Source organism: Bacillus sp. JHAA (assembly GCF_036961585.1).
Taxonomy (GTDB): domain Bacteria; phylum Bacillota; class Bacilli; order Bacillales; family Bacillaceae; genus Bacillus; species Bacillus velezensis.
Window position 1 is genome coordinate 1 of record NZ_JBAMDE010000003.1, and the last position, 115,343, is coordinate 115,343.

A 115,343-nucleotide genomic window follows, 5' to 3' on the forward strand; every position below is an offset into this window, starting at 1 on the left:
CGTTTCAGAGGTTTTTTGTTTAAAGATCGGCAAATTACATAAGGTAATGAAAAATCTTTCTAAAAAGACCTTTAAAAATTCTCCCAATATCATTAGAATAATTACGTACTACATTTGAGAGGCAGAAGGAACTATCTTATGAAATTAAAACTGAAGAAATTCATACAGATCTTGTCGCCAGCACAGCTGATTGCATTATATTATTTTCTTGCTGTGACGGTGGCATTTATTTTGCTAAGTCTGCCGGCCGCCCACAAACAAGGGGCCAGCTGGTCGTTTATAGACGCGCTGTTTACGGCTGTCAGCTCAGTCAGTGTCACCGGTTTAACGGTCGTCAACACGGCTGATACATTCAGCACGGCCGGGATTGTCATTTTGGCTTTCGTGCTTCAATTCGGCGGAATCGGCATCATGACGCTCGGAACATTCGTCTGGCTCATTATGGGCAAACGGATCGGTCTGCGGGAACGGAAGCTCATAATGGTGGATCAGAATCAATCGCAGTTTTCCGGTATCGTCAACCTGATGAAGCAAGTGCTGTTTTTGATTTTATTAATCGAGTTTTTAGGCGGCATCATCTTAGGAACATATTTTTTAACGTATTATGATTCGTTTGAACAGGCGTACTTGCACGGATTCTTTGCGAGCGTCAGCGCCACGACAAACGGCGGTTTTGATATTACGGGAAATTCACTCGTCCCGTTCAGACATGACTATTTCGTGCAGTTTATTACGATGCTTCTGATTATTTTCGGTGCGATCGGTTTTCCGGTGCTCGTAGAAGTAAAAGACTTTTTGTTTTCAAAACAGCGCAGATACTCATTCACGCTGTTTACGAAAATTACGACCGTTACGTTCGGAATGCTCGTTTTGTTCGGAGCCGTGGGCATTTACGCGCTTGAAGCAAGCAATGTCATGAAGGGGAAAAGCTGGCATGATGTTTTATTTTTATGTCTCTTTCAATCAACCGCTACGCGAAGCGGCGGGCTTGCGACAATTGATATCAGCCAGCTGTCGGCGCCGACATTATTTTTCATCTGTGCCCTCATGTTTATCGGCGCATCACCGAGCTCGGTCGGCGGCGGAATCCGTACGACGACGTTTGCGCTTAACCTTCTTGCCCTGTTTCATTTTGCCCGGGGGAATAAAGCGGTCAAGGTCTTTAAACGCGAGCTTCACCAGGCTGATGTCATGAAGTCGCTGGTCGTTACGATGATGGCGATTCTGCTCGTGTTCGGATCGACGCTGATTCTGGCCGTGACCGAGAAAAATCAGACGCTCCTCGGACTGCTTTTTGAAGTGTGTTCCGCATTCGGAACGACCGGCCTGTCGCTTGGGATTACTCCGCATTTAAGCGACATCGGAAAATGCGTCATCATGATTGTCATGTTTATCGGCCGGATCGGCATTTTGACGTTCCTTTATCTGATCGGCCGAAAAGAAATCGAAGCAAATTATCACTATCCGAAGGAAAGAATGATTATCGGCTGACACCGCTTTTTAGAAAGCGGTGTTTTTTATTGCCGTAAAATGGATGAGTGGAAACAGTTTCTTTGGAGATTCTACTTGTAAAGAGGTGACGTCATTGTTTGCCGTATTTTGGAAGTCGGTAGTTATGATAGCGGTCGGTACCTTTTTATTGCGGATTGCCGGACGGAAATCAATCAGCCAGCTGTCGGTGACCCAGACAGTCATCATGATTTCGATCGGCTCGATTATTATTCAGCCGTTTATTGAACATAATTTATGGGAAACCATTTTCGCGGCGGCGATTTTTATTGCGGTATTAATCCTGATGGAATATTTAGAAATCAAATCAAGCTTTTTTGAGTTTTTATTTTCAGGAAAAACCGTCGCTGTTGTCAGAAACGGAAAAATCATCCCGGAAAATTTAAAAAAAATGCGTTTTACCGAAGCTCAGCTGTCAATGAGGATCAGGCAGGAAGGCCTCGGAGACATTCAAGATTTTAAATATGTGCTGCTTGAGCCGAACGGACAGATCGGCTATGAACTCATTGATGAGGCCAAAAACGTGACAGTGCGTGACTTAAAAAAAATGCTTGATGAATTCAAAACAGATTTGCTGACAGAAGGAGGAAATCAAATGAAACGCAAAGCAGCAAAGAATGAAGCTTTGACCAACAACAACACACCGACTGAGAGCATGGACAAAGATGCATACAAAACACAATATGACGGTGATCCCGGACTGAGAGGCGCAAACCGCAAATCAAAACACGGCAAACAAGGAGGCGAGTAACATGACGAAAAAAAACCGCCACAGCAAAGACATGCAAAACCATAAAAAGCCGATGGACCCTAAATTGCTTGAAGAAGAGTTTGCAAGCGAGCTCGGTGATTATAACGCCGGAAAATGGATTGAAACGCTTGAACAGACGAAGCCAAAGAAAAAAGAAGACGGCAAACAATAAAAAATACCTCTTAGGCGGCAACGCTTAAGAGGTATTTTGCATTATTTCGAATAAGCACTGTTTCTTGTTCCTTTCACCGCTTCAAGCCAGCCGGTGATCCGCAGCTCAATAAACGGCTGTGCGGCCGTTTTCACCGCATTGCTGGAGAGAATGGACGTAAGAGCGGCCGTTAAAATTAAGAGCATGACTAAATTCTGATAATCAGATAAGTGATCTTCAAGCCCGATCTGCCGCAGCGTTTTTATAATGAATCCATGCAGCAGATACACGTAAAACGTTCTCGTACCCCATTTCGTAAAGAAATAACGCTTTTGCGGAACGAGCGCTAAAAAGCTGAAAGTGGCGGCAAAGGCCAAAACATACCAGCCGATGCGCGACAGACCGCTCAACAGCGACACTGTGCCGAATGTAGAATAAGGCTCCGATCCGAACAGCCACGAGTAATCAAAATCAATACACCAGCATAAGAGGAAAACAATCCCCAGTACGCCCGCGGCAATCTGCCTGCCTCTTTTAGCCCGAAGCAAATCAAAGTGCTGCTTCTTTAAATAAAACCCGACGAGAAACATCGGTAGAAAAACAAACGTCCGTGAAAGACTCAGCGTGCTGCTGATAAAATCAAGATACCCGATCATGACGGCAAGCCCGCAGCTCGCCCCAAGCGCCCACATTTTCGGCAGCTTCGTAAAGGGGTAAAGCAGCAGATTCCAAAAGAATAAGCTGACTAAAAACCAGAGAGACCACTGCGGATCAATCGGATTGACGCTTGCCATGCTTTCATCCTGAATCAAATAGTAAAAAACTGAGTAAATGCCCTGAAAAATCAAGTACGGAATAATCAGCTTCACAGCCAGCTTCTTCACATAACCTTTCCGCTTAAAGTTTTTTGCGAAATAGCCGGAAACCAGGATAAAGGCCGGCATATGAAAAGTATAAATGAATTTGTAGAGATGGAGCATAAACTCATTTCCGTTAATAAATGACCGGAGGATATGGCCGAACACCACCAGAAAAATCAAGATAAACTTGGCGTTGTCAAAGTAACTGTCTCGCGATTTTGTCATAGCATCACCTTCTCTTCAAAAATCATCCACTGCATGATTATTTCCTGTTGGTGTTCATTTTAAAATAAAAAACAAAAAATTGAAGGAGGACAAAAGGGATTGTTAGGATGATGTAATGGGGAGGTAAGGATCGTAGAAAAAGACTTTAACTTGTCATATCATTGAAATTTTCTGAAATGTATAGGGCGAATGAAGGAAGATGAGGTATTTTGTAGAAATATTGAAGGATAGGTTTTTGAAGAAGGAGTGTACTGAATGGCTGAAACTCTGGATTTGCAAACAAAAGACTCGCTGAAAGAGCAGCTGAAGCGGATGAAAGAGGAAAATGACCGCCTGAAGAGTGATTTGAACCGGTATCACGTGATTATGAATAACACGCTTGATGCCATTTTTATATGCCGTAAGGAAATGAAAATCGTCCAGGCGAACGAGGCTGCGGCCCGGATGATGCAGATTGAGGCAGAGAGCCTCATTAACCGCTCAGTCCTGGATTTTTTATATTCCGTGCCTCAGGAAGAACTGAATAAGGCCGTGAAAAAGTTTTTAAAAAAAGGCCATCTGTGGAAAGAGGTGCCGATTAAGCTTGACAGCGGCGCGACGAAATACATTGAATTCCTCGCCAGAGACGGAATTGGAGAGGATTATTTTTTTGTGGTGATGAGGGATATCTCCTCTAAAAAAATATTAGAGCGCGAATTCTCCATGAACGAGCAGCTGTTTAAAGATTTGTTTGACAGGGCTGTCGACGGCATCGTGCTGTTTGATAAGGACGGCGGGTTTATTGATGCGAACCTCTCTTTTTGCAAAAGCTTTGAGATCGGCCAGAATGAATTGTCCCATCTGTCGCTCCGCCATTTTACCGACGGAGAAAACAAAAAGCATCTGAAAGAAATCTGGGAAACCCTCCGCAGAAAAGGAAACGCCAAAGGAGAACTGCCCGTCAAGCTTCGGTCCGGCGAAGAGAAGCTGTTTGAATTTACGATTACGTCCAACTTAATCAGCGGGTTCTACATGTCCATTATGAGAGACATAACAGAGAAACGGTTGATGGAATTGAAACTTTTCAAAAGCGAAGAGCGATTCCGCGAAATTTTTGAAAACGCCATGGACGCGATTGTCATTTGGTCTGATGACGGAAAGATTGCCAAAGCAAACGAATCGGCGTGCCGCATTTTCGAACTGCCGATGGATAAGCTGGTGGAGACGAATTTATGTACGTTTATCGTTGATCCGCAGAAAAAATATAAGCAGATTAAGAAAAAATATGAAAAATACGGGGAAATCCGTGAAGAAATGCTGTTTCAGATGGCAAACGGCCAATTTAAAGAGCTGGAATTCACATCAAAACGAACCATACTTGAAGGTCAGCATTTAACCATTTTAAGAAATGTCAGCGATCGTAAGCGGATGGAAAAAGAATTGCGGGAAAGCGAGCTGAAATTCAGAAAAGTATTCAACGGCTCAATGGACGGCAAGGTCTTATTTGACAACCAATTCCGCATTATTGACGCGAATCCTCTCGCAAGCCGTATACTCGGTATGCCGGATGAGGAGCTGAGAGCGTACACCGTTCCGGATATTCTTTCTTTATTTGATATTGAAAACGCGGGTGTTCCCGCCAGAAAGATTGATTTAGAAGGAATGGATAATGAAATCCCCTTCCTGTTAAGCAGCAGCGACAGCCGCAAACTGGAATTCTCCTTCAAAAGAAATATCATTCAAAATATGAATCTGGCCATCTTTAAAGATGTCACAGAGGCCAAAGAGCTTGAAGAGAGGCTGCGGAAATCCGACACTCTTCATGTTGTAGGGGAGCTGGCGGCGGGCATCGCCCACGAAATCAGAAACCCGATGACGGCGCTGAAAGGGTTCATTCAGCTTCTTCAAGGAAGCATTGAAGGCGAATATTCTCTGTACTTTAACGTCATTACCTCAGAATTAAAACGCATCGAGTCTATCATCACTGAATTTTTAATTTTAGCGAAACCCCAGGCGATATTATATGAAGAAAAAGACGTGACGCAGATTATGAAAGACACGGCTGATCTTTTGAATGCCCAGGCCAATCTTGTCAATGTGCAGATCCATCTGAACCTGACCGGAAACATCCCGCCGATTTACTGTGAACCGAATCAATTAAAACAGGTGTTTATCAATATTTTAAAAAACGCCATTGAAGTCATGCCGGGCGGCGGCAATATCTACGTGACCATTCAGTCTTCTGATCAAGACCACATTTTGATTTCTATTCAAGATGAAGGAACAGGCATTTCCGAAGACAAATTAAAACGTCTGGGTGAACCATTTTACACGACAAAAGACAGGGGAACGGGTCTCGGTCTCATGGTCAGCTATAAAATCATCGAAGAACATCAGGGACGCATTCATGTGGAAAGTGAAGAAGGGAAGGGCACCGTTTTTCATTTGACGCTTCCGGTCCGGCAGAATACCGAAGAAAGAAGGAGCGGGGAATGATCTGTTTTACAAGTGTGAGAGCGCCGTTTGGAACCGTCATCGTAACAGAGGAAGAGAGCTTTATTACCGGCCTGTTTCTCACCGGGGAAGATTTTGAGGAATGGCGGAAAGACGCGCCCGGCGTAAAGCCGTGCGAAACCGCTTTGCTGTCGGAGGCGAAACAGCAGCTGGCATCATATTTTTCAGGAGAAAGAAAGCAATTCTCTCTGCCTCTGAGACAAAAAGGCACACCCTTTCAGGAAAGGGTATGGAACGCGCTGACGATGATTCCTTACGGGGAATCCCGAAGCTACGGCGATATGGCTGAAGCGATCGGAAAACCGAAAGCGGTGCGCGCCATCGGACAAGCCAATAAACGAAACCGGCTGCCGATTTTGATCCCGTGCCATCGGGTAATCGGCAAAGACAGCGCCTTAACGGGATACGCGGGCACGAAGACGGATGTAAAAGCGGTGCTGCTGAACATCGAACAAATATCCTATAAAGAAAAATAAAGCGTATGGCACGTTCCGTTTTTTCGCGTCCGACATATCATTTTATTAAGTGAAAAAAGTTGGTCTGATGAAAAAGGAGGACGAAGCCTGATGAAAATGAGCCGTCCGCAAAAGATAGCCGGTTATGCAGAGCTGTTTTTTAAAATGCATCTCATTACAGCCGTCCAAAAAGATGAAGTGATTACATTGTGCAGACAAAAAAACCGCTGACATTGCCTGAGGCAATATCATCAGCGGTTTTTCAGCTTAGCTGGCAGTCAGCGAATAATTGTTCAATTTCTTCCGTGTAAGAGCCGGTCACAATTCCTTTCTCGGTTATAATGCCGGAAATCAGGCTGCCCGGTGTGATGTCAAAGGCCGGATTGAAGACCGGCACATCCTCGGGAGCGGTGCGTATGCCGGAGATCTGTCTGACTTCATCCGGATCTCTTTCTTCAATCGGAATCTGATCGCCGTTTTCAATCTGCAAGTCAAATGTCGAAAGCGGTGCGGCCACAAAAAACGGAATTTGAAAGGCGTTTGCCAAAATAGCGAGACCGTACGTTCCGATTTTGTTGGCCGTATCACCGTTTTTTGCAATTCTGTCAGCGCCGACAATGACTGCAGAAATATGTTTTTCCTTCATTGTATGGGCGGCCATGCTGTCCGTAATGAGCGTGACATCAATTCCGCCCTGCATCAGCTCCCACGCCGTCAGCCGTGATCCTTGGAGAACGGGTCTTGTTTCACATGCGTAGATATGAAGGCCGAGATCTTTTTGTTTCGCTAAGTAAAAGGGGGCAAGCGCTGTACCGTACCGGCTTGTGGCGATCGAGCCCGCATTGCAGATGGTCATGATCTGGTCGCCTTTTTTAAAAAGGTGCAGCGCATTTTGGCCGATCATACGGCATGTTTCTTCATCCTCAATCTGAATTTGAATGGCTTCATGAACGAGCGTTGTCTTCGCTTCATTGATTGAGATCGCATCCCTGATCGAATCCGTCAGTCTGTCAAGCGCCCACGCGAGGTTGACGGCAGTGGGCCTTGAACTGTTTAAATACGCTTTGACGTCCGCGAACTGACGTCGGAAATCTGAAAGGTCGCGGGCTTCAAACGACTTGGCGGAGAGCGCGAGTCCGAACGCCGCGGTTATACCGATGGCCGGGGCGCCCCTTACTTTCAGCGTGACAATCGCGTCGAATACATCTTCCTTTGTTTCAAGTTCCACATATTCAGTGACGTCGGGAAGCTTTTGCTGATTTAAAATGCGGATGTAGGTTTCTTTCCATTCTACAGAACGGGGGATGGCAAATTCATTGGTCATGCTGCATCATTCCTTTACACGGAGCTTAAATTGGTCCAGAACCTCGGTGATATGCTTCAGTTCTTTTCTGTTTTCGATATAATAGGCGCCGATCTCAAGCGCCAGCTTCTTCCGTTCGATTCGTTTGTCAAACGGAGTGATTTCATCTAAGTCAGCCACATGGGCGAGTCCGATCGTGCGCCGGATCAATTCGCATCCCGCAAAACCGACCGCTTCCTCAAACGCGTTTTTCAGTGTGTCTTCCAGCAGGTGTCTGCGGGAAGGCAAGCAGTCTTTCTCCCATGCTTCACTGAATGTTTTCACAAATGTATCCCATACGGCGGCAGTATGATCATATAACGGCTGTCTGTCGTCACCGTCGCGGCTGAGGGCGTTTAAAAGCAGATTGGCGATAAATTGGCCGATGTCAAACCCGATCGGTCCGAAGAAAGCAAACTCGGGGTCAATCACCTTTGTTTCATGTTCATCTGCGAAGATGCTTCCCGTGTGCAGATCGCCGTGAACCAATGTTTCCGCGGAATTCAGAAAGATGGCTTTCAATTCGTCAGCGCCTTCTTTCAGCCGGGAATTGTTCCAAACTTTTTCTGCGTATGGGCGCAGCTCCTCTTCAAAATCGTTTGTCTCATGGTCGAGAAACGGTTCTGTAAACACAAGCCTTTCCGTAATATTACAAAGCTCAGGATTTGTAAACTGCTTTGCGAGCTGCTGCTTTACTTTCGCATCAAGCGCATAATCGGATGAGTAAAAGAGCGTTTTCCCTAAAAATTCACCGATATGAACCGATAAGTTCGGATAATGCTGCCCTTCCAGCAGCCCTTTTCTTGAAATCCGCAAATGCGAGAGGTCTTCCATTACCGTGACGGCCATTTCAGTATCGGAATAGTAAACGGCCGGAACGAGGTGCGGCACGTGTTCGCCCTGGCGGATGAGGGCGCTGCTTTCGATTCTCGCCCGGTCAATGGTAAGCGGCCAGCTTTCACCGACGACTTTCGCGTAAGGAATCGCCTGTTTGATAATCAGTCCTTTTTTGTTTTCTTTATCGTAAACATGAAAGACGTAATTTAAATTGCCGTCGCCGATTTCACGGCATGTCAGAGTGCTTTTGCTTTGGAATAAGCCGAGCTTGACGGCTAACGCGGCGGCGGAGCTTTCTGTTAATTGTTCATAAAGACTTGTTTTAGTTGCTGACATGGATTTACCCTCCAATTATGTAGTGGCAGTAAGAGATCGTGACGGAGAATACGCCCGAAAAAAAGCCTCCTTCTCTGAAAGAGAAGGAGGCTGAAACAGTGCAGTCCGCCTCTTATCTCTCAGATAACATCTGATGGAATTAGCACCGTGCCTTATGAGACAATCGTCTCGGCGCAAAATGTACGCGCCCCATTTCACAATGGAATTACGGTCGGTTGCTGTTGGGGTCAAAAGGCCAATCCCTCGCCCAACTCTCGATAAGAGAAAAATATATTGATTTGTATCACAATTCGGATTAATCAGTTGATGAAAATATTAGCAGGTGCCGGATATTCTTGTCAACATTTTTTTGAAAATTAATATAAATCACGCCGCAAGTCTTGGAAAACCGGAATGGTTCCCCGCACGTCCGCGCTTTCTGACACATCGATTTCCGCCCGGACTGCGCCTTCCGTCCGGTCTCCTTCGGCTAAAATCCGGCCCCACGGGTCAATAATCAGGCTGTGGCCGGCAAATTCATTATCGGGATTGGACCCCGTGCAGTTAGAGGCTGCGACAAAACATTGGTTTTCAATTGCTCTGGCGATAAGCAGGCTTCGCCAATGATCAAGGCGGGGCAGAGGCCATTCCGCAGAGATAAACAGGACATTCGCGCCCTGGGACGTATGCTTTCTGATCCATTCGGGGAAACGGATATCATAGCAGATCAGCCCGGCGCACTTGACACCGTCAAGCTCAAAGGAACCGTCGCTGTTTCCTGCTGACAAGTAAAGGTGTTCATCCATCAGCTGAAACAGATGGGCTTTCTGATACCGCTTCACGATCTGTCCGCTGTTATCGGCGATGTACATGGTGTTATAGACATTTTCGCCTTCTTTGACCGCAAAAGATCCGGCAACGAGGTGTACGTTGTATGTTTTTGCCGTTTCTTTAAGCCATTGTTCCGAAACTTTGCCGTTTTCATCCGCCAGCTGGTCTAGCCGTGTGAGATCATAGCCGGTCGTCCACAACTCAGGAAGCACGATTACATCAGCATGGCGGCTTTCTTGCTCAATCAAAGATTCTGCTTTTTTAAAGTTTTCTGAAGGATTTCCGTATGAAATATCAAATTGCAAACAGGAAACGGTCCATTTCATTTTTTAACACCTCAAGTTTCTCTTTACTTTTTTTATTTAACCATATATGATGATGGACTATCATTTCAAGACATTTTTAGAAGGTGAAAATATGAACTTTGAAATCTCAGATGTACTCAAACAGCTGCCGGAACAATTTTTCGCATCATTGGTGCAAAAAGTGAATCAAAAGCTGAAAGAAGGCAGAGACGTCATCAATTTAGGGCAGGGAAACCCTGATCAGCCGACGCCTCAGCATATCGTTGAAGAAATGAAGCGCGCCGTCGAAAGGCCGGAAAATCATAAATACTCATCATTCCGGGGCGCTTACAGCTTCAAAAAAGCAGCCGCTGCATTTTATGAAAGGGAGTACGGGGTCACGCTTGATCCGGAAACGGAAGTCGCCGTGCTGTTCGGAGGCAAGGCGGGACTTGTTGAGCTTCCGCAATGTCTTTTAAACCCGGGAGATACCATTCTGGTGCCTGATCCCGGATATCCTGATTACTGGTCAGGCGTCGCCCTTGCAAAAGCGAGAATGGAAATGATGCCGCTGACGGAAGAAAGAGGGTTTCTCCCTGATTACAGTGTAATTCCTGAAAAGGTGCGGAGCGAGGCGAAGCTGCTGTATCTCAATTATCCGAATAATCCGACCGGCGCTGTGGCGACAGAGGCGTTTTTCGAGGAGACGGTCGGTTTTGCGGAGCAAAACGGCATTTGTGTCGTTCATGATTTCGCGTACGGAGCCGTCGGCTTTGACGGGCATAAACCGCTGAGCTTTTTGCAGACCGAAGGCGCAAAAGAGACGGGAATCGAAATCTATACCTTGTCCAAAACGTATAATATGGCGGGCTGGCGGGTCGGATTTGCCGTCGGAAACGCTTCTGTCATCGAAGCGATCAACCTTTATCAGGATCATATGTTTGTCAGCCTGTTTCCCGCGGCGCAGCAGGCGGCGGCAGCCGCACTTTCAGCGGATCAGGCATGCGTCGCGGCGCAAAATGACAGATATGAATCGAGACGCAATGCATGGATTAAAGCCTGCCGCGATATCGGCTGGGATGTGACGGCTCCGGCGGGCTCCTTTTTTGCATGGCTCCCTGTGCCTGACGGTTATACGTCACAGTCGTTTTCAGACCTGCTGCTCGAGAAAGCGGATGTCGCGGTCGCTGCCGGAAACGGGTTCGGAAAATGGGGGGAAGGCTATATAAGGGTCGGTCTTCTGACAAGTGAAGAAAGACTTAAAGAAGCTGCGGAACGGATCGGGAAACTGAATCTTTTCACCCGAAAAAACATTGACATATCAGAATAACAATGCGATAATTCAAAATACTTTATAAAATCATTATTCTTATCAAGAGCAGGCAGAGGGACGAGCCCGATGAAGCCCGGCAACCGACTGATAAAGCACGGTGCTAATTCTTGCAGCAGGAGCTGAGAGATAAGATTCGGACATAACACGAAGCCTCTTTCTGCTCATACGGAAGAGGTTTTTTTATGTTTTGCGAAAGAAAGAGAGGCGTTCACGCATGAGCGAAGTATTGGCAACATATCTTCTGACAGACACAACGGACAGTGAAAAGCGGGCGGAACAGATTGCGGCGGGGCTGACGGTAGGCTCCTGGACTGACCTGCCCCTGGTGAAGCAGGAACAGCTCAGAAAACATAAAGGGCGGGTCGTAAAAGTTGAGGAGAAAGAAGGAACCTCAGAAAACGAAACACAATCCGTCATCACCATCGCCTATCCCGAGGCGAACTTTTCAAGAGATATTCCGGCCGTCCTGACGACGGTATTCGGAAAGCTGTCACTGGACGGAAAAATAAAATTGACTGATCTTGAATTTTCCGAAGGGTTTAAACGTTCCCTTCCCGGGCCGAAATTCGGTATATACGGCATCCGCAAACTGCTGGGCGAATTTGAAAGACCGCTTCTGATGAGCATATTTAAAGGCGTGATCGGACGGGATCTCGCCGACATTAAAGAACAGCTCAGACAGCAGGCGCTCGGCGGCGTGGATCTGATTAAAGATGACGAAATTTTCTTTGAAAATGAACTGGCTCCGTTTGAAACCCGCATTATCGAAGGAAAACAAGTCCTGAAGGAAACCCGGGAGGAGACGGGGCATAAAACGCTGTATGCCGTAAACCTTACGGGAAGGACCGCTGAATTGCGGGATAAAGCGAGGCGCGCGGCAGAACTCGGGGCGGACGCGCTTTTATTGAATGTGTTCGCTTACGGTTTAGATGTGATGCAGAGCCTTGCTGAAGACAGGGAAATCCCGCTTCCGATCATGGCGCATCCGGCAGTAAGCGGCGCGTTCACATCATCTCCCGTTTACGGCTTGTCGCATGCGCTTTTGCTCGGCAAGCTGAACCGCTATTGCGGCGCTGATTTCAGTTTATTTCCGTCACCTTACGGATCCGTTGCTCTTCCGAAGGAGTCCGCGCTTGCAATCCATGATGAATGTGTAAAAGACGATGTCTTTCATCCGTCGTTTGCCGTCCCGTCAGCAGGCATTCACCCCGGTATGGTGCCATTGTTGATGCGCGATTTCGGCATCGATCACATCATCAATGCCGGCGGAGGCATTCACGGCCATCCGAAAGGAGCCGAGGGCGGGGGAAAAGCGTTCCGCGCCATCATTGATGCGGTGCTTGAAGCGCAGCCGATTGAAGAAAAAGCCGCGTCGTGCAAAGATCTTCAGCTCGCATTAGACAAATGGGGAAGGGTGGAAGCCGTATGACCCGCACGCCGCTGATTATTTGTGATTTCGACGGAACGGTCACCATGAACGACAACATTGTCAGCATGATGAAAGAATTCGCGCCTCCTGAGTGGCTTGAATTAAAAGACGGTGTTCTGTCTAAAAGCATATCAATCCAAGAAGGAGTCGGCCGGATGTTCGGACTGCTGCCGAGCAGCTTAAAAGAAGAACTGACCGGCTTTATTCTGAAGGATGCGAAAATACGGGACGGCTTTTTGGATTTTGTCTCGTTTGTCCGGTCAAACGGCCTCCCGTTTTATATCGTAAGCGGGGGAATGGACTTTTTTGTGCATCCGCTTTTGGAAGGGATCGTAGAAAAGGAGCGGATTTTCTGCAATCATGCATCCTTTGACAATGAATATATTCATATAGACTGGCCGCACGCCTGTGACGGAGACTGTACCAATCAATGCGGCTGCTGCAAACCGTCAGTCATCCGTAAGCTATCCGATCAGCAGAAATTTCTCATTATGATCGGTGATTCGGTCACGGATGTCGAGGCTGCAAAGTTGTCCGATATGTGCTTTGCGAGAGATTATCTTTTGACTGAATGCAAAGAACTCGGCCTCCGGCATCTGCCTTTTCAAGATTTTCATGAGGTGAAAACAGGCATTGAAAACATCGGGGAGGTGCAGGCATGGCTGCAAAAGAAGAACGCTGGCGCGAACTTGCCGAGGTAAAACGCGAGCTGGCTGAAAGAGACTGGTTCCCGGCAACGAGCGGGAATCTTTCCATCAAAGTATCCGACGGGCCGCTGACTTTTCTCGTTACGGCGAGCGGAAAAGACAAACGAAAAGAAACAGACGAAGATTTTCTCTTAATCGATGAGTACGGGAAGCCCGCTGAGACCGGCCATTCTTTAAAACCTTCAGCGGAAACGCTTCTCCATACTTACTTATACCAAAAGACAGACGCCGGCTGCTGTCTGCATGTCCATACTGTCAATAATAATGTCATCTCAGAGCTTTACGGGGATGAAAAACAAATCACTTTTCAGGGGCAGGAGATGATTAAGGCGCTCGGATTATGGGAGGAAAACGCGTCCGTGACCGTTCCGATCATTGACAATCCGGCGCATATCCCGGCATTGGCCGAAAACTTCGCGCACCATGCGGACGCCGGATCAGGCGCGGTGTTAATCCGCAATCACGGCATTACGGCATGGGGGCGGACCGCATTTGAAGCGAAAAGGGTGCTGGAAGCCTATGAATTTTTATTCAGCTGTCACCTCAAGCTTCTGTCACTTCGGCCGCAGCTGGTAAAATAAAAGGAGGAATAGAAAATGGCGACCATCAGAATTCATGACGAAAAAAATACGCTCATTGAACATCAGGAAGAAGTAGCGCGCTTCTTAGACGAACAAGAGGTGATCTATGAGCAGTGGAACATTGAAAAACTTCCGTCTGAGCTTTCGGAAAAATACGACCTAACCGAAGATGAAAAAGAACGGATTCTCGCGGCGTTTGACACGGAGATTCAGGACATTTCAGCCCGGCGCGGATATCAGTCTCAGGATGTCATTTCTTTATCAGACACCACGCCGAATCTTGATGAATTATTAAAAAATTTCCAAAGAGAACATCACCACACGGATGATGAAGTCCGCTTTATCGTCAGCGGACACGGCATCTTCGTCATTCAAGGCAAAGACGGCACATTTTTCGACGTCCGTTTAAATCCGGGAGATTTGATTTCAGTTCCGGAGAACATCCGCCACTACTTTACGCTTCAGGAAGACCGCCGGGTCGTCGCAATCCGAATCTTCGTGACGACTGAGGGCTGGGTGCCGATTTACGAAAATGAAAGTGTGCAAAACTGATAGACGCCCGAACCTCTCATGCCCCCGCCGGCATGAGAGGTTTTTTATTGTAATATAAAGTCAGCTGTGGCTGTTTTTTAATTCTTGAATATGCCGCATTCTGTTTATATCATTACCCGAATGGGTATTATTCTCGTATTCATGCTAAAGATTCCAATATGAAATGAAAAAATAAGTTATTTAGTAAAAAAATGTTTACAAATAAAGTATAATCTGTAATAATGCTCAATAACCCAATCAAACTTGTTTCCTATTCTTTTAGCGGTGAGGGGTGAAGTGAATGGGCAGTTATTCTGAACAAGAAAAATTGCTTGTATCTATTGATAAAAAAAGAAAAATGATGATAGATGCAGCTAACAGGCAAGGGTTTACAGGATATGACACGATCAGGCACAGCCAGGAACTGGACTGTCTGATGAACGCGTATCAGCAGCTGGTAAACCGTGATCGTACACATCACCAAGGAATACAGGGCCTTGTGAAGAAAATAGGCTTGTTCTCCCGAGGTGACGTCATGCCTGCATATGAAGCAAACAAATGATTGATGATAAAACAGATAACGAAGACTGAATGCGCTTCCTGATCAAGCGCCGCATCCGAAAGATGACCGCGTACAGTCAGCAGATTTCTCCGCTGGCACGGCTCACGAAGCGCCTCGTACTATCTGCCGGCTATGATGCCGTTCCTCTCGTATATCCTCTTACACATACTCTCCTTTAAATAAAAAACACCCCGATCCAGGGTGTTTTTTTCATCGAGAAGCGGCAGGGAGGGTAATGGTGACCTCTGTGCCCTTATCGACTTCGCTTTGAATGTCAATCGAACCGCCGTACATCAGCATGATTCGTTTACATACGACAAGGCCGAGGCCGGTGCCTTTTTCCTTTGACGTTACAAACGGAAGAAAAATGTGTTCAAGCATATCTTCAGAAATGCCCATTCCGTTGTCGGCCACCTTAATGACTGCTTTATGATCGCGGGCTTCTAAATAGATGGACAGCCGGCCGCCTTCCTGCATGGATTCCAGCGCGTTTTTCGCGACATTTAAAATCACCTGTTTAATATGGTCTTTCGTGCAGTTGACCTTGAGCGGCCGATTGACGAGAATCTTCACATTCACTTCCACATTGTATAGATTCCCTTCAGAATAAATAATCGGCATAATCTCATCAAGAATATCCTGCAGCGAGTTCACTTCCAACCGTTCAGCAGTGGGTTTTCCAAGCACTAAAAACTCACTGACAATCTGATTGATCCGTTTAATCTCCTGCTCAATAATTGAGAAATACAGCTGATCTTCCTCCGATTTGTATTTTTTCTGCAAAAGCTGAATGAAGCCGCTGATCCCTGTAAGCGGGTTGCGGATTTCATGGGCGGTGCTGGCGGCAAGCGTTCCGATCAGCTCCAATTTCTGCGCTTCATTTTGAGCGCGCTCCAGCTGGGTCTTGCGCTTAAGCAAATAATATTGAACGAGGATGAACAGAATATTCAGCAGCACGGCAATACTGGACATCGGCAGCAGCACGCTTTTGGTCAGCTCATTCAGCTCAACCGGTTTCGGATAAACATTGATATTCCAATTAATATCATCCAGATAGCCGCTGACCGGTTTCACACCTTCTGATTGATCAGCCCGTCCGCTGGCAAATATCACTTTATTCTGATTGGTTGCCTTGACATAAACGTCAGGGCTCAGCATATTGATCATATTTCTCAAATAATCGACTTGTATGGCGGCTACTAAATAATCCGTGACTTCCCGTTTTGCGTCTAACACCGGCACGCAGATCGTGAAGATGCGCTGGCCTGTAATTCTGCTGGAGTAGTCATTTGTGATGACCGTTTTTTTCGTCTTTTTCGCCTTCGTAAAATACGGTCTGTCGGCCAAATTCACCTTTGATTTCAGATCAGTCGTGCTTGCGATGACATCACCTTTGGAATTCAGCATATACAGTCCGCTGAATCTGGGTTCATCCTCAAAAGCCTGATCGAGAATGTCAATGATCTTTTCTTCATTGACAGGCTTATCGACAGCGATCGCAAGTGTTGTCATCCGGGCTTTTGTTTCACCGATTAAATAATTGAGCTTATTGCGGTGAAGGTTGAGCATCATACTGGCTTCCTGTATGTGTTTATCGGCTATTTTCTGCTTTTCTTTTTCATAAATGAAAAAGCTGATAATAAGTGCCGGGATGATCACCAATATGAGATAAAGCTTGATCTTTCCCCGGGCACCTTTAAATGTATTCACTCTGCATCGCTCCAACATTACACTTGAATAGAGGTATTATATCATTTTTATACTTCTTTAATAAGAAAAAATAACCAAAATGATAGAAAAACAAATTATTTTATTAAGGTCTGACAAAAAGAAGAGAAATTTTGGAAACATTTTTGTTGACATTTTTCATTTTGTTTATTAATGTTTCTCTGTAACGGTTTCTTTTGTAAAAGGATGATTGAATGTATGACGGATAAAACAGAAAACTCATTGAAATTATTTATTGTACTGTCACGTGCGTACCGATCTATTAACGACCATATGAATAAACATATTCATAAGCACGGCCTGAACCCGACGGAATTTGCGGTGCTTGAGCTGTTGTACCACAAAGGCAACCAGCCGCTTCAGCAGATCGGCGACAAAATTTTATTAGCGAGCGGAAGTATTACATACGTTGTTGACAAATTAGAGAAAAAAGAACTTCTCATCAGAAAAGCCTCGCCGACTGACAGAAGAGTGACTTTCGCACAGATTTCCGAAAAGGGAATCCGTCTTTTGGACGATATTTTCCCTGATCATGCTGACGAAATTAAAGAAATGATCAGTGTGCTGAGTGATGAAGAGATAGAAATGTGTACGGAAATGCTGAAAAGAGTGGGGTTAAACGCTAAACATTTTCATCAGAAATAAAAAAGGAAGCCATTTGAAAGGCTTCCTTTTTTATATTACTGATTTTGGTCAGTCGCGGCGTTTCTAGGCTGTATCAATACCTCGACGCGCCTGTTTTTGCTGCGCCCTTCAGCGGTTTTGTTCGACACGGCCGGTTTATACTCTCCGAAACCTTTGGCGCTGAATACTTTTGCGTCAAGTTTCGGGTTTTCTGTCAGAATAGCCATGAAGTTGACGGCCCGCATGACGCTTAAATGCCAGTTAGATTGATATTGTGAGTTTTTAATCGGTACATTGTCCGTATGTCCGCTGATAATAATGTTCCTCGGCGGATTCAGCACAAGGAGATTCGAGATTTCCTTGGCAAGCGGAATATCTTCCTGACGGATATCCGCCCGTCCGGAATCAAAAAAGATACTGTCTTTAATGGTAATTAAGAGTCCTTCTTTAGTCAGCTTTGTTTCCAGCTGAGTTTCAAGCTTTTTATTTTTTATAAATTGATTGACTTGCTTTTGCACGCCTTCAAGTTCTTGGCGGTCGGCTGCTTCTCTTTCTTTCTTTTTCTGTTCTTTATCTTTTTCCTTGTCTTTTTTTAACTGATCAACGCCGTCTTTTTCGTTTTCAGGAGGGGTGACGCTTGAATATTCAAGAACACCCGTGCCTCCGGTAAACACGGCGTTAAATGATTTAGACAGCATTTGGAATTTCGCCGCATCGACCGAGCTCATGGCGAACAATACAATGAACAGAGCCAAAAGAAGGGTGAGCAAATCCGCGTACGGGATCAGCCAAGACTCATCCACATGCTCGTCATCATGCTTCTTCTTCTTTTTTCTCGCCATTGTTTGTCTCTCCTTCTTGTTCAGCGACTTTTGCGCGTTCATTCGCAGGAAGATACATGAGAAGTTTTTGTTCGATCACTTTCGGGGCCTGTCCTTCAAGCACTGACAGAACGCCTTCGATCATGATTTCACGCAGTTTGACTTCCTGCTTTGATTTGCGTTTCAGTTTGTTGGCGAAGGGATGCCATAGTACATATCCTGTGAAAATCCCGAGAAGGGTGGCGACAAACGCCGCACTGATGGCATGTCCGAGCGCCTCGGTATTGTTCATGTTGGAAAGAGCGGCGATAAGGCCGATGACCGCACCCAAAACGCCGAGTGTCGGCGCATATGTGCCGGCTTGTGTAAAGATGGCTGCGCCGGCCTGGTGTCTGTCTTCCATCGCTTCAACTTCCTCAGTCATAATATCTCTGATAAATTCTGCGCTTTGTCCGTCAACCGCCATACTCAGGCCGTTTTTCAAAAATGCGTCATCCACGTCTTCAATGCTTGCTTCCAATGCGAGCAGACCTTCACGTCTGGCGATTTGCGCCCATTGAGAGAACATAGGAATTAATTGCGCAATGGTCAGCTGTTTGTTTTCTTTAAACAGCACTTTAAAAAGGGCAGGCACTTTTTTGATTTCTTTTCCGGGGAATGCGATGATCACCGCAGAAATCGTACCGAACAAAATAATCAGAATAGCTGCCGGGTTAGCGAGTGCGCTTAAGCTGACCCCTTTCAGCACCATGCCCACGCTTAAAGCAATCAAGGCGAGGATGATACCGATAATCGATGTTTTATCCATAGTTTTCACCAAATCCTTTATACTAGCTTTCTATGGTTAATATCGGTGGCAGTGCATGGAACTTTAGGGTGATTGAGAAATTGTTCCCGAATTCTTCACAGTTTCTCCCTTTCGGCATGGAGAAAGAAACAAAAAAGCGGCTCCCCGCGAGGAGGGAACCGCTTTTTTCTTATTGTGCCCGGACTTTGATGCCGTCCTCTTCCATTACGACATGGAAGGCTTTTATTTCGTTGTCATCCAATAAGAGATCTGTCATTTCGTCCTCGATCAATTCTTGGATGGTTCTTCTGAGCGGACGTGCTCCGAAAGCTGGGTGGTAGCCAATTTCAGCGATTTTTTCTTTCGCATCATCGGTGACGTTCAGGCTGATGCCGCGCTCTTTTAATGTGTCTTCAAGCTCTGTGAGAAGCAGGCTGACGATTTTCACGAGATGTTCTTTTTTCAGGGATTGGAATTCAATGATGCTGTCAAACCGGTTTAAAAACTCCGGTTTGAAGAACGCGCTCAGTGAATCAATCAACGTTTGTTCTTCCAGGACGCTCTCTTCAGATTGGAATCCGACTTTCACCTGTTTTTCGCCGGTTCCAGCGTTGCTTGTCATAATCAAAACGGTATCTTTGAAGCTGACCGTTCTGCCCTGGCTGTCTGTCAGACGGCCGTCCTCCATAATCTGCAGAAACATATGCTGGACATCAGGGTGGGCTTTTTCAATCTCATCGAGCAGCACGATGCTGTACGGATTGCGGCGCACTTTTTCCGTTAATTGACCGGCTTCATCGTGTCCGACATATCCCGGCGGTGAACCGATGATTTTTGATACGGCGTGTTTTTCCATGTATTCACTCATATCGAGACGGATAATGGAATCTTTTGTACCGAACAGTTCATCTGCGAGTGTCTTTGATAACTCGGTTTTTCCGACTCCGGTCGGTCCGACAAAGAGGAAGGAGCCGACAGGTCTGTTTTTGGATTTTAAGCCGGCGCGGCTTCGTCTGACCGCTTTCGCCACTTTTTTCACGGCTTTTTCCTGACCGATGACGCGCTGATGAAGATGCTCTTCAAGTTCCTTCATTTTGACTTGTTCATCAGCCTGGAGTTTTCCGACCGGAATGCCTGTTTTCTGTTCAATGATGGCTTGAATATGCTCCGCCCCGATTTCAGGTGAAGAGGCCGGAGCTTCTTGTGCCAGCTGCTTTTCCAACGCCGCTTCTTCATCACGCAGTTTCGCGGCAAGCTCATAATTTTCTTCATGAAGCGCTTTTGTTTTCTCCGCGTCAATTGCTTTGAGTCTCTCAGCCGCATCTTCTTCATTTACGGTATCAAGCTCCAGGTTCGCCTTAGAGCCGGCTTCATCTAATAAGTCGATCGCTTTATCCGGCAGGTGGCGGTCCTGAATGTAACGGGATGAAAGCGTAACACAGGCGTTTATCGCTTCATTGCTGAATGTGACGCCGTGGTATTTCTCGTATTTATCTTTAATGCCTTCCAGAATGCTGATGGCTTGTTCTATTGTAGGCTCGTGAACCATGACAGGCTGGAAGCGTCTTTCAAGCGCCGCATCTTTTTCAATCTGGCGGTACTCTTTCAGCGTTGTCGCCCCGATGACCTGCAGCTCGCCTCTGGCGAGCGCCGGTTTCAGGATGTTCCCGGCATCCATTGATCCCTCGGCAGAGCCGGCGCCTACAAGAAGGTGAATCTCATCAATGAACAAGATGACATTTTTCCGTTCTTTTAATTCGTTCATTAATTGTTTCATTCTTTCTTCAAACTGGCCTCTGATCCCTGTATTGGCGACGAGAGAAGCGACGTCAAGCAGGTAAAGCTCTTTGTTTTTCAATTTGTTCGGCACATCGCCCTCAGCGATTTTAAGCGCGAGGCCTTCTGCAATAGCCGTTTTACCGACGCCCGGTTCACCGATAAGTACCGGATTGTTTTTATTCCGGCGGTTCAAAATTTCAATTACGCGCGCCACTTCATTATCGCGGCCGATCACAGGGTCAATCAGACCTGCTTTTGCGCCGTTTGTGACGTTTTGAGCGAGCTCGTCGAGCAGGCCTTTTTCAGGGCCGGCCTGCTGTTTATTTTGATTGGGAGAGAAACCTTGCTCAAACGGGAATCCGAATGATTGCGGCCCCATGCTCATAGACGGTTTTCGGGTTAATTCTGTATAACATGTTTCACATAAAACGAATTGTTTTTGAATGGAATTGACTTGCATGTTCAGGCGAATCGTCGCCTCGTTTTTCTGACAATGTTGACAACGCATTTGCCAAAACCTCCTCGGAAAATGTTTGATCATCTTTGACCAAATAGATTAGAAAATAAGGTCTTAACTTTGACCTTCTTTGATTAATAGTATACTCTGACCTTCTTTGACTTTCAAGTGTTTTGTTTCAAACCCCGAAAAATAAATGTTTACAGCATGATAAGTGATATTTGTGAGGTCTGATTATTTTTGACCAATATAGTCAGAAAGGAAATGAAATGCTTTGACCTTTCTTGATGAAGAGTATACGCCGGCCCTTTTTTTCTTTCAATATTTTTGCTTAGAGGAGAGAGCTGAATCTGTTTTCTCCGGGGAAGGACGATTTGTTCGTCTTTTCGGGCGACTTGTCTCATAAGCATATATAAAGGCCTGGACAAATCTGCGCTTAGCCGGAGGGTGAAATGGGACAAACAAAAGGTTCTGCAAGTCAGCTTGCATTTGTATACGTAGGCACGGTTGTAGGAGCCGGTTTTGCCACGGGACGGGAAATCGTTGAGTTTTTTCTGAAGTTTGGCTGGATCGGTCTGTTCGGTATCGTGGTAAGCGGTCTGATGTTTACATATTTAGGCGCCAAAATCATGATCATTTCCAAACGGATTCATGCAGCATCTTATCAGGAATTGAACACATATTTATTCGGCAAGTCCATCGGCCGCGCCGTTAATATGTTTATGATGTTTATATTGCTGGGAGTGACCTCTGTCATGCTCTCCGGAGCGGGAGCGCTGTTTCATGAACAGCTTGGCTGGTCCGCACAAGCGGGGATCCTTTTGACGATCGTACTGAGCTTTGCCGTCATGACAAGCGGCGTTAAAGGTGTGTTCGGCGTCAATATATTGGTTGTGCCGCTTTTAATTTCCTTCTCTTTTATCGTGACAGCAGATTCATTTGTATTTACAAGCACGAGAAACGCGGACGAATGGGTATGGCCTGACAAGTGGAATTGGCTTTTGTCCGCCGTCTCTTACGGCGCGTTAAATTTATCGCTCGCCCAAGCCGTGCTTGTGCCGCTTGCGAATGAAATGTCTTCAGAGAAGGTGATCAGAAGGGGGGCTTATTTTGGCGGCGTTCTGTTGACACTGGTGCTTGCCGCGAGCTTTTTATCATTATCAGTGCTGCCGGATGTGCTGGAGTTTGACATTCCGATGGCTCAAGTCGTCTATTCGTATTCGCGTTCGCTTCATATCATTTATTTGTTTATTATTTTCGGGGAAGTGTTTACGTCGGTCATCGGTAATTTATACGGATTGGAAAAACAATTAAACAGTTTTCTTCATATAAAAAGTACATATATTTACGGCGGCATTTTGGCGTTTGCTTTCATTATCAGCCAAATCGGCTACGGACAGCTGATTTCCACCGTTTATCCGGTGTTTGGGTATGTGAGCCTCGCTTTCATCGGCGCATTGATTTGCAAAAAAATCCCGAAAGAAGAATAAGGATATAAGGAAAATGTCTGTATTTTTTGGGAATTCCCCTTCTTTTTTCCTGACATTTCTGTATAATGAATTGGGAAATGATGGGGAGGAGTAAGAGATGAAAGCTCGACGTGTATTATTGGGATTTATTTTTATTTGTATCGGCATTGCGTTTTTTTTACAGAGGGCGGGAGTTATTCATATATCCGCAGGTTCGGCGTGGCCGTTTCTTTTCATTATAATGTCCGCAGGGTTTCACGCCGGATTTATTTTTGCGAAAAAAACGCCTGAACAGGCGGAACTGCTCGTTCCGGGCGGTATGTTTTTTGTGCTGGGCTGCCTGTTTTGTTTTGAAACGGCAACGGAATGGACGTATTCGGGCGTGACGTGGCCTGTTTATATATGGGCGCCTGCTCTCGGTCTGTTTGAGCTGTGGTATTTCGGCGGGAGGAAGTTAGGTGTATTGATTCCTGCTTTCATCCTGACAGCCGTGGGAGCACTATGCTTTGCTGGTATGCTGATGACGGGGCTGTGGCCGCTTTTGATCATCGCAGCCGCGCTTTTGTTTCACGCCGTTGCCTTTATGCAGCCGAAAAAAAGATCGGGCCTTCTTATTCCGGGCGGCATTTTGCTTGTGACGGGCGGGTTGTTATGGTTTGAAACGCTGACGGATTGGACATACGCAAATGTGACATCGCCTGTCTACCTCTTTGCCGTTGCGTTCGGCCTGTTTGAAGCCTGGCTGTTCGGCAGAAAGCAGAGAGGGCTTTTGACTGCTGCTGCGGTTCTGTGCGCCGCGGGCATTTTCGGCATATTCACCAATGCAAATGAAGTCATCAGCGAACGCGGCTGGCCCGCTCTCATTCTTTTGCTGGGCGCCGCTTTTCACATTCCGATTTTCGGCCCGAAACCTGTCAAAAACGCGGGACTTCTTGTACCGGGCGGCATCTTATTGATTACGGGGATCTTGTTTGTCTTTGAAACGGCAACCAATTGGTCCTACTCCGGTGTGACATGGCCTGTTTACCTGTTGGCAACGGCATTCGGTTTATTTGAGCTATGGCTGTTCGGCGGGAAACAGAAGGCGCTGCTCATCCCGGTTGCGGTGCTGACCTTGACAGCACTTTGCTTTATGATGACGAATCAGCCGATCATTCCGGTTTCTGTTTTCTGGCCTGCTTTATTTGTTCTGATCGGGATTGCGCTGATGGTATTTCCGGGGAAAAAACGCGGGGCTTAAACCCGCTTTTGCAGCCTGACACAGGGTTCAGGCTGTTTTTTTATTGTCACGGGAAACAACATTATGGTATGATAGCAAAAGTGAAAAAAGAAGAAAATCCGTATTGATGCGGGAGAGGTTCTAGCTACACCCTCTATAAAAAACTAAGGACGAGCTGTATCCTTGGATACGGTTTTTTTATGTTTTTTAGGGCGCCTTCTCCGAAAAAGGCGCTTTTTTTATGGAATGATAGATAAGGGAGAGAAAGACATGAAAAAAGAAAAAGCAGTTGTGGTGTTCAGCGGAGGCCAAGACAGCACGACTTGTTTATTATGGGCTTTGCAAAACTTTGAAGAAGTGGAAACCGTTACATTCCATTATAATCAGCGTCACCAAGAAGAAATCGATGTGGCAAAATCGATTGCCGAAAAGCTCGGTGTCAAAAATCACTTGCTTGATATGTCTCTTTTAAATCAGCTCGCGCCGAATGCGCTGACAAGAGATGATATCGAAATTGAAGCGAAGGACGGGGAACTGCCGACAACCTTTGTGCCGGGACGCAACCTTGTATTTTTATCCTTTGCATCGATTCTTGCATATCAAATCGGCGCGCGCCACATTATCACCGGTGTTTGCGAGACTGATTTCAGCGGCTACCCGGACTGCCGTGACGAGTTCGTCAAATCCTGCAATGTCACCGTCAACCTGGCGATGGAAAAGCCGTTCGTCATTCATACGCCGCTTATGTGGCTGAACAAAGCAGAAACGTGGAAACTTGCTGATGAGCTCGGCGCGCTTGATTTTGTAAAGAATAACACACTGACTTGCTATAACGGCATCATTGCGGACGGATGCGGCGAATGCCCGGCATGCCTGCTCCGCAATAAAGGATATGATGAATATATGAAAATGAAAGGAGAGCGGAACTAATTGCTTTCTCAAATTTACCCGCAGGTTCAGCATCCTTATTCGTTTGAGTTGAATAAGGACATGCACATCTCAGCCGCGCACTTTATTCCCCGCGAAAGCGCCGGAGCGTGCAGCAGAGTCCACGGGCACACGTATACAGTAAATATTACAGTTGCGGGGGATGAACTGGACGATTCGGGCTTTCTCGTGAATTTCAGCGTGCTGAAGAAATTGGTGCACGGCGCTTATGACCATACATTGCTGAATGACCATGACGAGTTTTCTGCTGATGATGACAGATATTCACTGCCGACGACCGAGGTCGTGGCCAAAACGATTTACGATAAGGTGCAGTCCTACCTCGAAACACTGGAGAATCAGCCGGTCTGCGTGCAGATTTTTGTCAGGGAAACCCCGACAAGCTATTGCGTATACCGCCCGAAAAAAGGTGATAGGAATGGCTAAAGGAATTCCGGTATTAGAAATTTTCGGACCGACGATACAAGGGGAGGGCATGGTTATCGGCCAGAAAACCATGTTCGTCCGCACGGCGGGCTGCGACTACTCCTGCAGCTGGTGCGACTCCGCTTTTACATGGGACGGCTCAGCCAAAAAAGATATCCGCTGGATGACGGCGGAAGACATTTACCGCGAGCTGAGAGAAATCGGCGGAGACGCTTTTTCCCATGTCACCATCTCAGGAGGAAACCCGGCACTGTTAAAGCAGCTTGACGCGCTGATTCTGCTGCTGAAAGAGCACGGGGTGCGCGCCGCTTTAGAAACGCAGGGAACGGTCTATCAGGATTGGTTCACAATGATTAACGACCTGACGATTTCACCGAAGCCGCCAAGTTCGGGGATGACAACCGATTTTGCAAAGCTCGATCACATTGTGTCTTCGCTTGATGCGGCAGAAAGGCTTAACGCGGTCAGCTTAAAGGTCGTCATTTTTAATGATGAAGATCTGCAATTCGCGAAAACCGTCCACAAGCGGTATCCGAATATTCCGTTTTATCTTCAGGTCGGAAACGATAACGTCCATACGACGGACGACCGGGCATTGATCGCACATCTGCTCGGAAAATACGAAACACTCGTTGATAAGGTTTCAGCCGATTCGGATCTGAATCTCGTCAGAGTCCTGCCTCAGCTGCATACATTGCTTTGGGGAAATAAACGGGGAGTTTAATAGAAAGGGAGATTTATATGACAAGAAAAGAATCAGAATTAGAAGGAGTTACGCTCCTGGGGAATCAAGGGACAAACTATTTATTTGAATATGCGCCGGAGGTTTTGGAATCATTTCCGAATAAACACGTGAACCGTGATTATTTCGTTAAATTCAACTGCCCGGAATTTACGTCGCTTTGCCCGAAAACGGGACAGCCGGATTTTGCAACCATCTACATCAGCTATATTCCGGACGAAAAAATGGTGGAAAGCAAATCGCTGAAGCTGTATCTTTTCAGCTTCCGCAACCACGGAGATTTCCACGAGGACTGCATGAACATCATCATGAATGATTTGATCGAATTAATGGACCCCCGCTACATTGAAGTATGGGGAAAATTCACGCCTAGAGGCGGAATCTCGATTGACCCGTATACAAACTACGGCAGACCGGGAACAAAATATGAAAAAATGGCCGAACATCGGATGATGAATCATGATATGTACCCGGAGACGATTGATAATCGGTAATTATTCCGTTGTGTGATACGGAGTGTGAAACGAAGTGGAGTCACACTAAAAGTGGGAAAAGTCACACCTGAAAATGGCTCTACTCATGGGAATTGTATTAAAAAGTGTGACCTGAGGTGCAACCTGAACTGTAACTTTTATGCAGTGAAAAATTGATAGTACAGAAGCAGATTAAGGCGTACAATTTGTACGTCTTTTCTTTTTTATCCCAAAAGAAAAAATGCCTATCTAGAGATCATAGGCATTAAATATTATTATCAATATCTTCATTTATTTTTTGTCTAAGTTTCGAACCTTCTCTTTAACATTTGAAACAGCTCTTTTTTGAATTTCATCAAAGTTCTCCGCCCATGCCACTTCTGATTAGAACTTCACTTTCAAAATTGAATATCTCATTTATTTCTGACTGTTCTTCATCTGTGAGGTGATGGTATTGAAGTTGTTTAGCATTTACTTCAGCAGCTACATCAATTCTAACTTTAGTTGTTCTGGTTGTACAATTTCATATTCACCTTCTGCATACTCTTGTTCCGCATAATGGACTCCCCATTGACAGAGCTCCTGCAAGATAGGTTTAAGTGATTCTCCAAGTTCAGTGGATGAATATTCAACCTTCGGCGGTACTTGATTATACATCTTTCTGCTCACAAGTCCACTGGCTTCAAGCTCTCTAAGTGTTTGAATCAGCATTTTCTGAGTTATATTTGGGATCATGCGCTTTAATTCACTCGTTCTCTTTGGTCCATTCATTAAAAAGTATAATACAAGTCCTTTCCATTTTCCGCCAATGACTTCCTTTGTCACTTCAAACCCACAGCTAAATTTTTTCATGTCTAAAGCTCTCCATTCCACATTTATTACTTTTTAGTTACTATATCACAAAAAAGTGGGTACTTCCGATAATGTGCTTACTGAAGGATACTATATCTTGTAAGTTGTTCTTCAAGTACTTAAAGGTACTAGACATAAAATAAAATCAATTCTAAAGGAGTGTTAAGTATGGGTAAATTTGAAGGTAAAATAGCGCTTGTAACGGGTGGAACAAGTGGGATTGGTCTTGCTGCAGCACAAAAATTTGTAAACGAAGGTGCATATGTTTATATCACGGGACGTAGACAAAAAGAACTTGATAAAGCTGTTAACCAAATTGGCAAGAACGTAACCGGTGTTCAAGGTGATATTTCTAAGCTTGAAGACTTAGACAAACTATATGACATGATAAAGCAGGAAAAAGGTAAGTTGGACATTCTTTTTGCTAATGCAGGCATCGGCAACTTCCTTCCATTAGGTGAAATTACTGAAGAGCAGGTTGATAGAACGTTCGACATTAACGTTAAAGGAACCATCTTTACTGTTCAAAAAGCGTTATCACTATTCCCGGACAAAGTAGGTTCTATTATTGTAACGGGCTCTACTGCTGGATCAATTGGCAACCCAGCGTTTAGTGTATATGGAGCATCTAAAGCAGCATTAAGAGCACTAGTTCGCAACTGGATTCTTGACCTAAAAGGTACTGAAATCCGTGTAAATGTGGTGAGTCCAGGAGTTATTCTTACACCTGCATACGATGAGCTTTTTGGTGATGCACTTGAAGGAGCGATGGAAAATACCAGAAATACTGTTCCAGCTGGAAAAGTTGGGACACCTGAAGAAGTAGCAAACGCTGTATCTTTCCTTGCTTCAGATGAAAGCAGTTACTTGACGGGTGTTGAATTGTTCGTAGATGGCGGGCTAGCACAGGTATAATTTCACTGCGCAGAGATTACAAATAGTCCCCAAAAAAGGTTAAAATCAATCGTTTGGTAAGGTGTGAAATTGGTGTGACTTCATGATTAACGTCTAGAGCAAGTACTTATGGGACAAGACTTTGACCTGCCTTTTCTTCCACGAGGACTGCATGAACATCATCATGAATGATTTGATCGAATTAATGGACCCCCGCTATATTGAAGTATGGGACAAATTCACACCTAGAGGCGGAATCTCGATTGACCCGTACACAAACTACGGCAGACCGGGAACAAAATATGAAAAAATGGCCGAACATCGGATATGAATCATGATATGTATCCGGAGACGATTGACAACCGTTAATTTTCAGGCGGAGTACGGTCTCGGAATATAACCTAAATACCCCCGCTTTTTAAGTGGGGGGTATTTTTCGTCTGTGCCGCGCAGCCAAAAAGGTGCATGATATTTGCACAGAACTTCTATAAGGAAAAGAGAGATCATTTGGAGAAAAGAAAAAGACGAGTAAACCCGGGGGGAGCGTACTCGCCGCTTCAATACGTGACGGGTGCTGGATGGCAGCTCGTCTGTTTCATTATAAAATAGGGAACATACGTTTGTAAAGGTCTGCGCAGTTTTTTCTCATTCGGAGCGGATCAATTGTAAAGGAATGGTCAGCATGATAGCATGTCCTGTAAAAAGAAGGAGTGTTCGTTATGGAGCCGTTAGAGTTAAACGGTGTAAGGCTTAAAATGTATGATTGTAAAGAAAGTGCGGGCAAAAACGGCCGCATGATTTCATTCGTATTGAAGGTGACATCTGAAACGTATCATGATATTGCCGTCCTTTTGTATGAAAAAACATTTGACATCAAGGCGCCCGAGCGTGGACTTGAATTCCGCGGTAAAATAACCAACTACTATACATCCGTCACTAATCTTTACAATAAAGATGAGACAGGTGATTTTTTTGTAGAAATGACCGAGATCTGAATTCATTTGAAAAAGCTGCCGGGCGGCAGCTTTTGTGCGGGATATGTAAATGGTTCGGATTGTTCGGGGGGTTTAATAGGAGTCTCTGATGATTTTATAATTCTTATGGTTGACGACAGTGAGGGAATCTAATTCAAGATCACGATAATTATCCATGATGGTTACATCAACTATGACGGAATTTTCATTTACTTTTTCAACAATACCGGTTAATCCGTTTTTAAATTCAATGACGTTTCCAACCTTAGCAATTTTCACGAGCTTCCTCTCCTTTATCATAAATCCTGTTTGAAAATATTTTGCAGTATTTTCTTTAAGAAGTAAAGCGATATGGGTATCAGCCCGCTCAATCATTGTCCCGGCGGGGGAAAGATGGTATATTGATTTTCGGGAAAAAGCCGAGAAAAGGAGGCTGTGTTCGTTGCTGCCTGAGGAAATTTCAGAATGTATCAACCAAATGCGCATCGGTGAAATCAAAGAATTCAGGGTGCAGAAAGAACATTTTCTTGCATTTCGAGCAGTTTTATCGAAGCAGGAAGATTTTAAGCATTTCCGCGGTATTGCCCAGCAGGGCGGAGATGTTGTTTTCCAGTATTTAGAACAGCCAAGAAGCTGACGGCTCCTCGCACTTGAGGAGTCTTTTTTTGTTTCTTAGTTTCTCATTTCATCTGGCTGTAACAGATGTAAACAAAATGTAAAATCCCTCCGATGGATACTTTTACTGCTATTTGGTTAATGTTGTGAAAATGACGGCTGTTTTCCTGCCAATAACAAGGCTGTTAACGAACTTCTTCCATCATAAAAGCTGATTGGGAGCACTGGAAAATCTTTAACCGTGAATTTGCGCACAGCTCTTGTTAAGGTAGTGAAGTATTTAAGGAGGAAATCGTATGACGACAAAATTTGCTGCCTTGGCTGTCTTTTTTCTATGTTTTATGCCTGCATCAAAAATTGAACATACAGAAGCTCTGTTTACTTTTGCGAAGAAGCCAAAGCAAGAACCCAGCACACTGGTTGCTGATTTAAATAAAAAAAGCTCGGTTCCGAAGCTTTCAAAAACGGATCATAAGCATTCTATCCAACCGATAAAGCTGTCATCTCACCAAGAGAAGAAAGCAGAACCGGAAGAGACGGCTTATCAGCCGCCGAAAAAAACGTATTCCCGCGCTGACAGACAACTTCTGTCACGTCTCGTTCACGCAGAAGCGAAAGGTGAATCTTATAAAGGGAAGGTTGCGGTAGCCAGCGTAGTGCTGAACCGCACTGAAAAAAACGGCTTCCCGGATACCATTCGGGGCGTGATCTATCAAAGGAATGCATTTGAACCGGTAGCAAACGGAAGCATTAATCAAAAGCCGGATAAGGATTCCATCGCCGCCGCAAATGAGGCGCTTGACCATCCGGGCAGAGAAACGGACGCGTTGTTTTTCTACAATCCGAAAACGGCATCTGACCACTGGATCCGTTCCCGAAAAATTATCGAACGGATCGGCAGACACGTATTTGCGATGTAAGCATAGCGGGATCAAAAATATCCCGGCTATGCTTTTTTCAATTTTGAGAAATCGAAAATATTTTCAGAACTTGTCTCATATGATGATGGAAGAACGAGAGACAAGGAGAGACACCATGAATCGATTTGTGAAAGGGATCATTCTTTTATCCATCGCCGCCTTTTTCGCGGAATGTCTGGAATTTGTCGTGAATATGATACTGGCGCGGGAGCTTGGCGAGCATGGGATGGGACTTTACATGAGTATTCTGCCCACCATTTTTTTAATCATCGTCATCGCCAGTCTGGAGCTTCCGATCTCCATTTCAAAATTCATCGCGGAATCCAATCAGAAGCTGCATGAAAGCATGCTCCGGCATGCCTTCAGAATGACCGCCGTTTTTACCGCGTTTTCAACCGCGGCCGCAAGCATCGCGCTGCCGTTCATTCCTGTATTCGATACGTATCACCCGTTTATTAAAGGGATTGTCATCGGGCTGATTCCAGTCGTCGCTTTTACATCCATCGCCAGAGGTTATTTTATGGGTGTGCAGCAAATGGGAAAAATCGCGGTTGCGAATGTCATGAAAAAAATCATTCAAGTGCTTTGTCTGTTTATCTTTTTTCAATGGTATTCTTTTGAAATTGATATGGCCGTGCTCATTTCATTATTTGTGCTGGTCGCAAGCGATGTCGTGGTGTTCGTTTACTTGTATACGCAGTTTATTTTGGCGCGGAGGGCGCTTTCCGGCCATCAGCACATTCATCTTCGCGGGAAAGACGTGCGGAAACGCCTCCTGGCCGTATCCATCCCGACAACGGGACTTCGTATATTTCATGCGGTGACAAACGCCATTGAACCCTTTTTAGTGAAAGGAGCGCTGCTGGCGTCCGGGGCAGCCGGGACAGCCGCGATTGATCAATACGGCATGCTTGCCGGTGTAGCGATGACAATCGGTTCGTTTCCCGCGTTTATCGCCCATTCGCTGATGGTCGTCATGATTCCCAGCATTTCAGAAGCGTATGCGCTGTCCCAATATGATATTGTGCTGAAACGGCTGAGACAAGCGATTTTTATTACATTCGGCTACGGCATTCCGGCAGTCTGGGTCATGTTTCAGTTCGCGGGCCCGCTGACCCATTTGTTTTTTCAGTCTCCGGAAGCGCAGTATTATTTGCAGCTTTTGTGGCCGTTTTTTCTTTTTCATCTGTTTGTGATGCCGCTTCAGGCCTGTCTGATCGGTATCGGCCACGTGAAAACGGCGTTTTATCATAACGTATGGAGCAGCATTGTAGGGCTTTCGATGATGTATGTGCTCGGTTCTATGCCGGAATTGCAAATGCTCGGCATTATACTCGGCATGAATACCGGCATGATTCTTCTGACAAGTTTACATTACGCGACGATCTGCAAAGACCTCGGTGTCTCCGTGTTTTTGACGGGCGGCGGAAGAACAGCGCCCCGGATCGAAAGCTGAAAAGGCTGATACATTTCAATAAGGAAGGGCAAGCTATCCGAAACGCGTGAAAGGAAGATCATATGCATAAAAACCGCCTAATTGTATGTGCAGTCCTTTTGATAGCTGCCGCCGTCTGGATGCCTGAAGCAAAAGCCTCATCAGAAAAACAGGCAGTTCCCGCCGTGTTTCTGATGAAGACGATTGAAGGAGACGAGATATCGATTCCGAATAAAGGGCAGAAAACGATATTGCATTTTTGGACATCGTGGTGTCCGCCGTGCAAAAAAGAACTGCCGCAGTTCCAAACGTATTTTGAACAGCATCAGTCCGATGATGTAAGCCTTGTAACGGTAAATTTGATGAATGCCGAGCGAAACAAAAATACCGTTCAAAACTTTGTCAGTCAGCACCATCTCACTTTCCCGATTGTTCTTGACACGAAAGGCGAGCTTATGAAGGAATACGATGTCATGACGATTCCCACGTCATTTCTGCTGAATGAAAAAGGAGAAATCGAAAAAAAGATCGTCGGTCCGATGACCGCCTCACAATTAAAAGAATGGTCAGAGAAATAAAAAGGTGCGGGAGGAATTCCTCCCGCACCTTTTTTGCATATAATGAACAGCTGAAGAAACACTAATGATAATTATTATCAAAAAGAAATTAAAACAATTATAATTGAAATCTTCCGCCGGCATGCTATAATAAAGAAAACACTGCGATAACACTGTGAAAATGCTGCCTGTCAGGCGGCTGTTTTGCTTTTATCGGGGAATTGAAGATGATTTGCGTTCTCAATTAGAGAGGAGAATTCATAATGAATGAACAAGTGATGACACAAACCCATTCACAACAGCACATACAAGAAGAGCGGGCCGGAAAAAAGTGGCTCCAGCATGCAGAACTCATTGCGGCGCTCGTATCCGGCGTCCTTATTCTTGCGGCCTGGTTTTTTACCGAAACAAAAGGCCTGTCCGTCACTTTGTATATCCTTGCCTTCCTGATCGGGGGATTTGCAAAAGCGAAAGAGGGAATTGAGGATACCATTGAGACGAAGGCGTTAAATGTGGAACTGCTGATGATTTTTGCGGCTGTCGGCTCCGCCCTGATCGGTTATTGGGCTGAAGGTGCTGTTCTTATCTTTATTTTTTCGTTAAGCGGCGCGCTCGAAACATATACGATGAATAAAAGCAGCCGTGATTTAACATCTTTAATGAAACTGGAACCGGAGGAAGCGACCCTGCTTGCGGACGGACGGGAAAAGCGGGTGCCGGCTGCTGAACTTAAGATCGGTGACATAATCGTCATTAAGCCGGGCGAACGCGTAGCAGCAGACGGGATCATTGAGTCTGGCGTGACGAGCCTCGATGAATCGGCGCTTACGGGTGAAGCGATGCCGGCGGAAAAAACAGCCGGTGATTCTGTGTTTACAGGAACGGTAAACGGAAACGGCTCCTTAACGGTTCGTGTGACGAAAACAAATGAACAGTCTTTATTCAGAAAAATCATTCGGCTGGTGGAATCAGCCCAAAACAGCGTGTCACCGGCTCAGGCATTTATTGAACGATTCGAAAGTGTCTATGTCAAAGGCGTGCTGTTAGCCGTGGCTTTGCTTTTATTCATTCCTCATTTCGCTTTAGGCTGGAGCTGGAGTGAAACCTTTTACCGGGCGATGGTGTTTATGGTGGTCGCCTCCCCGTGCGCGCTTGTCGCTTCTATTATGCCCGCTGCGCTTTCCCTTATCTCAAATGGTGCCCGCAACGGATTATTGGTTAAAGGAAGTGTGTTTTTAGAGCAGCTGGGAAGCGTACGGATGATCGCATTTGACAAAACCGGCACGGTCACAAAGGGACAGCCGGCAGTCGCGGCATTTCAAGCTGCGGAACATGTGAGTGAAGATGAGATCATGCAGGCGGTGTATGCAATGGAAAAGCAATCAAGCCACCCTCTTGCAAAAGCGATAGCTGAATTTGCCGAAAGCCGGGGCACCGCGCCCGCAGGACATCTATCGATTGACGAGACGTCCGGATTCGGTGTTCAGGCTGAAATAGAAGGCGTCAAATGGATGGTCGGAAAAGCGGGGTTTGCAGGTGAAGATGCGGCAGATGCTTTTTTGCAAACATCGGGAAAAGAATTAAAGGATAAAGGTTTTACACTGGTCTTTGTTAAAAAAGATGACCGGATTGCGGGCTGCTTTGCCTTAAAGGATCAAATCCGACCTGAAGCCAAAGCCGTGATGGCTGAGCTTGAATCACTGGGCATTAAAACAGCCATGCTCACCGGCGATCAGTCTGAAACTGCGGCTGCCATTGCAAAAGAGGCGGGCATGACGACGGTTGTTGCCGATTGTCTGCCGGACCAAAAGGCAAAAGAAGTGAAGAAGCTGAAAGAAACGTACGGCACAATCGCCATGGTGGGGGACGGCATTAATGACGCGCCCGCTCTGAAAACCGCTGACGTCGGTATTGCGATGGGCGGGGGAACGGACGTGGCCCTTGAAACGGCTGACTTAGTCCTTATGAAAAATGATCTTCACAAGCTTGTGAAAATGTGCAGACTCTCAAGGAAAATGAACCGGATTATTAAGCAGAATATTGTTTTCTCGCTCTCGGTCATCTGCCTTTTGATCTGCGCTAACTTTCTGCAGGTGATGGAACTGCCGTTTGGCGTGATCGGGCATGAGGGGAGCACGATCCTGGTCATTCTGAACGGACTGAGATTATTAAAATAAACATGACAGCCGCACATCGGGCGGCTGTTTTTTTAATGTTCGTTCACAGCATAAACGCCGGAAAACTGATAGAATGAATAAAGAGTCACTTTGGTAAGGAGGAAAAGCAAAAAATGAACAGATTAGAACGTGTTTCATCTTGGCTGAAAAAAGAAGGACATGATGCGGCGTTTATACATACTAAGGAAAACGTATTTTATTTAACTGATTTTTACACGGATCCGCATGAGCGGTTAATGGGATTGTTCCTGTTTCAGGAACAGGAGCCGTTTTTCGTTTGTCCGGGAATGGAAGCCGGACAAGCCCGCAGCGCCGGGTGGGAGCATGATATTATCGGCTACGGCGATCACGAAGATCCGTGGGAGCTGATCAAAGCCGAGCTCACAAAACGAAATGTGCGGCTTGATTCCATCGCGGTTGAAAAGGATTCGATCTCTCTTTCCCGCTCAGAACAGCTCAAACAAGCTTCAGGGGGCGCGGCATTTGTTTCGGCAGAAGAAACGCTCAACCAATTCCGTCTCGTGAAAGATGAGAAGGAAATCAGCATTCTCAGGGAAGCGGCAAAACTCGCGGATTACGGAGTTGAAGTCGGTGTCGCGGCGCTTAAAGAGGGTGTGAGTGAAACCGAAGTACTCGCGCAGATTGAGTTTGAGCTGAAGAAAAAAGGCGTGCAGGGCATGTCATTTTCAACGATGGTGCTGTTCGGGGAAAAATCAGGCCAGCCCCATGGGAATCCGGGTGCAGACCGGTTGAAAAAAGGCGATTTCGTTCTGTTTGATCTGGGCGTTATTCTTGACGGCTACTGTTCAGACATTACGAGAACATTCGCATACCAATCAATCAGCCCGAAACAGGAAGAGATTTACGAAACGGTGCTTAAAGCTGAACAGGCGGCGCTTCAATTAAGCAAACCAGGCGTCAGAATCGGCGATCTCGATTTAAAAGCCCGCGGCATTATTGAAAAAGCCGGATACGGAGACTATTTCCCGCACCGCCTCGGCCACGGACTCGGGATTTCGGTTCACGAATATCCATCAATGAGCAGCGCGAACGACACACTCCTCAAAGAAGGCATGGTATACACGATAGAACCGGGGATTTACGTGCCGGATGTCGGCGGCGTGCGCATTGAAGACGATGTGTTCGTCACAAAAGACGGCGCCGAAGCATTAACGCAGTATCCGAAAGAATTAACGATTCTGAAATAAAAAGCTTTGTGATAAAAAAGGACGGTTCTGGAACGCAGCGTCCTTTTTTATCACCTTTTAAATGAAAAAATCATCAAAATGCTGAAATGGTTTGATGTCATGCTTTTCATTCAGGGGCCGCAGGGCAAGGTAACTGCCGCCGACTATGGCCAGACACAAACCGATTAAGCAAAGAATCCCCATCGCTGTTCTTCTCCTTTCAAACGAATAGGATGTATCTGTTTCTAGCTTACTGTATGAAACGCATTCCAGATCAAGGGAAAAAAAGAAAGGGGGGACGCCATGGCTACGATCAGAGACATTGCCGGCGCTGCCGGGGTTTCCGTTACAACGGTATCAAGAGTATTAAACGATCATCCTTATGTAAGTAAGGACAAAAGAGAAAGAGTGAAAAAAGCGATGCAATCGCTCGGATATACGCGCAACATTCATGCTGTACATTTATCCAAAGGTTTTTCCGATATGATCGGCGTTGTGCTTCCGTCGGTGAATCTGCCGTATTTTGCAGACCTTGTTGCAGGTATTGCCGAGGCTGCCGAAGCGTCAGGCGTGCATCTTTCTTTATACCAGACAGATTATCAGCAGCAAAAAGAACGTTTTGCCTTATCACAATTACAGGAGCGCCAAGTGGACGGCCTGATTATCTGCTCCAAAGCAATTCCTGATGAACATCTGCTTACCGTGAAAGAACCGCTCATCCTCTGCCAGTACACTGATGCGGCGGGGCTTTCCTCCATCAGTAATCCGCATCGGGAAGCATTTCGGCACGGTCTGGATTATCTGATAGAAAAGGGACACCGGAAAATAGCGATCAGCCTGGCCAGAAAAAAGGGAAAAAACAGTCAAGTACGCATTGCCGCATACAAAGAGGCGCTCAAGAAGATCGGGCAGCCTTACAGGGAAGAGCTGGTTGTGGAAAAGGCGCTGACGCTGCTTGACGGGAAAGCCCTTTTTCATAGATGGAAGAGCTGGGATGACAAACCGACTGCGCTGTTTGCGGCGAATGATCAAGTATCCGCAGGTCTTTACCTTGAAGCCAAGGCAAATGGGACGCGCATCCCGGAAGAGCTTGCGATTTTGAGCATCGACAATCATGATATCAGCAAGATGTTAGGGATTTCCACAATAGATATACAAACAAAAGAAATGGGAAAGCAGGCTTTTCACATGCTTGAGAACCGGATCGGCGGCGGGCCTCCGGCAAGGAAAGTTCTTGATTACCGCCTTATTGAACGATCAACCGTCTAAAAAAAGAATTGACGCGCTTTCCGTTCGTTTTGTACGATATGAGGTATTGAATGACAAAGGAGCTGAGGATCATGAAGGGGTCCTTTACAGTTGAAAAGGTATTAAATAACAATGTGCTCATCGCAACACATGATAGATACAGTGAGGTCGTCTTAATCGGAAAAGGGATCGGCTTTGGAAAAAAACAAGCGGATGTCATTGAAGATAAAGGGTATGACAAGATGTTCATCTTAAAGGATGAAAAAGAACAAAAACAATTTAAAAAGCTCCTCGGTTATGTGGACGAGACACTTGTCGACATCTCCAATGACGTCATTTATCATATCAAGAAGCGGACAAGCCAACCGTTAAATGAGCATATCCATATTGCGCTGACTGACCATATCGCCTTTGCGGTAAAGCGGCTGCAGCAGGGTTTTGACATTAAAAACCCGTTTCTCATGGAAACCGAAACGCTTTATCCGGAAGAATTCCAAATTGCCCGTGAAGTCGTCGGCATGATTAATGAAAAGACGGGAATCTGCCTTCCGGAAGGGGAGATCGGCTTTATCGCTCTGCATATCCACTCCGCCCTGACGAATCGGCCCCTTTCAGAGGTCAATCAGCATTCACAGCTGATGTCCCGGCTCGTTCAGGTGATTGAGGAATCTTTCCAGATGAAAGTGAATAAAGAAAGCGTCCACTATTTGCGGCTGATCCGGCATATCAGATTTACCATAGACAGGATTAATCGGGAAGAGCAGACAAAAGAACCAGAAAAGTTAATGTTATTATTGAAAAATGAATACCCGCTATGCTACAATACTGCTTGGAAACTGATAAAAATCTTGCAGCAAATACTGAAAAAACCAGTTCATGAGGCGGAAGCGGTTTATCTCACGCTTCATTTGTACCGATTAACCAATAAAATTTCATAATTTCAGTTGAAACCTTAAAAACGTGTCACTGATTCGATCAGGCATGAGTGATTGAGGGTAAAAAACGGGAAGAACGGTCCCGTTATTTTGCACACCCTTTTTACTCATGCCTTTTTTGTTGTGTAAAAGGGCAAATGTAAACGGTTAAACTGAAGACTTGCGCCAGTGAATTCGTTGTCATGAATTTTCGCTGTAAGGTCACACTAGCTAACAGAGGAGGTACATCTTTTATGTTTAAAGCATTATTCGGCGTTCTCCAGAAAATCGGCCGTGCTCTTATGCTTCCGGTTGCGATTTTACCGGCTGCGGGGATCTTGCTTGCGTTAGGGAATGCCATGCAGAACAAAGATATGATTCAAGTCATGCACTTCTTAAGCAATGATAACGTTCAGCTTGTGGCGAATGTCATGGAAAGCGCCGGCCAAATCGTATTTGACAACCTGCCGCTTCTTTTTGCAGTAGGGGTTGCGATCGGTCTTGCCAACGGAGACGGTGTTGCCGGAATCGCGGCTATTATCGGATACTTGGTCATGAACGTATCCATGAGCGCCGTGCTTATGGCAAACGGCAGTATTCCGTCTGACAAAATTGAACGGGCAAAGTTTTTTGCGGAAAACCATCCGGCCTATATTAACATGCTGGGGATACCCACTTTGGCGACGGGCGTGTTCGGCGGTATTATCGTCGGGGTTCTGGCCGCGTTATTGTTTAACAAGTTTTATAAAATTGAACTTCCGCAGTACCTGGGATTCTTTGCGGGTAAGCGGTTCGTCCCGATTATCACATCGATTTCCGCATTAATTCTCGGTCTTATTATGTTAGTGATCTGGCCTCCGATCCAGCACGGTCTGAATTCCTTCTCCACGGGTCTTGTGGAAGCGAATCCAACCTTGGCGGCCTTTATTTTCGGGATGATTGAGCGGTCATTGATTCCGTTCGGTCTTCATCACATTTTCTACTCGCCGTTCTGGTATGAATTTTTCAGCTATAAAGATGCGGCCGGAGACATCATCCGCGGAGATCAGCGGATTTTCATGGCTCAGATCAAAGACGGCGTACAGCTGACGGCGGGAACATTTATGACGGGGAAATATCCGTTTATGATGTTCGGTCTTCCGGCGGCAGCGCTTGCAATCTATCATGAAGCGAAGCCTGAAAAGAAAAAACTTGTAGCCGGAATCATGGGTTCTGCCGCTCTGACAAGTTTCTTAACGGGAATTACCGAGCCGCTTGAATTCTCATTCTTGTTTGTGGCTCCTATCCTGTTTGCGATTCACTGCGTATTCGCGGGACTTTCCTTTATGGTCATGCAGCTGCTGCATGTAAAAATCGGTATGACCTTTTCAGGCGGTCTGATTGACTACTTCCTGTTCGGAATTCTGCCTAACCGGACGGCTTGGTGGCTTGTCATTCCGGTCGGCTTAGGATTAGCCGTCATTTACTACTTCGGTTTCCGGTTTGCGATCAGAAAGTTCAATCTGAAAACGCCGGGCCGTGAAGAAGAGGCTGCGGATGAAGGTGCGGGCGCCTCAGGCGAAGCCGGCGACCTTCCTTATGAAATCCTGCAGGCAATGGGTGATCAGGAAAACATTAAGCACCTTGACGCTTGTATCACGAGACTCCGCGTTACGGTCAACGACCAGAAGAAAGTGGATAAGACTCGTCTGAAACAGCTTGGCGCCTCAGGCGTTCTTGAAGTCGGAAACAACATTCAGGCCATTTTCGGCCCGCGTTCTGACGGTTTAAAAACACAGATGCAGGATATTATCGCCGGACGCACGCCGCGCCCTGAACCGAAAGTATCCGCACAAGAAGAAGTCAGCCAGCAGGTTGAAGAGGTTATCGCAGATCCGCTCCGAAACGAGCAGGGTGAAGAAGTGTTCGCTTCTCCGATCACCGGCGAAATCCATCCGATTACCGATGTGCCTGATCAGGTGTTCTCAGGAAAAATGATGGGTGACGGTTTTGCGATTCTTCCTGAAGAAGGAATCGTCGTATCGCCTGTCCGCGGAAAAGTGCTGAATGTTTTCCCGACAAAACATGCGATCGGCCTTCAGTCTGACGGCGGAAGAGAGATCCTCATTCATTTCGGAATCGACACAGTCAGCCTGAAAGGCGAAGGATTCACTTCTTTTGTTTCTGAGGGTGACCGGGTTGAACCGGGACAAAAGCTGCTTGAAGTTGATCTTGAAGCGGTTAAACCTCATGTTCCTTCATTAATGACACCGATTGTCTTTACAAATCTTGCCGAGGGTGAAGCGATTTCCCTTTCGGCCGAAGGTACCGTAAAACGGGAACAAAAAGATATTGTGAAAATCGGAAAATAAGCATATAAATACGCCGTGCTTGTCAGATGACAAGTACGGCTGTATGATATAATATTGTGTAGTAAAATAGCTTTAATTTAAAGGAGAATGATAATCATGGCACAAAAAACATTTAAAGTAACAGCAGATTCCGGAATCCACGCTCGTCCTGCGACAGTTCTTGTACAGACTGCAAGCAAATACGATGCTGACGTAAACTTAGAATATAACGGCAAAACAGTAAACCTTAAGTCAATCATGGGCGTTATGTCTCTAGGTATCGCTAAAGGCGCTGAAATCACAATTTCCGCTTCAGGCGCTGACGAAAACGATGCTCTTAACGCTTTAGAAGAAACAATGAAAAGCGAAGGACTCGGCGAGTAATGCAAGAATTAAAAGGAATAGGCGCTTCAGCCGGAATTGCGATTGCGAAAGCATACCGGCTTGAAGAGCCGGACTTAACGGTTGAAAAGAAAAACATTGCTGATGCTGCGGCTGAAGTAAGCCGTTTTGATGAAGCGATTGTACGTTCTAAAGAAGAGCTTGAAAAAATTAAAGAGCATGCTTTAAAAGAACTGGGACAAGACAAAGCTGACATTTTCTCCGCGCACCTTTTAGTTCTGAGTGATCCTGAGCTGTTGAACCCGGTAAAGGAGAAAATCAGCACAGATTCAGTCAATGCTGAATTCGCTTTGAAAGAAACAGCTTCCATGTTCGTTACTATGTTTGAATCAATGGATAACGAATACATGAAAGAGCGTGCGGCGGATATCCGTGACGTAACAAAACGTGTGACGGGGCACCTGCTGGGCGTGGAAATTCCGAACCCGAGCATGATCTCAGAAGAGGTTGTTATCGTGGCTGAAGATTTGACACCGTCTGATACGGCGCAATTAAACCGCCAGTTTGTAAAAGGTTTTACAACTGATATCGGCGGACGCACTTCACACTCCGCGATCATGGCCCGTTCGCTTGAAATTCCGGCTGTTGTCGGCACAAAAGCGGCTACAGGGACAATTGAAAACGGTGTTACGGTAATCGTAGACGGCATCGATGGTGATGTGATCATCGATCCTTCCAGTGAAACGTTAAAGAAATATGAAGAAAAGCACAGTGCTTACCTGGCGCAAAAAGCTGAGTGGGCGAAGCTCGTCAATGAACCGACTGTTTCTAAAGACGGCCATCATGTAGAGCTTGCCGCAAATATCGGCACACCTGACGATGTAAAAGGCGTTCTTGAAAACGGAGGAGAAGCTGTAGGGCTTTACCGTACGGAATTCCTTTACATGGGACGCGACCAGCTTCCGACGGAAGACGAGCAGTTTGACGCTTATAAAACGGTTCTTGAGCGTATGGAAGGAAAATCAGTTGTCGTGCGGACATTGGATATCGGCGGCGACAAAGAGCTTCCTTACCTGCAGCTACCTAAAGAAATGAACCCGTTCTTAGGCTACAGAGCCATCCGCCTTTGCCTTGAAGAGCAAGAAATCTTCAGAACTCAGCTTCGTGCGCTGCTTCGTGCAAGTACATACGGAAACTTAAAAATCATGTTCCCGATGATTGCGACAGTAAACGAGTTTAAACAGGCGAAAGCGATTCTTCTCGAAGAAAAAGAAAAACTCGTCGAAGCCGGCGTAGCGGTTTCTGACGATATTGAAGTCGGTATGATGGTAGAGATTCCGTCTACAGCCGTTATCGCAGATCAGTTTGCCGCAGAAGTTGACTTCTTCAGTATCGGAACAAATGACTTGATCCAATACACGATGGCTGCTGACCGCATGAACGAGCGCGTGGCTTATCTGTATCAGCCATACAATCCGGCGATTCTCCGTCTGATCACCCTTGTTATTGAAGCCGCTCACAAAGAGGGCAAATGGGTCGGCATGTGCGGAGAAATGGCGGGAGACGAAATTGCGATTCCGATTCTTCTCGGCTTAGGCTTAGATGAGTTCTCGATGAGCGCTACATCCATCCTTCCGGCAAGAACGCAGATCAGCAAGCTTTCTAAAAAAGAAGCTGAATCATTCAAAGAAACAATCTTGTCTATGAGCACGACAGAAGAGGTTGTCGCATTCGTTAAAGAAACATTCAATAAGTAATACAACAGCCAGACGGTGTAAGCCGTCTGGTTTTTTTCATATTCGGAAAAAAGGGGGGAACAATAACTTTCAACAGGAGGGATTATCATGACAAAATCATTTGCAGCGGGGGATACGGTCTATGTGATTTACCGCAATCCGCATGCCGCCAATGTCGCCCATATTAAAGAGGCGGAGATCGTCCATCACCCGTATCATGAGGGAGAATTGTCTCTGTTTTTATACGAAACCTATCATCCGCTGGCCGAAGATGACGCGGTCTTTTCGACATATGAGGAAGCGGAAGCGCTTTACAGCGAGCTTTTTGAAGAAGACCGGTATCATTGATCAAAGGAAATGTTTACAACGCATATTCACTCTCTTTTAAACGGAAAGTAACAACATGAGAATATGTAAAGGGAGTGTCTGTCTATGCTGAAGCCGTTTGTGCCCCAGCTTGTTTATATTGAACCGAGAGCGCTCGAATACCCGTTAGGACAAGAGCTGAAGAATAAGTTTGAAAACATGGGGCTTGAGATCAGAGAAACGACATCGCATAATCAAGTCCGGAATATTCCGGGAAAAAATCACTTGCAGCAATACCGGAACGCGAAATCAACATTGGTAATCGGCGTCCGGAAAACACTGAAATTCGATTCTTCAAAGCCGTCCGCCGAATATGCCATTCCATTTGCGACGGGCTGTATGGGGCATTGCCACTATTGCTACCTGCAGACGACGATGGGGTCAAAGCCCTACATCCGGACATATGTCAATGTGGAAGAGATTCTGGATCAGGCTGATGAGTATATGAAAGAACGGGCGCCGGAATTTACAAGATTTGAAGCCTCTTGTACGTCTGATATCGTCGGAATCGATCATCTGACACATACATTAAAAAGAGCCATTGAACATTTCGGACAAAGCGAATTGGGACAGCTCAGATTCGTGACTAAATTTCACCACGTCGATCATTTGCTTGATGCAAAGCATAACGGAAAGACTAGGTTCAGATTCAGCATCAATGCGGATTATGTCATTAAAAACTTTGAACCGGGAACTTCTCCGCTCGACAAACGGATAGAAGCCGCCGTCAAAGTCGCTAAAGCGGGCTATCCGCTCGGTTTCATCGTGGCGCCGATTTATATTCACGATGGCTGGGAGGAAGGCTATAAGGAACTGTTTGAGAAACTTGATGCGGCGCTTGATGAAGACGTTCGGCATGACATCACATTTGAACTGATCCAGCACCGTTTTACAAAACCGGCCAAACGGGTGATTGAGAAGAACTATCCGAAAACAAAGCTTGAGCTTGATGAAGAAAAGCGCAGATACAAATGGGGACGCTACGGAATCGGCAAGTATATATACCAAAAGGACGAAGAGCATGACTTAAGGGAAACACTCGAATCTTATATCGAAACCTATTTTCCGAAAGCGAAAATCGAATATTTTACGTAAGGCGGAGCTGTCGGTACGACGGCTCTTTTTTTGCTGCGCCAAATGGCGGAAATTTTTGATATTTATTTCAAGATTTATTCATTTTCATGACCGAAAGACCGATATAACTCTCAGGAGGGGATGGTTATGTTTAAAAAAATGCATATCAAAATTGCTGTGTTTGTATCGGCAATGCTTATCGTAACGGTTGTTTTTTTAACGGTTTCTTCATATTTGACATTAAAGCCGATGATGACGGATGAAGCAAAACGTACGACAGAGAATGTCACCAATTCACTCGGTCAGAACATTGAGCTTCAGCTGAAAAATGATGAGACCGTATTATTGAGATTAGCAGGCGGTGAATTGTCCCGGTCTTTTCTATCAGATGGGAACAAAGAAACCGCGCGGCTTTTTAACGATGAGTTAAAACAGATCGGACAGAATGACAAATATGTCGCGCTTGCGTACGTCGGAACCGCAAACAAACAAATGTTTACATATCCAAAGGCCGACTTTGCCAAAGACTATGATCCGACAAATAGAACGTGGTATAAGATGGCGGCTGAAAAACCCGATAAGGTTGTCTGGACTGACCCTTATAAAGATGCAGTGACGGGAGACATGATCGTGACGGCGTCAAAAGCCATTCAAAACAGCGGAACCGTCGTCGGAGTGGCGAGCTTAGATCTGAAACTGTCCTCCATTCAGAGCATGGTCAACGAGCAAAAGGTACCGTATAAAGGATTTGCGTTTTTGGCGGATGAAAACGGCTCTCTTCTGGCGCATCCGGAAAAACAGGGAAAAAATATTTCGGAAGACCAGACGTTAAAAGACATCACCACGGATAAAGAAGGCATCAAAGAGCTGCAGGGGAACATGGTCGTCTACCAAACGGTAAAAGAAACAGGGTGGAAAGTCGGAACGCAGTTTGAAAAAAATCAGCTGATGGGAGTAGCCGACAAAATGAACACGGTGAGCATTTTTATGTCACTGATCGCCCTTGTGATTACAATCGGACTCAGCTATTTCCTAGCAAAAACGATAACCGGGCCGATTCAGCAGCTGATCGCGAAAACAAATTCAGTCTCAGCGGGAGATTTAACCGTCCGCGCTCAGACGAAATCAAAAGATGAAGTAGGCGAGTTAACAAAAGACTTTAACCAAATGGTTGAAAATATGAAAGAGATGGTCGAACAGGTCAAGGCCTCCTCAGAAAACGTGTCCGATACATCTGACCAGCTAACCGTCATCTCACAGGAGACAAATGAAACGAGCGGACAAATCGCAAAAGCGATAGAGGAAGTCGCCGCCGGAGCGACAGAGCAAGCGTCAGAGGTTGAGACGATCAATGAAAAATCAGAAAATCTCTCAGTCAAAATAAAAGGAATCGCAGATCGCGCGGGCAGCATAAAACAACTCTCAAAATCTTCAGAGGATGCCAGCTACAAAGGGCTGGACGCGCTCGGACAGCTGCTGATGAAGTCAAACGAAGCCAATTCAGAAACGAAAAAAGTAGAGGCAATGCTGAATGACCTGGAAGAACAAACGAAAAACATAGAAGAAGTCGTGACGGCAATATCCGCCATTTCAGACCAGACGAACCTCTTGGCGCTGAATGCGAGCATTGAAGCCGCAAGAGCGGGAGAAAGCGGCCGGGGCTTTGCCGTCGTCGCGGAAGAAGTCCGCAAGCTTGCTGAACAATCAGCTCTTTCTTCCGGCCATATCAGTGAGACGGTCCGGCTGATTCAATCAGAGACAAAAGAAGCGTCACACGCGATGATTGAGGCAAGCAGAATGAATGATGAACAAAACAGCGCCATTCATGAAACGGGTGAGGTCCTCAATCTGATTACGACGGAAATGCAGTCTCTTGTTCAAGGTATAGATCATATTTACAATGACATTCAAAAAATGAGTGAAGAACAAGCCGCGATTCAAGAAGCGATTCAAAGCATCTCCGCCATTTCTCAAGAATCTGCGGCAGCGGCGGAAGAAGTGAATGCTTCTACTGATGAACAGCTCGTTACGCTTGAAAAAGTGAAGCAATCGACTGACATGTTAAAGAGCGCGAGCGAAGATCTCATCAGCGCCATTTCTAAATTCACCTTGTAACGCGGTCTCTATCAGCCTATAATATGGTAATATAGACATGAAAGAGTGATATATGAATCGCATCAAGGGAGGAAAGCGCAGTGAACAAAACGGTTGGATTTATCGGTTTGGGCGTCATGGGAAACAGTATGGCATCGCACATTTTAGAAGCGGGCTATCCTGTTTTAGTCTACACGCGTACGAAACAAAAAGCGGAAGAGATTCTGAATAAGGGAGCGGTCTGGCAGGAGACGGTCAAAGACCTTTCAGAGAAAGCTGACATTATTATTACCATGGTCGGCTATCCGAGTGATGTCGAGGAAATCTATCTCGGCGAAAATGGCATTCTCCGGCACGCAAAAGAAGGGACGTTTGTCATTGATATGACGACATCAAAACCGTCTCTGGCGAAGAAGATAGCGGAGAAAGCCAAAGAAAAATCCATTCACGCCTTGGATGCACCTGTTTCCGGTGGAGACATCGGCGCGAGGAACGGAACGCTTGCCATTATGGCCGGAGGAGAAAAAGAAGCGTTTGAAGCATGCCTGCCGCTTTTCTCCGTTATGGGGGAAAACATTCAGTATCAAGGGCCGGCTGGCAGCGGCCAGCATACGAAAATGTGCAATCAGATCGCGATTGCAGCGGGAATGGTCGGAGTGGCTGAAGCGATGGCTTACGCTGAAAAATCCGGTCTGAACCCGGAACAAGTGCTGAAAAGCATTACAACCGGAGCTGCCGGAAGCTGGTCATTGTCCAACCTCGCTCCCCGTATGCTGAAAGGCGATTTTGCACCAGGATTCTACGTGAAACACTTTATTAAAGACATGGGAATCGCCCTTGAAGAAGCGGAGCTGATGGGAGAAGAAATGCCCGGATTGGCGCTGGCCAAATCATTATACGACAAGCTTTCCGCGCAAGGGGAAGAAAACAGCGGAACTCAAAGTATTTATAAGCTTTGGGTGAAATAAAAAAAGATTGCCCGAACGCGACTATTTTATGGATGTTGAGGAAGCGAATACTTACGGTATTGTTGGTAGTGTTTTATAAACAATGATCTGCAAATCTTGTATTCTTAGGGCCTTAATGAAGACAGGAACTTGGCAGGATAATGTATTAATGTGTATCCGTTTATAATATTCTACTGTTTGGAATCCCCCTCGTTTGTTTGATGCAGACTGTCTATTATAAATCAAAAGGGGGATTTCCGAATAATGATTAGGATTAATACAACTTTCCAAAAGTAGGATGTATCATGTTTGATTCAAACTATGAATTCGAGTAACCCAAATGTACATAGCAATAAATCGAGTTCGTATTCCCGCAATTAAAACCTAGTAATTTGGCATCCGAAATTGAAATTCTATAGATTAGCCTTCTAGCCAAAACTGAAAAATAAAAGAGGATGTATCGTAAAAAATTCAAGAGATTTACGAAAACATCCTCGATTCAAAGATTTCATCATTACATGCTGTTTTTTGAATTCCAGATGAAATCAACGTTAAACCCATTTGTTAATAATATGAATTTTAATGTTGTACAGTAATATAGTGTTTCAGTTCTCCTCTATGGGTTTGATTTCCCCAAGTCAATGCTACCACCACATCATACTTGCCTGCTGGAATATTTTTTGTCAAAAAGCTCACTTTAAAACTGCGAATATTACGGCCATTAACATATATGTCTTTGACTACATCTCTTTTTTTATTGACAAGAAGAACATTAACACCCCAGTTTACCTCATATTTTGTAGGCACAGTACCTGTTACGACAATAGAAGTAGCGTGTTTTGAGTAAGTATTAGCATCTGTTTGGAATTTAATTGCTCCTTTTGAAGTCATGGCTAACGCTTCTGAACTGTTTGAGAAAATCCCGAATGTCAAAAGAGCAACTGTGAATAGTGTCATTACAATTTTTTTCAATTGAAACTTCCTTTCTCCATTTATTTAGAAATCCATTCAATATATTACTAAATTTTAAAAAAATATTCAACAGAAAAATAGGTAAATTCTACTTTTTATTAAATGAAGTATTACTAAAGAAGCAAAGGCTAACAAAACCAATTTAATCATCACGTTTAAGATTTTACAAAAAAGCTCCCAGCACTTATGTGCCGGGAGCTTAAAATGTTTATAAATTTATAAAGTGTCAGGCCCTTCTTCGCCCGTACGGATGCTGATTGTATTGGGAACTTCGTAAATTAAATTTTGCCGTCACCGGGCTCACGGGTTTTGAGCACTTTTTGCACCGTTTCAGCCACTTTTTTGTTTATTTTCCGATAAATTGCTGTGTCCAGATGTTTCCTGATTCTACATAACCGACACCGATTTGAGTGAACTCGGGGTTCAAGATGTTCTTTCTGTGGCCTTCACTGTTCATCCAAGCTTTAACGACAGCTTCAGGAGTCGGCTGGCCTTTGGCGATATTTTCACCGGCAGTTTTATAAGTGATTCCGAAAGACTTCATCATATCGAAAGGTGAACCGTAAGTAGGACTTTGGTGATCAAAATAGTTTTTGTCTTTCATATCTTGTGATTTTGCATGAGCTGATTTGCTTAGTTTATCATCAATCTGCAGAGGTTTTAAGCCTTGCTTTTGTCTCTCTGCGTTTGTCAATTCAACGACTTTCTTTTCATACGCACTGACAGATGAAGGAGTTTTCTCGCTGCTGTTGTTTGTGTTATCTGTCTGTTTTGCATTGTCAGCCGTCTGGTTTTGATCGGCTTTCGGTTTTTCAGCAGCTGCCGGTGCCGTTTTTGCCGGTGTTTCTTTTTGAACGTCTTTAACTGTCATATCAGAATTCTTTGCGTGTTTTTGCAGCTGCTGTTTCAGTTCTTTCTCATTTTTAAAGCTCAGCTGTTTCGCGCTCTTTTTCATATGTAGTTTTTCAACAGCCTCTTGAAGAGTCAGATGCTGTACAGTGTTTCCTTTTTTCACGGTAACGACGTGCTGGCATGACAGCTCTTTGGCAGATGCCTGCTGAATGCCTCCGAATGTAATCAAACTGACTGCCGCGGCAGCAGATAAGAGAAATGCTTTTTTCATAAGTTTATAGCCTCCCAGAGAAGTTGTTTTTTTCTACATGAAAAATCTTATCACAGCTTTTTTGTCATAATGCAGGCAGCCATTTCCTTTGACAACAAACTCTTGTCATAATTGTAATTGAGCGCAGAAAAATGGCTCTATACCGGGAAAAACGATCTGTATTTATTTTTTAAAATCCGTTACATCTCTTCAAATTATTTGAAGTGTTAGATATATTTTAAGATAATTTGATCTTGACAGTTTTTTTTACCCGTTTTCGCTGTAACAACTTTTACAAAAATGTTACAATTAAAATCTGTTTATGTAAATATATTCAATGATTTGAGAGGTGTAACAGAAAGTGGCTGAAGTTGCGCGTGAACCAAAGAAAAAAACGAAACGTTACAGAGCGCTGAGAATGAATCTCTATTTTTTAGTTGTTTTCCTTCTCTTTACGGCACTGATTTTTAAACTCGGCATCGTCCAGATTGTCGAAGGGGATAAACACCGCCAGGATGCGGAGAAGGCAAATGCAAAAACCGCCTATTATCCGACACCGCGGGGAAAGATGTATGACAAGCGGAACAGAGTGGCGGTTGATAACCAGGCTGTGCCTGAAATTGTATACGTTTCTACCTCAAAAACCTCGGCAAAGGACAAATTGAAAACGGCAAAAAATCTCGCCGCACTGATTCATATTGATACTGAATTTATGAAGGATCGAAATATCATTGATTACTGGCTTGCCGCACATCCGAAGAAGGCGGAAAAGCTTATGAAGGATTCAGAAAACAGCCTGAAATCCCAAGAAGTATACAAACGCCAGATTGAACGCGTCCCGAAGCAGGAGATTGACGCGATCAAACAAAATAAAAAAGAGCTGGAAATCGCGGCGATTTATACGCGTTTTTCAAGCGGCAACGCCTATCAGCCGCAAGTCGTCAAATCAATGGACCCGAATAAGCTGAACGGAAACGGAAACAGCGGTTCACTGCTTGACGAGCATGAAAACAACAAGCAAAAACCAAAAAGCGACCTGACATATGAAGAAGTTTCCGTGGTATCCGAGCACCTGAAAGAGCTCCCCGGCATTGACGTGATCAATGACTGGACGCGGAAATATCCATACGACAAAACGCTGTACTCTCTGTTCGGCGGTGTGACGACACCGGAACAGGGATTGTTGGGCGAACGGAAAGATTATTATGTCACAAGAGGCTACTCACTGAATGACCGGGTGGGTAAAAGCTACATTGAATATCAGTATGAAGACTATTTAAACGCACATAAAGAAAAAGTAGAGTATGTGGAAAACAGCAAAGGTGAAGTCGTCAGCCAAAAGCCCGTCGATGAAGGCAGCAGAGGCTACGATCTGCAGCTCTCGCTCGATATGGAATTACAGTCGAAAGTCGAAAAAGTCATTGAAAAAGAGCTGAGAAGAAGCCGCGCCGCAGGCAACTTTATGGTTGACAGAGGATTTGCCGTCATGATGGATCCGAACAACGGGGATATTCTCTCAATGGCGGGGAAACGCATCGATCTCGAAACAAATAAAACACAGGATTTTGCGATCGGAGCATTTACGACCCAATATGAGATGGGCTCTTCTGTTAAAGGAGCGACTGTTCTCGCGGGTTACCAAAGCGGCCTCCCGCATTATAAAACGTTTGTCGATGCACCGCTTGTATTTAAAGGCAAAACGAGAAAACAATCGTGGACACAAATGGGAGCCATTACTGAGCTGACCGCGCTGCAAAGAAGTTCAAACGTGTATATGTTTCATGTGGCCATGCATATCGCGGGCATTACCTACGTTCCGCACGGCACGCTGCCGGCCGGATTAGACGATATTAAAAAAATGCGCAACTATTACGCCCAATTTGGCTTGGGTGTGAAGACCGGGATTGATCTTCCGCAGGAATCAGCGGGCATGCAGTCAAATCCGCAAATGGTCGGGGGATTGCTGCTTGACTTTGCGATCGGACAGTTTGATACGTATACGCCGCTTCAAATGGCTCAATATATTTCAGCCATCGCAAACGGCGGGTATCGCGTCCAGCCGCGGATCGTCACAAGCATTCATGAACCGGACAGCAAAAACAAGATTGGAAAAGCGATTGAACAGCGAGATATTAAAATTTTGAACAAAGTAAATAACAGCCCAAGCGATTTTGACCAAGTTCATAAAGGAATGAAGTTGGTCACAAGCTCACCTCAAGGAACGGCTTATTCAACATTCCAGGGTTCCGGCGCTGATGTTTCCGGAAAAACGGGAACCGCGCAGACGCGCTATTACGGCACGAACAAAAACTGGTGGGGGAAAGAGACGTATAACCTGACCTTTGTCGGTTACTATCCGTCAGAACATCCACGAGTGGCATTCAGCGTCGTCGTACCGACTGTTCAGGATGATCACGATCATGTCAGCAAAAACATTGCCAAAGGAGCAGTTGACGCTTACAAAGAGCTTGAAAAGAAATACAATAAAAAATAACAAATGAAAGGGCGGCCGAACATCTCGTGCGCCCTTTCTTTCATTCAGGAAAATTGACGTTCACAATAAGAATAGAAGGAGAATGCTCATTTTTTAGCGAATCAATCTAGTGGAATTTCTTTTTATACCAGTCCGTGTCCAGCCTGCAGTGCGAGTATAATGCAAAGGAGGGATTCTGTGGAACAGGATACTCAGCATGTCAAACAGTTTCAATCGAAAACCGATCTTCATGCCGTTTTGACGTCTAACGGGCGTATTATGTATATTTCTGCAAACTGCAAATCGTACTTCAGTTATTCTCAGGAAGAAATGATCGGCTCATTTCTCAAAACGTTCCTGCATGAAGAAGATCAATTTTTGGTTGAAAGTTACTTCTATAATGAGCATCATTTGATGCCTTGCACCTTTCGCCTTATTAAAAAAGATCATACCATCGTATGGCTTGAAGCGGGTGTGGAAATTGTCACACCGCAAATGGAGGGGACGGATCGGGAAATCATCCTCAAAATCAAGGTGCTTGAGGAGAAGACGCCCCGCCGGCCTTATATGTATGAACAAAAGAAGCAAAAGGCAGAACAACAGTCGGAAGATGCGGCTGGAAACGGCGAATTCGAGCGTCTTGTCGAAATGCTGCCGAATCCTTTATATGTCAGCATCAACGGCACAATCGCCTACGCCAACAACGCGATGCTTGCCATGCTGGGAGCCGAAAGCAAAGACGAGGTAATCGGCAGGCGCTCTTATGAGTTTATTGAAGAAGAGTATCACGACATTGTGAAAAACCGAATTGTGCGGATGCAAAAAGGAATGGAAGTCGGAATGATCGAACAGACGTGGAGAAGGCTCGACGGCACGCCCGTTCATTTAGAAGTAAAGGCGGCACCGACGACATATAAAAATCAGCGGGCGGAATTGCTGCTTCTGATTGATATTTCTTCACGGAAAAAATTCCAAACGATTCTGCAAAAAAGCAGAGAGCGTTATCAGCTCCTCATTCAGAATTCAATTGATACGATCGCCGTGATTCACAATGATAAATGGGTATTCATGAATGAGTCGGGCATTTCGCTGTTTGAGGCTGAAACATATGAAGATTTAATCGGGAAAAACGTCTATGATCAGCTTCATCCCTGTGATCATGACGGCGTGAAACAGCGGATCCAAAATATTATCGACCGAAAGACCGAGTCAGAAATTATTAAGCAGTCGTGGTTTACCTTTAAAAACCGGCTGATCTACACGGAAATGGTCTGCATTCCGACGACGTTTTTCGGAGAAACGGCCGTGCAGGTCATTCTGCGTGATATTTCTGAGCGGAAGCAGACGGAGGAATTAATGCTGAAGTCGGAAAAGCTGTCTATCGCAGGGCAGCTGGCGGCGGGAATCGCCCATGAAATCCGCAATCCGCTGACGGCGATCAAAGGATTTTTACAGCTCATGAAGCCGACGATGGGGGAAAACGAACATTACTTTGAAATTGTGTTTTCTGAACTGAGCAGAATCGAATTGATTTTAAGTGAGCTTTTAATGCTTGCCAAACCTCAGCAAAACGCCGTGAAAGAGCGTGTAAACTTAAAGAAGATTATAAGTGAAGTGACCGCTCTTTTAGAGACGCAGGCGAATCTTAAAGGGATTTTTATCAAAACGGATTACGAACATGACAGCATGTATATTAACGGTGATCAAAATCAGCTGAAACAGGTGTTTATCAATCTGATTAAAAATGCCGTTGAGTCGATGCCGGATGGGGGAACGGTTCACATCATCATGACAGAAGAAGAGTATTCCGTTAATGTGACGGTGAAAGACGAGGGTGACGGGATACCGGAAAACGTGCTGAAACGAATAGGCGAACCGTTTCTGACAACGAAAGAAAAAGGAACCGGCCTGGGGCTGATGGTCACATTCAACCTTATTAAAAACCACCAGGGAGCTATCCAAGTAGACAGCAAACCGGATAGAGGCACGGCCTTTCACATTACATTCCCGAAACAATAAAAAACAACGGCGTTATGCCGTTGTTTAAATAGTCTGCATGGATTCTCTCGTTTTTAAAATAAATGCTTCCAGCCGGTCCAAGCCTTCTCTCAATGTATCCAGTGAATATGCGAATGACAGCCTCACATACCCTTCACCCAACTTTGAAAACGAGCTGCCGGGCACAAGAGCCACACCTGCATCCTCTAAAAGAGCCATACTAAAATCAAACGATGACATTCCGAATGACTTAATGGAAGGGAAGATATAAAATGCGCCTGACGGCTTTACGACGTCAAGCCCCATTGAAACTAGACGGTCATATACATAGTCAAGCCGCTTTTTATACTGTTCTCTCATAATAAGCGCATCATCAACACCGTTTGTCACCGCTTCAAGAGCCGCTTTCTGAGAGATTGAAGACGCGCATGTCACACTGTATTGGTGAACTTTTAAGATGTGCTTGGCAATTTCTTTCGGTGCGAAAATGAAACCGATTCTCCAGCCCGTCATGCTGTGTGATTTTGACAGGCCGTTGATGACGATCGTCTGGTCTCTCAAATAAGACGCGATCGAATAATGCGGTCTGTCATAGGTTAATTCGCTGTAAATCTCATCAGACAGGACAAAAACATTTCTGCCCTTCAGGACGGCTGCGATGTTTTGCAGCTCTTCCTCAGACAATGTCACTCCGGTCGGGTTTGACGGATAAGGAAGAATGACGCATTTTGTTTTTGGTGTCAGCGATTCTTCAATGAGCCGCGCCGTCAGCTTAAATCCGTGTGTCGTCGTATCCACATGGACCGGAACGGCGCCCGACATGCGGATGATCGGTTCGTAGCCCGGATATATCGGTCCGGGGAGAATAACTTCATCGCCCGGAGATAAAATCGTCCGCAAAGACGCGTCAATCGCTTGGCTTGCCCCGGTTGTGACGATGATTTCAGTTTCAGCTTCATAATTCAAATCAGCTTTTTTCTTCATATAAAGCTGTACGGCCTGTCTCAGCTCAAGGCCGCCCGCATTCGGAGTATATGCCGTTGCGTTCTCGTCGATTGCCTTTTTGGCAGCCGCTTTGACATGGTGCGGCGTGAAGAAATCCGGCTGACCGATCGTAAGCGAAATGACATTGTCGTGCTGAGCTACAAGATTTGAGAATTTGCGAATTCCTGAAATTTCAATTTCTTTTACATTCGGATTAAGCAAATGTTCCATAATTCATCACCTTATACTATATATTGAGTTTCTCCTATTTTACCACTAGCTGAGCATTTGTCATCTTTTTATTGAACTATCCCGAGTATATGTCCGATATGTGAAAACATACCTTCTTTCAGAAAAAAATAAGACAACCAGCTGAAATGATTGTCTTCATTGTATCATGATCTATCTATTGTGATATGTGGCGAATGTCATTAATACCCGTATTCAAAGCTGACGTCTTCCCGCCATAAGATGTATGGAGCGGGCTTGTCGGGACGCTCTTTCGCCTCTTTTTTCATTTGCAGGTAAGCCGTTTTGCTGATATCTTCTAACACCGTCATTTGATCTTGGTCGAATATGACTACTGTACCCATTTATTACACCCTTCTTCCTGAAAAATCCTTGACTATTTTACCACTCGATGTCAAAAAGTCAATGGGATATCAGAAAAAAGCATTTTTTTATAAAGAGTTCATGGCCAGTTGGATCGAATACATTCACTTTTTCCGTTTACAGCCGATATATACAGTACAATACTGAATGCGGATAGCGAGGGATTGAATTGTCTTTACAACAATACGATATTTTATTGGATTCAGGCACAAACGAATTAGAAATCGTCAAATTTGAAGTAGGCGTCAATACATTTGGCATAAATGTGATGAAAGTCCGGGAAATCATTCAGCCGGTAGATGTCACATCTGTGCCTCAGTCTCATAAAGACGTAGAAGGGATGATTAAGCTGAGAGGCGAAATTCTTCCCGTCATCAGTCTGTATACCTTTTTCGGCGTTGATGCCGAAGGAGCAAAAGACGATAAATATATCGTAACGGAATTCAACAAGCGGAAAATCGTCTTTCACGTCGGTTCCGTTTCACAAATCCACAGGGTGTCCTGGGAGGCGATTGAAAAGCCGACTTCCTTGAATCAGGGCATGGAGCGGCATTTAACGGGAATCATCAAACTGGAAGACACGATGATCTTTCTGCCTGATTATGAAAAGATCATTTATGATATTGAATCGGCATCCGGAGTTGAGACTTATCATGTCCATCAGGAAGGATTTGATGAAAGACGGGCGGGTAAAAAACTGATCATCGTTGAAGATTCGCCGCTTCTGATGCGTCTTTTGACGGATGAGCTGACTGAGGCGGGGTACAGTGAAATCGTTACGTTTGAAAACGGAAAAGAAGCGTATGATTACGTCGTGGAACTGACGGATAACGGAGCAAACCTGTCAGACCATATTGACATGATTATCAGTGACATTGAAATGCCGAAAATGGACGGGCATCGTTTGACGAAGCTCCTTAAGGATAACCCGCAAAGCTCTGATGTGCCGATTATGATTTTCTCGTCCCTGATTACGGACGACCTGCGCCACCGGGGCGAAGTAGTCGGAGCGGATGAACAGATCAGCAAGCCTGAAATCAGCGAGCTCATTAAAAAAGTGGATACGTACGTGATTGAATAGAAAAAAGCCGATGCATGACGCATCGGCTTTTTTTGCGGCGGAATTAAAAATAACTCTCACCAAGTTTTTTAAATACGGGTTTATGATAAGCGGGCTGCTGCCTGTTGGCGGCAAGCGGTTTTTCCTTTAAGCCCACATATTTTTGCAATACGTTTTTCGCTTTTGTCAAAGACATTTGTGCTTTAGGATTGCGGTACGATTGATTTAACGTACCTAAATGCGGAAGATGCTGGAAGTCTTCTTTTGTTGGAGGCATGTGAAAATAGTAGTCTCCGATAGAGATAAGTACGTCTGACTGCTGTTGGCTAAACCTGGGATTATTTGAAAAGTGAAGCCCTATTTTTTTCCCTTTGCCTTCTTTCACAAGCTTTTGTAATGCCCGTTTTTTCAGCAGATAAAGGTATTTAGGGTTGGGGGCGGTTTTTGCATGGCGGTTCACAGTATAAACAGCTTTTGAAAGATTCTCGATGGTTGGCTGCAGCTCTTTCGAATAAGCGTGGTCGTCCATTATTTCTCTCCTTTGCATTGATCAAGTTCATATATAGATTATACTTTTTTAGCGTTGAAATGCAAATATTGATTATAAAAATACGCCTTTTTCTGATGAAAAGGGCGCATCTTTTTCCTTTATTATACAGGATTCGCATGTTTTTCGGAATCAGCCTTTAATGATTGCTGCACATCGACCTCTGCTGCCTCGGCGCTGTATTTCGGAAGAGCGATAAAATAGAATACAAATACCGCTAAAATCACGATTCCCATGCCGTAATAAAGGTAATCAATATTGGTAACGAATTTCGGAAATAACAGGGCAACCAGTCCGAGTGTAATCGATTGGGCAAACATCATAAAAGGATCCTGCCAGCCGCTGACCCGGCCCATTATTTTCGGATGAACGATTTTCGGCATCCAGCCGCCGATGGCGATATTGACAGGGCCGATGCACATGCCGAGGACGAAAGCCGCCGCATAATAAATCCACAGCTTATCCGTATAGCCGAGGACAAAAATGAGCAGTCCGGCTGCCAAAATAGGAATCGACATCAAATGATGCGGTTTGACTTTTTTTGCGATCATCGTTCCGATCACACTTCCTGCAAGCAGGCCGAAGCCGAGTGCAACGGTAAAGATGGAAGTATGTGATTCGTAATGATCAGGCGCAAGTCCGTATTTCATCGTAAACATCGGCAGTACGGCAAAGCCGCCGTTGACAAAACCAAAGATAAAAAAGCCGAAAATAAGGGAAGCAAGCAATTTGTTTTTAACAATATATACGATCCCTTCCTTAAAATCAGCGACCGAGTCTTTCAGAAACGAATCTCCCCATTTAAAAGGGCCGTTCGGCTGACGGGCTTCTTTCGGAATGCGGCACGCGCGGATCAGAAAGCCTGATACAATAAAGCTGACAAAATCAAGGATAATGGCTCCGTGAATACCGATCGTTTTATACATAAACGCGCCTATACCGACGCCGAATACCATGAAGATGCTGAACAGGATCTGGTTAAGTCCCGCCGCTTTCGCGTAATGCTCCTTAGGCAGAATAGCTTGTACAAGGCTGGCTTCCGCCGGGAAAAAGAACTTGGTCACGGCGCTTCTGATGAACAAAATACAGAACACGAGAGGGATACTCCCGGTGTATAATGCGGCAAACAATACGATCGTCAGTCCGGCTCTGATCCAGTCACAATTCTCTGCGACCTTTTTCCTGTCAAGCCGGTCAGCTGCGACACCGACAATCAGAAATACGAAAACTGTCGGCAGTGAATACATCAGCTCAGCCAAAGTCGTGTATGCCGGCTGGTTTGAAAAATGGTCCAGCAAGTAAAAAGCGAAAGCCATATTACCTACAGTCGTTCCCATTTGAGAAGCGAGTGCTGCGAAAAAGAGACGGACAAAATTGCGATTTTTAAATATATCCATAAACACGCTCCTTACCCTAAAGGTCCCACTGTAATATATTATCATCAGCTCGTTCCATTAACAAATAAGATCTTTCTATCTTATAATAGTCACCCTTGTTCCATTAGGAACGGCAGCGGCAAGTTCAGTGACGTCCTGATTATACATCCGGATGCATCCTTTTGATACCGCTTTGCCGATGGAGGAAGGATTATTTGTTCCGTGAATGCCGTAATGAATTTTAGAGAGGCTGAGCCAATAAGCGCCGAACGGGCCGCCGGGCTTAGGCTGGCGGTTCACGATGTAAAATTCTCCGGTCGGCGTGGTCGTCAATATTTTTCCGACTGCGATGGGATACGTACGGATGAGCCTGCCAAGGCGGTATAACTCCAGTTTCTTCGCTCCGATATACACGATGATGGAGTAGGGAATGGTGGATGGGTCGGGAAGATTCGGTATGATAATATGCTGTCCCGCGTATATGACCGATTGGATTGAGGGATTTGCCTGAAGGAGAGCAGCAGTGCTTATTCTGAAGTCTTGCGCAATGCTTGAGATGGTTTCTCCTTGTTTCACTTGATATGTCAGCAGTTTCATCACCCTCCTTTTTGCTCTTTTCCATATACATATTACGGAGGGGGTGTCTGTGCATCAGGATAAAAGTCTTATTTTTGCTCGGTTTTCAATGTGAACAGCGTGATTTCCGGTCTGGCTAAAAATCGATACGGCAGTCTTGTCGTACCGAGCCCGCGATTGACGTAAACGGCTGTGTCATGCAGTGTATACATGCCGTCGGTATACGTTTTTCCGTAAGGAGGCGTAATGAGAGGGCCGAAAAACGGGAGCTGGACCTGGCCGCCGTGAGTGTGTCCCGACAGCTGGAGGTTTACGGGATATCCGCCTGTCTTAAGAGCGGCATCAGGCTCGTGGACGATTAAAATGGAAAACGCATCTTCGGAAAGGCGTGACAGGGTGCCTTCATAATCTGGTTTTCCGAGTATTACATCATCCAAAAACGCGAATTCAATCCGGCTTCCGTCTGTCAGCTGCACCTTACGGTAGCCGTTTCGAAGCACTTGAAAATCAGCCGCTTCCATCAGAGCCTTGTACGTGTTCGTACCGTAGCCTCCATGGTCATGGTTTCCGTAAACACAAAGTTTGCCGAAGGGAGCTTCAAGATTTTGCAGCACGGCGAGTGCACGCTGGTGATCATTAAATAAATGCGGCTTATCAATTAAATCTCCCGTAAAGATGAGCAAATCGGGTTTCAGCTGATTGATCTTTTCCGCTGCTTTATTCAAGTCACCGGATGTAAACACATCACTGAGATGCGTATCGCTGAATTGAACGATTTTAAAATTGTCAAAGCCGCGGGGGATCAGGCGGCTGGTGATTGTATGCCGGGTGACCTCAATCATGCGCGGTTCAATATACCGGGCATAGCCGTAACCTCCGCAAGCCATTGCGAGAGCTGCACCCAAAATGCCGAATCCTCTTTTTAAAAATGTTCTTCTGGTCATTTTCTCCATATGTAAAACCAACCTTTGTCAGAGTTGTTCTATTATATCATCAGCCTGGCTGAAAAATCCCTTCTCAGCATGTAATGACGCGGATAGACATCTGTGATAAAATTATGAATGATTATTCATTCAATAAAAAGGGGTGGGTTTGTTATGGATAAGAAAGCGGTAATCATTACAGGCGGTTCAAGCGGCATGGGAAAAGCAATGGCGAAAAAACAGGCTGAATTAGGATGGCACGTCATGGTGACAGGGAGGAACCATGAAGCACTTGAGGAAACAAAAAAAGAAATTGAGACCTTTGAGGGACAGGTCGCCTGTTTTCAAATGGATGTCCGTTCTGATTCCGCCGCTTCAGACATGATTACAGAAGCGAAAAAAGTCTTTGGCCGGCTCGATGCGCTGATTAACAATGCGGCCGGCAACTTTATTTGCCCGGCAGAGAAGCTGACGCCCAATGGATGGAAAGCTGTTATTGAGATTGTTTTAAACGGCACATTTTTCTGCAGCCAAGCAGCGGCAAGGCATTGGATCGAGCAGGAGCAGAAGGGCGTCATCTTAAATATGGCCGCTACATACGCATGGGGAGCGGGAGCGGGTGTCGTTCATTCCGCTGCAGCCAAAGCGGGGGTATTGTCACTGACAAGAACGCTGGCCGTTGAATGGGGGAGCAAATACGGCATCCGCACAAACGCGATAGCCCCAGGCCCGATTGAACGGACAGGCGGTGCGGAGAAGCTGTTTGAATCGGAAAAAGCGGTGTCCCGCACTATGAACAGTGTGCCGCTCGGCCGGCTGGGCACACCGGAGGAAATCGCCGCGTTGGCAGCGTTTTTGCTATCTGATGAAGCGTCCTACATAAACGGGGACTGTATCACAATGGACGGGGGGCAATGGCTGAATCCTTATCCGTTTTAATTTTTCATATATTGATTATTTTGCAAAACAAGCGAACGTTAAAGCCGCCGTTCGCTTGTTTTATTTTCTATTCAAAATTATGATATAATTTTGAAAGATTAAGGGGCGATTAATTGAAGAAATTATGAAAATGGTTCGTTGTACTATTTGTAAGCAGTTTCGTTATCATCTTTAATATTTGGTACTTTATTATTTGTGCTTTTACTCCGGAGTATTATCAAAATACCAATCTTACATCTGATGAAATAATCAGATTTGAAAAGCTATTTCACATAGATTTTCCTGATGAAACGAAATTTATTAAAGCCAGGGAGTATTTGAGTGGGCTCGGAGGCGATACATCGGCTGTATTATATGTGTCTCTGCCAACCAAGCTGGCGGAACGATTTTATCTGATTATACGTATATGCCAATAAATCATACTGATCATGCCGGTTCAATGTATGGAGTTGACGTTTCCGAGAGTGTTGGCGGGTTAACAACTCTTACATGTGGCACTTTAGATAAAAAAGGAACTTTCTTTCAGTTGAAACATGATGATGATTGGATATTTAACAGCACTGATTGGAGCCATTATTTTTGGACAGATGCCGGTTATAATGCTCTTATATTTATCCTTTTATTTGTGCTTGCGAAACAAATGAATAACGTCCTTAATTAACCGGTCTGAAGAGTGATCTTAAAAATGTCCCCCCTTTTATTTTAAGCTGCTGCCATACTGCCTCCTTTTCCCCTAATCTAAACATTTGTGGTGCTGATATAATTGTGTATAATCAGACAAAGATAGAGAAGCAGGTGATAACATGTTGGACCCACTTGATATACTGACGAATATTGATGATGTCATTCCGTATTACCAAGCGATTTTTAACGCTGAGGAACAAAGAGTCGTAGGCTACGAAGTGCTTGGGCGGATTTTGGCAGATGCGGAGATTGAGAGCCTCGGGCCGTTTTTCTTAGATTCCGGCATTCCGGAAGAATATAAGCTTGAGGTCGATGACAGAGTCATCAGGCAGGCGCTGGAGCGGTTTAAAGAAGCTGACCGTGATCTGTTGATTTTTATCAATCAGGATGCGAATGTATTGATGCTTGACCACGGCGAAAGTTTTCTTGAGCTTTTGAAAGAATACGAAGAGCAGGGCATTGAATTGAACCGTATTGTGCTTGAGATCACCGAGCACAATTTCGAAGGCGACATTGAACAGCTGTACCATATGCTTGCCTACTATCGTACATACGGCATTAAAATCGCGGTGGACAATATAGGTAAGGAGAGCAGCAACCTGGACAGAATCGCGCTCCTTTCACCGGACCTTCTGAAAATAGATTTGCAGGCGCTGAAGGTATCTCAGCCGTCACCATCATATGAGCATGTGCTGTACAGCATTTCATTGCTGGCGAGAAAAATCGGCGCCGCGCTGCTGTATGAAGATATAGAAGCTGATTTCCAGCTCCAGTACGCATGGAGAAACGGAGGCCGATTTTTTCAAGGCTATTATCTGCAGGCGCCGAGTGGCGATTTTATAGACCGGAGCCTGTTAAAAGCACGCTTGAAAACGGAGTTTCAGCAATTTATCACGAGAGAAAAAAAGAAGCTGGAAACGGTCTATGAACACTCTGAGAATTTTTATAAGCGGGTCAATCAGGCAGTTTCCGAGCTGAAGAAAACCCATCAGGCGGACGATGAGTTTATTAAAAAACTGGCGGAAAACCTGACCGACTGCTGCTTCAGAATTTATATGTGTGATGAAGAAGGCTATCAGCTGACGGGAAATGTGTTCAAGCAGTCCGGCGAATGGCTTTATCAGCCTGAATACATGGAGAAAAACTGGAGCTGGCGTCCGTACTTTTTAGAAAACATCATGAAGATGCGTAATTCAAGAAAAGGCTTTTTCAGTGACCTGTACAGTGATATTGAGACAGGTGAGATGATCAGAACCTTTTCATACCCGATGGATGACAATATGTATTTATTTATCGATCTGCCTTACTCTTATTTATATGAACAGGACGGGTTACTTTAAAGCGGCTGCTGTATGCCGCTTTTTTTGTTCATTTGAAAAAAGTTTTAAAAAACGATTGACAATGATACTGATAATCATTATCATTTAGTTATAGAGAGAAGTTACTCTCTGTTCCCCAACCCCTCTATCAGATCAAGATCCGAAAAAACTTGGCGCTACCCCCGCCAAGTTTTTTTATGCTGTCTCCTCATAAAAGGGCTTCTCCTTACATACATCTGATAAGGCGGCTCAAAAAGCGAAAAATTATTTTTGAAAGGTGTATGACATTCCGAAAAAAGCTTCAAACTATTCGCAAACACGGTTTTTCCCGTTTATTTCTTTTTGAAAATCCAGCGGGAAAATGCCATCCCGGTCTACTTTATGGTATGATGCTCTGTAGAACTTGTATTATAATAAATACTTGTTGATTTGAAGTTGTTTTTTGAAAGGAGTCTTTTTTTAGAATGTCACAATTAATGGGTATCATCACGCGGCTGCAAAGTCTGCAAGAAACAGCGGAAGCGGCTAACGAGCCGATGCAGCGTTATTTTGAAGTTAACGGCGAAAAAATTTGCAGTGTTAAATATTTCGAAAAAAATCAAACGTTTGAACTGACGGTTTTCCAAAAAGGTGAAAAACCTAACACATATCCGTTTGATAACATTGACATGATTTCTATTGAAATTTTTGAGCTCCTTCAGTAATTTGATTTGATTTTTCAGGCTGACCAAGCTTCCGGTCTTCCGCAAGCGGAGCTTTATTAAATTATGCAAAGGAACGTGCTTGTTCGTTTGGTTGTAGACTCTGGAAAGAGGAGTGTCCGTACATGGCTGATTCTTTTCTGTTTTATAATCTTTCTGAGGCACAGATGACCTTTCAAGACGTGACGGAGCGGCTGAAACGCTTTGTCAATAAAGACCCCCGTTCAGCATACGTGCTGTCTGTAGGGACTGATTCACAAGTTTACCGCGACTTCACAAAGTTTATTACGGCTATACACTTGCACCGTACAGGCAAGGGAGCTTGGGGCTGTTTGAAAAATCACGATCTTGCAAGACCGATACATAGCCTTCGCGAAAAAATTTCGTTGGAAACCGCGTTCAGCCAGGAGATGGCTGCGCATATCCTCGACGGCCGTCTTATGGAACTGACAGATTTGCTCTTGCCTTTTGCGGATGAAGGGGCGGATCTTTCATTTGAAGTGCATCTGGATATCGGTCAAAAAGGGCTGACAAAAGAATTGATACAAGAAATGACCGGCCGCATTACCTCGATGGGCATTGAAGCGAAAATCAAGCCCGATTCCTGCACAGCATTCAGTTATGCCAATCGTTACACAAAATAATATTTCATACAGAATCCGCAAAATGTCGAATTATGCGGTTGACGATTTTTTTCTGTTTACTTATTCTAGCGGTAGAGCTGAAAGCAAATTTCACGTTGCTTTCGGAGGTATTCAGTTAAAAATAGGGGGCCTGATTACGTATGAGTCTTATCGGTGAACGATTTACGGAAGAAGAACAGAAACTTCTGCTGAATATCCTGATCAATCAAGAATATGCCATTGAGCTTTTGACCAGCGAAATCAACGATATAGAAGCAGGGTCAAAAAGCGTTGATGGAACCACTTATAAAAAACTCGTAACGCTCTATGACCGTTTTCGGAATGAAAATTAATCAGCGGCCTATAAATTGATACTCGATTGCAAAGAGTATCTTTTTTATTGACGGAAACTTTTCGACAAAAAATGATAATGTTTATATTATTGCAATATAGGGAATACATGCTTTGATGAAAAATGTAAAGGGGTCGAAGTGACATGATTAGCTTACAATCAGATCAGCTTCTTGATGCAACAGTCGGACAATTTATGATCGAGGCGGATAAAGTGGCGCACGTTCAAGTCGGAAACAACCTTGAGCATGCTCTATTAGTGCTGACGAAAACCGGCTATACCGCCATTCCCGTCCTTGACGCTTCGTACCGTCTGCACGGTTTGATCGGGACAAATATGATTATGAACAGCATTTTCGGACTTGAACGGATCGAGTTTGAGAAGCTGGATCAAATTACGGTTGAGGAAGTCATGCTGAAAGACATTCCCCGTCTCCACATCAATGATCCGATTATCAAAGGGTTCAGCATGGTCATTAACAACGGCTTTGTCTGCGTTGAAAATGATGAAGGCGTCTTTGAAGGCATTTTCACGAGAAGAGTCGTATTAAAGCAGTTGAGCAGCCATATCAGATCATTGAATAAGTAGGCTCGCACGATCAGCCTATTTGTTCTTTTGCATGCCGGAAAAAGAAAACGCATACATATGAGTGGCGCTTGCCTCGGCAGCCTTTATTTTATTAGAATGGTAGATAAGAAATACGAAAAGGCATTGAAAAGGAGGACGACATGCAGCTTCAAGAGCTTCATATGCTCGTAGTTTTAGCTGAGGAATTAAACATGAGGAAGGCTGCCGAACGGTTATTCGTGTCACAGCCGGCTCTGTCCCAGCGATTGCAGACCATTGAAAAAGCCTGGGGAACAAAGATCTTTCTTAGGTCTCAAAAAGGACTTACGGTAACGCCGGCAGGAGAAAAAATCATACAATTTGCAAATGACGTCACGGATCGGCAAGAAAGAATCAGAGAAAACATTGATGAACTTGAGGGTGAGATTCACGGCACATTAAAGCTTGCCGTCGCCTCGATTATCGGGCAGCACTGGCTTCCGAAAGTGTTAAAAACATATGTGGAACGATATCCGAATGCAAAGGTCTCTCTCATTACAGGGTGGAGCAGCGAAATGCTGAAAAGTCTGTATGAAGATCAGGTACATATCGGCATTATCCGGGGAAATCCGGAATGGAAAGGCCGGAAAGATTATTTAATGACCGATCATTTATATTTGGTCGATACGGAAATTTCCTGTATTGATGATATTGCCCATACCGACCGGCCGTTCATCCAATTCAAAAGTGACAGTACATATTTTCAGGAAATTCAGCATTGGTGGCATCAAAAATTCAAAACCTCGCCGAAACAGACCATCCTTGTCGATCAGATTGAAACGTGCAAGCAGATGGCGCTGCACGGGATCGGATATGCCATTCTGCCGTCAGTCACCTTAGAAGAGGAAGACAAAGTAAATAAAATGCCTCTGCTTGATACAAAGGACCATCCGATCGGCCGTGACACATGGCTGCTCGGTTATGAGCCGGCATTTGAATTAAAACAGGTGCAGGCTTTTGTTTCTGTCATTAAAGATATGCTGAAGCAGGAACGCCCATTTTAGAAAGACAGCAATCATGCTGTCTTTTTTTATTTTTTATTGACAATGAAAATCATTATCATTTAAAGTGTTATATATGTTAATGAAAATCATTATCAATTACGAGGTGGTCATATGCAGAAAGCATTAATGATATACGCAAGCATGTCGGGGAATACAGAGGATATTGCCGGCATTATAAAAGAAACACTGAGCGGGCATCAGATAGCAGTTGACTGTCTTGACATGGACGAAGCAGATGCGGATTCTCTCGAAGCATATGATTATGTTTTTGTCGGCACGTACACATGGGGGGACGGTGATCTTCCTTACGAAGCGGAAGATTTTTACGAAGATATTCTGCACAGCCAGCTCAACGGACTGAAAACGGCCTGTTTCGGTTCAGGCGATCACGCCTACCCGAAGTTTTGCGAAGCGGTCACGCTGTTTTGCGATGCGTTTGAACAGGCCGGAGCCAATTTATATCCGGAAACGCTGAAAATTGAGCTGGCGCCCGAGACGGCTGAGGATCAGGAATGCTGCAAAGAATTTGTCCGCGGTTTTCTTGCATGGGCCGCTCACCACGGAGACAAGTGCCATGTTTCATAAAGGCGCGACGGCTGTGATGGCATCAGTATCTTCGGGATTTTTTGTGGCTGTGAAAGGCGAAGGTATTTTTCATTTTTCGGCGGAAGAAGGCTGGAAAAGACTGTTCCGAGTGAAAAGCAGAATTCATGTGCTGACTTACATAGGGCCCTACATATTCGCGGCTGGAGAAAAAGGCGCCGTCCTCAGATCAGCCGATCAGGGAAAGACCTGGACGGCCTCCCGGTTTCCGACCAGCGCCTCCGTATGGGCCGTTGCCGGGCGGAATGACGGGTTTGTCTGTGCGCACGGCACATACTGCCTCTACTTATCTGATGATTTCGGCGTCACTTGGCATGTGGCTAAGCCCTTTTCACAATTAAAGGAGCCGCCTGTCATCCGTTCGCTTTGTTTACACGGTCAGACGATTTATATCGGCACCCGGATTCACATGAATCATGGCGGCATTTGGGCGTATGATCTGACGGAAGACCGCATCCGGCGTATAAGCCGCGAAAGGCAGCGCATGACGGCTTCAATGAGGATGTATCAGAATGACTGGCTCATTGCAGCAAAGGGCGCGGCAAAGGGAGAACGGGGGGAGGTTGCCGTCCGAAACGTGCGGACGCAAGAGGAGTTTGCCATTACAGCCGGACCCGCCGTACGGGAAAAATCATTTCTCGACGTTTCTGAGGATAACGGGATTATTTATGTCACATCGTCACAGGACGAAAACGGATTTTCGCGTATTTATCAAGCTGATCTCGCCGCCGGTGAATTAAAGTGGTTTGATACGATCCGCGGTCACGGATGGCGGGTGGCCAACCGGGAAGAAAACTTTTTTTGCGCGGGCCTTTACGAAAGTAAGTTTGTCAGACCGTATGAAGCGGTTCGGCTCGCACATTAGTTTTTATGCATAAAGGAGAGACGAAGATGGGGAATGTATTGCTTGTTTACGCTACAATGTCAGGAAACACCGAGGCGATGGCGGATTTAATTGAAAAAGGGCTGATCGAAGCACAAGCATCCGTAGACAGATATGAAGCGATGGATATTCATGCCGAACTTTTTAATGATTACGAGTATATTTTATTAGGCACATATACGTGGGGAGACGGGGATCTTCCTGATGAAATGCTCGATATTGCTGAAGATATGGAAAACCTGGAGTTTACGGGAAAAACATTTGCTTTGTTCGGTTCCGGAGATACGTCCTATGAGTTTTTTTGCGGGGCGGTTGACGAATTGGAAAAAGTAATCACGGCCCGCGGCGGGCGGGTGGTGCTGCCGTCGGTCAAAATTGAAAACAACCCTGAGGGCAGTGAGGAAGAAGAGCTCCGGGAATTCGGAAGACAGTTTGCCGCGCTGTGCAGCCAGCCGGCAGAATAAAGGCTTGTTCCTTTTTTTCTTGTCTTTGTATCCTTCCTTTGTTACAGTAATGAGGTAGAAAATCAGAGGAGGACAATACATATGAAAATGATGGATGCAAATGAAATTATTTCATTTATTCAAAATAGTACAAAATCAACGCCTGTAAAAGTGTATGTAAAAGGCGATCTTGAAGGAATCAGCTTTGGCGATTCCGCTAAAACATTCCTGAACGGCCAATCCGGCGTCGTTTTTGGCGAGTGGGCTGAAATTAAAAGCGCAATTGAAGAAAACAAAGACAAAATTGAGGATTACGTCATTGAAAATGACCGCCGCAACTCTGCGATCCCGATGCTTGATTTAAAAGATGTTAAAGCGAGAATCGAGCCCGGCGCTATTATCCGCGACCAAGTCGAAATCGGCGACAATGCCGTTATCATGATGGGGGCATCTATTAATATCGGTTCAGTCATCGGCGAAGGTACGATGATTGATATGAACGTTGTTCTCGGCGGACGCGCGACTGTCGGCAAAAACTGCCACATCGGAGCGGGTTCTGTATTAGCGGGCGTTATTGAGCCGCCTAGCGCTAAGCCTGTTGTCGTGGAAGACGACGTTGTGATCGGCGCAAATGCGGTTGTGCTTGAAGGCGTAACAATCGGTAAAGGCGCGGTTGTCGCTGCCGGAGCCATCGTTGTAAATGACGTCGAGCCATATACCGTTGTAGCGGGAACACCTGCGAAAAAAATCAAAGATATCGATGAAAAAACAAAAGGCAAAACAGAAATCAAACAGGAATTACGCCAGCTGTAAGGAATGGTTTGATAGAATGGGCGTGGATGATAAAATCCACGCCTTATTCTTATCTCAAGGAGGAATACATATGGAAAAAGAGCGGCTCATTGCCATCCGAAGAGATCTGCACCGCATTCCGGAGATCGGCTTTCAGGAATATAAAACTCAACAGTACCTGCTGAATCTATTGAACCAATATCCGGAGGAAAGAATTGAAATTGAAACTTGGAGAACCGGCATCTTTGTCAAAGTCAACGGCACGGCTCCGGAAAAAATGCTCGCCTACAGAGCGGATATAGACGCTCTGTCGATTGAAGAGCAGACGGGGCTTCCGTTTGCATCTGAACACCCCGGTTTTATGCACGCATGCGGCCACGATATGCACATGACCATCGCGCTCGGCATTATTGATCATTTTGTCCATCATCCCGTCAAACATGATCTGCTCTTTTTATTCCAGCCGGCTGAAGAAGGACCGGGCGGAGCGGAACCGATGCTTGAAAGCGATGTGCTGAAAAAATGGACGCCGGATTTGATTACCGCTCTCCATATAGCACCTGAGCTTCCTGTAGGCACAATCTCCACCAAAAGCGGCTTGCTGTTTGCCAATACGAGCGAACTCGTCATCGATCTCGAGGGGAAAGGCGGGCATGCGGCATATCCGCATACAGCAGACGACATGGTCGTTGCCGCGAGCACGCTTGTCACGCAGCTGCAGACGGTCATATCCAGAAATACGGATCCGCTTGACAGCGCTGTGATCACTGTCGGAACGATTACCGGGGGCACGGCGCAAAATATCATCGCAGAGCATGCTCATCTGGAGGGAACCATCCGGACGCTTTCCGAGGAATCAATGCGTATGGTGAAAAAGCGGATTGAAGAGCTTGTCAAAGGAATTGAAATCGGCTTCCGATGCAAAGGAAAAGTCACGTATCCGTCCGTTTATCATCAAGTTTATAATACAAGCGGCCTGACCGAAGAATTTATGCAATTTGTCAGCGATCATCAGCTTGCTGACGTGAGAACGGCGAAAGAAGCGATGACCGGAGAAGATTTCGGATATATGCTGAAAAAATATCCCGGCTTTATGTTCTGGCTGGGGGCCGATTCATCCCACGGGCTTCATCACGCCAAGCTGAACCCGGATGAAGATGCGATGGAAACCGCGGTAAATGTCATGGTCGGATATTTTTCGAAGTATGCCAATTAAATCCGAAAAGAAGAATAATCTAACAAAAATTGAGCATTCTACATAACGGAGGTGTTCAATATGACGAAAAAAATTGGAATTGAACAATCTTTATCGGATGTAGAACAGGCGTTAAAACAAAAAGGATATGACGTAGTGATGATGAAGACTCCTGAGGATGCGAAGAATTGTGACTGCTGTGTCGTAACCGGACTTGACAGCAATGTCCAAGGAATTGCCGATACGTCAACTCAGGCTCCCGTCATTACGGCTTCCGGAATGACCGCCGACGAAATCTGCAGCGAAGTGGAAAAAAAATTTCATTAAAAAGAAAAAACCGAAGCTTACGCTTCGGTTTTTCTATTCGGCGGAAGCGGCGTTTTTAAAACGGTCGAGCGCGATTTTTATTTCTCTCCGCAGTACGCGTTCAACCCGCCATTGCTCCATATTTTCTGTTTTGGCAATGATTCTGATTACCATTTCTGACGTGCTTAAATCCTGAACCCCGATGACGTCCGGCCCTTCCTTAATCTGCGGGAGCTCAGCGGCTGCTTTGTCACACGCGGTTTGCAGGATTTGAATGGTTTCATCAAGATTTTTTTCAAGCGGCACTTTAATATCGACAAGCGCCTGCATCGTTCCGCGGGAATGGTTGCTCACATTCGTAATGCCCCGGTTGGGAAGATAGTGAAGCGTGCCGTCAAAGCTCCGGATTTGCGTCGTACGGAGACCGACCTGCTCGACAATGCCGCTGTAGCCGGCAACCGTAATATAATCGCCGACGTCGATCTGTTTTTCCAAAAGGATAAAAAATCCGGTGACGATGTCACTGACAAGCCCCTGAGCCCCGAAGCCGACTGCGAGACCGACCACGCCGGCTCCGGCAATGAGAGCGCTCGGATTGTAGTGAAATAAATCCAAAATCATCACGATAAAAACGAAAATCAGGATGTATCCATATACATTAAGCGCGAGGCTTCGCAAAGTATAAGCGCGGCCTGTGGAGAGGTTGTTTTGTTGCTCGAATTTCTGAAACAGATGCTTGATCAGCTTTTTTCCTGCCGCCCGGAAAATAAAGTACGCTAAAATAATGAGAGCCAGCTTTATGATGAAAATCCCGGCAGATGTGAGAAGCCCGGCCCAGTCAAAGTGTTTTAAATCAATCATAGTGATGTCTTCCTTTCAAGTCTTTTGCGGAAAAAGCTAAAAGTGATATACCCGTTTTTAAAAAAAATAAACCTTTTAATAGAAACCAGTTATTTCATTTATGATTTGTTCATATTGCCCGGTTTCAATATCATCATTTTTGTGAAGATATGAACTAAGGAATCGCCACACTCATTTTAACATGGTGATTCAGCCAAATCATATCCTTTGGAGGGAAAACAGGGGAATGTTGCCCGGCGAAACTGAAAGCCCCGGCAAAAAACCTTTTTCATAAGGAGGGAAATAAGATGAAATTACGTCAGCAAATGCCTGAATTGACAGGCGCTAAAGCATGGATTAACAGAGAAGTCACGAAGGAACAGCTGGTCGGCGGAAAGCCGGCACTGATTCACTTCTGGTCCGCCAGCTGCCGCATGTGTAAAGAAGCGATGCCTGAGATGAACGAATTTCGTGATAAATATAAAGATCAGCTGAATGTGATGGCCGTTCACATGCCCCGTTCCGAAGACGATCTTGACCTTGAGAAAATCAAGGAAACAGCGGCTGAACACGATATCTCTCAGCCGATTTACGTCGACAGCGATCATACGCTGACTGAAGCATTTGAAAATGAATATGTGCCGGCTTATTACCTTTTCGATAAAACCGGACAGCTCTGCCATTTTCAAGCGGGAGGAAGCGGGATGAAAATGCTTGAAAAACGCGTTAGCCGAGTACTTTCAGAAACGGAGCAGGCTTCTGAGTAATCGGGACAATCTCCGTCGGACTATTGTCTCGGTTCTGCAAACCCTTTGCCGTTTAGGTAACAGGGTTTTTTTGTGCCTATTGGATAAAAAATTCCAATATGACATGTGCGGCTTGAAAAATAAGAGAAACAGCCGTAAACACGCTGTACCGCTTGTTTTATCGATATCATTATCTTTTACATATTATAGTCGAAAATTGTAGATATCACGCTAATTTTCATTAAACAAGTAATTTCAAGTTATATTTTGAAATGGTTGAATAAATTGGTACTTTGTCCAGAATCCCCTATATGACAAGGGATTTTTGTATATAAAGTACCATTTTCAGAAAATAAGCAATTTTTCATAGAGTAAATAAAATAGTAAAATGATAAAATAATAGTTGATAAAATTACTTTTGTAATCTAATATCTTAATAAAAGCGTTTAAATTTTTGACAGGGGGTTTTACACATGTTTAATGAAAGAGAAGCGCTGCGCTTACGTTTAGAGCAATTGAACGAAGCAGAGGTAAAAGTCATTCGTGAATATCAAATAGAACGTGATAAAATATATGCAAAACTGAGAGAATTAGACAATACAGGCAGCCTGTCCGATACAAAAAAAGAGTTTCGTCCGGAGAAAAAAAGTGACTCTCTCCCGGTGCTTGCAGAGCTTGCAGCACAGGAAATGAGAAGCTATCAAAAGCCGCAGGCACAGCCTCAATCCTCCCAGCCGCAGATGCAGTCTATTACGTCTCTTCCCGCCGGCATTCCAGACGGTTCTACAAGAAGAAGAAGAGGGACGGCGAGACCGGGATCAAAAGCGGCAAAACTGCGCGAAGCAGCGATTAAAACATTGAAACGCCACAATGCAGCGATCAAAAGTTCCGAACTTCAAAAGGAAATTGAAAAGGAAAGCGGCCTTGAAATTCCTAATATGACAACATTTATGCAAAGCTTAATTAAAATGTATCCGGAAGTGAAAAAACCATACCGCGGCCAATATATTCTTGAGGGAGAAATTTCTCAGGAAACAGCAGAAACGGCAAATGATACGGCTGCTGAATAATAAAACAGTAAAAACTGCTTGCGTTACTCAAGCAGTTTTTTTGCGTTTTCCCGCTTATTCTGCGGAAGTGACGCCTCTTTTCCAGGCTTTTTTTCAAGCTTGACGACATATTTTTGGAAAGGCTTTTCGCCGTCAGCACGTTCTTTCAACGCATCCAGTTTTTCATCAAACGACTGATCGCGTGACTCTGATTGTACAAATTGTTTTTGCAGGGAGATGACTTGTTCGGTAACGGCTTTAAGCAAGTCTTCTGCCTGAACAGTCTCTTTGGAAACAGAAGGGATTTCCAGAGCTTGTTCCGCCGGTTCCGCCGTGCGGCTGTCAATATCAGCAAAATGGCCGGCAATCCAAGCATCACTTTCGTCCAGCTGCCGTTTATACGAAAGAATGGTTTCTTGAAATAACTTTTCTTTCGTTTTTTCTATTTCTACAAGCCGTTCTTTTGTTTCTAGTATTCGATCTCTCATATGATTAATTTCTATTTTAATATGTTTGAGCTGGTATTCTTTTTCTATCATTTGTGTTTGAAGCCGGGTATTTTCGTCTGCAGCGGCATGATAACGCTGTTTCATATCTTCGTGAGAAGTCCGTTCAGTTTGAATGGCGGTCTCAAGTGAGCGGATGCGGGTATGTAAGTTTTTATTTTCTTCTTCAAATTTTACATTTGTAAGATGCAGACGGTGCTTTTCTTCCATCTCATTTTTCCGCCGAAACGTTTCCTGCTGAAGCAGTTCTTGCAAAATGACGATTTTATCGAGCAGCCCGGCTCTGATTTCATGCAAAGAACGTTCCGTGTCACTTGTCTGTTTGTGTTTTTGAGCCATGGCTTCCAATTCGTCAGAAAGCTTGTGAAGCCGCTCTTTAATATTGGCGTTTTCCTCCTGAAGCTTATTATTTTTTTGATGGAAGTAGCTTGCTTCAAATTCTGAAATTAATTTTCTGCATCTGGAAAGTTCGGATTTCAAGTAAAGGTTCTCTTGAGAAGTGTCGTGGAAAAACGGACCGGATATTTTCATAAGAACCATCTCCCTCATGATGTTAACACTACAATATGGGAAAGGATCAACGGCTATTCCTCTTAATTAAACAGACAAGCACCGTAATATTGTATTTCGGCTGAGGCGTTTGCTATGCTTTTATATAGAATGGGAGAGAGATGACATGAAACGGGTGAATGTAATATTAGCGGGGGGAGCTTCCCGAAGATTCGGAGAACCGAAAGCTTTTGCAAAGTGGAAGGGCGGCATGTTTTATGAACAGGCGAAAAAAGCCTTCGGCGGCGGAGAAACGGTAATTATCAGCCGCCCTGAGCATATAAAAAAGTTCTTATCAAACAGGGAGCGGCATGTTTTGGCCGATGAGCCGCGGTTTCGGGCAATGGGCCCGCTTGCCGGCATCTATACGGCAATGAAACAAACGGAAGGCGAAATATATACGGTCATATCCTGTGACACGCCGCTCGTGACAAGAAAAACGATGGCTGCGCTTGAAATGAAGCTGACCGGAAACCTGGACGCTGTCATACCGGTTTGTGAAAACAGAGAGCAGCCCCTCTTGGCGGTTTACCATAAACGGGTGCAGGATGTGCTTTTTGATCAGCTGACACAAAACAAACTGAAAATGACAGACACGCTGAAACGGCTGTCTGTCTGTTATGTGCAGGCTGAAGACATCGGCGCCGGGCCGGAGGAGTTCGCTAATATCAACACACAGGACGATTACACCAGACTTTTGGCGCATGTCGAGTCTTCAAATCAAGACTGATCGGGAAGAAACATGGTATGATGGAAATAAAAATGCAAGGGGACAACACAGATGGAAGAGCGCTATTCGCGTCAGACAAGATTTAAGCCGATAGGGGAAAAAGGGCAGCAGGCGCTGGCTGACAGCAGTGTCCTGATTGTCGGAGCCGGAGCCCTCGGAACAGCCGCGGCAGAGGGCCTGGCAAGAGCCGGAGCGGGCCGTATGGCGATTATTGACCGGGATTATGTGGAATGGAGCAATTTACAAAGACAGCAGCTGTATACAGAAGAAGACGCGAGACAGCGCCTGCCGAAAGCAATGGCGGCTAAGGCGCGTCTTTTGGCGGTAAACAGTGATATACATATCGATGCTTACGCGGCGGAAGGTACGGCGGAAACGCTCGAACCGCTGATCGAACAAGCGGATTGCATCGTGGATGCGACAGATAATTTTGAAACGAGAATGGTCATCAATGATCTGGCGCTGAAAACGAAAACACCTTGGATTTACGGTGCCTGTGTCAGCAGTCAGGGAATGTGCATGACGATTATTCCGGGGGTTACGCCGTGTTTATCCTGCCTGTTTGAGCAAATGCCCGTGGGCGGAGCGACATGTGATACAGCAGGTATCATACCTCCGGCGGTTCATATCGTTTCCGCTTATCAGCAGGCTGAGGCGCTGAAATTGCTGACAGGAAATCATGCAGCGGTAAATCGGCGCTTTTTCACGTTTGACGTGTGGAATAACACCAATATGAGCATAAATGTGGATCAGATCAAACGGGATCATTGCCCTTCCTGCGGCGCGGAGCCCGTATATCCGTATCTGCAGCCTGAAAACAGGCCGAAAGCAAGCGTGCTGTGCGGAAGAGACACCGTTCAAATCAGATCGGAAGCCTTAAAGAGGCTGGATAAAGAAGAACTTGTCAAACGTCTGAAGCAGATCGGTAAAGTGGAAGCAAATGAATTTCTGCTGCACATGGCGTATGAGCGCTTCAGGATCGTTATTTTTCAGGACGGACGGGCTTTGATTCACGGTACAAACGATATAAAAGAAGCAAATTCAGTTCTGGCCAGGGTGATCGGCCTGTAGGAAGGGGAGATATTGCTATGCTTGAAAAAAGAACGCCGATTCAGGTGGACGAAGCAGTCCGCCGGGTGAGCCGGTATAAAAAACAGGGGGATACCGAATGGGTGGCGCTTGAGGACAGTCTCCACCGCTATTTGGCGGAGGATGTTAAGGCGGATCATGATGTGCCGGCCTTTAACCGTTCCCCGTATGACGGGTTTGCCATCAGGGCGAGCGATTCAAAAACGGCTTCCCGTGACAATGCCGTCACCTTTGAAGTCATTGACCATATCGGAGCAGGCGCCGTGTCGGAAAAAGAACTCGGGCCTTATGAAGCGGTCCGCATTATGACGGGGGCGCAGATTCCAAAAGGCGCGGATGCCGTAGTGATGCTTGAGCTGACAAGAACGTTTTCTGAAAACGGGACGAATTACATGTCAGTGAAACGCCCTTTCCATGCGGGCGATAATATTTCATATCAAGGAGAAGATGCGAAAAAGGGCAGCTCGCTATTAAAAAAAGGGACGAAAATCACGCCGGGCGTAACCGCTCTTTTAGCAACCTTCGGCTATGCTTCCGTTCCCGTGGTCAGAAAGCCGGTTGTCGGCATTATCGCAACGGGGACCGAGCTTCTTCATGTCAGCGATCCGCTTGAGCCGGGGAAAATCCGCAACAGCAACGCTGCGATGGTGTATGCCCAGGTCATTGAAGCGGGTGCAGTACCGCTGAACTTAGGGAAAATTTCCGATGATTTTGATGACAGCTATGATGCGGTGAAGGAAGCTATGAAAAAAGTTGATTTTCTGATCACGACCGGCGGCGTGTCAGTCGGCGATTTTGATTTTCTTCCAGACATTTATAATAAGCTCGGAGCGGAAGTTCTTTTTAACAAAGTGGCAATGCGCCCGGGGAGCGTGACAACTGTCGCCCGGGCCGATGACATGCTGCTGTTCGGCCTTTCAGGCAATCCGTCCGCATGTTATGTCGGATTCACCCTGTTTGTCAAACCGATGATTCAGACGTGGCTTCTGAATGAAAAACCTCATTCCGGATGGGCGGAAGCCGTGTTAATAAACGACTTTCCGAAACCGAATCCGTTTACGAGATTTGTGAGGGCGTTTGTTTATCATAAGGACGGAAAGATGATGGCGTCACCGGTCGGCCTCGACAAATCAAGCTCAGTCACATCTCTAGCCGAAGCAAACGCGTTTATCCTTCTGCCGGGAGGAACGAGGGGATATGAAGCGGGCCGGACGGTTCACGCGCTCCTCATCCGTGATGAGAATGGAAGTGAATGGCCGTGGTCAATTCTTTCCCGATCGTCCAGATCGTAGGTTTTCAAAACAGCGGTAAAACAACGTTTATTGAACGTGTGCTGAAAGCGGCGCCGAAAGAGTGCGATATTGGATGTTTAAAACATCACGGACATGGCGGAGAGCCGGAACCTTTTTCTGACGGAAAAGACTCGGAGCGTTTTTCAAAAGCCGGAGCCGCGGTTACGGCAGTAGAAGGGGACGGCGTCCTGCAGCTTACGGCGCGAAAAAAATGGGATCTGGCGGGTTTGATCAGTCTGTATGAATGTCTGGGAATTGACGGTCTTCTCATAGAGGGATTTAAACATGCGCCGCATCCGAAAATCATTATGATCAAAGACAGCGAAGATTGGCAAAAGCTGAAGCATTTGGAGCGCGTGATCGCGGTTGTCAGCAGAAATACGGAGCATATGCCGGCAGATGCCGGCATGCCCGTATTCCATGCGGACGATCCGGCTGCCATGATGTTTGTGCTTTCGCAGCTGAAAGGGGAATCTGCATAAATGGAACGTTTTCAAATTACAAGGGAACCTATCATTGCCGAAAATATCGTAAAAAAAGTTGAAAAGCGTGAAGCCGGCGCCATCACAACGTTTATCGGCACGGTCAGAGAGTGGACTGCCGGACGGCGGACGGTGCGTCTCGAATATGAAGCGTATGAACCGATGGCTGTTCAAATGCTTTCTCAAATCGGCGATGAAATCAGCGCGAAATGGGAAGGAGCCGAAGCTGCAATCACTCACCGTGTCGGCGTCCTTGATATCGGAGAAGCAGCGGTCGTAATCGCCGTGTCTTCTCCGCACAGAAAGGCGGCATATGAGGCGAATGAATATGCAATTGAACGGATAAAACAGATTGTGCCGATATGGAAAAAAGAAATCTGGGAAGACGGAGAAGAATGGATAGGCGATCAGCTGGAAACAACGCCCTATCCGAACGGAAAACCGGATTTGCATAAAGGGGAATCGCGATGATTAAAGTATTATTGTTTGCCGGGCTTGCGGAGCAGGCGGGAACACCGGTCATTGAACTTGACGAAAAAGAGACGGCGGCGTCTGCTGTAAAAACGCTGCTAAAGGAACGGTACGGCCTTCAGACGATTGACAATGCCATGATCGCAATCAATGAAACATATGTAAAAGACAACAGCATCGTAACAGAAGGTGATACCATTGCCTTTATCCCTCCTGTAAGCGGAGGGTGAAAAAAGAGCCGGATGTGCATCATTGCCATCCGGCTTTTTTGTATATAGGCGCTGAATTCCAGAGAATATCTAAATGGGATTTAAAGGGATTTGCGATTGGGCTGGTTTTGACTGCATGAATAGGCTGAAGACAGTGCCTTCACAAGGCTTTGAGCCTCCCGTCGCACGGATCTGACAATGCTTTTTTTTACATAATTATGGAACGTAAAGCTGAGAATTTGTGTTACAATTTAGCATAAATACGCAAACGGCAAAAAAATTGAAACTTCTCTCAGCCTAAAGCGTACGTATAAACAGAATAATACATAGGAGGCATCAGCAATATGGAACCAAACCTGGAAAAAGGCAATACGGCAGTAACGGAAAAGCCGTCAATTTTCGGCGTCATTACAAGTCCTGTTGTGCAGTTTAAAAGATTAAAAGAAAAGCCGGTCATCGGCATTCCTCTCCTGATTGTCATCATTCTCATCGCGGCCGGCAGTATTTTGCGCGGACTGGGGATGAATTATGAAGAAGTGCTGAACAGCCCATCTCTTGACGGTTTGACGGATGATCAGATTGAAATGACCAAAACCTTCGCTAAATTCGGCTCGATGTTCGGAGGAATCTTCGGGGGCATTATCGCTCTGTTTATCGTTCCGCTCATTTACTGGCTGTGCGTCAAAATTTCAGGCGGCGTGACAACTTACAAAAAAATGCTCTCACTCAGCCTGTTTACGGCATTTATTACCAATATCGGCTTAGTTATTAACGGTCTTGTTACTTATTTTACCGGTGCGGGCTCATTGTACGCCGTAACATCTTTGGCGAGTGTCATACCGGCCGGAGACGGCGTCGCGGTCTTTTTAAGCGCGTTCGACATTTTCAGCATCTGGAGCTATATTCTGCTCGCTTTGGGACTTCGCTATACAGGCGGCATTTCGAAAAAAGCGGCCTGGACTTCCGCGATTGTCCTGTTTGTTATTATGCTTTTGGTTTCGGCAGTCGGAGGACTGTTAAGTTCAGTGACAGCAGGTGTATAACATGAAAAAAATTTGGATCGGAATCGGCATCGCCGTAATTGTTGCAGTATTCATCGGTATCAATATTTATAAGTCTGCCGCTCCCGCGGGCGGAAGCGCCGGGAAAAAAATCGAAACCGGAACCATGGAAAACAGAGAAATCTCCTCTACGGTTATGGTTCCGGGAACACTTAAATTCTCTAAAGAACAGTATGTTTTTTATGAAGCGGATAAAGGAACTCTTGATAAAGTGAAAGTAAAAGAAGGCGACAAAGTAAAAAAAGGGTCGTCGTTAGTCACGTATACAAATGAGCAGCTCAATCTTGATAAAGAACAAAATGAGTTGACAGAACAATCAAAACGGATGCAAATCGAACAAGTTGAAGAAAAACTCAGAGCATTAAACAGCAAGGAACAAGATCTGGCAAAACAAGTGGGGGAAGCGGAAGCCAAAAAACAAATTGAATCCGAACGGACTGATCTGCAGCTTCAGCAAAAAACGGCGGAAATCGAATTAAAGCAATCTGATTTGCAAAAGCAGTCTCTTGAAAATCAGGTGGCGAATCTCAATGTTAAGAGTGAGATGGACGGGACGGTTATCTCGGTAAATCAAGAAGCGGCTTCTAAAAAATCGGATATTCAAGAACCGGTTATACATATAGGAGACCCGGAACACCTGATCGTTGCCGGCAATTTGTCCGAATACGACACGCTGAAAGTGAAAAAGGGACAAAGCGTTACAATTACCTCAGACGCCATTCCAGGTAAAACGTGGAAAGGGAGAGTGGCGGCTGTCGGCCTCGTTCCTGATCAAAAGTCAAGCGCTGCTTCGGGGGAAAGTACGGAACAGGCCGTGCAGTATCCGTTCCAGGTTAAGCTGATCGGAAACCTTCCGGAGGGCAAGCCGGGGTTTAAATTAATTATGAACATTGAAACAGACAAACGGAAAGCCGATACGCTGCCGTCCTCCGCGGTCAAAAAAGACGGAGATGAGCACTGGGTCTTTACGGTAAAAGACGGGAAGGCCAAACGCGTGAAAGTTAAAGTCGGCGATACCGCAAATCAGCTTACGGAGATAAAAGAAGGGCTTTCAAAGGATGATAAAGTCATTCTGAATCCGGCTGACGGTTTGACTGACGGAACGGATGTGAAAGCATAGATGATTCAGCTTTCAAAGGTGAAAAAAAGCTATCAGATCGGCAAGGAGACGTTTGATGTTCTCCGTTCAATCGACTTGACGATTGAAGAAGGAGAATATGTGTCAATTATGGGACCGTCGGGATCGGGAAAATCTACGATCATGAATATCATCGGCTGTCTGGACAGACCGACGTCCGGCAGTTACAGGCTTGCGGGCGAAGATGTTTCTTCATGCACCGAAAAAGAGCTTGCGGCGGTCCGGAACAAATCAATCGGATTTGTCTTTCAGCAATTTCAGCTGCTGCCGCGATTGAATGCAAGAAAAAATGTCGAACTCCCCATGATCTACGCCGGTATCGGCAAAAAAGAGCGTGAGGAACGGGCTGAGCATGCGCTGGAAAAAGTCGGTTTGGCGGATCGGATGCGTCACATGCCGAATGAGCTGTCCGGCGGTCAGAAGCAGCGTGTCGCGATTGCAAGAGCCATTGTGAACGAACCGAAGCTCATTTTAGCTGATGAACCGACCGGCGCGCTGGATACGAAAACAAGCATTTCCATTATGGAGCAGTTCACAGAGCTTAATGCAGAGGGCGTGACCGTGGTGCTTGTGACTCATGAGCCTGAAGTGGCGGACTGTACAAACAGAGTGATTTTCGTCCGTGACGGCATGATCGTTTCCCGCGATGCTGAGCAGAGGAGAGTGGGGGAATGAGCCTGTCAGAAAATCTCCGGATGGCCCTCAGTTCCGTAAGAGCTCACAAGCTGAGATCGATTCTGACAATGCTCGGAATCATTATCGGCGTCGGTTCAGTAATCGTTGTTGTGGCTGTCGGCCAGGGCGGAGAGCAAATGCTGAAGCAATCCATCAGCGGGCCGGGCAATACGATTGAATTGTTTTACATGCCCAGTGATGAAGAATTAACAGCCAATCCGAACGCCTTACAGGAAGCGAGTTTTACAGAAGAAGATATTAATGGATTAAAAGGAGTGGACGGCGTAAAGCAGGTTGTCGCTTCCGCGGTAAAATCCATGACGGCCCGTTACCATGAAGAAGACACGGATATTACGCTGAACGGCATTAACAGCGGCTACATGGACGTAAAAAAGCTGGACGTTCAAGATGGACGGACATTTACGGACAATGATTTTCTTTCCGGGAAAAGAGCAGGAATCATCTCGAAAAAAATGGCTGAAAAGCTGTTCGGGAAAACGTCTCCGCTCGGAAAAATCGTCTGGGCCGGCGGACAGCCCGTAGAAGTAATCGGCGTACTGAAAGAAGAGAGCGGTTTTTTATCGTTAGGACTCAGTGAAATGTATGTGCCGTTCAACATGCTGAAAACGTCTTTCGGTACTAACGACTACAGCAACGTTTCCGTTCAGACGGAGTCCGCTGATCAAATCAAATCAACAGGAAAAGAAGCGGCCCGTCTCTTAAATGACAATCACGGTACAAAAGAGGCCTATCAAGTCATGAATATGGAAGAAATCGCGGCGGGAATCGGCCAGGTCACGACCGTCATGACGACGATCATCGGTTCGATCGCCGGTATTTCTCTCGTTGTCGGCGGGATCGGGGTCATGAATATTATGCTCGTATCAGTGACAGAACGGACAAGAGAAATCGGCATCCGCAAATCGCTCGGTGCCACGAGAGGACAGATTCTGACACAATTCTTAATTGAATCTGTTGTGCTTACATTAATCGGCGGCTTAATCGGAATATGTCTCGGCTACGGGGGAGCATCACTCGTTTCCCTTATCGCAGGCTGGCCGTCGCTCGTTTCCTGGCAGGTGGTTTGTATCGGTGTGCTGTTCAGTATGCTGATCGGTGTCATTTTCGGCATGCTGCCCGCCAACAAAGCATCACGCTTAGATCCGATTGAAGCGTTACGGTATGAATAATCGGCGCCCCATGCAGTCTGCATGGGGTTTTTTGTGTTTTAATGATTGAATGAATATAATAGACTTTTTTCATTTATGATAAAAAGAAAATGTCATACAATTGTCCCCCTTTTTGTCGAATTTACAGTTTACAAACCCTATGTACATACGTTAATATGAACAAATGTGAAAGATTTTGATAGTTATTGAATGAATTTGAGTGATTTTAGTTGCTAGAAGTAAAAAAAGCGTTTACAATTATCTTGCAGCCGAAATGAATACGTTTCCAAAGGAGGCGGAATATGCTCACTCCTGAAAGGTATCAGCTGATTATGGATCAGATTGAAAAGCGTGATGTGGTGAAGATTCAAGAGCTGATAAGTATGACAAATGCTTCTGAATCAACGATCAGAAGAGATTTATCAACACTTGAAGAGCGCGGATTTTTAAAGCGCGTTCACGGCGGGGCGTCTAAACTTTCCAACAGCAGGCAAGAACCCGATATGCTTGAAAAATCCTCCAAAAACCTTCAAGATAAACTGAAGATCGCAGAAGAAGCGGCATCTTTATTAGAAGAAGGTGACTGTATTTATCTTGATGCGGGAACAACTACATTGCACATGATTGATTTTATAGATCCATCTAAGGACATTGTGGTTGTCACAAACGGAGTTATGCATATCGACGCTTTAATAAGGAAAGGGATCCCCTTTTATCTTCTCGGAGGATATGTGAAGCATAGAACAGGTGCGATGATCGGCGGCGCCTCATTAACGGCGGTCAGCCAGTACCGTTTTGACAAAAGCTTCCTCGGGGTGAACGGCGTGCACATTGAAGCCGGCTTTACAACACCCGATCCGGATGAGGCTCTTCTGAAGACAAAGGCTGTGAGACAGGCGAAAAATGCGTATGTTTTAGCCGATCCTTCTAAATTCGGCGAGATTTCTTTCGCAGCGTTCGCCGCCTTGAGCGATGCCGCTATCATTACCACTGAAGCTGAAGAACTTGCATTCGATAATTACCAAGAAAAAACTGTCGTAAAGGTAGTGAAACCATGATTTACACTGTAACCCTCAATCCGTCTGTTGACTATATCGTTCACGTTGAAGATTTTGCCGTAGGCGGTTTAAACCGTTCCAGCTATGACACGAAGTATCCCGGCGGAAAAGGCATCAACGTTTCGAGATTACTGAAAAGACACCATGTGCCATCAAAAGCATTGGGGTTTGTCGGCGGATTTACCGGAAATTATATCACGTCATTTTTGCAGCAGGAAGGTCTGGAAACGGCTTTTTCTGAGGTGGATGAAGACACGCGTATAAATGTAAAACTGAAAACGGGCGATGAAACGGAAATTAACGGACAGGGCCCGACGATTTCAGACGAAGTGTTCAATGCCTTTTTAGAACAGTTCTCCGCTCTGGAAGAGGGAGACATCGTCGTTTTAGCGGGAAGCATTCCTTCTTCCCTGCCGCATAACACGTATGAAAAAATTGCTGAGGCATGCAGAAAACAGAATGCCCGGGTAGTCGTGGACATCTCCGGTGAAGCGCTGATGAAAGCGACAGAAATGAAACCGTTTTTGATGAAGCCGAATCATCATGAGCTTGGGGAAATGTTCAATACGGTCATTGATTCAGCCGAAGCTGCCGTTCCTTACGGTAAAAAATTGATTGAACAAGGCGCTGAACATGCGATTGTTTCGATGGCTGGTGACGGTGCGCTTTTATTTACGAAAGAGGCGGTTTTCCTCGCCAATGTTCCTAAAGGAAAGCTTGTCAATTCGGTAGGCGCGGGTGATTCCGTCGTCGCGGGATTCCTTGCGGGAATTTCAAAACAGCTGCCTTTGGAAGATGCGTTCCGTTTAGGAGTTGCTTCCGGAAGCGCAACGGCATTTTCTGAAGAACTCGGAACTGAAGAGTTTGTACAGCAGCTTCTTCCTGAAGTTAAAGTCACACGTCTATAGAGGAGGAAAGAAAAGTGAAGATAACTGAGCTGTTAACAAGAGATACAATTCATCTCAATATAGAAAGCAAAGAGAAAGAAAACGTTATCAATGAAATGGTGACAGTGCTTGACAAAGCCGGCAGATTAAATGACAGAGAGGCTTACAAAGCAGCCATTTTAAATCGTGAAAGCCAAAGCTCGACGGGAATCGGCGAAGGCATTGCCATTCCTCATGCGAAGACGGCGAGCGTCATTAACCCGGCCATCGCATTCGGCCGTTCAAAAGATGGTGTGGATTATGAATCATTAGACGGTCAGCCGGCACACCTGGTCTTTATGATTGCGGCAACCGAAGGAGCGAATAATACGCACCTTGAGGCATTATCAAGACTTTCAACGCTTCTCATGCGTGAGGAAATCCGCAAACAGCTTCTTGAAGCTGAATCAGAAGATGCGATCATTGACATCATCAATCAGCATGACAAAGATGACGATGAGGAAGAAGAAGAGCAGGAAGAACAGGCAGCGCCGTCAGGAAAAGGCAAAATCCTTGCCGTTACGGCATGTCCGACAGGTATCGCCCATACGTTCATGGCAGCTGACGCACTGAAGGAAAAAGCGAAAGAGCTCGGCGTTGACATTAAAGTCGAGACAAACGGCTCAAGCGGTATCAAACATAAGCTGACGGCTCAAGAAATTGAAGACGCGCCTGCGATCATCGTGGCGGCTGATAAACAGGTTGAAATGGAACGCTTTAAAGGCAAACATGTTCTTCAAGTGCCTGTAACGGCCGGTATCAGACGTCCTCAGGAACTGATTGAAAAAGCCGTTAACCAAGATGCGCCGATTTACGAGGGCAGCGGCGGAGGATCTTCCGCTTCAAATGAAGACGGCCCGAAACAGAAATCAGGCACAAGCATCGGAAGTACTTTCTATAAACACTTAATGAGCGGTGTCAGCAACATGCTGCCATTTGTCGTCGGCGGCGGAATTCTCGTTGCGATTTCATTCTTCTGGGGAATTCATTCAGCTGATCCGAAAGACCCGACATACAACACGTTTGCCGCAGCGCTGAACTTTATCGGCGGCGATAATGCGTTAAAGCTGATTGTTGCAGTTCTTGCCGGATTCATCGCAATGAGTATTGCGGACCGTCCGGGATTTGCGCCGGGTATGGTCGGCGGATTTATGGCTACGCAGGCGAATGCCGGATTCTTGGGCGGACTGATTGCCGGATTCTTAGCAGGTTATGTCGTAGTCCTTTTGAAAAAGCTGTTTGTCTTTATTCCTCAGACTCTTGACGGATTAAAACCTGTATTGATTTATCCGCTGCTCGGTATTTTTATCACCGGTGTCCTGATGCAATTTGTCATAAACACACCTGTCGCAGCGTTCATGAATTTCTTAACAAATTGGCTTGAAAGCCTTGGAACTGGAAACCTTGTTTTAATGGGTATTATTTTAGGCGGTATGATGGCTATCGACATGGGCGGCCCGCTCAATAAAGCGGCGTTCACTTTCGGTATCGCGATGATCGATGCCGGAAACTATGCGCCGCATGCGGCCATCATGGCGGGCGGAATGGCTCCGCCGCTTGGAATCGCACTGGCGACAACATTCTTTAAACACAAATTCTCTAAACGTGACCGTGAAGCCGGTATTACGTGCTACTTCATGGGAGCAGCTTTCGTTACAGAAGGCGCCATCCCGTTTGCAGCGGCTGATCCGCTTCGCGTCATCCCTGCAGCCGTTGTCGGTTCTGCGGTAGCGGGCGGACTGACAGAGTTTTTCCGGGTAACGCTTCCTGCACCGCACGGAGGAATATTCGTTGCATTCATTACGAACCATCCGCTGCTTTACTTAATGAGCATCGTGATCGGAGCGATTGTAACGGCGGTTATCTTGGGAATCGTCAAAAAACCGGTTGCAGAGAAATAAGCAAAAAGCGTCCATTACGGGCGCTTTTTTCAATCATGTGCGCATAGAAGCGTTATGTATTTTATGATGAGTTATGATAAAGTAAAGATGGTACATGAACCGAAACAGTGATCGTCTAGGAGGAACCACGTTGACTGAAGAACAAAAACCTACTTCTGAAAAATCGGTAAAAAGAAAATCCAACACATATTGGGAATGGGGAAAGGCCATCATTATAGCGGTTGCACTTGCGCTGTTAATCCGCCATTTCCTGTTTGAACCGTACTTAGTGGAAGGATCATCAATGTACCCGACATTACATGACGGTGAAAGGCTGTTTGTCAACAAAAGCGTCAATTATATCGGAGAAATCGAGCGGGGAGACATCGTCATTATTAACGGCGATACGTCGAAAGTCCATTATGTAAAGCGGCTCATCGGAAAACCTGGAGAAACGGTGGAAATGAAAAATGACACGCTTTATATAAACGGCAAAAAAATCGCAGAACCGTACCTCGCGAGCAATAAAAAAGAAGCGAAAAAACTGGGAGTCAACCTGACGGGAGATTTCGGCCCCGTAAAGGTTCCGAAAGGCAAATACTTCGTCATGGGCGACAATCGGCTGAATTCAATGGACAGCCGGAACGGACTCGGTTTAATTGCCGAAAACCGAATCGTCGGCACCTCGAAGTTTGTGTTCTTCCCGTTTCATGATATGCGTCAGACAAAATAAAAACGCCGCGCTGCCCGATTTGGACAGCAGGCGTTTTTTATTTGGCAAACGAGGCGGCGACGGCGATGAACAATACCGTGGCCAGCACTGATCCGACAATGGCCAGAACGCTGAAAAAAAGATTCACCTGCTTCTTCTCTTTGCCGCGTTTTTCAAGCATCCGTTTTGAAAAGAGATGCGAAAACGTATAAATGAGGGCGATTCCGACGTACAAGCCGATGTCACGTGCCGTAAAGCCTGTGACGGCCAGAAAAACCCCGGTGAAGAAAATCATAAGACAGTATTCTGTGAGTGTTAAAAGCTTCAACTTGTTCCTCCGTGATGAATATGTATATATATCTATTGTATCACAGCGCTCCGGGTTTGACGCCTGCATCTTTCAAACCCGTATATTCGCAGGGAAACATTTCTCTTCCCCTTTATTCATGGTATACTTTTAATGATGATAGACACGATGGAGGATTCTAAATGATTGCTGTAAATAATGTGAGCTTGCGTTTTGCGGATCGCAAGTTATTTGAAGATGTCAATATTAAATTTACGCCGGGCAACTGCTACGGATTAATAGGCGCAAACGGTGCCGGAAAATCAACATTTTTGAAAATTTTATCCGGTGAGCTGGAGCCGCAGACCGGCGATGTCCATATGAGCCCGGGCGAACGTCTTGCCATTCTGAAGCAGAACCACTTTGAATATGAAGACTTCGAAGTGCTGAAAGTCGTTATTATGGGACATAAACGTTTATACGAAGTCATGCAGGAAAAAGACGCGATTTATATGAAGCCTGATTTTTCAGATGAAGACGGCATCCGCGCCGCTGAGCTTGAAGGAGAGTTTGCGGAATTAAACGGATGGGAAGCTGAAAGTGAAGCCGCTATTTTGTTAAAGGGCCTGGGCATCTCTGAAGACCTGCATACGAAGAAAATGGCGGACTTAGGCGGTTCAGAAAAGGTGAAAGTGCTTTTGGCGCAGGCGCTGTTCGGCAAGCCGGACGTTCTGTTGCTTGATGAACCGACCAACCACTTGGATCTGAAAGCGATTCAGTGGCTGGAAGAGTTTTTAATCAACTTTGAGAACACAGTCATCGTCGTATCCCATGACCGTCACTTTTTAAATAAAGTGTGCACGCACATCGCCGATCTTGATTTTAATAAAATTCAAGTGTACGTCGGCAACTATGATTTCTGGTATGAATCCAGCCAGCTTGCTTTAAAGCTTTCTCAGGAAGCCAACAAGAAAAAAGAAGAGCAGATTAAACAGCTTCAGGAGTTCGTGGCCAGATTCAGCGCCAACGCCTCTAAATCAAAGCAGGCGACATCAAGAAAGAAACTCCTTGATAAAATCACGCTTGATGATATCAAACCGTCATCACGCCGTTATCCTTATGTCAATTTCACGCCGGAACGTGAGATCGGAAATGACGTGCTGCGGGTTGAAGGCTTAACAAAAACGATTGACGGGGTTAAGGTGCTTGATAACGTCAGCTTTATTATGAACAGAGAAGATAAAATCGCTTTTACGGGACGCAACGAACTTGCCGTTACGACATTGTTTAAAATCATTTCCGGGGAAATGGAAGCTGACAGCGGCACATTTAAATGGGGCGTGACCACTTCTCAGGCGTACTTCCCTAAAGACAACAGCGAATATTTTGACGGCAGCGACGCGAACCTTGTTGACTGGCTCCGCCAATACTCGCCGCATGACCAAAGTGAAAGCTTTCTGCGCGGTTTCTTAGGACGCATGCTGTTCTCGGGAGAAGAAGTCAACAAAAAATCAAACGTCCTTTCCGGAGGAGAAAAAGTGCGCTGCATGCTTTCAAAAGCGATGCTTTCCGGCGCGAACATTTTAATTCTGGATGAACCTACAAACCACTTAGATTTGGAATCCATTACGGCGCTTAACAACGGCTTAATCAGCTTTAAAGGCGCTATGCTGTTTTCATCTCATGACCATCAGTTTGTACAGACAATTGCCAACCGCATCATTGAATTAACGCCTAAAGGCATTGTTGACAAACAAATGTCTTATGACGAATTTCTTGAAAACGCGGATGTACAGAAAAAACTTGAAGAGCTATACGCGTAATAAAGAAGCAGGGGAGACTCTGCTTTTTTATTTATGAAAAAAGTTTTCAATCTTCTGACTTCCCGTTACAATAAATGAATACATAACTTGAAAAGAGACGGAGGAATGCATCATGAAGTTTTTAGTTGTCGGAGCTGGAGGAGTGGGCGGATATATCGGCGCGCGTCTTGCAGAAAAGGGAAATGACGTGACGTTTCTCGTCCGCAAGAAACGGGCGGAACAATTACAAGAGACGGGATTGACCGTCAAAAGTGAAAAAGGTGATGTTTCAATCAAGCCGAAATTAATCATGGCGGGCGAAGAAGGAGCATTTGACGCGGTTATCATCGCTTCAAAAGCGTATTCTTTGCAGGACGTCATTCGGGATGTCAAACCGTTTGTCAAACCTTCGTCGGTCATTATTCCTTTTTTAAATGGATACAGGCACTATAACCAGCTGTTTGAAGCTTTTTCAAAACGGCAGGTGCTGGGCGGCCTCTGCTTTATTGAGAGCGCCCTTAACGACAAAGGGGACATTCTTCATACGAGCGCTGCCCACCGCTTTGTTTTCGGTGAATGGAGCGGGGAACGCACGGAACGTATGAATGAGCTGGAAAACGCATTTGCAGGTGTGAAAGCGGATGTCATCATCAGCCGGGATATTGAAAAGGACATTTGGAAAAAATATATGTTTATTGCCGCGCAGGCGGGAGTGACCACTCTGTTTCAACAGCCGGTCGGACCGATTTTAGAAACAGAAGGCGGCCGCAACACGGCAAAGCGCCTCTTTGCTGAAATCGGCGCCATTTTCAAGGCTGCCGGCATCCCGAAAGATCCTGGTCTGGAAGAAGAGAGTTATCGCACATTGACAAGCATGTCTTACCATATGAAATCGTCGATGCTGAGAGATATGGAAAAGGGCAGGGTGACGGAAGGTGATCATTTACACGGATTTTTGCTTGAGAAAGCGAAAGGCTTGTCAGTTGATGCACCTGTTTTGGAAACCGTCTGCGCCAACTTGCAAATGTATGAAGCGAAATAAAAAAAGGAGGCCTAAGCGCCTCCTTTTTTTATTAAAATGCCCAGTTTCCGTTTCTGAAGATCGGTTCTCTTTTGCCGTCCGCAGTAATGCCGTCGATATTCATGTCTTTGGAACCGACCATAAAATCTACGTGTGTAATGCTTTCATTTAAGCCCTCTTTGACAAGCTCTTCCCGTGTCATTTGTTTGCCGCCCTCAATATTAAAGGCATACGCACTGCCGATCGCCAAGTGGTTAGAGGCGTTTTCATCGTACAGTGTGTTGTAAAATAAAATATTTGATTGTGAAATCGGTGAATCGTACGGCACTAAGGCCACTTCACCGAGATAGTGTGAGCCTTCATCGGTTTCGACGATGCCTTTTAAAATCTCCTCGCCTTTTTCAGCTTTCACATCAACAATGCGGCCGTTTTCAAAGGTAAGAGTGAAGTTATCAATAATGTTGCCGCCGTAGCTCAGCGGTTTCGTGCTGGAAACCGTGCCGTTCACCCCGTCACGCTGCGGGAGGGTGAAAACCTCTTCTGTCGGCATGTTGGCCATGAATTCGTGCCCGCTCTCATTCACGCTTCCCGCGCCTGCCCATACATGTTTTTTCGGCAGTTCAATGGTTAAGTCTGTTCCTTCAGCCTGATAATGCAGGGCGCTGTAATGTTTTTTGTTTAAGTGTTCCACTTTTTCATGAAGGTTTTGATCATGTTTTTTCCATGCTTCCACAGGGTTTTCTTCATTTACGCGGGTCGTTTTGAAAATTTCTTCCCATAAAAGCTGAACGGCTGTTTCTTCCGGCTGATCCGGGAACACTTTTTTCGCCCAGCCTGTTGAAGCCGCTCCGATCACCGTCCAGCTGACCTTATCTGATTGAATATATTGTCTGTATGTATGCAATGCTTTTCCGGCGGCTTTTTGGAACGCTGCAATCCGTTTGCCGTCAGTGCCTTTTAACAGGTCGGGGTCGGATGAGACGACAGAAATAAACGCAGCCCCTTTTTTCGCGAGCTCTTCTTTTCCTTTTGCTTCCCATTCAGGATACTCTTCAAACGCTTCAAAAGGTGCCATCTCGTATTTTAATCTGGACAGTTCATCGTCCTGCCAATTTACGGTGACGTTTTTAGCGCCTTTTTCATAAGAATGTTTGGCAAGCAGTCTGACAAGTTCCCGAACATCAGTTGAGGCATTGATTACGACGTGCTGTCCTTTTTGGACATTGACGCCGACTTCTACCGCCAGCTGAGCATATGTATGTAACTTTTCAGTAAACGAACTCATCGTTCATTCCTCCTCATCGGTTTTTCTCATCATATCAAATATCGCCTCATAAAGGAAAGAAAGGAGCACAAACGAAAAAGACACAGCTTTTGCTGCGTCTTTACGGGTGATTCAGTTTTACGGCGCCGCCGGCCGGAGAATGGGGCATATTGGCCAGTGATATGCTCATACCCCCCAAAATAATTCCGCTTAAAATGACGGCTACTGCTACGCGTCTTCCCACATCTCTAAGCATATGCTTCCTCCTTAATGTTTCTCCAGTTCTCACAATATGAGCCGGCCGGAGAAAAAAGAAGCACAATCTTATTATTTAATCGCTTTTTGCAGCTTGTCGATGACGTCTAATGAACGTCCCGTGCCGATAGCCACTGATTCAAGCGGATTTGCCGCCAAATGAACGGGAACGACGATTTCATCTGTCAGCCATTCTTTCATCCCGTTTAAAAGGGAGCCTCCGCCGGTTAACACGACGCCGCGGTCAACGATATCACCGCTGAGCTCCGGCGGACAATCTTCAAGTGTCGCTCTGATCGCTTCAAGAATATGCAGGAGCGACTCACGCATCGCGTGCTGAATTTCATTAGATTGCAGTCTGATTGTCTTCGGCAGACCGGTTACAAGGTCACGCCCGCGGATTTCCATCGTTTCCGGCACATGTTCGATCAATGCAAAACCGATTTCCATTTTCACTTGTTCTGCCGTACGTTCCCCGATCAGCAGGTTGTATTTTTTTCTGACGAACGAGGCGATATCTTCATCAAGCTGGTCGCCGCCGATTCTGATCGAATGGCAGGATACGACGCCCCCGAATGAGATGATGGCGACTTCAGTCGTACCGCCGCCGATATCTACGACGACGTTTGCGACCGGCTCGTCAACAGGGAGGTCGGCCCCGATTGCAGCGGCTACGGGTTCTTCAATCAAGTGAACGTTTTTCGCTCCGCAGTTTTTGACAGCGTCACTGATGGCGCGTCGTTCAACGGCTGTTGAGCCTGAAGGCGTGCAGACGACGACATTCGGTTTGCGGAAAGTCATTCCGATTTTTTTTCCGGCTTTTTTCATAATGTGTTTTAATAAGTCAGTTGTCATATCATAATCAGCAATGACACCGTCTTTCATCGGCCGAACGGCGACGATTTTCCCCGGCGTCTTTCCGATCATGCTTTTGGCATCCGTTCCGATGGCAAGCACCGCTTTCGTTGTTGTATCTACAGCGACAACGGAAGGCTCGTTTAAAATAATTCCTTTATTTTTACTGTAAACAAGTATATTAGCGGTTCCTAAGTCGATTCCGATCTCAGTTGATTGAAACATGTTTTCACCCAATCCCTATCCTGATTTAATTGATTCTACATTTAAAGTTTCTGAGAAAAACCATGATTTTTGGGGGTTTCCGCCGGGAATGAAATGTTTTTGTAAAAAAGGAGGGAAAGTCTGTATCCCATATTTCAAAAGGATTTTCTTTTGTAAAAAAACATTCAGTTCCGGATGCTGAGAAACTTTTGCTCCGTTCCTTTCGTCTACGTTTATGAAGGATTTTCCTTGGACATAAAGAAGAGACATTAAAGGAAGTAGGGGATTTCTATGAAATCAATTGGTGTAGTAAGAAAAGTAGACGAACTCGGGCGTATTGTCATGCCGATCGAATTGAGAAGAGCATTGGATATCGCTATTAAAGATAGTATTGAATTTTTCGTTGACGGAGACAAAATTGTCTTGAAAAAATACAAGCCGCACGGCATTTGCTTAATGACGGGGGAAATTACTCCCGAAAATCAGGAGTACGGCAACGGCAAAATTATTTTAAGTCCTGAAGGAGCGAAAATGCTGCTTGAGGAAATCGAGGAAGCGTTAAAAGATAGATCATAATCAGCAAAAAGGGCGGAGCATCATTCCGTCCTTTTATTATGAACTTGTGCAAAAACTCACGGGAAAAGTAAGCGAACCTGCTCAATTAATTGGGAATAGTTATCATTTTTTAGTCAATAATGCAGTCAACAATGTTACAATATATGTAGAAATGCTAGCGGCAGGTGGGACTATGGGAAAATATCAAGCGCGTATCATTTCCTTAATCTTGGCAATGATTTTTATTATGTTTTGGGATTATTTATTTTATATGATTGAACGGAATCCGATTAACTGGCCCGTTGACATCACCTTTACCGCCGTCACATTAATCAGCGTCTGGCTGCTGGCTTATTATGTGGATAATAAAAAGCAGCTGCTGGCGGAGCTGAAGGACAGCGAGCAGAAAGCAAAGGCGCTTTCAGATGAGAAAAACCGGATCATGGACAATCTGCAGGAAATCGTTTTTCAGACGGATGCACAAGGGAATATTACATATTTGAATCAGGCCTGGACGGCGATTACGGGCCACTCCATCAGCGAATGTATGGGCACGATGTATAATGATTATTTTATAAAAGAAAAACATATCATTGATTATATTATCTCCCAAATCAAGCAGCAGTCCCCGTCAGGAATGTTTACGGCCAAATATATTAAAAGAGACGGCTCGATCTTTTGGGGAGAAGTCCATTATAAGCTGTATTATGACCGCAGACAGAAATTTGTCGGAAGCCTGGGGACGATGTCTGATATCAGTGAACGGAAAAAAGCGGTCGACGAGCTTCTGGAAACGAACGAACGCCTTGCCATGCAATCTCAAAAGCTGGCCATTGCCGGGGAGCTTGCGGCAGGAATCGCCCATGAAGTAAGAAATCCTTTAACGTCTGTCAGCGGCTTTCTCCAGCTGATGAAAGCCCAGTATCCGGAAAGAACGGATTATTTTGATATCATTTTTTCGGAGATTAAAAGGATTGATCTCGTGCTGGGGGAGCTGCTTCTGCTCGCCAAGCCGCAGACCGTGACGTTTACCGCTCATCATCTCAACCATATTTTACGGCAGGTGGCGACGCTTCTTGACACGAACGCGGTGCTGTCGAACACTGTAATTGAGAAGGATTTCAGGCAGACTGAGTCCTGTATGGTCAACGGTGACGAAAACCAGCTGAAACAGGTATTTATCAATATTATTAAAAATGCGATTGAAGCGATGCCTGACGGCGGGAATATTCATATTTATACAAAACGGGATGAAGAATACGCGGTGATCAGCATACAGGATGAAGGAAACGGCATGTCGAAAGAAAAGCTTGAAAACATCGGGAAACCGTTTTTCTCAACAAAAGATCAAGGAACGGGTCTCGGGCTTCCGATTTGTTTACGAATTCTGAAGGAGCATAATGGTAAACTTAACATTAAGAGCAAAAATGGAGAAGGCAGTACGTTTCAGGTGATTCTGCCGTTAGAAGCGGCTGCTGTCCAAAAGGAGGAAAAATAACTTGCTTCTTTTTGTATACGGTTTGTTACGGAAGCGTGAAGAAAACCATGAACTGCTGAAAGGCGCTCCGTGTGTGTGCGAGCAGGCTGCGATAAACGGCGTGCTGTACGAAACGGATAAAGGTCAGCCTGCGGCGTCTTTAGCAGAAACAGCTTTTGTGTACGGGGAATTGTATGAAACAGATCATCAGATGATCCGTAAGCTGGATGCGTATTATGCTGATTTTGATCGAAAAGAGGTTGCCGTGACGACGGATGCCGGGAATAAAACCGCCTTCGCATATGTCGTAAAGCCCGACCAGTGTGCTTCATTCAGCCGTATCAAAAGCGGAGACTGGAAAGAATACCGTTTTATGAAACGGGAGGATGACAGTCCGGTTTATTATTTCGCTTACGGCTCCTGTATGGACAATGCCCGGTTTAAACAGGCGGGGGTCGACCACTTTTTTGCCGAGCCGGTCGGAGGGGCGGTTGTTGAAGGGTATTCGACGAGATTCACATTAAGGCGTCCTGACGGTTCCAGAGCCGATCTTGTTGAAGACGGGGGACGAACTGAAGGCGTGCTGTACAAGCTCCCGTTTGAAGCGGCAACCTATCTGTACAAAAGAGAAGGTGTTGATAACCACACATACCGTCCCGCGTTCATAGAAGTGTGTGCCGGCGGCCGTGTATACAGAGGCGTCCTGACGTTTCTCGTTCTTGATAAAGCTGAGGAAATTGCGCCTCCGGGTCACTATCAGGAAGAAATCGAACGCGGAGCGGATCTGTATTTATCGCCCGCCTTTTCAGAAAAGCTTAAACGCTATATGAACTCATTGCCGAAAATGTGATACTATTCCTATTAGAGATATTGTTTAAAGGAGTACTGTTATGAGAAAAGAGTTTGCCGTTATCGGTCTCGGACGCTTCGGCGGAAGTATTTGCAAAGCATTAAGTGAAGAAGGCCTTGAGGTCATGGCGATGGATATTGATGAAGATAAAGTAAATGAATACGCCAAAATCGCATCACACGCGGTCATCGGCGATTCAACCGATGAATCGGTGCTGAAAAACTTAGGGCTGCGCAACTTTGACCACGTCATTGTGGCAATCGGCGAAAATATACAGGCGAGCATTTTAACGACGCTGATCTTAAAGGAACTCGGCGTGAACACGATCACGGTTAAAGCGCAGAACGATTATCATGAGAAAGTGCTTGCGAAAATCGGGGCCGATCACATCGTCCACCCTGAACGTGACATGGCAAAACGCATCGCCCACAACATCGTATCAAATAATGTGCTTGATTATTTGGAGCTGTCCGACGAACACAGCATTGTGGAGATCGTGGCCAACAGCAGGCTTGCGGGCAACACACTGCTTGATCTGGACATCCGGGCGAAGTACGGCATTAATATCGTGGCCATCAAGAGAGAAAAAGAAGTGATCGTATCTCCCCTGGCGACTGAAATGATCCAAAAAGAAGATATTCTCATCGTTATCGGCTCTCTTACGGACATTTCCCGATTTGAAAAAAGAGTGCTTCACACAAAGTGAAAAGCCGTCCGTAAAAGGACGGTCTTTTATTATGTCAGAATAGAAAGACATTATCGTGTAAGCGGTATTTTCTGCAATTTTTATTGACTATGATCAGGCGATCCGATAGCATATTGTACCATATACAGAAAAAGAGGAGGCCTCATTTTGAACAAAGAAACACTGGCTGAACGGCTGAATGCATCAGCCGGCAGACAAAAAGCCGATACCGTCATTAAAAACGGAAAAATCATGGATGTATTTAACCAGGAATGGATTTCTGCAGATATCGCCATTACGGGCGGAGTGATCGTCGGGCTGGGCGAATATGAAGGGGAAGAAGTCATTGATGCAGAAGGTCAAATGATCGTTCCGGGCTTTATTGACGGACATGTTCATATCGAGTCCTCTATGGTTACTCCGATTGAATTTGCTAAAGCCGTCCTCCCACACGGAGTGACTACTGTCATTACTGATCCTCACGAAATTGCGAACGTTTCCGGAGCAAAAGGCATTTCTTTTATGATAGAGCAGGCGAAAAAGGCGCCGCTGAACATCCGTTTCATGCTTCCTTCCTGTGTTCCCGCCGCTAGCTTTGAACGCTCAGGAGCCGTATTAAAAGCCGAGGATTTAAAGCCTTTTTATCAGGAGAAAGAGGTGCTCGGACTTGCGGAAGTAATGGATTATGTGTCTGTTGCGGAAGGTGAAGAGGATATGCTTCAGAAACTGCTTGATGCCAAGCGTCACGGAAAACGGATCGACGGGCATTTAGCCGGACTGTCTTCAGATATCATCAATATATACAGAACCGCAATGGTGTCAAATGATCATGAAGTGACGACAAAAGAAGAAGCGCTGGACAGAATCAGACGGGGAATGTATGTCATGCTGCGCGAAGGATCGGTGGCAAAAAATACGCTCAATGTGCTGCCGGCGGTGAATGAAAAAAACGCGCGGCGCTTTTTCTTTTGCACGGATGATAAGCATGTAGATGATCTGCTTTCAGAAGGAAGTGTGAACCACCAAGTCAAAATGGCGATAAAGGCGGGACTTGATCCATTCCTTGCGTATCAGCTCGCCAGTTTAAATGCGGCTGAGTGCTACGGCCTTGAAACAAAAGGGGCGGTAGCGCCGGGTTTTGACGCAGATCTGCTGTTTATTTCAGATGTACGGGAGGCTGCCGTCACGAAGACCATGGTCGCCGGCCGGACCGTTGCCGAGAACGGACGCACGGTTTATAAACAGTCTGCCGGTTCCTATTCGCCGGACCAGGCGCTGTTGGATACAGTGCGGCTGAAAGCGCCGCTGACTGAATCGGATTTTCATATACCGATTCAAGAAGGCAAGAAAATGTATGTAATCGAAATGATACCGAATCATTTGGAGACGAGAAAAAAAGAAGTGCCTGCACCGTCTGCTGACGCGTTTTGTCCTGATACAGAAAATGATTTATTAAAAATCGCCGTCGCAGAGCGGCACAGCGGCGAAAAAATGATAGGACTCGGGATTGTACAAGGGTTCGGGTTAAAAGAAGGCGCCATCGCCACAACCATTTCTCACGATTCCCATAATATCATCGCCGTCGGTACAAACGATGCCGATTTGGCAAAAGCAATCAACAGGCTCCGTGACACCGGAGGAGGATTAACAGCCGTGAAAAACGGAGAATTGCTTCATTCCGTTCCGCTTCCGATCGCCGGGCTTTTGTCTGATAAGTCGGCGGAATGGGTCAATGACAGCTTGGGCGTGCTTCATGAAAAGCTTCCTCTGCTCGGATTCACCGGTGATTTCAATCCGTTTCTCACATTATCGTTTTTAGCGCTTCCGGTGATTCCGGATATTAAAATGACAGCAGCCGGTCTGTTTGATGTCAAAGCCTTTCAGCATATTCCGCTGCAATAAAAAAACTGCACTCGTAATGAGTGCAGTTTTTTTTTTAGACCTCCATAATGATCGGAAGGATCATCGGGCGGCGTTTTGTTTTTTCGTATAGGAACGGAGCAAGCGTATCGGTAATTTCGTTTTTAATTTCGGACCACTGCGTTGTTTTCCGATCCATTACTTTCTCCAGATGGTTCGAAATCAGCTGCTGCGCGTCATTGATCAAATCACCGGATTCTCTCATGTATACAAAACCTCTTGAGATTAAATCAGGCCCCGCCGAAACCTTAAAGTCGTCCATATTGATGCTGACAACAACGATAACAAGGCCTTCTTCTGAAAGAATGCGGCGGTCGCGGAGCACGATATTGCCGATATCACCGATTCCGCTTCCGTCAATGTAAACGGAGCCGGACGGAATTTTGCCTGCCACAGCGGCTTCTTCGCCTTTGAGGGCCAGCACTTCGCCATTATCCATGATAAAGCAGTTTTCTTCAGGTATGCCGCAATCAGTCGCAAGTTTGACGTGCATTTTCTGCATTCTGTACTCACCGTGAATCGGCATAAAGAACTTCGGTTTGATCAGGCGGAGCATTAATTTCTGCTCTTCCTGTCCGCCGTGTCCGGATGTATGAATGTCATTCAATGAACCGTGAATGACTTCTGCGCCCGCACGGTACAGCTGGTTGATGGTGCGGCTTACGCTGATTGTGTTTCCGGGAATCGGAGAGGAAGAAAAGACGACCGTATCTCCGGGATTAATGGAAATCTGCCGGTGCGTCCCGTTAGCGATGCGTGATAACGCCGCCATCGGTTCACCTTGGCTTCCCGTACATAAAATTGTTACTTTATTGGCAGGCAAACGATTGATTTCGTTATGCTCAATAAACGTATTTTTAGGACAGGTAATGTAGCCGAGATTTTGTCCGATTTCAATAGCCGATTCCATACTGCGTCCGAATACGGCAACTTTTCTGCCTTTTAAAACGGCTGCTTCAATCACCTGCTGAAGACGGTGTATATTCGAAGCGAATGTCGCAAATATAATTCTGCCGTCCACTTTTCGGAAAATATCGTGAATGCTTTCGCCTACGCGGCGTTCTGACATGGTGAAATCAGGAACCTCACTGTTTGTACTGTCAGAAAGCAGGCACAAAACGCCTTCTTTCCCGATTTCAGCCATCTTTGTCAAGTTTGCCGGTTCGCCTACCGGTGTGAAATCGAACTTAAAGTCCCCGGTATGTACGATATTGCCCGGCGGTGTTTTGACGACGATTCCGTATGAATCCGGAATGCTGTGTGTCGTTCTGAAGAAGGATACAGACGTCTTGCGGAACTTCACGATGTCGTCTTCACCGATGATGTTTAATTTGGTCTGTCTTAACAGCCCGTGCTCTTCAAGTTTATTCCGAAGTAAGCCGATCGCGAGTTTACCGCCGTAAACGGGAATATTTACTTGTCTGAGCAGGTACGGAATACCGCCGATATGGTCTTCGTGACCGTGGGTGATAAACAGACCTTTAATTTTATCTTCATTTTTTACTAAATACGTGTAATCGGGGATTACGTAATCAATGCCGAGAAGTTCATCTTCCGGGAACTTGATTCCCGCATCAATCAGTACAATTTCATCCTGAAACTGCACCCCGTACGTATTTTTTCCGATCTCGCCCAATCCGCCGAGGGCGAAAACGGCAGTCTGGTCATTTTTTACAAATTTCATTCCGCTCATAACTCCAATACTTTAAAATTTTCGCTCTGCTTCTCATATTCTAAAAAAGCACCGTCCACAGGCTGAACAAATTCAATGTTGTATTTCTGATCTTTCAGTTTCGTTCTGACGTCCCGTTCTGAAACGCCCTCAATGTAAAGTGAATCTGTTTTTTCCCGAACAGGTACTTCGTCAGCCTTCTCTTGATAAAATACCTTATAAATCATCCAAATCTCTCCTTAAATGCCGTATGTTAGACTCGCTTATTCTATTATATTCGAAAACGGATTATAAGGAAAGTCTCGAGCAAAAAAGGGACTTTCAAAAACCGAAAGATCCCTTCTACGCGATGACTTTTTTCCGGAGCATTCCGCCCCACTGTCTTCTGAGTTTCTTCCGTAATCGGCGCAGCATCGTATACCTCCTTTAAAGCCCTTTATAGCAGTAGTATGCGGAAAAAATGAATTTGTTTTCGTGGGTAAAACTGGAATTTCATCAAGGCGGTTTTCCGGAAGAAAAACTTTCTGTATGATGATATTGAAAAAGACACGACTGATAAACGGGAAAAAGGAGAAATTGACATGAAACCAAAATTGATCTTTTTTGATATTGACGGCACGATCTATGACCATGATAAACATATTCCCGATAGCGCAAGAAACGCCGTGAAGGCGCTTAAAGAGGCTGGCCATCACGTTTTTATCGCCAGCGGAAGGTCCCCGTTTATGGTAAAACCGATTCTGGAAGAGCTGGAGATTGAATCATTTATTTCATACAACGGCCAGTATGTCGTTTTTGAAGGTGTGGTCATTTATAAAAATCCGCTTCCTGAAGATGCGGTTGCGCGTTTATTAAAGCAGGCGGCAGAAGGGGAGCACCCCGTCGTATTTATGGCGGAAGACACGATGAAAACGACCGTCCCCGGACATCCGCACGTCTCGGAAGGAATCGGCAGTCTGAAAGCGCCTTATCCCGAAGTTGATGAAACTTTTTATAAAGGAAAAGAAATTTATCAGCTGCTTTTATTCTGCCGCGGACATGAAGAAAAAGCATATGCCGCTTTTCCGGAGTTTGATTATGTCCGCTGGCATGAATTGTCAACGGATGTGCTTCCGAAAGGCGGTTCAAAAGCGGAAGGCATTAAAAGAGTGCTTGAGCGGCTTCCGTACGGCGTAAGTGACACTTATGCATTCGGCGACGGACTAAATGATCTTGAGATGATCCGTTTTGTCGGCACCGGGGTGGCGATGGGAAATGCGGTTCCGGAATTAAAAGCTGCCGCCGATTTCGTCACAAAGCCGGTGGATGAAGAGGGAATCAGCTGGGCCGTCAAAGAACTGGGCCTTTTGAAATAAAGAAAACCGGCACTTTGGGAAGTGCCGGTTATTTTTAACGGTCAATGGCAATGGCGTTTTCAGGTTCTTTGAACGGATTTTCTTTATCAATATGGTCGTAAAACATCACGCCGTTCAGATGATCGATTTCGTGTTGAAACACAATGGCCGGAAAACCTTTGAGGCGGATGTCAATCTGTTCTCCTTCAAGCGTCACCGCCTTTACGCGGATGCGGGCGTAGCGCGGCACATAGCCGGGAATGGGTTCGTCTACCGACAGGCAGCCTTCTCCGCTCGTCAAGTAGCTTTTTTCCACTGAGTGGCTGACGATCTTAGGGTTAAAAAGAGCATAGCTGTATAAAGTGCCTTTCGCATCTTCTGCATGGACGGCGATCATCCGTTTTTTTACGTCTGTTTGGGGAGCGGCAAGACCGACGCCCGGACGAAGCTTGTATTTCTCGGCTAATTCAGGATTTTGGCTGTTTTTCACAAACTCAATCATATCAGCAAGATGCTGTTTTTCTTCGTCAGAAGCGGGAAGCTGAACCTCTTCAGCGATCTCTCTGAGCGCGGGATGTCCGTCGCGTACAATATTTTCCATAGTAATCAAGAAACTTCACTCCTAAAGCTTAATATGTAAATTATAGCGAATTTCTTTATCGCGGCGCAACGAAACAATTGGCCGGCCATAGCAGGCCGGCCGATGTTCATGGTGTATAATGTCAGCAGCCGCAGCCTAAATAAGCGGCACCGACGATGATTAATAAGATAAACAATACGACGATTAATGCGAATGTGCGGCCGTATCCGCCGCCGCAGCCGTAACCGTAACCGCCGCCATAACCATATCCGCCGCCGCAACAACCGCCGCCAAATCCGCCGCCAAATCCATATCCGTACATAAAAAAACCTCCTCTTTTAATTACGCTGACCCTCTGTCAGCAGGGCCGGCGTCTACTATAAACTATGTAAAAGCCAAAAAGATGTATGGTCATCCGCCCTGTTTTCTCAATTTTTTACGCAAGTATTCTTTGAAAGCACCGTAAGCGTCTTTACACGGTCATGCCAATTACAGCTCAGCTATTGTCAAAAAGCGTTCGGGCTTCTATAGTGGAAATTGTCAAGATTGGGGGATTTTAAGTGAATATGATTCAAAAAAAGGTATTAGCAGGAATCGGAGCGCTCGGCGCCGCAAGTATGCTGCTTGCCGGCTGCGGGGGAAAAGATCCGGTTGAATCGCTTCATGACTCGATGGAAAAAGCCGTTCAAGCGGAAAAACCGTTTCAAAAAGAGCAGAAAACATTAGAAAAATTGGAGAAAAAAGAGCATAAGCTATACGACAGCGCGGTTAAACTGAATATGGATGATTACCAGAAAATTGTCACACTGTCTGATCAGGCTCTGAGCAATGCAAATCAGCGAAAAAAACATCTGAAAGCAGAAAAAGACAGTATTGATGATTCAAAAAAAGCGTTTGAATCCGCAAAAAAAACTTCTCAAGAAATAAAGGATAAGAAAGTAAAAGAAAAAGCCGGGCATGCTGTCGCTTTAATGGAGAAAAGGTATGCATCTTATGATCTTTTGTACAAAAAGTACGAAAAAGCCATTTCACTTGATAAGGACCTTTATAAACTGATTAAAGATAAAAAGCTCACATTAGCGCAGCTGGAAGAGCAAATCAGCAAAGTAAACTCAGTTTACGAAAAGGTGCATAAACAAGCAGATGAGTTCAATCAATTTACTAAAGACTACAACAAAGAGAAAGAACTATTATTCCGCAAATAGTATAGTGAAGGCATATCGGCATGGGCTGATGAACTGATAACAACCGAGTTCAGCCGCCTGTAAAAAGGCGGCTGAAGAATTGGTATATACGTGTGTTTCCCATTGACAACAAGTAAATCATGGTATAGTATTTATTTAGGGAAATATTCACATAAAACCAATCGTTGTTTCGGCACGTTGGAATGTTTTTATTATATTGATATATATAAAACAGAATGAAAATGTGATTTTAATTATCAGAAAATTCTATCTATTTATATTTACGGCGATATGATATTTGTACATGCTTTTTGCTTTTAAACCTTTATCCGGCATAAAGGTTTTTTTATTTTGCTTCGTAATGCTTATTAAGTAAGAGTGCTGAGAGTAAACGACAATTTTAAAATTGAAGTGGAAAACGTTAATCAAAATCGGAACGAAAAGAAACGGCAGAAATACGGAACAGGAGGAAAACAAAATGCTTGCTTACGTCTTTCCCGGACAGGGAGCGCAGTTTAAAGGAATGGGCAGAGACTTATTCGATGAATTCAGTGAGCTCATTAAAAAGGCAGATCATATTTTAGGATACTCCATAAAGGATTTATGCCTTTCAGATGAAAAAGAGAGGCTGACTGATACGAAGTATACACAGCCTGCAATTTATACAGTGAGCGCACTGCAATATTTAAAGGGTTTAAAAGAAGGTCATACACGCCCTGATGCTGTTGCAGGACATAGTCTTGGTGAATATACTGCGCTTTTTGCGGCCGGCGTTTTTAATTTTGAAACAGGTCTCCGGCTGGTTGCTAAAAGAGGCGAGTTAATGAGTGAGGCTTCCGAGGGCGGAATGGCTGCCGTGATCGGACTGGATGAGCATCACATAAAAAAAATACTTCAAAAGTATGAATTCGGCCAAATAGATATCGCCAATTACAATACATCTTCACAAATTGTGATAGCAGGGGCTGCAGAAGAGATAAAGCGGGCAGCCTCTTTTTTTGAAAAAGAAGGGGCGAAAGCTTATATCGTATTGCAAGTCGGCGGAGCTTTTCATTCTCGTTTCATGGAAAGTGCACAGCGTGAATTTGCGGAATTTATCGAGGAGTTTCATTTTTCTGAATTGAATTTCCCAGTCATTTCTAACTATACGGCAAGACCTTATAAACAAGAAGATATCAAACGGAATTTAATTGAACAAATAACAAACTCGGTAAAATGGACTGAAAGCATCAGGTATCTAATGGGACAAGGCGTAACTGTGTTTGAAGAGATCGGTCCTGGAAACATTCTGACTAAATTAATTCAAACCATACAAAGAGATGAGGAACCGCTTACTATCAGTGCGCCGGAAGACAGTCTCTTTTTTTCTGAAGGGAACAAGGACAATTCGGAAAGCGGGAAAGAGCATAGCCTCTTGGCCGAAAATATAGAGAGCGGTGCAGCTTCACCGGTGTCCCGATTGGGTGATCAATCTTTCAAAGAAGATTACGGTTTGACATACGCGTATTTGGCAGGTGCGATGCATAGAGGGATTTCTTCCGCTGAAATGCTGATCCGCCTCGGGAAGAAAGGAATGCTGGGGTTCTTTGGCACAGCGGGTTTACCTATAAGGGAAATTGAACAGGCCCTTATTTCTATTAAGAAGACACTCAAAAATGGCCAGCCCTACGGAATGAATCTGCGATTTGAGCCGGATCATCAAGATAGAGAAAAGGAATTGATAGATTTATATATCAAGCATGACGTACGAGTAATAGAAGCGTCTTCGTATTTTTCCGTCAGCGCACCATTAATTTATTACAAAGCGCATCAGTTGAAGATAGACAAAAGCGGCACGGTCATACCTCATAATCGGATCATTGCCAAAGTTTCACGGCCGGAAGTTGCGGCCGCATTTCTGAGTCCGCCTCCTCAAAGTATCGTAAAGAGAATGTGTCAGCACGGTATGCTGACGGAAGAGCAGGCGGAGTGGCTCAGCCGTATTCCGGCAGCAGACGATATCATTATTGAAGCAGATTGCGGAAGTAATACTGAACAGGGCTCATTGACAGCGATGCTGCCGTTTTTTGTTAACCTGCGGGATGAAATGATGGAAACACACAAATACGCAAGGAAGATAAGGGTCGGGGCTGCGGGAGGAATCGGAACTCCCGAGTCTGCCGCGTCTGCTTTTTTAATGGGCGCTGATTTTATTATGACGGGATCCATTAATCAATGTACAGTTGAAGCCGAAACAAGCGGTTTTGTTAAAGAAATGCTGAGTGAGACAGGAATATGCGATACTGCTTATGCGCCTTCGGAGACTCTGTTTGAGTTCGGAACAAAAGTTCAGGTGCTGAAAAAGGGCACGCTGTTTCCGGTCAGGGCAAATAAATTATTCCAAATCTACCAACAATATGAGTCTTTGAGTGAGATAGATGAAAAGACAAAGATTCAGCTCGAAAATGATTATTTTAACAAGACTTTTGATGAAATCTACGAAAGCTTAATAGAAAAACAGCCGAACCTCGCCCAAAAAGCTGAGCGCAATCAAAAATATAAGATGCTGTTACTATTTAAGTGGTATTTGCAGAGAGGATGTCTGCTTGCTTTGGAAGGGCAGGAAGAACAAAAGGTGAATTTCCAAGTTCATTGCGGCCCGTCTTTAGGCGCTTTTAATCATTGGGTAAAGGGCACGGATTTGGAATCATGGAGAAACAGACATGTCGATGACATTGGTGAAAAATTGATGAATGAGACCGAAAGTCTGCTAAGGCACAGATTGGATACGTTATTTCTACACTAAAGAAGGGGCGGGTGGAGGCCAATGGTTCATTTGAATAAACAGAGTGCGGATATCGCGATAATCGGGGTTGCTTGCAGATTCCCCGATGCAGATCATTATCATGAATTCTGGGAAAACATAAATAGCGGCAAAGATTCCATCCGGGAAGTGCCGATTGAACGGTGGGATCCCGATCTTTATTATTCAGCTGATATCAGTATACCGAACAAAACAATCAGCAAGTGGGGAGGTTTTATTCATAAAGCTGACCATTTCGACCATAAGTTTTTTAATATCTCTCCCCGGGAAGCGAAAAACATGGATCCTGAGCAAAGAATCCTTTTAGAAGAAACTTGGCGGTGCATCGAAGATTCAGGGGTTTCTTTGCAGGATCTCCAGTGTAAAACCACTTCTGTTTTTGCGGGTATTATGAATTCTGACTACCGGCAGACAGGTCATGCTGAATCGGAAATCGACAGTTATGCCTGTTTAGGAAGTTTCGAAGCTATGCTTTCCAACCGGCTTTCATACACATTCGGTTTGACCGGAAAAAGCATGTCTGTAAATGCCGCTTGTGCATCATCGCTTGTTGCTTTACATGAAGCGGTTAAGTCATTGCGGACAAAAGAAAGCGATTATGCAATCGCATCGGGAGTAAACTTGAATTTCCAACCCGGAAAATATATTTCTTTTTCCAAAGCCAGAATGCTGAGTCCTGACGGCAAATGTAAAACCTTTGACGCAGCGGCGAACGGGTACGTTCCCGGAGAAGGGGCAGGCGTTGTATTGCTGCAGCGCCTTGGTGATGCAGTAAAAGCCGGTCACCATATATACGGGATCATAAAAGGGACAGCTGTTAATCATGGCGGTAAAACCCGTTCCATAACCGCTCCCAGAGCAGAAGCGCAGTGCCGGGTCATCTCAGAAGCTTTACACAACGCTGCTGTCGATGCTGCGACGGTTTCTTATGTAGAAGCACATGGCACAGGTACATCTCTGGGCGATCCGATAGAAATAGAAGCATTGACAAAAGCGTATCGGCAATATACTGAGGATACTCAATATTGCAGGATCGGAAGTGTGAAAACAAATATCGGTCATACAGAAGCAGCGGCGGGAATGGCCGGATTGATAAAAGTTCTAATGATGATGAAACACCGGAGGGTGCCGAAAAGCCTGAATGTACATACGGTAAACCCAATTATACAGTTTGAAAAAACACCGTTTAGGCCGGCGCTTGATTCAAGTGATTGGAAGGCGGCAGACGGGGCTCCGCTCAGGGCGGGAATCAGCTCCTTCGGTTTTGGGGGTGTCAACTCTCACGTCATCATCGAAGAATTTATACATACAAAAGACGAATCTGACAGGAAAGGAAGGGTACCCTTCCTTTTTTCCGCTAAAAGTGAAGAAAGCATGAAACAAATGATACATCATTGGAGAACCTTTGCTGACGATTCTGAGGAATTTTGCAAAATATCAAATGAAGTGATCAGCAGCACCCTTTTAACGGGGAGGACATCGTTTGATTACAGGGCTGGTTTATTGGCAGGCAGCAAGGAGGAATTTAAAAATCAGCTTAAAGAGGGATTGAGTTTTCGGAGGAAACAAGATTCTGAATGGGCGCTTGCCATCGGTGACTTCAAATGGGAAAGTTATAAACAATTTGCCGTTTTGAAACGGGTGTTCCCTGATTTAGAAAAGAACGTAAGGCCGGTGCTGAAGGGTATACCAAAATTGCACAGTTCATTTAAAAGAAAATGGACACCTGAGAAAATCCGCTTGTATTCTTTAGTTATCAATACGGAAATCATAAAAAGTATCCTGGCATCCGGTTTTAAGCCAAGCCTCATTACAGGCGCCGGAGACGGATATTACGTCGCTCTTGCAGCAGCGGATATCATCAAAATTGAAAAGGCCATTTCTGTAATCACAGGCGCTGAAAAACCTTCGCATTTATCCTGTGAGCCGCCTTCCATGCCATTTGTCAATCCGTACACTTCAAAAACGTACCCGCCGGTTCGATTAAATGAAGAATATGTAAGGATGCTGCTGAACGGTCTGAGCTTCCCGGCTGATTTTGCAGACCGCCTGTACGGGAAAACACGGCTGCTTCTTGAGCACCAATATACGTTTAAAGGGTTTTTAGAAGAGTGGGATAAAGCGGGAAAGACTCAGGAAATCGAGATTTTATCTTATATTGTGAATCGCACGGCGGATAAAAGAAACGCATTGCCGGCTGATGAGGAAGCGGCGATCATGGCTATCCTTGCCTCTATGAGAAGACTGTATAAGAGATGGGATTTAACAGATTATGATGGATTCTTTAATAATGATTATGTACTGGAAATATTAAATTTACTGGATGAAGGAATCTTGTCTAAAGAACTTTTTCTGAGCATGTTATTGAAAAAGCAAGACGGAATTAAACAGGCTGTTGCTTGTATTAATGAGCAGCCGGCAGGTTTTTATGATAAAACTCGTTTTCCGTTGATGACAGAATACAATCAAATGGATGCCGTGTCTCAGGAGATAGCTGACCATATGCCGCTTCACACGGAAGAAAAGGGAACGGAGCCGGATGTGAATATTTCTGATTTTTCAGTTTTTCAATTCGGATCGCTCCCTCCATCAGCAAAACTAAACAAAGCGGCTGCTTTTGAAGCGGACAAACCAGCCGATGAGGCTCTATATCATTCATTTATGCAAATGTGGCTTTCAGGAGAAGAGATTGAATGGGCGAAACTAGGTGATTATCATAAAAGAAAAGCACCGCTTCCGCCTTATCCGTTTGAGCGCTCTCAATTTTCTTTAAACCCTCAGCCGGTAAAATCAGACGCGGCTTTTTCAGAAAAGAAGAATCAGGCACTTTATACGCCGGTATGGAAAGAAACCGCACTTGAGAATGAAGCGGGCAGCCGACAAGCCTGTACTATTTTGTTGTTCTCCGGGAATAAAGACTATTTTGAAGAGCTGAAAAAAAGAGAGAATACGTCCGCATATCTTATTATGCCCGGTGAGCGTTTAGAGCAGATAAGCGACAGTGTTTTCACGATCAACAGGCAGCGTCCCGAAGATTATCAAGGTGTCATTCGTCTGTTAAAGGAAAAAGGCGCAGCGCCCGATGCAATTTTGCATACGTGGTCTGAAAAACAGCCTGAACTGGAAGAAACACTCGAATCAGGAATTTATTCCGTGTTTTATCTGACTAAGGCTTTAATCAGCGAGAACCTTATAAACAAAGTAACGTTCATTTATACATTCAGCGCAGATCAAAAAGAAAAATTGCCGTATTTTGAAGGTGTGAACGGTTTTTTAAAATCGGTAAAACAAGAATATCCGCAGCTGCATTGTAAGGCGGTTTGCTTTGAACATGATTCTGCATCCGTTTCATTTTCAGAAAGGGCTGACATTCTTTATAAAGAAATAAACACAGCGCCTGATCGGCATATTCATATCACTTACAGAGGCTGCGTAAGATATGCACGGATGTTAGTGAAGCAGAGAGAAACAAACAGAAAGACCGTTCAATACCCTGAAAAAGATAAAGTATATTTAATTACAGGAGGATTCGGGGGGATTGGCAGTAAAGTCGCTGAATATTGCGCGAAAACTGAAAGATCCACCATTATCCTATCAGGGCGATCTGTTTTAAACGAAGATAAGCAGAAACATTTAGAATACCTGAACAGCTTTAAAGCCAAGGTTTATTATATACAGGCGAATATATCCGATAAAGAAGCGGTAAAAAAAATGATTGACGGTATTACCGATCAGCATGCAGGTCTTCATGGCGTCATTCATTGTGCAGGCGTTATCAGAGACTCGCTGCTTTTTCGAAAAACAAAGCATGAACTTTCAGAGGTGATTGCTCCGAAAGTTCATGGTGCATTGAATCTTGATCATGCAACGAGGTCGCTCGAATTGGATTTTTTCGCCGTTTTTTCTTCAGTCGTCTCTATTGCAGGGAACGAAGGCCAATGTGATTATGCATATGCAAACGGCTTTTTAGATCATTTTGCCGAATATCGGGAACAGAAACGGCAAAATTCTCTGCGCAGCGGCCGCACGCTGACAATCAATTGGCCTTTATGGCAAGACATCGGAATGGGGGCGAACCTGTCAGGTCAAGGGCGGACGTCTCTTTTTCATGGTTCCGGGCTCGAAGAACTTCCTGCTGAAGACGGAACGCAATGGTTTTCGCGGATTGTAACTTCGGGTCAGCTGCATAATATTGCAGTCTGCGGTGATCATGAGCGCTTTGAACAATTTATGCGGCAGAGATTTTTGACGGACGAAACAGAGACAGGCAGTGCCATTCCTTTGGCTCAAGGCGATATTTTGGATCAGACAGTTTTGTTTTTAACCAATATCATCTCCTCTGAGATCGGTGCAGAACGGGAAGAGATCGATCAAGATGTGCATCTGGCTGAATATGGAATGGATTCGGTTATGATTCATCAATGCAACACAAAGCTGGAGCAGTCACTGGGAGCAATTTCGAAAACGCTTTTATTTGAATTTCATACAATCAGAGATTTAGCAGATCATCTTGTAAAGGAATATCCGGATCGGCTGGGGCGTTTATTTTCACGGGAGGAAAAAGGAAAACAGATTCAGAGCATTACCCCCGCCAGGCCGGAACAAAACATCACTGCACCTGCGGCGGAGGAAAAAGAACATCTTGACGGGATAGCGGTAATCGGTATCAGCGGCCGTTATCCCGGGGCTGAAAATATCGAAGAATTGTGGGAGCTTCTATCAAAAGAGAGAACCGCAATCACAGAAATTCCGAAAGAACGATGGAATTATGAGACCTACTATGATCCAGACCCCGCTAAAGCGCATGAGGGGAAAATTTATTGCAAATGGGGCGGATTTTTAAAGAATGCTGAATCATTTGATTCTTTGTTTTTCCAAATATCGCCGAGAGAAGCAGAAGCGATGGATCCTCAGGAACGAATATTTCTCGAAACCGTATGGAAAGCATTTGAAGATTCGGGATATACCATTGAAGGGTTGAGAAAGCAGACCGAAAAACATGTCGGTGTATTTGCGGGAGTGACGACCAATTCTTACAAGCTGCTCGGCGAAAGAATACCGACGGACAAAAACGATGTACTTCCAAATTCGTTCCCATGGTCTCTCGCGAACAGAGTGTCTTACACATTTGACTTTACAGGTCCCAGTGTCCCTGTAGATACGGCTTGTTCTTCATCCTTAACGGCAATTCACATGGCTTGCCAAAGTTTAACAAAGGGTGAGTGCTCGGTTGCGGTTGCGGGAGGAGTAAATTTGTATCTTCATCCTTCTGACTATTTATACCGATGTCAGATGGGGATGCTTTCAAAATCGGGAAAATGCAGAAGTTTTGGAGAAGGCGGCGACGGTTTCGTGCCCGGGGAAGGTGTCGGGGCTGTTATTCTTAAACCGCTTAAAGATGCCATACGTGATAATGATACTGTGTACGCCGTCATTAAAGGAACGGCAATTAATCATGGCGGAAAGACAAATGGCTATACGGTGCCTAATCCTGCCGCACAGGCGGATTTAATTCAAGGAGCTCTTAAAGCGGCCGGTTGGAGCGCCAGAAGTGTCAGCTTTATTGAAGCCCACGGCACGGGAACGCCGCTGGGTGACCCGATTGAAGTCCGAGGCCTGACCAAGGCGTTTAGAGCTTATACCGAAGATGTTTCATATTGCTCTCTCGGCTCGATTAAATCTAACATCGGCCACCTGGAAGCGGCCGCGGGTATTGCCGGCCTGACAAAGATTATCTTACAAATGAAGTATAAAAAAATAGCCGCAACACTGCATGCTGAACGGGTGCATCCGGATCTTTATCTGGAAGAGACACCTTTTTGCCTCCAGCAGGAAACCGCCGACTGGATAAAACCCGCGAATGAAAAACATTCTGACAGCAAATATCCGCGGCGTGCGGGATTAAGTTCTTTCGGAGCGGGCGGGGCAAATGCTCATATCCTTGTGGAAGAGTATGAGTCTGCTGCTGACTGTCATACGAGGCGTGAGGAAAGTGAGGAACTTATCGTACTCTCAGCCAAGCATTCACTGAGTTTACGGGAATCAGCAAAACAGCTGGAGGAATATCTTCAAAAGGCCCGTCATAAGCAGGGCGAGTTTTTACAGCAAGCGGGAACAAACAAGCCGCTTCACCTTTCTGATATTGCGTATACCCTTCTTGAAGGGCGTGAAGCCATGCCGGAAAGGCTTGCTGTCATTTCAAATAATATCGATGATCTGATGTTGAAATTAAATCACTTTTATAATGGAATTGACGATCACGAAATATTTAGAGGGAAAAAACCGAATCATAAACGCGGACAGCGGCAATCGGATCTTCCGCTCAAATCCGGCAGCACCACATTAGCCGAAATGGCTGAATTTTGGGTATCAGGGGGCAATTTAAGCTGGGATGACTTCCGCACCGGCAGAAAACCGAGAAAAATTGCCCTGCCGACTTACCCTTTCTTAAAAAACAGACTGTGGGTGTCGAATAAGGCGCAAACAACATCAGCTGATAAAGCTCCTTTATTTGATTTTTCAGCAGGTGAGTGCCGATTTTATAAAACGCTTTTAGATTCTGAATATTATGTAAAAGATCATGTTGTGCATGGGAATATGGTTCTGCCCGGAGCGGCAATCATCGAAGCGGCCAGAGAAGCGGGAGAGAGGCTGTACGGAAAATCAGTCATAAAACTGAGTCAGGTTGTATGGGCGGTTCCGATAACCGTTGAAAAAGAAAAGACGATAATGATAGATCTGCTGCCGAATCAAAAAGACGGCAGATTTGTGGTGAAAACCGATATGCAACCTGAAGCGGCAGTTCACTGCCAAGGAAACATTATCACATGCGGAGATCAAGATGCCTCTCATACAGAGCATTTTCAATTGGACAGCTGGTTAACCGGACAGAAAAGATTAATCAGCGGCGCTGAGTGTTACAGGGATTTCCGGCAGAGCGGTTTGGAATATGGAGCCAGCTTTCAGGTAATAAAACAGCTGTTTATCCATGAAAATGCTGTTCTTGCACGAATATCACTTCCTGAGAGCATTCATAAAAAATCCGGCACGCTGCTGGAACCGTGTTTATTGGATGGCATTTTTCAATCCACAACAGGGTTTACGTTCGGTCAGCAAGACGATCACACCGCATATTTGCCTTTTGAATTAGGTGAGCTGGAGATTCTTCAGGCACCTTCGGCAAACGGCTATGCTTACATTACAGCTGCCGATGAAAGACAACATGATGATGTCAAAAGGTTTCATATACTATTTATGGATGAAAACGGATCTGTAAGTCTTAAAATAAAAAACTTAGCGTTGAAGGCATTAAGGGCTGCACCGCAGACTCAGGATGAGCGGCATTCAGTTAAGTATTACACTGATATGTGGAAGCGGGCCCCTCTGCTTCATCAGCCTGAAGCCAGCGGTTTAAACAGCTGCCTTGTGATTTCGCTCCGTCGGGATATATCAGAACCGCTGATCCGCCAGGCATATAAAGATATCGGCCTGAACATGATCTTTGTCCGCCATGGCGGCAGTTTTCAAGAAAAAGAAGCTGATTCCTTTGAATTGAACAGCGTCAAACTTGACGGCTATCAGAAATTGCTGGCGATTCTTAAAGAAAGACAAGTGACAATTGACCGCGTCATTTTAATCGGGATGAGCCCTGAAACGGGAATTGAGCAGAACGTTCGTGAAAAGCTGGAAGAGGCTGTTTTGCCGGTTTTCAATGTAACGAAAGCTCTGTTAGCAACAATCCCAAGACATAAAATCCTGATATCACATGTATTTTTCACAAGGGAAAATCAAATCTTACCTTATCAAATGGCAATCAGCGGCTTTTTTAGGTCGCTTCATTTAGAACATCCAATGTTGTCCGGTAAAAATATTGAAATACAAAGCGACGAAATTCAGTTACAGCTGAACACCCGTCTGCCTGAATTAAAAAACCTTGTGAAAGAAACAATCATCAGCGATGATACTTCAGAAATCAGATACAGAGATGGAATCAGGCAGGTGAAACACTCTGCAGAAATTGAAAGTGCCGAGCCCCCCGAAAAGATGGAAGTAAAAGAAGGGGGAGTTTACCTCATTACAGGAGGAACAGGCGGTCTGGGACTGATTTTCGCCAGACATCTTGTGCGAAAAGGGAGAATAAAACTTGTCCTTATCGGCAGGTCAGAGCTTTCTGAGGAAGCCGTAAGCAATGTAAAAGAGCTCGAAAAAAACGGATCAGAGGTTTTTTATGTAAGAACCGATATTTCTGATAAGGAAAATGTCAATAACCTGATAAAACTCGTCAAAAACAAATTAGGTCCTGTTAAAGGAATTATTCACAGCGCCGGTGTGATAAAAGATTCATTACTCATCAATAAGCGTGAAGAGGATCTCGATTCAGTTTTGGCCAGCAAGGTTTACGGAACAATATGGCTTGACCGGTATACAGACAGAGAACCGCTGGACTTTTTTGTTATGTTTTCATCTATCAGCGCAATAATCGGGAATGCCGGACAAACTGATTATGCTTATGCAAACCGGTTTATGGATTATTTTGCGGAAATGAGAGCGGCGGAAAATAAACCTGGAAAAACAGTCTCGATTAATTGGCCTTTATGGAAAGAAGGCGGTATGCAAATTGATATTCATTCAGAGAAGTTCCTTTATGACCGTTTCGGAATGCTGCCTCTGGGAAAACGGGAAGGCCTTGCAGCATTTGATCAAGCAATGACAGGGTGTGAACATCAAATAATGGTATTTAGCGGTAATGAATTAAAGCTGGAACGAATGATAACGATTGGCAGCGGAAAAAGTGATCCGGCAATCGCCGACGAAAATCACGAACCGAAAGAGCTGTCAATAACTGAATCTTTAAAAAGCACTTTGACGCGCATCATCACCGGCGTATTAAAAATTGAAGAACGGGAATTTGATTTTGAACTGCCGATAAGTGAATACGGATTTGATTCAATTATGTTTACAATGCTGGGCAACGAATTAAACGAAACTTTAGGAATATCAATGATGCCGTCAGATTTTTTCGGTCTTACTGATTTTAATGAACTTCTTGAGTTTTTAAAGAGTGAGTATTCCGAGGAGCTTCATCTCTGCGGTTCTTTTTCTTCAGATGAATCTGCGGCGAAAGACCGGAGAGAAAATCTGATTGAGGGCATCGCAAAGATGATGTCAAGTATTTTGAAGATTAACAGAAAGGAAATAGAAGAAGAGACTTCATTCGGCGAGTACGGATTTGATTCTATTACGTTTACCAGACTCGGAAATGAAATCAATCAACAATATGGTACGGAATTATTGCCGTCCATTTTCTTTGAATGCAATTCACTGGATGAATTGACTGATTATGTAATCGAGCAATACGGAGAAATCCTTTTTGCTGAGACAGAATCTTTTTCTGCAGCTGACGAAAAAACATTGTACAGCATGCCTCCGCCGGAATCCCATGAACATTCCCCTGAGTCTGAAAACAAAACCAGGCAAGAGGAAAGACATATGAATGAGCCGGTTGCAATAGTGGGAATAAGCGGCCGTTTCCCCCAAACAGATACGCTGGAAGACTTTTGGGAAGGAATTGAAAAAGGGCGGGATATGATTACAGACATTCCTGAAGACC

At 45.2% G+C, this 115,343-nt stretch carries 106 protein-coding genes, 4 pseudogenes and 3 riboswitches (1 of these 113 running past the window's edge); of the genes and pseudogenes, 80 read left to right on the top strand and 30 right to left on the bottom strand.

All coding sequences use genetic code 11. The features are described from left to right. Positions 1–138: 138 nt before the first annotated feature. From V7728_RS07585 to V7728_RS07595, 3 genes are all read left to right on the top strand, one after another. Positions 139–1,491 carry a TrkH family potassium uptake protein gene (locus tag V7728_RS07585; RefSeq protein ID WP_099566690.1) on the top strand — a complete coding sequence of 451 codons (1,353 nt, stop codon included), beginning with the start codon at positions 139–141 and terminating at the stop codon, positions 1,489–1,491. A gap of 94 nt (positions 1,492–1,585) precedes the next feature. Continuing rightward, positions 1,586–2,260 carry a DUF421 domain-containing protein gene (locus tag V7728_RS07590; RefSeq protein WP_021493789.1) on the top strand — a complete coding sequence of 225 codons (675 nt, stop codon included), beginning with the start codon at positions 1,586–1,588 and terminating at the stop codon, positions 2,258–2,260. 1 nt (position 2,261) lies between these two features. After that, positions 2,262–2,432 carry a hypothetical protein gene (locus V7728_RS07595; protein WP_007610936.1) on the top strand — a complete coding sequence of 57 codons (171 nt, stop codon included), beginning with the start codon at positions 2,262–2,264 and terminating at the stop codon, positions 2,430–2,432. Positions 2,433–2,473: 41 nt separating this feature from the next. On the opposite strand, the gene V7728_RS07600 is transcribed toward V7728_RS07595, so the two are convergent. After that, a complete protein-coding gene (locus tag V7728_RS07600) occupies positions 2,474–3,496 on the bottom strand; it encodes an acyltransferase family protein (RefSeq protein WP_032871312.1) in 1,023 nt (340 codons plus the stop codon). A gap of 255 nt (positions 3,497–3,751) precedes the next feature. Here V7728_RS07600 and V7728_RS07605 point away from each other — a divergent pair, with 255 nt between their 5' ends. Both V7728_RS07605 and V7728_RS07610 read left to right on the top strand, forming a co-directional pair. Further along, entirely contained in the window at positions 3,752–5,971 is a 2,220-nt protein-coding gene (locus tag V7728_RS07605; RefSeq protein WP_099566691.1) for a PAS domain-containing sensor histidine kinase, read from the top strand. Further along, entirely contained in the window at positions 5,968–6,465 is a 498-nt protein-coding gene (locus V7728_RS07610) for a methylated-DNA--[protein]-cysteine S-methyltransferase (RefSeq protein WP_099566692.1), read from the top strand. The genes V7728_RS07605 and V7728_RS07610 overlap by 4 nt, the downstream gene beginning before the upstream one ends. A gap of 241 nt (positions 6,466–6,706) precedes the next feature. On the opposite strand, the gene mtnA is transcribed toward V7728_RS07610, so the two are convergent. From mtnA to V7728_RS07630, 3 genes are all read right to left on the bottom strand, one after another. Further along, positions 6,707–7,768, bottom strand: a complete 1,062-nt coding sequence (gene mtnA / locus V7728_RS07620) for an S-methyl-5-thioribose-1-phosphate isomerase (protein WP_003154704.1) — start codon at positions 7,766–7,768, stop codon at positions 6,707–6,709. Between the two features lie 6 nt (positions 7,769–7,774). Further along, positions 7,775–8,959, bottom strand: a complete 1,185-nt coding sequence (mtnK, locus tag V7728_RS07625) for an S-methyl-5-thioribose kinase (protein ID WP_099566693.1) — start codon at positions 8,957–8,959, stop codon at positions 7,775–7,777. Positions 8,960–9,068: 109 nt separating this feature from the next. Continuing rightward, a riboswitch (SAM riboswitch) is annotated at positions 9,069–9,223 on the bottom strand. 92 nt (positions 9,224–9,315) lie between these two features. Then, positions 9,316–10,095, bottom strand: a complete 780-nt coding sequence (locus tag V7728_RS07630; protein ID WP_060561770.1) for a carbon-nitrogen family hydrolase — start codon at positions 10,093–10,095, stop codon at positions 9,316–9,318. Between the two features lie 91 nt (positions 10,096–10,186). On the opposite strand from V7728_RS07630, the gene V7728_RS07635 reads away from it, so the two are divergent. From V7728_RS07635 to V7728_RS07660, 6 genes are all read left to right on the top strand, one after another. Further along, complete coding sequence (locus tag V7728_RS07635) at positions 10,187–11,383, top strand: pyridoxal phosphate-dependent aminotransferase (protein WP_099566694.1); 1,197 nt, start codon at positions 10,187–10,189, stop codon at positions 11,381–11,383. A 36-nt stretch (positions 11,384–11,419) separates the two neighbouring features. Then, a riboswitch (SAM riboswitch) is annotated at positions 11,420–11,519 on the top strand. An 81-nt stretch (positions 11,520–11,600) separates the two neighbouring features. Beyond that, positions 11,601–12,815: a 2,3-diketo-5-methylthiopentyl-1-phosphate enolase gene (mtnW, locus tag V7728_RS07640; RefSeq protein WP_015239734.1), complete on the top strand. Its 1,215-nt coding sequence runs from the start codon at positions 11,601–11,603 to the stop codon at positions 12,813–12,815. Further along, the gene (mtnX, locus tag V7728_RS07645; RefSeq protein WP_060561767.1) at positions 12,812–13,516 is read left to right on the top strand and encodes a 2-hydroxy-3-keto-5-methylthiopentenyl-1-phosphate phosphatase; all 705 of its coding nucleotides are present in this window, start codon (positions 12,812–12,814) and stop codon (positions 13,514–13,516) included. The genes mtnW and mtnX overlap by 4 nt, the downstream gene beginning before the upstream one ends. Beyond that, positions 13,474–14,103: a methylthioribulose 1-phosphate dehydratase gene (locus V7728_RS07650; RefSeq protein ID WP_014417578.1), complete on the top strand. Its 630-nt coding sequence runs from the start codon at positions 13,474–13,476 to the stop codon at positions 14,101–14,103. The genes mtnX and V7728_RS07650 overlap by 43 nt, the downstream gene beginning before the upstream one ends. A gap of 15 nt (positions 14,104–14,118) precedes the next feature. Continuing rightward, positions 14,119–14,655 carry a 1,2-dihydroxy-3-keto-5-methylthiopentene dioxygenase gene (locus V7728_RS07655; RefSeq protein ID WP_007408465.1) on the top strand — a complete coding sequence of 179 codons (537 nt, stop codon included), beginning with the start codon at positions 14,119–14,121 and terminating at the stop codon, positions 14,653–14,655. Between the two features lie 280 nt (positions 14,656–14,935). Continuing rightward, entirely contained in the window at positions 14,936–15,196 is a 261-nt protein-coding gene (locus V7728_RS07660) for an aspartyl-phosphate phosphatase Spo0E family protein (protein ID WP_003154690.1), read from the top strand. Between the two features lie 210 nt (positions 15,197–15,406). Here the strand turns inward: V7728_RS07660 and V7728_RS07665 are convergent, their stop codons facing one another. After that, positions 15,407–16,924 (bottom strand): ATP-binding protein, encoded by a 1,518-nt coding sequence (locus tag V7728_RS07665; protein WP_099566695.1) that lies wholly within the window; start codon positions 16,922–16,924, stop codon positions 15,407–15,409. A 198-nt stretch (positions 16,925–17,122) separates the two neighbouring features. Between V7728_RS07665 and V7728_RS07670 the strand changes: the two genes are divergently transcribed. Then, on the top strand, positions 17,123–17,569 hold the full coding sequence (locus V7728_RS07670; protein ID WP_007408463.1) for a MarR family winged helix-turn-helix transcriptional regulator: 447 nt from the start codon (positions 17,123–17,125) through the stop codon (positions 17,567–17,569). Positions 17,570–17,604: 35 nt separating this feature from the next. Here the strand turns inward: V7728_RS07670 and motB are convergent, their stop codons facing one another. From motB to clpE, 3 genes are all read right to left on the bottom strand, one after another. After that, positions 17,605–18,390, bottom strand: coding sequence for a flagellar motor protein MotB (motB, locus tag V7728_RS07675; protein WP_085341936.1), 786 nt, complete (start codon positions 18,388–18,390; stop codon positions 17,605–17,607). Further along, the gene (motA, locus tag V7728_RS07680) at positions 18,362–19,177 is read right to left on the bottom strand and encodes a flagellar motor stator protein MotA (protein WP_007610974.1); all 816 of its coding nucleotides are present in this window, start codon (positions 19,175–19,177) and stop codon (positions 18,362–18,364) included. The genes motB and motA overlap by 29 nt, the downstream gene beginning before the upstream one ends. A gap of 169 nt (positions 19,178–19,346) precedes the next feature. Next, the gene (clpE, locus tag V7728_RS07685; protein WP_099566696.1) at positions 19,347–21,443 is read right to left on the bottom strand and encodes an ATP-dependent protease ATP-binding subunit ClpE; all 2,097 of its coding nucleotides are present in this window, start codon (positions 21,441–21,443) and stop codon (positions 19,347–19,349) included. Between the two features lie 401 nt (positions 21,444–21,844). Here clpE and V7728_RS07690 point away from each other — a divergent pair, with 401 nt between their 5' ends. The 6 genes from V7728_RS07690 (at position 21,845) to queF (ending at position 26,690) form a co-directional block, all read left to right on the top strand. Continuing rightward, positions 21,845–22,882: a YkvI family membrane protein gene (locus V7728_RS07690; protein WP_099566697.1), complete on the top strand. Its 1,038-nt coding sequence runs from the start codon at positions 21,845–21,847 to the stop codon at positions 22,880–22,882. Positions 22,883–22,979: 97 nt separating this feature from the next. After that, complete coding sequence (locus V7728_RS07695) at positions 22,980–24,101, top strand: hypothetical protein (protein WP_099566698.1); 1,122 nt, start codon at positions 22,980–22,982, stop codon at positions 24,099–24,101. A gap of 108 nt (positions 24,102–24,209) precedes the next feature. Next, a riboswitch (PreQ1 riboswitch) is annotated at positions 24,210–24,254 on the top strand. A 96-nt stretch (positions 24,255–24,350) separates the two neighbouring features. Next, positions 24,351–25,010 (top strand): 7-cyano-7-deazaguanine synthase QueC, encoded by a 660-nt coding sequence (gene queC / locus V7728_RS07700; protein ID WP_003154679.1) that lies wholly within the window; start codon positions 24,351–24,353, stop codon positions 25,008–25,010. Then, positions 25,011–25,454, top strand: coding sequence for a 6-carboxytetrahydropterin synthase QueD (queD, locus tag V7728_RS07705; protein ID WP_007408455.1), 444 nt, complete (start codon positions 25,011–25,013; stop codon positions 25,452–25,454). Next, positions 25,447–26,178 (top strand): 7-carboxy-7-deazaguanine synthase QueE, encoded by a 732-nt coding sequence (queE, locus tag V7728_RS07710; RefSeq protein WP_003154676.1) that lies wholly within the window; start codon positions 25,447–25,449, stop codon positions 26,176–26,178. Before queD ends, queE begins: the two co-directional genes overlap by 8 nt. Positions 26,179–26,195: 17 nt before the next feature. After that, positions 26,196–26,690: a preQ(1) synthase gene (gene queF, locus V7728_RS07715; RefSeq protein WP_003154673.1), complete on the top strand. Its 495-nt coding sequence runs from the start codon at positions 26,196–26,198 to the stop codon at positions 26,688–26,690. Between the two features lie 462 nt (positions 26,691–27,152). Here the strand turns inward: queF and V7728_RS07720 are convergent, their stop codons facing one another. Then, complete coding sequence (locus V7728_RS07720; protein ID WP_059367107.1) at positions 27,153–27,521, bottom strand: winged helix-turn-helix transcriptional regulator; 369 nt, start codon at positions 27,519–27,521, stop codon at positions 27,153–27,155. 168 nt (positions 27,522–27,689) lie between these two features. Here V7728_RS07720 and V7728_RS07725 point away from each other — a divergent pair, with 168 nt between their 5' ends. The 3 genes and pseudogenes from V7728_RS07725 to V7728_RS07735 all read left to right on the top strand — a co-directional run bounded on the left by V7728_RS07725 (position 27,690) and on the right by V7728_RS07735 (position 29,410). After that, a complete protein-coding gene (locus V7728_RS07725; RefSeq protein WP_099566699.1) occupies positions 27,690–28,436 on the top strand; it encodes an SDR family NAD(P)-dependent oxidoreductase in 747 nt (248 codons plus the stop codon). Positions 28,437–28,572: 136 nt separating this feature from the next. Then, positions 28,573–28,784 (top strand): annotated as a pseudogene (locus V7728_RS07730) (preQ(1) synthase); the annotation flags it as partial. Positions 28,785–29,134: 350 nt separating this feature from the next. Beyond that, entirely contained in the window at positions 29,135–29,410 is a 276-nt protein-coding gene (locus V7728_RS07735; RefSeq protein ID WP_014304904.1) for a DUF3219 family protein, read from the top strand. Between the two features lie 72 nt (positions 29,411–29,482). Here the strand turns inward: V7728_RS07735 and V7728_RS07740 are convergent, their stop codons facing one another. Next, positions 29,483–29,668, bottom strand: a complete 186-nt coding sequence (locus tag V7728_RS07740; protein ID WP_003154669.1) for a YkvS family protein — start codon at positions 29,666–29,668, stop codon at positions 29,483–29,485. A gap of 163 nt (positions 29,669–29,831) precedes the next feature. Here V7728_RS07740 and V7728_RS07745 point away from each other — a divergent pair, with 163 nt between their 5' ends. From V7728_RS07745 to V7728_RS07770, 6 genes are all read left to right on the top strand, one after another. Further along, positions 29,832–30,026, top strand: coding sequence for a hypothetical protein (locus V7728_RS07745; protein ID WP_076424029.1), 195 nt, complete (start codon positions 29,832–29,834; stop codon positions 30,024–30,026). A gap of 274 nt (positions 30,027–30,300) precedes the next feature. Next, positions 30,301–30,924, top strand: coding sequence for a cell wall hydrolase (locus V7728_RS07750; protein ID WP_025284651.1), 624 nt, complete (start codon positions 30,301–30,303; stop codon positions 30,922–30,924). 115 nt (positions 30,925–31,039) lie between these two features. Further along, on the top strand, positions 31,040–32,380 hold the full coding sequence (locus V7728_RS07755) for a polysaccharide biosynthesis protein (RefSeq protein WP_007409593.1): 1,341 nt from the start codon (positions 31,040–31,042) through the stop codon (positions 32,378–32,380). A gap of 62 nt (positions 32,381–32,442) precedes the next feature. Then, entirely contained in the window at positions 32,443–32,937 is a 495-nt protein-coding gene (stoA, locus tag V7728_RS07760; protein WP_007611032.1) for an endospore biogenesis thiol-disulfide oxidoreductase StoA, read from the top strand. Between the two features lie 242 nt (positions 32,938–33,179). Continuing rightward, positions 33,180–35,093 (top strand): heavy metal translocating P-type ATPase, encoded by a 1,914-nt coding sequence (locus V7728_RS07765; RefSeq protein WP_099566700.1) that lies wholly within the window; start codon positions 33,180–33,182, stop codon positions 35,091–35,093. Positions 35,094–35,206: 113 nt separating this feature from the next. Then, positions 35,207–36,301, top strand: coding sequence for a M24 family metallopeptidase (locus V7728_RS07770; RefSeq protein WP_007409596.1), 1,095 nt, complete (start codon positions 35,207–35,209; stop codon positions 36,299–36,301). 57 nt (positions 36,302–36,358) lie between these two features. On the opposite strand, the gene V7728_RS07775 is transcribed toward V7728_RS07770, so the two are convergent. Further along, on the bottom strand, positions 36,359–36,484 hold the full coding sequence (locus V7728_RS07775; RefSeq protein WP_023356867.1) for a hypothetical protein: 126 nt from the start codon (positions 36,482–36,484) through the stop codon (positions 36,359–36,361). A 99-nt stretch (positions 36,485–36,583) separates the two neighbouring features. Here V7728_RS07775 and V7728_RS07780 point away from each other — a divergent pair, with 99 nt between their 5' ends. The 9 genes from V7728_RS07780 (at position 36,584) to V7728_RS07820 (ending at position 47,352) form a co-directional block, all read left to right on the top strand. Continuing rightward, the gene (locus V7728_RS07780) at positions 36,584–37,549 is read left to right on the top strand and encodes a LacI family DNA-binding transcriptional regulator (RefSeq protein ID WP_099566701.1); all 966 of its coding nucleotides are present in this window, start codon (positions 36,584–36,586) and stop codon (positions 37,547–37,549) included. Positions 37,550–37,599: 50 nt separating this feature from the next. Then, a complete protein-coding gene (gene glcT / locus V7728_RS07785) occupies positions 37,600–38,466 on the top strand; it encodes a glucose PTS transporter transcription antiterminator GlcT (protein ID WP_012117426.1) in 867 nt (288 codons plus the stop codon). 230 nt (positions 38,467–38,696) lie between these two features. Continuing rightward, positions 38,697–40,793: a glucose-specific PTS transporter subunit IIBC gene (gene ptsG, locus V7728_RS07790; RefSeq protein WP_003154656.1), complete on the top strand. Its 2,097-nt coding sequence runs from the start codon at positions 38,697–38,699 to the stop codon at positions 40,791–40,793. Positions 40,794–40,889: 96 nt separating this feature from the next. After that, positions 40,890–41,156, top strand: coding sequence for a phosphocarrier protein HPr (locus V7728_RS07795; protein WP_003154654.1), 267 nt, complete (start codon positions 40,890–40,892; stop codon positions 41,154–41,156). Continuing rightward, positions 41,156–42,871: a phosphoenolpyruvate--protein phosphotransferase gene (ptsP, locus tag V7728_RS07800; RefSeq protein ID WP_015417356.1), complete on the top strand. Its 1,716-nt coding sequence runs from the start codon at positions 41,156–41,158 to the stop codon at positions 42,869–42,871. The genes V7728_RS07795 and ptsP overlap by 1 nt, the downstream gene beginning before the upstream one ends. Positions 42,872–42,958: 87 nt before the next feature. After that, positions 42,959–43,198, top strand: coding sequence for a transcriptional regulator SplA domain-containing protein (locus tag V7728_RS07805; protein ID WP_003154646.1), 240 nt, complete (start codon positions 42,959–42,961; stop codon positions 43,196–43,198). A gap of 84 nt (positions 43,199–43,282) precedes the next feature. Beyond that, on the top strand, positions 43,283–44,311 hold the full coding sequence (splB, locus tag V7728_RS07810; RefSeq protein ID WP_007611071.1) for a spore photoproduct lyase: 1,029 nt from the start codon (positions 43,283–43,285) through the stop codon (positions 44,309–44,311). 126 nt (positions 44,312–44,437) lie between these two features. Beyond that, positions 44,438–46,405: a methyl-accepting chemotaxis protein gene (locus V7728_RS07815; RefSeq protein WP_099566702.1), complete on the top strand. Its 1,968-nt coding sequence runs from the start codon at positions 44,438–44,440 to the stop codon at positions 46,403–46,405. 80 nt (positions 46,406–46,485) lie between these two features. Beyond that, positions 46,486–47,352 carry an NAD(P)-dependent oxidoreductase gene (locus V7728_RS07820; protein ID WP_099566703.1) on the top strand — a complete coding sequence of 289 codons (867 nt, stop codon included), beginning with the start codon at positions 46,486–46,488 and terminating at the stop codon, positions 47,350–47,352. Between the two features lie 558 nt (positions 47,353–47,910). Here the strand turns inward: V7728_RS07820 and V7728_RS07825 are convergent. The 3 genes and pseudogenes from V7728_RS07825 to V7728_RS07835 all read right to left on the bottom strand — a co-directional run bounded on the left by V7728_RS07825 (position 47,911) and on the right by V7728_RS07835 (position 49,426). Next, a complete protein-coding gene (locus V7728_RS07825; RefSeq protein ID WP_081211943.1) occupies positions 47,911–48,303 on the bottom strand; it encodes a hypothetical protein in 393 nt (130 codons plus the stop codon). A 216-nt stretch (positions 48,304–48,519) separates the two neighbouring features. After that, a pseudogene (locus V7728_RS07830) lies at positions 48,520–48,644 on the bottom strand (P-II family nitrogen regulator); the annotation flags it as partial. Between the two features lie 5 nt (positions 48,645–48,649). Then, positions 48,650–49,426 carry a CAP domain-containing protein gene (locus V7728_RS07835; RefSeq protein ID WP_099566704.1) on the bottom strand — a complete coding sequence of 259 codons (777 nt, stop codon included), beginning with the start codon at positions 49,424–49,426 and terminating at the stop codon, positions 48,650–48,652. A gap of 340 nt (positions 49,427–49,766) precedes the next feature. On the opposite strand from V7728_RS07835, the gene V7728_RS07840 reads away from it, so the two are divergent. Then, entirely contained in the window at positions 49,767–51,899 is a 2,133-nt protein-coding gene (locus tag V7728_RS07840) for a peptidoglycan D,D-transpeptidase FtsI family protein (protein WP_099566705.1), read from the top strand. A 177-nt stretch (positions 51,900–52,076) separates the two neighbouring features. Continuing rightward, entirely contained in the window at positions 52,077–53,897 is a 1,821-nt protein-coding gene (locus tag V7728_RS07845) for a PAS domain-containing protein (RefSeq protein ID WP_309193907.1), read from the top strand. Here V7728_RS07845 and V7728_RS07850 read toward each other — a convergent pair. Next, positions 53,878–55,091, bottom strand: a pseudogene (locus V7728_RS07850) (aminotransferase A). The gene V7728_RS07845 and the pseudogene V7728_RS07850 sit on opposite strands and share 20 nt — an antisense overlap. A gap of 200 nt (positions 55,092–55,291) precedes the next feature. Continuing rightward, complete coding sequence (locus tag V7728_RS07855; RefSeq protein ID WP_007409608.1) at positions 55,292–55,453, bottom strand: hypothetical protein; 162 nt, start codon at positions 55,451–55,453, stop codon at positions 55,292–55,294. A gap of 188 nt (positions 55,454–55,641) precedes the next feature. Between V7728_RS07855 and cheV the strand changes: the two genes are divergently transcribed. Continuing rightward, positions 55,642–56,553 (top strand): chemotaxis protein CheV, encoded by a 912-nt coding sequence (gene cheV, locus V7728_RS07860; protein ID WP_007409609.1) that lies wholly within the window; start codon positions 55,642–55,644, stop codon positions 56,551–56,553. 43 nt (positions 56,554–56,596) lie between these two features. Here the strand turns inward: cheV and V7728_RS07865 are convergent, their stop codons facing one another. From V7728_RS07865 to V7728_RS07880, 4 genes are all read right to left on the bottom strand, one after another. After that, positions 56,597–57,061: a YkyB family protein gene (locus V7728_RS07865; RefSeq protein ID WP_003154622.1), complete on the bottom strand. Its 465-nt coding sequence runs from the start codon at positions 57,059–57,061 to the stop codon at positions 56,597–56,599. 122 nt (positions 57,062–57,183) lie between these two features. Continuing rightward, complete coding sequence (locus tag V7728_RS07870) at positions 57,184–58,476, bottom strand: MFS transporter (protein ID WP_007611093.1); 1,293 nt, start codon at positions 58,474–58,476, stop codon at positions 57,184–57,186. A 75-nt stretch (positions 58,477–58,551) separates the two neighbouring features. Continuing rightward, positions 58,552–59,046: a L,D-transpeptidase family protein gene (locus tag V7728_RS07875; protein WP_095284082.1), complete on the bottom strand. Its 495-nt coding sequence runs from the start codon at positions 59,044–59,046 to the stop codon at positions 58,552–58,554. A 74-nt stretch (positions 59,047–59,120) separates the two neighbouring features. Next, the gene (locus tag V7728_RS07880; protein WP_099566707.1) at positions 59,121–59,984 is read right to left on the bottom strand and encodes a metallophosphoesterase; all 864 of its coding nucleotides are present in this window, start codon (positions 59,982–59,984) and stop codon (positions 59,121–59,123) included. Positions 59,985–60,128: 144 nt separating this feature from the next. Between V7728_RS07880 and fadH the strand changes: the two genes are divergently transcribed. The 14 genes and pseudogenes from fadH (at position 60,129) to V7728_RS07950 (ending at position 70,425) form a co-directional block, all read left to right on the top strand. After that, a complete protein-coding gene (fadH, locus tag V7728_RS07885; protein ID WP_003154618.1) occupies positions 60,129–60,893 on the top strand; it encodes a 2,4-dienoyl-CoA reductase in 765 nt (254 codons plus the stop codon). 164 nt (positions 60,894–61,057) lie between these two features. Further along, a pseudogene (locus V7728_RS07890) lies at positions 61,058–61,554 on the top strand (hypothetical protein). 142 nt (positions 61,555–61,696) lie between these two features. After that, positions 61,697–62,917, top strand: a complete 1,221-nt coding sequence (locus V7728_RS07895; protein WP_007409615.1) for an EAL domain-containing protein — start codon at positions 61,697–61,699, stop codon at positions 62,915–62,917. A 443-nt stretch (positions 62,918–63,360) separates the two neighbouring features. Further along, positions 63,361–63,600: a YkuJ family protein gene (locus V7728_RS07900; RefSeq protein WP_003154613.1), complete on the top strand. Its 240-nt coding sequence runs from the start codon at positions 63,361–63,363 to the stop codon at positions 63,598–63,600. A gap of 122 nt (positions 63,601–63,722) precedes the next feature. Continuing rightward, positions 63,723–64,241 carry a ribonuclease H-like YkuK family protein gene (locus V7728_RS07905; RefSeq protein ID WP_020955744.1) on the top strand — a complete coding sequence of 173 codons (519 nt, stop codon included), beginning with the start codon at positions 63,723–63,725 and terminating at the stop codon, positions 64,239–64,241. Between the two features lie 140 nt (positions 64,242–64,381). Then, on the top strand, positions 64,382–64,573 hold the full coding sequence (abbA, locus tag V7728_RS07910; RefSeq protein WP_007409618.1) for an antirepressor AbbA: 192 nt from the start codon (positions 64,382–64,384) through the stop codon (positions 64,571–64,573). 143 nt (positions 64,574–64,716) lie between these two features. Beyond that, positions 64,717–65,160, top strand: coding sequence for a cyclic-di-AMP-binding protein CbpB (cbpB, locus tag V7728_RS07915; protein WP_003154608.1), 444 nt, complete (start codon positions 64,717–64,719; stop codon positions 65,158–65,160). Positions 65,161–65,300: 140 nt separating this feature from the next. Continuing rightward, positions 65,301–66,182: a transcriptional regulator CcpC gene (ccpC, locus tag V7728_RS07920; RefSeq protein ID WP_007611101.1), complete on the top strand. Its 882-nt coding sequence runs from the start codon at positions 65,301–65,303 to the stop codon at positions 66,180–66,182. Between the two features lie 111 nt (positions 66,183–66,293). Beyond that, entirely contained in the window at positions 66,294–66,767 is a 474-nt protein-coding gene (locus V7728_RS07925) for a flavodoxin (RefSeq protein WP_025284659.1), read from the top strand. Beyond that, positions 66,757–67,650, top strand: coding sequence for a WD40/YVTN/BNR-like repeat-containing protein (locus V7728_RS07930; protein ID WP_099566708.1), 894 nt, complete (start codon positions 66,757–66,759; stop codon positions 67,648–67,650). Before V7728_RS07925 ends, V7728_RS07930 begins: the two co-directional genes overlap by 11 nt. A gap of 26 nt (positions 67,651–67,676) precedes the next feature. Then, on the top strand, positions 67,677–68,132 hold the full coding sequence (locus V7728_RS07935; protein WP_007409622.1) for a flavodoxin: 456 nt from the start codon (positions 67,677–67,679) through the stop codon (positions 68,130–68,132). A gap of 81 nt (positions 68,133–68,213) precedes the next feature. Further along, positions 68,214–68,924, top strand: coding sequence for a 2,3,4,5-tetrahydropyridine-2,6-dicarboxylate N-acetyltransferase (dapD, locus tag V7728_RS07940; protein ID WP_007409623.1), 711 nt, complete (start codon positions 68,214–68,216; stop codon positions 68,922–68,924). A gap of 70 nt (positions 68,925–68,994) precedes the next feature. Beyond that, positions 68,995–70,119, top strand: coding sequence for an N-acetyldiaminopimelate deacetylase (locus V7728_RS07945; RefSeq protein WP_012117444.1), 1,125 nt, complete (start codon positions 68,995–68,997; stop codon positions 70,117–70,119). Positions 70,120–70,179: 60 nt separating this feature from the next. Further along, positions 70,180–70,425, top strand: coding sequence for a YkuS family protein (locus V7728_RS07950; protein WP_003154596.1), 246 nt, complete (start codon positions 70,180–70,182; stop codon positions 70,423–70,425). A 33-nt stretch (positions 70,426–70,458) separates the two neighbouring features. Here the strand turns inward: V7728_RS07950 and V7728_RS07955 are convergent, their stop codons facing one another. Further along, on the bottom strand, positions 70,459–71,265 hold the full coding sequence (locus tag V7728_RS07955) for a mechanosensitive ion channel family protein (protein WP_038463800.1): 807 nt from the start codon (positions 71,263–71,265) through the stop codon (positions 70,459–70,461). Between the two features lie 287 nt (positions 71,266–71,552). Between V7728_RS07955 and V7728_RS07960 the strand changes: the two genes are divergently transcribed. Next, positions 71,553–72,011: a TlpA disulfide reductase family protein gene (locus V7728_RS07960; RefSeq protein ID WP_099566709.1), complete on the top strand. Its 459-nt coding sequence runs from the start codon at positions 71,553–71,555 to the stop codon at positions 72,009–72,011. Between the two features lie 452 nt (positions 72,012–72,463). Further along, complete coding sequence (gene rok / locus V7728_RS07965; RefSeq protein ID WP_012117447.1) at positions 72,464–73,060, top strand: transcriptional regulator Rok; 597 nt, start codon at positions 72,464–72,466, stop codon at positions 73,058–73,060. Positions 73,061–73,083: 23 nt separating this feature from the next. On the opposite strand, the gene V7728_RS07970 is transcribed toward rok, so the two are convergent. Next, the gene (locus V7728_RS07970; RefSeq protein ID WP_043021218.1) at positions 73,084–74,076 is read right to left on the bottom strand and encodes a hypothetical protein; all 993 of its coding nucleotides are present in this window, start codon (positions 74,074–74,076) and stop codon (positions 73,084–73,086) included. A 145-nt stretch (positions 74,077–74,221) separates the two neighbouring features. Here V7728_RS07970 and V7728_RS07975 point away from each other — a divergent pair, with 145 nt between their 5' ends. The 14 genes from V7728_RS07975 to sipT all read left to right on the top strand — a co-directional run bounded on the left by V7728_RS07975 (position 74,222) and on the right by sipT (position 87,007). Then, positions 74,222–74,824: a molybdenum cofactor guanylyltransferase gene (locus tag V7728_RS07975; protein WP_076424045.1), complete on the top strand. Its 603-nt coding sequence runs from the start codon at positions 74,222–74,224 to the stop codon at positions 74,822–74,824. A 51-nt stretch (positions 74,825–74,875) separates the two neighbouring features. Continuing rightward, complete coding sequence (locus V7728_RS07980; RefSeq protein WP_007611113.1) at positions 74,876–75,895, top strand: molybdopterin-synthase adenylyltransferase MoeB; 1,020 nt, start codon at positions 74,876–74,878, stop codon at positions 75,893–75,895. 17 nt (positions 75,896–75,912) lie between these two features. Then, complete coding sequence (locus V7728_RS07985; protein ID WP_099566710.1) at positions 75,913–77,205, top strand: molybdopterin molybdotransferase MoeA; 1,293 nt, start codon at positions 75,913–75,915, stop codon at positions 77,203–77,205. Further along, positions 77,166–77,687, top strand: coding sequence for a molybdopterin-guanine dinucleotide biosynthesis protein B (mobB, locus tag V7728_RS07990; RefSeq protein ID WP_007409631.1), 522 nt, complete (start codon positions 77,166–77,168; stop codon positions 77,685–77,687). The genes V7728_RS07985 and mobB overlap by 40 nt, the downstream gene beginning before the upstream one ends. Continuing rightward, a complete protein-coding gene (locus V7728_RS07995; protein WP_007409632.1) occupies positions 77,688–78,158 on the top strand; it encodes a molybdenum cofactor biosynthesis protein MoaE in 471 nt (156 codons plus the stop codon). It abuts the gene before it with no gap. Continuing rightward, entirely contained in the window at positions 78,155–78,388 is a 234-nt protein-coding gene (gene moaD, locus V7728_RS08000) for a molybdopterin converting factor subunit 1 (protein ID WP_007409633.1), read from the top strand. Before V7728_RS07995 ends, moaD begins: the two co-directional genes overlap by 4 nt. A 323-nt stretch (positions 78,389–78,711) precedes the next feature. Continuing rightward, positions 78,712–79,410, top strand: a complete 699-nt coding sequence (locus V7728_RS08005) for a Yip1 family protein (RefSeq protein WP_099566711.1) — start codon at positions 78,712–78,714, stop codon at positions 79,408–79,410. Between the two features lies 1 nt (position 79,411). Beyond that, complete coding sequence (locus tag V7728_RS08010) at positions 79,412–80,548, top strand: efflux RND transporter periplasmic adaptor subunit (RefSeq protein WP_012117453.1); 1,137 nt, start codon at positions 79,412–79,414, stop codon at positions 80,546–80,548. Beyond that, positions 80,549–81,241 (top strand): ABC transporter ATP-binding protein, encoded by a 693-nt coding sequence (locus V7728_RS08015; RefSeq protein WP_007409637.1) that lies wholly within the window; start codon positions 80,549–80,551, stop codon positions 81,239–81,241. Further along, on the top strand, positions 81,238–82,431 hold the full coding sequence (locus tag V7728_RS08020) for an ABC transporter permease (protein WP_007409638.1): 1,194 nt from the start codon (positions 81,238–81,240) through the stop codon (positions 82,429–82,431). The genes V7728_RS08015 and V7728_RS08020 overlap by 4 nt, the downstream gene beginning before the upstream one ends. A 281-nt stretch (positions 82,432–82,712) precedes the next feature. Then, positions 82,713–83,468 (top strand): DeoR/GlpR family DNA-binding transcription regulator, encoded by a 756-nt coding sequence (locus tag V7728_RS08025; RefSeq protein WP_099566712.1) that lies wholly within the window; start codon positions 82,713–82,715, stop codon positions 83,466–83,468. Next, on the top strand, positions 83,465–84,376 hold the full coding sequence (gene pfkB / locus V7728_RS08030; RefSeq protein ID WP_003154572.1) for a 1-phosphofructokinase: 912 nt from the start codon (positions 83,465–83,467) through the stop codon (positions 84,374–84,376). The genes V7728_RS08025 and pfkB overlap by 4 nt, the downstream gene beginning before the upstream one ends. 14 nt (positions 84,377–84,390) lie before the next feature. Next, a complete protein-coding gene (locus V7728_RS08035) occupies positions 84,391–86,295 on the top strand; it encodes a PTS fructose transporter subunit IIABC (RefSeq protein ID WP_099566713.1) in 1,905 nt (634 codons plus the stop codon). 94 nt (positions 86,296–86,389) lie between these two features. Next, positions 86,390–87,007 (top strand): signal peptidase I sipT, encoded by a 618-nt coding sequence (gene sipT, locus V7728_RS08040; RefSeq protein ID WP_369719103.1) that lies wholly within the window; start codon positions 86,390–86,392, stop codon positions 87,005–87,007. A 37-nt stretch (positions 87,008–87,044) separates the two neighbouring features. On the opposite strand, the gene V7728_RS08045 is transcribed toward sipT, so the two are convergent. After that, positions 87,045–87,314 (bottom strand): hypothetical protein, encoded by a 270-nt coding sequence (locus V7728_RS08045; RefSeq protein WP_021493749.1) that lies wholly within the window; start codon positions 87,312–87,314, stop codon positions 87,045–87,047. 161 nt (positions 87,315–87,475) lie between these two features. Here V7728_RS08045 and V7728_RS08050 point away from each other — a divergent pair, with 161 nt between their 5' ends. Together V7728_RS08050 and V7728_RS08055 are read left to right on the top strand one after the other, a co-directional pair. Continuing rightward, positions 87,476–89,095, top strand: a complete 1,620-nt coding sequence (locus tag V7728_RS08050; RefSeq protein WP_007409642.1) for an ABC-F family ATP-binding cassette domain-containing protein — start codon at positions 87,476–87,478, stop codon at positions 89,093–89,095. 112 nt (positions 89,096–89,207) lie between these two features. Next, positions 89,208–90,116, top strand: a complete 909-nt coding sequence (locus tag V7728_RS08055) for a ketopantoate reductase family protein (RefSeq protein ID WP_032871368.1) — start codon at positions 89,208–89,210, stop codon at positions 90,114–90,116. 31 nt (positions 90,117–90,147) lie between these two features. On the opposite strand, the gene V7728_RS08060 is transcribed toward V7728_RS08055, so the two are convergent. The 3 genes from V7728_RS08060 to mreBH form a co-directional block, all read right to left on the bottom strand. Beyond that, positions 90,148–91,380: an aminopeptidase gene (locus V7728_RS08060; protein ID WP_007409644.1), complete on the bottom strand. Its 1,233-nt coding sequence runs from the start codon at positions 91,378–91,380 to the stop codon at positions 90,148–90,150. Between the two features lie 100 nt (positions 91,381–91,480). Further along, entirely contained in the window at positions 91,481–91,615 is a 135-nt protein-coding gene (locus V7728_RS08065; RefSeq protein WP_003154559.1) for a protein YkpC, read from the bottom strand. Between the two features lie 71 nt (positions 91,616–91,686). Next, on the bottom strand, positions 91,687–92,694 hold the full coding sequence (gene mreBH, locus V7728_RS08070; protein WP_003154558.1) for a cell shape-determining protein MreBH: 1,008 nt from the start codon (positions 92,692–92,694) through the stop codon (positions 91,687–91,689). A 270-nt stretch (positions 92,695–92,964) separates the two neighbouring features. Between mreBH and V7728_RS08075 the strand changes: the two genes are divergently transcribed. From V7728_RS08075 to ade, 5 genes are all read left to right on the top strand, one after another. Continuing rightward, positions 92,965–93,249, top strand: a complete 285-nt coding sequence (locus V7728_RS08075) for an AbrB/MazE/SpoVT family DNA-binding domain-containing protein (protein WP_003154557.1) — start codon at positions 92,965–92,967, stop codon at positions 93,247–93,249. Positions 93,250–93,421: 172 nt separating this feature from the next. Continuing rightward, positions 93,422–94,726 carry an ATP-binding protein gene (locus V7728_RS08080; RefSeq protein WP_007409646.1) on the top strand — a complete coding sequence of 435 codons (1,305 nt, stop codon included), beginning with the start codon at positions 93,422–93,424 and terminating at the stop codon, positions 94,724–94,726. Position 94,727: 1 nt separating this feature from the next. Beyond that, positions 94,728–95,555 (top strand): gamma-glutamylcyclotransferase, encoded by an 828-nt coding sequence (locus tag V7728_RS08085; protein WP_015239773.1) that lies wholly within the window; start codon positions 94,728–94,730, stop codon positions 95,553–95,555. Between the two features lie 40 nt (positions 95,556–95,595). Then, positions 95,596–96,261, top strand: a complete 666-nt coding sequence (gene ktrC, locus V7728_RS08090) for a Ktr system potassium transporter KtrC (RefSeq protein WP_003154554.1) — start codon at positions 95,596–95,598, stop codon at positions 96,259–96,261. Between the two features lie 147 nt (positions 96,262–96,408). Continuing rightward, positions 96,409–98,142, top strand: a complete 1,734-nt coding sequence (gene ade / locus V7728_RS08095; protein WP_099566714.1) for an adenine deaminase — start codon at positions 96,409–96,411, stop codon at positions 98,140–98,142. Positions 98,143–98,176: 34 nt separating this feature from the next. Here ade and rnjA read toward each other — a convergent pair whose 3' ends face one another. Both rnjA and V7728_RS08105 read right to left on the bottom strand, forming a co-directional pair. After that, entirely contained in the window at positions 98,177–99,844 is a 1,668-nt protein-coding gene (gene rnjA, locus V7728_RS08100) for a ribonuclease J1 (protein ID WP_007611151.1), read from the bottom strand. A gap of 5 nt (positions 99,845–99,849) precedes the next feature. Further along, positions 99,850–100,059, bottom strand: a complete 210-nt coding sequence (locus tag V7728_RS08105; protein ID WP_003154548.1) for a DNA-dependent RNA polymerase subunit epsilon — start codon at positions 100,057–100,059, stop codon at positions 99,850–99,852. Positions 100,060–100,413: 354 nt separating this feature from the next. Here V7728_RS08105 and V7728_RS08110 point away from each other — a divergent pair, with 354 nt between their 5' ends. Beyond that, positions 100,414–101,187, top strand: coding sequence for a Cof-type HAD-IIB family hydrolase (locus tag V7728_RS08110; protein WP_043021211.1), 774 nt, complete (start codon positions 100,414–100,416; stop codon positions 101,185–101,187). A 34-nt stretch (positions 101,188–101,221) separates the two neighbouring features. On the opposite strand, the gene def is transcribed toward V7728_RS08110, so the two are convergent. Together def and V7728_RS08120 are read right to left on the bottom strand one after the other, a co-directional pair. Further along, positions 101,222–101,776, bottom strand: coding sequence for a peptide deformylase (gene def / locus V7728_RS08115; protein ID WP_003154544.1), 555 nt, complete (start codon positions 101,774–101,776; stop codon positions 101,222–101,224). 112 nt (positions 101,777–101,888) lie between these two features. Beyond that, positions 101,889–102,068 (bottom strand): YjcZ family sporulation protein, encoded by a 180-nt coding sequence (locus V7728_RS08120; protein ID WP_007409651.1) that lies wholly within the window; start codon positions 102,066–102,068, stop codon positions 101,889–101,891. A 244-nt stretch (positions 102,069–102,312) separates the two neighbouring features. On the opposite strand from V7728_RS08120, the gene V7728_RS08125 reads away from it, so the two are divergent. The 3 genes from V7728_RS08125 to V7728_RS08135 all read left to right on the top strand — a co-directional run. Beyond that, positions 102,313–102,951, top strand: coding sequence for a YkyA family protein (locus tag V7728_RS08125; protein ID WP_032865273.1), 639 nt, complete (start codon positions 102,313–102,315; stop codon positions 102,949–102,951). A gap of 457 nt (positions 102,952–103,408) precedes the next feature. After that, the gene (fabD, locus tag V7728_RS08130) at positions 103,409–105,715 is read left to right on the top strand and encodes an ACP S-malonyltransferase (protein WP_099566716.1); all 2,307 of its coding nucleotides are present in this window, start codon (positions 103,409–103,411) and stop codon (positions 105,713–105,715) included. Between the two features lie 21 nt (positions 105,716–105,736). Beyond that, a protein-coding gene (locus V7728_RS08135) for an SDR family NAD(P)-dependent oxidoreductase (RefSeq protein ID WP_099566717.1) crosses the window boundary here: on the top strand, positions 105,737–115,343 show its 5' portion. It continues 2,654 nt past the right edge of the window; 9,607 of the gene's 12,261 nt are visible here — the first part of the coding sequence; it begins with the start codon at positions 105,737–105,739; its stop codon lies beyond the right edge, outside the window.

What these genes read in the sequence shown, in the direction of transcription:
- rok (WP_012117447.1), top strand. Translation starts at nt 72,464, where the DNA reads ATGTTTAATGAAAGAGAAGCGCTGCGCTTACGTTTAGAGCAATTGAAC.
- motB (WP_085341936.1), bottom strand. Translation starts at nt 18,390, where the DNA reads ATGGCGAGAAAAAAGAAGAAGAAGCATGATGACGAGCATGTGGATGAG.
- V7728_RS07770 (WP_007409596.1), top strand. Translation starts at nt 35,207, where the DNA reads ATGAACAGATTAGAACGTGTTTCATCTTGGCTGAAAAAAGAAGGACAT.
- V7728_RS07735 (WP_014304904.1), top strand. Translation starts at nt 29,135, where the DNA reads ATGGAGCCGTTAGAGTTAAACGGTGTAAGGCTTAAAATGTATGATTGT.
- V7728_RS07795 (WP_003154654.1), top strand. Translation starts at nt 40,890, where the DNA reads ATGGCACAAAAAACATTTAAAGTAACAGCAGATTCCGGAATCCACGCT.
- V7728_RS07960 (WP_099566709.1), top strand. Translation starts at nt 71,553, where the DNA reads ATGAAATTACGTCAGCAAATGCCTGAATTGACAGGCGCTAAAGCATGG.
- V7728_RS07690 (WP_099566697.1), top strand. Translation starts at nt 21,845, where the DNA reads ATGGGACAAACAAAAGGTTCTGCAAGTCAGCTTGCATTTGTATACGTA.
- pfkB (WP_003154572.1), top strand. Translation starts at nt 83,465, where the DNA reads ATGATTTACACTGTAACCCTCAATCCGTCTGTTGACTATATCGTTCAC.
- V7728_RS07695 (WP_099566698.1), top strand. Translation starts at nt 22,980, where the DNA reads ATGAAAGCTCGACGTGTATTATTGGGATTTATTTTTATTTGTATCGGC.
- fadH (WP_003154618.1), top strand. Translation starts at nt 60,129, where the DNA reads ATGGATAAGAAAGCGGTAATCATTACAGGCGGTTCAAGCGGCATGGGA.
- V7728_RS07670 (WP_007408463.1), top strand. Translation starts at nt 17,123, where the DNA reads ATGACGGATAAAACAGAAAACTCATTGAAATTATTTATTGTACTGTCA.
- V7728_RS07585 (WP_099566690.1), top strand. Translation starts at nt 139, where the DNA reads ATGAAATTAAAACTGAAGAAATTCATACAGATCTTGTCGCCAGCACAG.
- ccpC (WP_007611101.1), top strand. Translation starts at nt 65,301, where the DNA reads ATGCAGCTTCAAGAGCTTCATATGCTCGTAGTTTTAGCTGAGGAATTA.
- V7728_RS08110 (WP_043021211.1), top strand. Translation starts at nt 100,414, where the DNA reads ATGAAACCAAAATTGATCTTTTTTGATATTGACGGCACGATCTATGAC.
- mtnA (WP_003154704.1), bottom strand. Translation starts at nt 7,768, where the DNA reads ATGACCAATGAATTTGCCATCCCCCGTTCTGTAGAATGGAAAGAAACC.
- queE (WP_003154676.1), top strand. Translation starts at nt 25,447, where the DNA reads ATGGCTAAAGGAATTCCGGTATTAGAAATTTTCGGACCGACGATACAA.
- splB (WP_007611071.1), top strand. Translation starts at nt 43,283, where the DNA reads ATGCTGAAGCCGTTTGTGCCCCAGCTTGTTTATATTGAACCGAGAGCG.
- glcT (WP_012117426.1), top strand. Translation starts at nt 37,600, where the DNA reads ATGACAAAGGAGCTGAGGATCATGAAGGGGTCCTTTACAGTTGAAAAG.
- V7728_RS07865 (WP_003154622.1), bottom strand. Translation starts at nt 57,061, where the DNA reads ATGGACGACCACGCTTATTCGAAAGAGCTGCAGCCAACCATCGAGAAT.
- V7728_RS07780 (WP_099566701.1), top strand. Translation starts at nt 36,584, where the DNA reads ATGGCTACGATCAGAGACATTGCCGGCGCTGCCGGGGTTTCCGTTACA.
- V7728_RS07955 (WP_038463800.1), bottom strand. Translation starts at nt 71,265, where the DNA reads ATGATTGATTTAAAACACTTTGACTGGGCCGGGCTTCTCACATCTGCC.
- V7728_RS07665 (WP_099566695.1), bottom strand. Translation starts at nt 16,924, where the DNA reads ATGTTGGAGCGATGCAGAGTGAATACATTTAAAGGTGCCCGGGGAAAG.
- V7728_RS07870 (WP_007611093.1), bottom strand. Translation starts at nt 58,476, where the DNA reads ATGGATATATTTAAAAATCGCAATTTTGTCCGTCTCTTTTTCGCAGCA.
- V7728_RS08125 (WP_032865273.1), top strand. Translation starts at nt 102,313, where the DNA reads ATGATTCAAAAAAAGGTATTAGCAGGAATCGGAGCGCTCGGCGCCGCA.
- dapD (WP_007409623.1), top strand. Translation starts at nt 68,214, where the DNA reads ATGAAAATGATGGATGCAAATGAAATTATTTCATTTATTCAAAATAGT.
- V7728_RS08080 (WP_007409646.1), top strand. Translation starts at nt 93,422, where the DNA reads ATGGGAAAATATCAAGCGCGTATCATTTCCTTAATCTTGGCAATGATT.
- mobB (WP_007409631.1), top strand. Translation starts at nt 77,166, where the DNA reads ATGGCCGTGGTCAATTCTTTCCCGATCGTCCAGATCGTAGGTTTTCAA.
- V7728_RS08065 (WP_003154559.1), bottom strand. Translation starts at nt 91,615, where the DNA reads ATGCTTAGAGATGTGGGAAGACGCGTAGCAGTAGCCGTCATTTTAAGC.
- cbpB (WP_003154608.1), top strand. Translation starts at nt 64,717, where the DNA reads ATGATTAGCTTACAATCAGATCAGCTTCTTGATGCAACAGTCGGACAA.
- moaD (WP_007409633.1), top strand. Translation starts at nt 78,155, where the DNA reads ATGATTAAAGTATTATTGTTTGCCGGGCTTGCGGAGCAGGCGGGAACA.
- V7728_RS07630 (WP_060561770.1), bottom strand. Translation starts at nt 10,095, where the DNA reads ATGAAATGGACCGTTTCCTGTTTGCAATTTGATATTTCATACGGAAAT.
- V7728_RS08060 (WP_007409644.1), bottom strand. Translation starts at nt 91,380, where the DNA reads ATGAGTTCGTTTACTGAAAAGTTACATACATATGCTCAGCTGGCGGTA.
- V7728_RS07635 (WP_099566694.1), top strand. Translation starts at nt 10,187, where the DNA reads ATGAACTTTGAAATCTCAGATGTACTCAAACAGCTGCCGGAACAATTT.
- V7728_RS08025 (WP_099566712.1), top strand. Translation starts at nt 82,713, where the DNA reads ATGCTCACTCCTGAAAGGTATCAGCTGATTATGGATCAGATTGAAAAG.
- V7728_RS07595 (WP_007610936.1), top strand. Translation starts at nt 2,262, where the DNA reads ATGACGAAAAAAAACCGCCACAGCAAAGACATGCAAAACCATAAAAAG.
- V7728_RS07750 (WP_025284651.1), top strand. Translation starts at nt 30,301, where the DNA reads ATGACGACAAAATTTGCTGCCTTGGCTGTCTTTTTTCTATGTTTTATG.
- V7728_RS07605 (WP_099566691.1), top strand. Translation starts at nt 3,752, where the DNA reads ATGGCTGAAACTCTGGATTTGCAAACAAAAGACTCGCTGAAAGAGCAG.
- V7728_RS08010 (WP_012117453.1), top strand. Translation starts at nt 79,412, where the DNA reads ATGAAAAAAATTTGGATCGGAATCGGCATCGCCGTAATTGTTGCAGTA.
- mtnK (WP_099566693.1), bottom strand. Translation starts at nt 8,959, where the DNA reads ATGTCAGCAACTAAAACAAGTCTTTATGAACAATTAACAGAAAGCTCC.
- V7728_RS08120 (WP_007409651.1), bottom strand. Translation starts at nt 102,068, where the DNA reads ATGTACGGATATGGATTTGGCGGCGGATTTGGCGGCGGTTGTTGCGGC.
- V7728_RS07775 (WP_023356867.1), bottom strand. Translation starts at nt 36,484, where the DNA reads ATGGGGATTCTTTGCTTAATCGGTTTGTGTCTGGCCATAGTCGGCGGC.
- V7728_RS07945 (WP_012117444.1), top strand. Translation starts at nt 68,995, where the DNA reads ATGGAAAAAGAGCGGCTCATTGCCATCCGAAGAGATCTGCACCGCATT.
- clpE (WP_099566696.1), bottom strand. Translation starts at nt 21,443, where the DNA reads ATGCGTTGTCAACATTGTCAGAAAAACGAGGCGACGATTCGCCTGAAC.
- V7728_RS07755 (WP_007409593.1), top strand. Translation starts at nt 31,040, where the DNA reads ATGAATCGATTTGTGAAAGGGATCATTCTTTTATCCATCGCCGCCTTT.
- V7728_RS07905 (WP_020955744.1), top strand. Translation starts at nt 63,723, where the DNA reads ATGGCTGATTCTTTTCTGTTTTATAATCTTTCTGAGGCACAGATGACC.
- V7728_RS08075 (WP_003154557.1), top strand. Translation starts at nt 92,965, where the DNA reads ATGAAATCAATTGGTGTAGTAAGAAAAGTAGACGAACTCGGGCGTATT.
- mtnX (WP_060561767.1), top strand. Translation starts at nt 12,812, where the DNA reads ATGACCCGCACGCCGCTGATTATTTGTGATTTCGACGGAACGGTCACC.
- rnjA (WP_007611151.1), bottom strand. Translation starts at nt 99,844, where the DNA reads ATGAAATTTGTAAAAAATGACCAGACTGCCGTTTTCGCCCTCGGCGGA.
- V7728_RS07720 (WP_059367107.1), bottom strand. Translation starts at nt 27,521, where the DNA reads ATGAAAAAATTTAGCTGTGGGTTTGAAGTGACAAAGGAAGTCATTGGC.
- V7728_RS07835 (WP_099566704.1), bottom strand. Translation starts at nt 49,426, where the DNA reads ATGAAAAAAGCATTTCTCTTATCTGCTGCCGCGGCAGTCAGTTTGATT.
- V7728_RS07610 (WP_099566692.1), top strand. Translation starts at nt 5,968, where the DNA reads ATGATCTGTTTTACAAGTGTGAGAGCGCCGTTTGGAACCGTCATCGTA.
- V7728_RS08015 (WP_007409637.1), top strand. Translation starts at nt 80,549, where the DNA reads ATGATTCAGCTTTCAAAGGTGAAAAAAAGCTATCAGATCGGCAAGGAG.
- V7728_RS07980 (WP_007611113.1), top strand. Translation starts at nt 74,876, where the DNA reads ATGGAAGAGCGCTATTCGCGTCAGACAAGATTTAAGCCGATAGGGGAA.
- V7728_RS07895 (WP_007409615.1), top strand. Translation starts at nt 61,697, where the DNA reads ATGTTGGACCCACTTGATATACTGACGAATATTGATGATGTCATTCCG.
- mtnW (WP_015239734.1), top strand. Translation starts at nt 11,601, where the DNA reads ATGAGCGAAGTATTGGCAACATATCTTCTGACAGACACAACGGACAGT.
- V7728_RS07600 (WP_032871312.1), bottom strand. Translation starts at nt 3,496, where the DNA reads ATGACAAAATCGCGAGACAGTTACTTTGACAACGCCAAGTTTATCTTG.
- V7728_RS08005 (WP_099566711.1), top strand. Translation starts at nt 78,712, where the DNA reads ATGGAACCAAACCTGGAAAAAGGCAATACGGCAGTAACGGAAAAGCCG.
- stoA (WP_007611032.1), top strand. Translation starts at nt 32,443, where the DNA reads ATGCATAAAAACCGCCTAATTGTATGTGCAGTCCTTTTGATAGCTGCC.
- V7728_RS07975 (WP_076424045.1), top strand. Translation starts at nt 74,222, where the DNA reads ATGAAACGGGTGAATGTAATATTAGCGGGGGGAGCTTCCCGAAGATTC.
- V7728_RS07880 (WP_099566707.1), bottom strand. Translation starts at nt 59,984, where the DNA reads ATGGAGAAAATGACCAGAAGAACATTTTTAAAAAGAGGATTCGGCATT.
- sipT (WP_369719103.1), top strand. Translation starts at nt 86,390, where the DNA reads ATGAACCGAAACAGTGATCGTCTAGGAGGAACCACGTTGACTGAAGAA.
- V7728_RS07655 (WP_007408465.1), top strand. Translation starts at nt 14,119, where the DNA reads ATGGCGACCATCAGAATTCATGACGAAAAAAATACGCTCATTGAACAT.
- V7728_RS07855 (WP_007409608.1), bottom strand. Translation starts at nt 55,453, where the DNA reads ATGGGTACAGTAGTCATATTCGACCAAGATCAAATGACGGTGTTAGAA.
- V7728_RS07725 (WP_099566699.1), top strand. Translation starts at nt 27,690, where the DNA reads ATGGGTAAATTTGAAGGTAAAATAGCGCTTGTAACGGGTGGAACAAGT.
- ktrC (WP_003154554.1), top strand. Translation starts at nt 95,596, where the DNA reads ATGAGAAAAGAGTTTGCCGTTATCGGTCTCGGACGCTTCGGCGGAAGT.
- V7728_RS07995 (WP_007409632.1), top strand. Translation starts at nt 77,688, where the DNA reads ATGGAACGTTTTCAAATTACAAGGGAACCTATCATTGCCGAAAATATC.
- V7728_RS07815 (WP_099566702.1), top strand. Translation starts at nt 44,438, where the DNA reads ATGTTTAAAAAAATGCATATCAAAATTGCTGTGTTTGTATCGGCAATG.
- ptsP (WP_015417356.1), top strand. Translation starts at nt 41,156, where the DNA reads ATGCAAGAATTAAAAGGAATAGGCGCTTCAGCCGGAATTGCGATTGCG.
- ptsG (WP_003154656.1), top strand. Translation starts at nt 38,697, where the DNA reads ATGTTTAAAGCATTATTCGGCGTTCTCCAGAAAATCGGCCGTGCTCTT.
- V7728_RS07900 (WP_003154613.1), top strand. Translation starts at nt 63,361, where the DNA reads ATGTCACAATTAATGGGTATCATCACGCGGCTGCAAAGTCTGCAAGAA.
- queC (WP_003154679.1), top strand. Translation starts at nt 24,351, where the DNA reads ATGAAAAAAGAAAAAGCAGTTGTGGTGTTCAGCGGAGGCCAAGACAGC.
- mreBH (WP_003154558.1), bottom strand. Translation starts at nt 92,694, where the DNA reads ATGTTTCAATCAACTGAGATCGGAATCGACTTAGGAACCGCTAATATA.
- fabD (WP_099566716.1), top strand. Translation starts at nt 103,409, where the DNA reads ATGCTTGCTTACGTCTTTCCCGGACAGGGAGCGCAGTTTAAAGGAATG.
- V7728_RS07935 (WP_007409622.1), top strand. Translation starts at nt 67,677, where the DNA reads ATGGGGAATGTATTGCTTGTTTACGCTACAATGTCAGGAAACACCGAG.
- V7728_RS07765 (WP_099566700.1), top strand. Translation starts at nt 33,180, where the DNA reads ATGAATGAACAAGTGATGACACAAACCCATTCACAACAGCACATACAA.
- V7728_RS07950 (WP_003154596.1), top strand. Translation starts at nt 70,180, where the DNA reads ATGACGAAAAAAATTGGAATTGAACAATCTTTATCGGATGTAGAACAG.
- V7728_RS08050 (WP_007409642.1), top strand. Translation starts at nt 87,476, where the DNA reads ATGATTGCTGTAAATAATGTGAGCTTGCGTTTTGCGGATCGCAAGTTA.
- V7728_RS08020 (WP_007409638.1), top strand. Translation starts at nt 81,238, where the DNA reads ATGAGCCTGTCAGAAAATCTCCGGATGGCCCTCAGTTCCGTAAGAGCT.
- V7728_RS07970 (WP_043021218.1), bottom strand. Translation starts at nt 74,076, where the DNA reads ATGAAAATATCCGGTCCGTTTTTCCACGACACTTCTCAAGAGAACCTT.
- V7728_RS07925 (WP_025284659.1), top strand. Translation starts at nt 66,294, where the DNA reads ATGCAGAAAGCATTAATGATATACGCAAGCATGTCGGGGAATACAGAG.
- V7728_RS07650 (WP_014417578.1), top strand. Translation starts at nt 13,474, where the DNA reads ATGGCTGCAAAAGAAGAACGCTGGCGCGAACTTGCCGAGGTAAAACGC.
- V7728_RS07660 (WP_003154690.1), top strand. Translation starts at nt 14,936, where the DNA reads ATGGGCAGTTATTCTGAACAAGAAAAATTGCTTGTATCTATTGATAAA.
- V7728_RS08055 (WP_032871368.1), top strand. Translation starts at nt 89,208, where the DNA reads ATGAAGTTTTTAGTTGTCGGAGCTGGAGGAGTGGGCGGATATATCGGC.
- V7728_RS07805 (WP_003154646.1), top strand. Translation starts at nt 42,959, where the DNA reads ATGACAAAATCATTTGCAGCGGGGGATACGGTCTATGTGATTTACCGC.
- V7728_RS07930 (WP_099566708.1), top strand. Translation starts at nt 66,757, where the DNA reads ATGTTTCATAAAGGCGCGACGGCTGTGATGGCATCAGTATCTTCGGGA.
- V7728_RS08105 (WP_003154548.1), bottom strand. Translation starts at nt 100,059, where the DNA reads ATGATTTATAAGGTATTTTATCAAGAGAAGGCTGACGAAGTACCTGTT.
- queF (WP_003154673.1), top strand. Translation starts at nt 26,196, where the DNA reads ATGACAAGAAAAGAATCAGAATTAGAAGGAGTTACGCTCCTGGGGAAT.
- motA (WP_007610974.1), bottom strand. Translation starts at nt 19,177, where the DNA reads ATGGATAAAACATCGATTATCGGTATCATCCTCGCCTTGATTGCTTTA.
- V7728_RS07985 (WP_099566710.1), top strand. Translation starts at nt 75,913, where the DNA reads ATGCTTGAAAAAAGAACGCCGATTCAGGTGGACGAAGCAGTCCGCCGG.
- abbA (WP_007409618.1), top strand. Translation starts at nt 64,382, where the DNA reads ATGAGTCTTATCGGTGAACGATTTACGGAAGAAGAACAGAAACTTCTG.